A 113,585-nucleotide genomic window follows, 5' to 3' on the forward strand; every position below is an offset into this window, starting at 1 on the left:
CGGCGTGGGGTGGCGGCGTTGCTGGACGCCGAGGACGACATCGAGATCGTCGGCGAGGCGGGGACGGCCGAGTCGGCCGTGGCCCGCATCCCCGCGCTGAAGCCGGACGTGGCGGTGCTCGACGTGCGCCTGCCCGACGGCAACGGCGTGGACGTCTGCCGTGAGGTGCGCTCGAAGGTGCCCGGCCTGGCCTGCCTGATGCTGACCTCCTACGCCGACGACGAGGCGTTGTTCAACGCGGTCATGGCCGGGGCGGCCGGTTATGTGCTCAAGCAGATCCACGGCTCTGACCTGGTGGGCGCGGTGCGCACGGTGGCCGGCGGGCAGTCGCTGCTCGACCCGCAGACCACGGCCGCGATGCTGCACCGGCTGCGCGACCAGGCCGCGAAGAAGGACCCACTGGCCGCGCTGTCGGACCAGGAGCGGCAGATCCTGGAGCTGATCGGCGAGGGCCTGACCAACCGCCAGATCGGCGAGCGGATGTTCCTGGCCGAGAAGACGGTCAAGAACTACGTGTCCAACCTGCTCAGCAAGCTCGACATGCAGCGCCGCACCCAGGCCGCCGCGCTCGCCGCCCGCCTCAAGGCCGGACGACGCGCCGGGACAGAGTAATCCTTCGTGTAATCATCCGTGCCGGAGTTCCCCAGGACGCCGCCCTGGCCCAGCGATACGGGCATATGCCCTATGTCGCTTATATCCACTGACGCATGGGCGGGTGGTTGCCAGGTGTCTCGGCACTGCGCGGACGTCTTCAGAACCGATCTCGTCTCGGCGGTGCGGCGGCTTGCGGTGGCCGCGCTCGTCGTCTCGCTGGCCGGTCTCGCCGTCGCCGAATCGGCGGACGCGGCCTCCGCTCCGCTGCGCCGCAAACCGCACGCCGCCGCGGCCGCCGCCAAGGCGGCGCATGCGAAGGCGGCGCATGCGAAAGCGAAGGCCAGACCGAGGCCCGGCCCGCGCGGTTACCAGATGGCCCGAGGCGGGCGGACCAGCGCCACGCAGTACAGGTCGGGCCGCGGCAGGAACATCCAGAACCTCAACGGCGTCTACACGCCCTCACTGCTGGGCGGCCCGCAGTCGACCAGCGTCACGTCCGCCGGGAAGATCACCAGCCAGGGCGCCTACTGCGCCCCGGGCAGCCGCTCCTGCGACATCTCGCAGAGCATGAGGTGACCAGGACAGCGGGACGCTGATCCGGCGGCCTCAGATGCGGTGACGGCGCCATCTCTGGTCGGCCGCCACCCAGGCGGCCTCCCAGTCGCGGTAGCGTCCGCGGTCCAGCCAGTGGCGCGTGAGCGCGAAGCAGGCCCAGGCCAGAACGGTGACGATCGCGACGACGCCGGCGGCGGCCAGTCCCGCCCTCGTCACCGTCTCGGCCCGATGCGGCGGCGGCGCGGCCGGCCTGCCCTCGGCGTCCACCCACACCCGCGCCTTCATCGGACCGTCCCGCAGGAGGAGCACCGCCGGGACCACGCCCTCCCGGACCTCGCCGGACGGCAGCGTCCACCGCGCCGAGCTCGCCGCGGGCAGACCGCGCCCGGCGGCCGGTGCGGCGGAACCCTCCTCCGCGGCAGGGGCCTCGACCAGGGTGGCCTCGACCAGCTGCGGTGTCCCCGGCCCGACCCGCTCGGCCATGACGCCGCCGTCATACACGGTGCGAGCGGCCAGCGCCGCGGGCCACACAGCGAACAGGACGGCGGCCAGCGCCGCCGCCGCGATCGCCGCCTCGATCCGATCGGAACGGCGGCGCAGCGGGTTGTGATCGGGCCGGTAACGGCGTAGCCGCGACACGGCCCAGCGGGCGAGCGACCTCATGGGCGCACCTCCTGTCAGGCCACAGGAGGTCTCACTTCCCCGGGCGCGCGAAGTCAGTCCATCACGTCGGAGGCGGCGCGACGGACGCTCTCGCTCTCGTCGATGACGAACCCCAACCGCATGATCATCTGCGGCGCCTCTTCCGAGCACAGGTGCCTGCGGATGAACTCCCGCAACTCCGGCATCTCCAGCGCCTGCGTATGGAACGCGACGCTCAGGCCGTACGCGGACGCGTGCAGCAGCATCCGCTGCAGCGCCTCGCCCGCGCGCAGCCAGTCCTCCCGGCCGTCCCCCGCGGTGGTGAGGAGCGCCACCAGACCCGTCGAGGCGGACACCCGCTCGTCCGGCGCCATCCCCCACTCGTGGCCCCGGGCGTAGTCCCGCTGCGCGAAGTGCTGGGGTTGCGTACGCCGGGGATCGGTCGGATAGCCCGCCGCGGGCACGCCATCGCGGCGTGAGCTGCCGGGCGGCCGGGCCCAGCGCATGAGTTCGAGGACGAACAACCGGTTCTGCGACTGCACGTCCTGGGCCGCGCCGGTGAGCGCGGCGAGCACCCGCGCGGTGGCCTCCGACCCGACCGGCAGCAGGTGGCCGTCCTCGGCCGCCGCCTCCGCCACGAGCGCGTCGACCAGGCGGTCGGGCACCGGCAGAGCGGTGAACCCGGACCGGTGGGTGCGGCGGCGCTCGATCTCCGCGTGCAGCAGGCGGATGTGCTCGGCGGGCTCCCGCCCCGGCCGCACCCGTACGGTGGCCAGCAGCAGCGGGCGCTCCGGGTCGGGGAAGCGCCGCACCTGGGGCTCGTAACCGAGGGCCTGCAGTGTCATCCGCACGTTGAACAGCGCTGCGCCGCAACTGATCGTCATCTGCCGGCCGGTGGGGTCGGAGACCCGCAGCTTCCTGTCGGGGTCGGCGCGCAGGCAGATCTCGTCTCCCGAGACGCCGAACGACCAGGGCTGGGTGTTGTGGATCGATGGCGCCCACAGAGCCGCCTCCACCGCCGTTCTCGCGGCCTGCACGATCCCTTCAACGGTCCGAGTGTTCACGGTCTCCTCCCCTGGGAATCCTGGGGCTAGGTCACAGCAACGGCGGGGCGATCAGCAGGTCGTCCACGAGGAAGGCGAGGTCGGCGTCCACCTCGACGACGCCCTCGACCCGGCGTACGGCGTGCAGCAGCGGCTTGATGTCCGACCTGCGGGGCACCTGCCCGCTCATCGTGACCACGCCGCCGGAGACGGTGATCCGAAGGTCGTCGGGGCCGAGGTTCAGCCGGGCGGCGACCTCCTCGATGTCGGCCAGGATGTCCTCCGCCGGGCGGACGAACACCCGCAGCAGGTCGCCCTGGTGAACCGTCCCCACGATGCGGCCGGTCATGGCGTCGATCACGGGCAGCTGCTTGATGCGGTTGCGATGCATCAGCCGGGCCGCGTCCCGCACGGAGGTGCCGCCGGTGACCGTGATCGCGGGGCGCGTCATGATCTGGCCAGCTTTCGTGCCCGCCGCCTTCCGGTGCTCCTCGCGCCTGCGGGGACCGTCGAGCACGCTCTCCCCCGGATCGATCTCCTTCAGCAGGATGTCGTCCTCCGACACCACCCCGACCGGGCGCCGGTCGGCGTCGATCACCGTGACCGCGCCCACCTTGAACCGCTGCATGGTGGCGACCAGGTCCGCGAACGACGCGTCCATCGGCACCGCGATCGCGACCTTGCCCATGACATCCTTCACTTTCGCCGTCATGACGACGCCTCCCATCTCTCAGTGCCCAGCGTGCCTCGGCGCGTCTTCCGAGGTCAGCGGTGAAGGTCCTGACAGCCTGGGACTTTCGGCCACCCATCGCGCCCCCTGGACAGGGCATGGCGAAGGGCCCCACGGCCAGGGTCCTCCGTCCCTACTCATCCGGCCCGTACAGGGCTGCGATGGAGTTGGGGAATGGCATACGGCGCGGAGAGGAGCCGATCATGCACATGAAGGTGCGGGACGTCATGACGAGCGAGGTCGCCTCCGTCAACGGCAGCACGCCGCTCAGGGACGTGGCTGGGGTCCTCATCGCGCACGACGTCAGCGCGGCACCCGTCGTCGACGGCGAGGGCCACGTGGTCGGTGTGGTCTCCGAGGCCGATCTGCTGCGCAAGGAGGAGTTCCGGGAGCAGTTCTACCGCGAGGGCTACCGGCTGCCGCTACGGGCCCGCCTGCGCGAGGCCGTGGGGCACAGGGCCGCCAGGAGCCAGGAGAGGGCCCGTGGGGTGACCGCCGCCGAGCTCATGTCCGCGCCCCCGGTCACCACGCGTCCGTACACGAGCGTGGTCAGCGCGGCCCGGCAGATGAGCCAGCACGGGGTCAAGCGCCTGCCCGTCGTGGACGACGAGGGCGTGCTCGTGGGCATCATCAGCCGTCATGACCTGCTCAAGGTCCTCGCCCGCGCGGACGCGGACATCGCCCACGAGATACGCGAGGACGTCATCGGGAACTGCCTGTGGGCCGACCTGTCGAGCGTCGAGGTGTCGGTGTCGGAAGGCGTCGTGACGCTCGCCGGCGGTCTGGAGCGCCGCTCGCAGGCGCGGGTGCTCACACGCATGGTCGAACGGACCAACGGCGTGATCGGGGTCGTCGACCGCCTGGAGTGGAAGGATGACGACGTCGGCCCCTGGGAGGAATCCTGATCCCCGGGCCCGGCCTCATGTTCCCGGCCCCGGTCGTCATTTCCGTAGCCGTGTGGCTGCGAGACGGTGGTAGGTGAAGGCCCAGCGGTCGGTGCCGACGCTGCGGCGGGTGTAGCGCTGGGGGTGCTGGTAGCGGTCGCGGTTGTGGAACTGGCAGGCGGGTCCGAGGAGTTTCAGGTCGGTGAGGCCGCCGGTGCTCCAGTTGTCGGCGTGGTCGATCTGGCACATGGTGGCGGGGAGTGGGCAGCCGTCGATCCAGCAGGTGGCGTAGCGGGCGAAGATCGCCCTCCGTTGGGCGGGGGTGGCCAGGCGGACCTTGCGGCCCATGTCGAGCACTTGTCCCTGGGCGTCCATCACCAGCCGCACCAGAGTCGAGGTGCGGGCCAGGCGGTGCACGCTGGTGACGGGCAGCATCTGCCCGGTCGCCAGCAACAACCCCGGCACCGTCCCCAGCAACGCCCCCGGTGCCGTCCCGAACAGTGCCCCCGGCCCCGTCCCGCGTAGCCTCCCCGGCGGCGCCCCGGGCGGCGTCCCCGGTGACGCTCCCTGCCCCGTCCCCGTCGTCCCCGTCCCCGGCGTTCCCGCTGTTCCCGGCGCCTGCGTCGCACACGAACACCGCGCCGCGCTGCCGCACCGGCACGCGCCTTGGCCGTCCGCCGCATCCTGCCGAGCCCGGCCCAACTCCTCGCCGCCCGGCTCATCGCAGCCCGGCTCGTGGCGGCCCCGGTCATGGCGATACTTGCCACAGCGCACGTCGCTGTCGTCCTCAGACGTTGCCTGCGCATGCCGGCAGTCCCTCGCAGGCCGATGCCCGGCGTGGGTGTCATGTGCGGAGTTGTCCTCGGGAGGAGGATCGGGCCGCTCTGCATCCGAAGGCGCTGTGCGCGGGGGTGCTGCGCAGGAAGGTGCTGTGCCCGAGGGGCGCCTACCGGTCCCACGCGCAGAGGTTCCGCGATCACCCGCCCCGCGCTCGTCGGGCCCTGGCTGGCGGGACTCCTCATCGCGGGGACCGACGGAAGAACGGTCGGCGCTTCCGGCACCGGCGTTCGCGGCTCCATCGGCACCGGCATCGCTCCCCGCACCGGCGTCCGCCACTCCATCGGCACCGGCATCTGCCTCAGCCCCGGCCTCGGCGGTGTCAGGGCGGTCCGGGTCGTCCGGGTCGTCGGCGCCGCCCGCGTCACCGGGGTCGCCCATTGCACCAAAAACGACGTCGTCGGCCTCGCTGGGGCCGTCAGCGCTTCCGACGTGGTCAGGGTCCGCGGGGTGGTCGGTGGTGGCGGCCTCACCACGGCAGAGCCGCTGGCGTCGCCGGCGGCGGGGGCAGAGGTGTTGGTGCCTTCGGCGGTGGCGGCGAGGTCGGAGTCGGCAGGTTCGGGGTCACTGGTGTCGCCGGCGGCGGCGTCGATGGCGGGGTCGGTGGGGAGGGATTCGGCGTTGACCAGGACCAGGAGCTCGGTGGCGATCTTCTGCTCCAGGAGGGCGATGAAGGCATCGGCCTGGCGCACGCTCAGCGGCCGGTCATCGCCCTCCGCCCGCGGCTTGGCGTAGGCGTCCAGCAGGGCACGCAGCCGGGCAGCCGCCTCACGCGGCAGGGAGAACTCCCCTTCCAGGCCGCCGCCCCGCCCAGGACGCACCCGCAGAAACCGCCGCCCGAACTCGGCCCGCTCATCACGGTCCTCCCCATCAGGATCCAGCACCGCCCGCAGATAACGGCCCGCTTTGGCCACCTCCGCCGCGCCTGCCTTGCCCGCCAACTCCAGCAGGATCGGCTCGGCCACACCGGCATGCTCGCCGGACAGGTTCGCGGTGGCGGCGCAGATCGCCTCCACCACCCCCGCCGCCAACTGGCCGGTGGCGAACTTCTCCCGCACCCGGGGCAGACGCGCCAGCTCCACCGCCAACGTCAGCAGGCGGCCCGCACCGCCGACGCTCATTCCGGCGGCGGTACGCAGCCAGCTGCGGGTGGAGGCATGCCCGTGCTGCTTGGCCTGACCCGCCCGATGCACGCGCCCCACCCGATCGGCCAGCGCGCAGGTGATCCGGTCCCGCGCGAACAGCAAATCCTCCGCCTCAGCCAGGCAGACATCCGCATCCTCGGGAAGCGGCGCCAACGCCAACGCCTGCGCCGACTCACGCAACGACCCCACCAGCACCCACGACGACCGAGCACGCGGACGACCACCCGCATCGGCGGCACCCCCAGAGGGGGCACCTGCAGGACCAGCACTCTCGGCGCCGATGGACGCACCAGCATGCAAAGTCCCGGATGCACGGTTTTGGGCAGTGAAATTCGGAGGCAGTCGCATTTGCCCGAGGAGGACATTCCATCGTTGCGCGATATGAGGATCCGGACCCGGCTCGCCGAAAATCCACCGAGCCTGCTCGCCGTCTGAGAGCGCACTTTCGGAGGACCAGAGGGGCGATCGGGAAGTCAGCCGCTCCCACCAGTTCTCGCTGTCCGGAATGCTCGAACGATTGAGGTGGCCAGGATCGGCAAGCGGCGATTCCATGACACCTCCTCACGCCCATTCGAAAATCTATATGAATTCTTTCGCGGCCACCCACCTCACTCAAGCGCGGAGCCGAATTAGATGGAGTCACAGACAGCAAAGCAATTCGGGGTGAATCCCCCTTTTGGGCCCGATCCGCGGCTTCCACGCGTAAGCCAGGACATCGGCCCGAGGTCCGGCCTCTCAAGACGGGGTGCTCGTCCCGGCGCCGCAAGCCGAGGAGCCCCGTACGAGTCCAGACGATTTCGGCAGCGGCCGAGGACGCCGTGACGGCAGCCTTCACCTGCGACGATGCCGGGTTCCCCGGCGCAGTCGTCATGACGTAGCAGAGGCGAATTGCGAAAAAAGTGGTTTCCGTCCGCCCATCGGCGGTAGCCCAGTAAGGGACCGACCAAGCGAGAGGCAAGGAGAAGCACGTGATCACTCACGAGCAGATCCCCATGGTGCTCGACAACCCGGTCCACGACCTCAACGGCGACAAGATCGGCGAGGTGGCGCAGGTCTTTCTCGACGACGCGACCGGACGGCCGAAGTGGCTGTGCGTCAAGACGGGACTTCTCCGCACCAAGGAGACCTTCGTCCCGTTGCACGAGGCGAACCTGACGGCCGGCCACGTCGAGGTCCCGTACGACAAGGAGCACGTCAAGAGCGCGCCCGATGTGGACCTGGACGCCGACGGACACCTGTCCGCCGAGCAGGAGCGCGAGCTCTACCGTCACTACGACATGGACTGGGACACCGCCTGGGAACGCGCGAACAGGCCCGACAGTCTCACCGGCTGGGCCGACAGCGCCGGGCGACGCGAGCGCGAACGGCTGGAGACCGGCACCGGCGAGCCCGGCGACTACGCGGACTACGCCGTGACCCGCGGCGGGGAGCGGTACGGCGTCGACGACCCGTCGCTCGGCTCCAGGGACCGGCTGGACGCCGAGATCCCCGGTACGCGCCCGGGTGAGCCGCTGGCGCAGCGGGAGCCCGAGACGCGGTCCGAGGAACTGTTCGGCGCGGGCGATCCCTCGCGCACGACGAGCGAGCGGTACGGCACGGAGGACCCGGCGGCCCGGTCACAGGAACGGTTCGGCACCGGCGATCCGATGACGAACGCCGGCGACCGGTTCGTCGCCGACCCGGACGCCCGTGATCGGGACATCCGACGCCGGGATATCCCCGACCAGGACGAGCCGCTCCTGTAACCGAACAACCGGAAGAACCCCGGACGAACCGGCAAGCCGTTCGTCGACCAGCCCCGTTGCCCCGGTGCGCCTCCGCCATCGGGGCAACGGCATGCCCGGCCCCCTCCGGCCGTAATCACGTCTCAGTCGTCGACGACCTCGCCGTGCACCACGCGGCCCCGGCCCGCTCCGGCGGGCCCGCCGAAGCCACCCGCCTCGTCGAAGCCCCCGGCCCGGCCGAACCCTGCGGTCCCGTCGAAGAGCGGCGCGTACGGCGAGCGGGCGGCGAGTGAGCGCACCCGGCGGCCGAGGAACCACGACACCCAGCGGCGGGCGATCGGCCGGGTGAACGGCAGGATCATGAAGAAGCCGAACACGTCGCTCAGGAAGCCGGGGGTCATCAGGAGAGCGCCCCCGGCGACGATCAACGCGCCGTCGGCGAGCTCCTTGTCGGGCATGCGCCCCGACTCGATCGCCGTGCGCAGCGCCGCCCATGCCCGCCGCCCTTCGCGGCGGACCAGCCAGGCGCCGAGGACGCTGTCGGCGATGAGCAGGGCAACCGTCTCCCAGCCGCCGATCACGGACCCCACCTGGATCAGGAACCAGATCTCCAGGACGGGAATCACGAGGAACGCGAGGAACAGCCCGATCCGCACCATGTCTTGCCCCACTCACCCGGCACTCGTACGTCTGCGTCAACGTCCCCGCGGCGGCTGGGGTTCCTGTGGATCGTGCCTATCGCCTCGGGCGAAACCGCTCGCCTAAGCCGGCGACCCCCCAGATGGCCACGCGCCAGAAGGCCTCGAAGATGATCTTCCGGCTCATCTTGCTGCTGCCCACGGTGCGCTCGACGAACGTGATCGGCATCTCGGTCACCCGCAGGCCCTGCCGCACGGTGCGGAGCGTGAGGTCCACCTGGAAGCAGTAGCCCTGCGACTCGACGTCGTCCAGCCCGATCTTCTCCAGCGTGGCCGCGCGGTAGGCGCGGAAGCCCGCCGTGGCGTCGCGCACCGGGATGCCGAGCACCAGCCGGACGTAGGTGTTGGCCCCCCGCGACAGCAGCTCGCGCGAGAACGGCCAGTTGACGGTCTTGCCGCCGGGCACCCACCGGGAGCCGATCGCCAGGTCGGCGCCGTCGGCCACCGCGTCGAGCAGCTTGTGCAGTTGCTCGGGCTGGTGAGAGCCGTCCGCGTCCATCTCCACCAGCACGTCGTAGCCCTCGGCCAGGCCCCACCGGAATCCGGCGATGTACGCGGCGCCCAGCCCCTGCTTGCTCGTCCTGTGCATGACGTGGATGTGGTCGTCCGCCTCGGCCAGCTCGTCGGCGATCCGGCCGGTGCCGTCAGGACTGTTGTCGTCGGCCACGAGGAGGTGCACGTCGGGCAGCGCCTCACGCAGGCGCCGGGTGATCAACGGGAGGTTCTCCCTCTCGTTGTACGTAGGAACGATCACGAGCACCCGCCCCGGGGTCCGCTCCATCAGCTCTTCCTCCGCCCAGAGATGGCCGCCACCGTCGCTCCGGCCCCCATGAGTATCATGATCCACTCTGGCAGCGCGCCTACCTCCGCCGCCACAGTGTTCTTGGTCCTGACGGGGACGTCCAGGACGTCCATCCCCGCCATCAGCTCGCCGGTACGCCAGCCGACCCGGCCGTCGGGGCCGACGTACGCGGAGATGCCCGTGGTCGCCGCGGTGACCACGGCGCGGTTGAACTCCACCGCCCGCAGCTGCGACATCGCGAGCTGCTGCGGCGGCAGGTTGGTGAGGGCGTAGCTGGCGTTGTTGGTCTGCACGACCAGCGGCGTGCCGCCGGCCCGCACCGTGTCGCGCACGGTGCTGTCGAACGCCACCTCGTAGCACTCCACCGTGCCGATCGTCACGGGCCCCATCCGCAGCGCTCCCGGCTTGTCCCCGGCGACGGACTGCCGGCCGACGAGCTGCGCCCGCGACGACAGCGCCAGGAACAGGTCCTTCATCGGGGTGTACTCGCCGAACGGCACCAGCCGCCGCTTGTCGTAGTAGGCGCCGGGGCCGGTGACCGGGTCCCAGACCACGCCGCGGGTGGCCCGGTTCTCGGTGCCGATCTTGACCACCGCGCCGACGAGGATCGGCACGCCGATGTCCTTCGCGGCGGAGTCGATCACCTGCCGGGCGTACGCGCTGGAGTAGGGATCGATGTCGGTGGAGTTCTCCGGCCACACCACGATGTCGGGCCGCTGGAGTTTCCCGGCCCGCACGGCCTCGGCCATCCGGTGCGTCTCGTCCGCGTGGTTGCGCAGCACGACGGCGGGCTCGTCGCCGAGGAAGTACATCCCCCGCCCAGGGACGTTGCCCTGGATGACACCGATCCGCACTGTCCTGCCTTCGTCGCCGGGCCGGGGCACGACCAGCCCCAACACCGGTACGGCTATCGCGGCGAGGAGCGTCCCGGCAAGCACCCGGTCGGCCCGTAACCTCGGCGGACGCCGTGTGACCAGGGCGGCGAGCAGGGCCCCCGTGAGGGCGACCGTGAAACTTACAAGCGGGGCGCCGCCCAGCGCGGCGAAGCCGGTGTACGGCGACTCGCCCTGGCTGAAGGCCAGCCGCGCCCACGGGAAGCCCCCGACGGGGAACAGCCCGCGGGCCCACTCCTGCACGACCCACAGGCAGGCCACCCAGAGCGGCCACAGGCGCAGCCGCATGACGAGGACGGCCAGACCGGCCAGCGCGGCCCAGAACAGGCTCTCGATGCCCGACAGGGCCAGCCAGGCGTCGTTCCCGATCGGGCGGACCCAGGCCAGCGTCGGCAGGAGGAACGCCAGCCCCCCGGCGTACCCCAGCCACGCCGCCCGGCGCGGCCGCAGACCGCGCAACGCGAGGGCGAGCAGCGCGACGCCCAGCGGCGCGCAGAACCACCACCCGATGGGCGGGAAGGCGAGGTAGAGCACCAGGCCGCCCACGACGGAGGCGGCGAGGCGGACCAGCACGCCCGGCACCCGCGGCTTCGGCGCCCCGGCGGCGGGCGGAGCCGCGTCCTGTGCCGTCTTCAGTGCCACGGAACAGTCTCTCCTCGCGTGTCGATGGGTCCTGGCGCAGAAAATCATTCCAGGTCAGGGTCGCAGACGGCGGCGTAGCTCGCCAAACCGTCTCCGCCACTCTACGGGCGGCGTCCAGGGGCGATCACGCGGATGAAGAGACGAAGAAGGGAAGGAGGCCCGGGCGGCCCTTCGGACCGGTTCCGTCCCGTCGGCGGCGGGCGCGGAGCTCCGTTGTCTACTGGGTGCCCGGGCCCCTCCTGGGTCCAACCCCCCGGCCGGATGGGGTGCCCCGCCCCGGCGGGACGCCGCCCTGCGCCTGGTGTGCTGACGGCGTCACGCTCCGTCATCGACGCAGAGGTCGGCGGCGCCATAGAGCGGCCAACCGGTCAGTCCCGTGCTGGACTGCGCAGCAAACTACCGACCTCAGCGCAGATGTCAACCGCGTCCCGATCAGCCAAAACACCACATTTCCGCAGGTAGGAGCGGTGCACGTTCAGCGCGTTCCAGTCAGCGCCGTTCCAGGCCGTTCAGGACCGCGGGCAGCTCCTCCACGTGGACGACGCCGAGGCGGCTCGTGGCCCGGGTCAGCGCGACGTAGAGGTCGCTCGGGCCGCGCGGCGACTCACGCAGGATCCGGCCGGGCTCGACCACGATCACCGAGTCGAACTCCAGCCCCTTGGCCTCGGTCACCGACAGCACCGCCACGGGCGCGTCCAGCGCGGCAGGGCCGGACCCGGTGGCGACGCCGGGAACGGCGGCCCGTACGATCGTCCCGATCTCCTCGGTCGTCCCCGCCGGGGCGATGACCACGAGGCGGCCCTCCCCGACGACCTCCGCCGCCACCAACGGGCCCGCCTCGGCGAGGGTGGCGACCCGCAGTGCCCACGGCCGCTCGCCCGTCTCCCGCACCGACTCCGGCGCCTTCAGGTCGGGGCCGACCAGTTCGAGCACGCGGGCGGCGACCTCCATCAGCTCGGCGGGGGTGCGGTAGTTGACGCTGAGGTGCTCCTCGCGCCAGCGGCCCGCGACGTACGGGCCGAGGACCCGGGCCCAGCTCGCCGCGCCCGCGGCCGACCCGGTCTGGGCGATGTCGCCGACGATCGTCATGGACCGGCTCGGGATGCGCCGCATGACCATCCGCCAGGCCATCTCGGACAGCTCCTGGGCCTCGTCCACGATCACGTGGCCGAAGGCCCACGTGCGGTCCCTGGCGGCCCGCTCGGCCGTGGTGAGGTAGGTCTCCTCGGCCTGCTGCCGTTCGGCGAAGCGCTCGGCGTCCATGATGTCGGCCAGGCCGGTCAGCTCCAGCACCTCGCGGGCGTAGGCGATGCGCTCCTCGCGCTCCTGCTCGGCCCGGCGCGCCGCCCGCAGCACCCCCTCGTCGATGTCCCCCAGCAGCTCTGCGGCCTCGTCGAGCAGCGGCACGTCGGCCGGGCTCCACCAGTTCTCCCCCGGCTTCTCCCCCGGTCTGGGCGGTTCGCGCAGCAGCAGGTCGCGCTCAGGCGCGCCCAGCCCGGCCGCCGCCATCCGGTCGCGGTCGGTGAACAGGCCGATCAGCAGCTGCTGCGGCGTGAGGTAGGGCCACAGCCGGTTGAGCGCCACCCGCACAGGCTCCTCGGTGCGCAGGTCCTCGCGCAGGTCGGCGAAGTCGGCGTCGTCGAGGTTGCCGCGGCCGAGCTGCCGGGCGGCCTGCCGGGTCAGCACGGTCAGCAGGTGCCGTACGAAGACGGACCTCGCCTGGTTGTGCGGACGGCGCGAGCGGCCGGCCTTCGACCTGGCCGCCTCCAGCGTCTGCCGGTCGAGCTTCAGCGTGAACTTGTCGAGCTTGATCTCCACGGGCGTGCGCGGCATCCGCTGGCGCTCCCGCACGGCCCGGGCGATCACGTCGGCCATCGCGATCCCGCCCTTGACCGCGGCGGCCTCGGGCCGCTCCTCGCGGGTCGCGGTGACGCCCGGGTACAGCTCGCCCACGGTGGACAGCAGCACGTCGGTCTCGCCGAGGGACGGCAGCACCTGCTCGATGTAGCGCATGAAGGTCGGGTTGGGCCCGAGGATCAGCACGCCCCGGCGTTCCAGGCGCTCCCGGTAGGTGTACAGGAGGTAGGCCGCGCGGTGGAGGGCCACCACGGTCTTGCCGGTGCCGGGGCCGCCCTGGACGACGAGCACGCCGTTCAGGTCGCTTCGAATGATCTTGTCCTGCTCGGCCTGGATGGTGGCCACGATGTCGCGCATGCGGCCGGTGCGCTTCTCGCCGAGCGCGGCCAGCAGCGCCGCCTCGCCGTTGAGCGAGGCCCGGTCGGCGTCGGTGAGGCTGTCGAGGTCGAGCAGGTCGTCGTCGATCGCGGTGACCCTGCGGCCCCGCGTGTGCAGGTGACGCCGCCGGGTGACGCCCATCGGGGCGGCCGGGGTGGCCCGGTAGAACGGCTGCGCCACGGGGGCCCGCCAGTCGATCAGCAGCCGGTGCTGGTCGTCGTCCGACAGGCCGATGCGGCCGATGTACAGCCGCTCGCCCTCCGCGTGGTCGAGCCTGCCGAAGCACAGGCCGTTCTCCACGGCCCAGAGACGGGCCAGCCGCTGGGTGTACATGACGGCGAAGCTGTCGCGCTCCGAGCGGTTCTGGTGGGTGCCGAAGGCCCCCTGGGCCAGCACGGCGTCGAGCTGCCCGCGCGTGCGCTCCCGCAGCACGTCGAGGCGCTCGTACAGCGCGGCGACGTACTTCTGCTCCCGGGCCAGCTCGCCCGTCGAAGACTCTGGCATAGGCCGCCAGATTCTACGTGCCGTCCCGCCCTTCTCCCGCATCGGGCACGGCCGCTCACGGGCGCGTCACAGATGGATCTCGGCGCGGATCACGCCCTTGACGGCGCCCCGGCCCGTTCGTACGGTCGCAGCCATAGTTAGGAAACTTTCCTAACATGCTCTGTCGCGGGAGAACGTATGACCCGGCCCATCGCGGGGACGCCGAGCCTGCTGCGTGCGATCAACGACCGCGCCGCGCTGATGGTCCTGCTCGAACACGGCCCGCTGACCCGCCCCGAGCTGGGGGCGCTCACCGGCCTGTCCAAGCCGACCGCCTCCCAGCTGCTGGCCCGGCTCCAGGAGGCCGGCCTGGTCGTCCTGGACGGCATCCGGGAGGGCCTGCCGGGCCGTACGGCGGAGCTCTACCGGATCAACCCCCGCGCGGCGCACGTGGCGGCGCTGGACGTCACGCCGGCACGTATCGCGGTGGCGGTCGCCGACGTCACCGGAGCGGTCGTCGCCGAGCACCGGCTGGCGACTCCGGGGCGCACCGGTGGCGACGTGGTGGAGCGGGTCCGGGCCGCGCTCACAGGGGCGTGCGGCCCGGCCGGGCTCGACCCGACGGAGCTGAGCCGGGTGGTCGTCGGCATCGGCGGCGCCGTCGACCCCTCGACCGGCAGGCTCGGGTACGCGGCCCACATCCCGGGCTGGCACATCCCCGACCTGATCGGAACCCTCCGCGACGGGATCGGCGTGCCGATCGACGTGGAGAACGACGTCAACCTCGTCGCCCAGGGCGAACGGTCCAGGGGCAGCGCCCGGGGCCACCAGGACTACGTGCTGCTGTGGGCCGACGAGGGCATCGGCGCTGCCCTCGTCATCGGCGGCCGCCTCCATCGCGGGGCGACCGGCGGCGCGGGCGAGGTGGGCTACATGCCCGTGGTCGGCGCCCCCACCGCGCGGGACGTCGGCAGGCGGGCCAACCACGGGTTCCAGGCGCTGTCGGGCGGCCCGGCCGTGCTCGCCCTCCTGCGGGCGCACGGGGTGCGCGGCTCCACGCCGAGCGGCGCCGTCCGCAACGCGGTCGCCCTGGCCGGACGCGGTGGCCCGGACGGCGAGAGCGCGTACGCGGCCCTGCGCGACCTCGCCGGCCGTCTAGCGATGGGGCTGGCCGCGATCACGGCCGTGGTCGACCCCGAGATCGTCGTGCTGTCCGGCGGCGTGCTGCTCGCCGGCGGCGAGGTCCTGCGGGAGGTGGTCGAGCGGGAGCTGCACGCGCTCACCATTCCCCGGCCTCGTGTGCTGCTGTCCACTCTCGAGGGCAACCCGGTCCTCACCGGGGCCCTCGACCTCGCGCTCGGCGCCGTACGCGAGGAGCTGTTCGGCCCGGTGAACGGCGCGGTGAACGGCGCGGTGAACGGCCCGGTGAACACATCCCCTTCGGCCCACTAGGGAGGCACCCCCCATGAAACGCCTTCTCCTCCTCTCCACGGCACTTCTCGTCGGCGCCGGGCTGCCCGCGCTCACCGCCTGTACGGCCGGCACCGAGAGCGGGCCGCCCAAGGTGGCCCAGAGCGGGGCGAGCCACGAACCGGTCACCATCGAGTTCTGGCACGGCTTCAGCGCCGACAACGAGCTCAAGGCCTTCGACGAGACCCTCGCCGGCTTCCAGAAGAAGTTCCCGTGGATCACGGTCAAGCCGACCAAGGCCGTCCAGGACAGCCAGATCCTCCAGTCCGTGCGCGGCGGCAACCCGCCCGACGTGGCCCTGTCGTTCACCACCGACAGCGTCGCCGAGTTCTGCAAGGCCGGGATCTTCCAGGACCTCAACCCGTATCTGAAGGCGAGCGGCATCGATCCGGCGGCGCTGTTCCCCAAGGTGATCGCCGAATACACGCAGTATCAGGGCAAGCGCTGCGTGATGCCGATGCTCGCCGACGCGTACGGCCTCTACTACAACAAGACGCTCATGCAGGGCCACCAGCCGCCGAAGACGATGAGCGAGCTGGCCGACCTCGCCAAGAAGCTGACGGTCAAGAACGACAAGGGCGACATCAAGGTCGCCGGGTTCGTCCCGACCAGCCAGATGTACGAGAACGCCCCCATCCACACCGGCGTGATGGTCGGCGGGAAGTGGACCAACCCCGACGGCACCTCGGCCATCGGCTCCGACCCGCAGTGGAAGAAGCTGATGACCTGGCAGAAGGACCTCACCGACTGGTACGGCTACGACAGGCTCGAGAAGTTCCGCAAGAGCTTCGGCGACGAGTGGTCGGCCGAGAACCCGTTCAACACGGGCAAGGTCGCCATGGCCATCGACGGCGAGTGGCGCACCGCCATGCTGGCCGCCGACGCCCCCGACCTCGACTACGGCACCGCGCCGCTGCCGGTGGCCGACGACCAGCCGCAGCGGTACGGCGCGGGCTACATCACCGGGACCGTCATCGGCGTCCCGCGCGGCGCCAAGCACCCGGAGGCCGCCTGGGAGCTGGTGAAATACCTCACCACCGACACCGGCACGCTGGTGACGCTGTCGAACGCGATCAGGAACGTGCCGAGCACGCTGCCCGCGCTCCAGTCGCCCGACCTCAAGAAGGACCCGAACTTCCAGACCTTCCTCGACGTCTTCGCCAACCCCGACAGCACGACGCTGCCGGCCCACGTCAACTCCGTCTTCAACCAGCAGACGCTGCAGGAGGCGCAGATCAAGTGGGAGTCGGGCCGCGCGTCCGACCTGGACGCGCTGCTCGCCGAGGTCGACAAGAAGATCGACGAGAAGCTCAAGCTGACGGCGGGCGGCTGAGCCCCCGATGCGTGGAAACCTGCGCGCCCTGCTCTACCTGTCCCCCTGGCTCGCCGGGTTCGCGATCTTCTTCGTCTACCCGCTGGTGTCCACGGTCTACTTCTCCTTCCAGCGGTACGACCTGTTCACCCTGGAGCCCGTCGGGCTGCTCAACTGGGAGTACTTCCTCAAGGACCAGGCGGCCTGGACGGCGATCCGCAACACCCTGTGGCTCGTCGTGGTGATGGTCCCGCTGCGGGTGCTGTTCGGCCTCGGCGTCGCCCAGCTGGTGACCCGGTTGAAGGCCGGCGCCGGGGTCTACCGCACGATCTTCTACCTGCCGGCCCTGGTGCCGCTGGTGGCCGGGACGCTGGGGTTCGTGTTCCTGCTCAACCCCGGCACGGGGCCGGTGGACGCGCTCCTCTCGGCGGTCGGGCTGCCCGCTCCCGACTGGTTCGGCGACCCGGCGTGGTCGAAGTGGGGGCTCACTCTGCTGGGCCTGTGGTCGGTCGGCGACCTGATGGTCATCTTCATGGCCGCCCTGCTCGACGTGCCGAAACAGCTCTACGAGGCCGCCTCCATCGACGGCGCGGACGGCTGGCGGCAGTTCACGTCGATCACGCTGCCGGTGATCCGGCCGGTGCTGATGTTCGCCCTGGTCACCGGGGTGATCCAGACGCTGCAGTACTTCACGCAGGCCGAGGTGGCCGCGCGGGTCGCGTCCGGGGCGACCGACTCGGCCGGGTCGGTCTTCACCCCCGGCTACCCCGACCAGTCCACGCTGACGTTCCCCCAGTGGCTGTTCCAGCAGGGCTTCCGCGACTACGCGATGGGCTACGCGTGCGTGCTCGCGCTGGTGCTGTTCGCGGTGGCGATGGTCTTCACGCTCGTCCTGCTGCGGCAGTTCCGCTTCGCCGAGGAGGAGTCGTGACCCCGACAGCGAGACGGACCGCGACCCGGACCGCGCTGCTGTGGGTCGCCCGGCACGCGCTGGCCATCGCGCTCGCGCTGATGTTCCTCGGCCCGCTGGTGTTCATCGCGCTCACGGCCGTGATGACCGACCGCCAGGCGCTCACCTCCGACCTGTGGCCGCACACCTGGGACTGGGGCAACTTCACCGAGATCTTCGAGAAGGCGCCGCTGCTGACCTGGATCCGCAACACGCTGCTCTACTCGGTGCTCGCCACCGCGTTCATGCTGGTGTCGTCGATCCCCGTGGCGTACGCGCTGGCGCGGTTCCGCTTCCGCGGGCGGCGGCTGGCGTTCCTGCTGGTGATCACCACGATGATGCTGCCGCCGCAGGTCGTGGCGGTGCCGATCTACCTGATCTGGGCCCGCTTCCACCTGACCGGCACGCTGTGGCCGCTGATCCTGCCGATGCTGCTCGGCGACGCGTTCTCGATCTTCCTGCTGCGCCAGTTCCTCGTCACGATCCCGCGTGAATACTCCGACGCGGCGAAGGTCGACGGCTGCGGGGAGTTCCGCACGCTCGTGCGGGTGATCCTGCCGATGGCCCGCCCGGCCATCGCCGCCGTCGCGCTCTTCCAGTTCTTCTACTGCTGGAACGACTACTACGGCCCCCTGCTGTACGCCGGGACCGACCTGGACAACTGGACGCTGTCGCTGGGGCTCGCGGCGTTCCGGTCGGTGCACCGGGTGCAGTGGAACCTCACGATGGCCGCCACGCTGCTGGCCATGGCCCCGGTGATCGTCGTGTTCTTCTTCGCCCAGAAGGTCTTCATCGAGGGCGTCAAATTGACGGGAGTCAAATGAAGCTGGCCGTTGTCGGGGGCGGTTCCACGTACACGCCGGAGCTGATCGACGGTTTCGCCCGTCTGCGCGGCGAGCTGCCGCTGTCGGAGATCGCGCTCGTCGACCCCGACGAGCACCGGCTCGCGACGGTCGCCGGGATGGCCCGGCGGATGCTCGCCCGCGCCGGGCATCCCGCCGCGCTGACCACCGCCACCCGCGTGGAGGACGGCGTCGCCGGGGCAGCGGCGGTGCTGCTCCAGTTGCGCGTGGGCGGCCAGGCCGCCAGGAACGTCGACGAGACCCTGCCGCTGGAGTGCGGCTGCGTCGGCCAGGAGACCACCGGTGCCGGGGGGCTCGCCAAGGCCCTGCGGACCGTGCCGGTGGTGCTCGACATCGCCGAGAAGGTGCGCGCGCACGCCCCCGGCGCGTGGATCGTCGACTTCACCAACCCCGTCGGCATCGTCACCCGGGCGCTGCTCGACGCCGGGCACCGGGCCATCGGGCTGTGCAACGTGGCCATCGGGTTCCAGCGCCGCTTCGCCGCCCTCCTCGGCGTGACCCCCGAGCGGATCGCGCTGGGGCACGTCGGGCTCAACCACCTCACCTGGGAGCGGTCCGTGCTGCTCGACGGCGTGGACGTGCTGCCCCGCCTGCTGGACGGGCACGGCGAGGACATCGCCGAGTCGGTCGGCCTGCCGGTGGAGCTGGTCCGCCACCTGCGCGCCGTGCCGTCGTACTACCTGCGGTACTTCTACGAGCACGACCGGGTGGTGGCCGAGCAGCGGACCTCGCCGTCGCGGGCGGCCGAGGTCGCGGCGATGGAGTCCGCGCTGCTGGAGATGTACGCCGACCCGGCCGTGGACACCAAGCCCGACCTGCTCAACAGGCGCGGCGGCGCCTTCTATTCGGAGGCCGCCGTCGCCCTGGTCGCCTCGCTCATGGGCGACCGCGGGGACGTGCAGGTCGTCAACACCCGCAACGACGGCACACTGCCGTTCCTCGACGACGACGCGGTGATCGAGGTCCCGGCCGCCGTCGGAGCCGCCGGGGCCGTCCCGCTGCCCGTCGATCCCGTGGAGCCGCTGTATCGGGGCCTGATCGCCCACGTGTCGGCGTACGAGTCGCTCGCCCTGGAGGCGGCCCTGGACGGCGGCGAGGACCGCGTCAGGGACGCCCTGCTGGCCCATCCGCTGGTCGGGCAGGCGTCCCTCGCCGGCGACCTCGCCGCGCGCCTCGTGGACGCCAACCGCGTCTTCCTGCCGTGGTCGGTGGCGCGGTGACCGCGCCTCGCACCGTGCTGGCGGTGGACGGCGGCAACAGCAAGACCGACGTCGCCCTCGTCCGCGAGGACGGCGCGGTGCTCGCCGCCGCGCGCGGGCCCGCGTTCCTGCCGCAGAGCGCCGGGGCCGAGGCCGCCGTCGACGTGATCGGCCGGACCGTGCGGCGCGCACTGGCAGGGCAGACCGGCCAGGCCGGCGAGGCCGCCGCGCCGCCGTACGCCGACCACGTCGCGGCGTACGTCGCGGGGGCGGACCTGCCGGTCGAGGAGGAACTGCTGCGGGCCGAGCTGCTGGCGCGCGGGTACGCCGCGAGCGTGGTCGTGGGCAACGACACCTTCGCCCTGCTGCGGGCCGGGTCGTCCACCGGATGGGGCGTGGCCGTCGTCTGCGGCGCCGGCATCAACGCGGTGGGGGTCTCCCCCACCGGGCGGGTCGCCCGGTTCCCCGCGCTCGGCCGCCTCAGCGGCGACTGGGGCGGCGGCCACCACCTGGGCGAGGAGGCCCTCTGGCACGCCGCGCGCGCCGAGGACGGCCGCGGCCCGGCGACCGCGCTGACCGACGTCGTGCGCGCCTGCTTCGGCACCGCCACGGTCGAGGAGGCCGTCGTCGGGCTGCACTTCGGCGACCTCGCGGCCGACCGGCTGCACGCGCTCGTGCCGCCCCTGCTCGCGGCCGCCGCCGACGGCGACGCGATCGCCGGGTCGCTGGTGGAGCGGCAGGCCGAGGAGATCGCGCTGCTCGGCGTCGTCGCCATGCGGCGGCTCGGCCTGCTCGCCGCGCCCTGCGAGGTCGTGCTCGGCGGCGGCGTGCTGACGGCCCGGCATCCCCTGCTGACGTCGCTGGTCGAGCGGCGCTACGCCGAGCGCGCGCCGCTCGCCCGGCTCGTCGTCGCCGGCGTGCCGCCGATCATGGGCGCCGCCCTGCTCGGCCTCGACCACCTCGGTGCGCCCCCCGAGGCGTACGCCCGGGTACGGGCGCACTTCCTCCCAGAGGAAGACGGCCCAGAGGAAGACAGCCCGGAGGAAGACGGCCCTCAGCCCTCGGCGGCGTCCTCCTCCGGCTCCTTCTCGATCACCGGGGAGCGGTAGTCGTACGGCGTGCTGAGGACGACGGTCGTGCGCGTGCTGACGTTGGCCGAGGCGCGGATCTGCTGGAGGAGCTCCTCCAGCGCCAGAGGGGAGGCGACGCGAACCTTGAGAATGTAACTTTCATCACCCGCGACGCTGTGGCACGCCTCGATGGCGGTCAGATGGCTCAGCCGCTCCGGCGCGTCGTCCGGCGCGGAGGGGTCGATCGGCTTGATCGAGACGAACGCGGTCATCGGAAGACCGATCTCGTCGTAGTCCACGAGAGCGGCGTATCCGCGGATGACACCACGCTTTTCCAGCCTGCGTACCCGCTGGTGCACGGCGGAGACCGACAGCCCGGTCTCCTTGGCCAGATCGGTGAAGCTCATCCGGCCGTCAGTCGCCAGCAGGGTGACGATTCGGCGATCGATCTCCTCCACCCCAGCAACGGTAGCGCCGCCCGCGACTGTCTCGTCCCTAAGCCACCGAATTGTCGGTGGCCCTGGCTAGCTTGCGATCATCATCGCCGAGACCGGAGGTCGACTGATGTATCGACAGGGTGACGTGTTGATCGTGCCCGTGACGGAGGAGTCGGCACCCCGCGGGCTTCGCCCGGTGCCGCGCGACCCGCGCGGGCGGCTGGTACTGGCGGAGGGCGAGGCGACCGGGCACTGCCACGCGATCCCGGGCCCGGGAACGCTGTACCCCGGTTTCCTGCACCTGCCCGCGGGCGGACGCCTCGTCCACGAGGAGCACGACCCGATCTCGCTGCCGAAGGGCTGGTTCCGGGTGATCCGTCAGCGGGAGTACGTGCCGGGCTCGTTCCGGACGGTGGCCGACTGATGGGCCGACTGATGGGCCGGCCGGCTGAGACGCTGGCCTGGGAGCAGGTGGCCTTCGCCACCGGCGAAGGGGACCACGACGAGGCGTCGGCGGGAGTGCGGCTGGCCTACCGCGAGGCGGGCCTGCGCGAGCCCGAGGTGATCGTACGGCTGGCCTCCCCCGCCGCCGGGGCGATCGCGGCGGTGTGGCTGCTCGGCACCGACGAGGTCCGGGCGGCGATGGAGGAGATCGGCTTCGGGCGGCTGCGGGCCCTCGACGGCATCGACCCCGGGTCCTCGGTGCGCTACGAGGTCCGCACCGTGCCCTGGGAGAGCGCCAGGGCGGAGGCGAGCGCCGAGGCCGGACCGGCGGGCTGGGCCCGGTTGTGGGAGGAGACGGGCGGTCGGCTGTGGCCGCGAGTCGACCGGCTGGTCACCGAGATCCGCGGGGCGATCGGCGACCTCGGCGGCGACGTCCTGCGCCAGGCGACCCTCGACGCGGTGCTCGGCCAGCACGACGCGCCCTGGCTGTCGGCCTTCGACGGGCTGGAGGGTCTCAAGCGGGCCGCGCGGCACACGGGCTGGTGGTGGCCGTACGAGCGGGTCGCGATCGTCACCGACCGGCCGGTGGAGCTGCACCTGGACGACGCGGGACGGCTGCACTCGAATTTCGGCTCCGGCGCCGAGCGCCCGGCCCTGTCGTACGCCGACGGCTTCGCGCTGCACGCCTGGCACGGGATGCCGGTCCCCGCGGGGTTCGGCGCGACCATGGCCGCGCTCACCCCTGAGCGCATCCGTGCCGAGGAGAACGCCGAGCTACGCCGGGTCATGCTGGAGCATTTCGGCCTCGACCGCTACCTCGCCGAGTCGGGCGCCCGGCCGCGGCACTTCGACGAGACCGGCGTCCTGTGGCGGATCGACCTGCCGGGCGACGAGCCGGTGGTGATGGTCGAGGTGGTCAACTCGACGCCGGAGCCGGACGGCACCCGGCGCACCTACTTCCTGCGGGTCCCGCCGTGGGTGACCAGGGCCCGCGAGGGGGTGGCGTGGACCTTCGGCGTACGTGAGGAGGACTACCGCCCCGAGCGGGAGACCTGATCCCCGGCGGCGTTCCAGGCGGCGGGGACGCGTTCCAGCACACCTCCCGCGAAGACGTCGTAGAGGCCGAGGGGCTCCAGGTGGACGTATCCGATGTGGCAGTCGCAGACGGGCAGCGGGCAGGCGCGGGGCCGCAGGGCGGGCCGGTAGGAGCCGTCGTAGAGGTTGCCCAGGACCTCGGGCACGAAGTGGCAGCGCCTGACCGTCCCGTCGCCGTCCACCGAGATCACGCTGTCCCCCGTACGGCACGGCAGGCCCAGGCTGCGGTGCGCGTGCCGGCTGTGGCCGAACAGCGGGTCGATCGCCGTCCACTCGGCCGCCTCGGCGTCGCTGTAGACCCGGCCCTCCTGCGCGTTGACCCACAGATAGGTCTCGGGCGGCAGGTCCGCCCGGAGCCTGCGGGCGTCCGCCAGATGCGCGGGGGCGCCGACGATGCCGACGCTGTGCCGTACGGGCAGCGAGCGGACCTTGGGCAGGAATCGCTCGTAGGGCACCTGGGTGGGGTGGTAGGTCACCCACAGCGCCGCCCGGTCCGAGGCCTCCGCGAGCCAGCCGGTGCGGCAGCTCAGGTTCGTCTGGATGGCCACCCGGCGCACGTTGCCGAGCCAGGACAGCCGCACCATCGCCTCGCGATACCAGGACCGCACCAGTCCCTCGCCCCACGGGGTGAACAGCACGGAGATCTCGGCGTCCTGGGCCGCCACCCACGCCGTGAACCGCTCCAGGGCAGCCCGGTCGGCGCGCAGTTGTTCTGGGGCGTCCCTGCGCTTGGCGAACGGGCAGTAGCCGCAGTCGTAGTCGCAGCTCGCCAGCGGCCCCCGATAAAGGATGCTCAGCACGCGGCGTATCCCTCCATGAGGGCCCTCACGCGGGGCGAGAACAGCGCGGGGCCGATGGCGTCGGAGTGGGCGAGCCCGTCGGCGGTCGGGCGCACGGCGGACGCGTCCGCCGTCAGCCAGTCCGGAAAGAGGTCCAGCAGGGGGAAGTCGTCGAGCACGTCGCTGCCGAACCTGGACCGGTAGAGATTCCGCGACAGCCCCTCGGTCCGCAGCAGCGACTGGATGAGATGCCGTCTCCTGCGCTCCTCCTCGTCCAGGGCGAACCCCACGTTGGCCACGCCGAAGTCGTCGCGCCGCACGTAGTCGTCGATGATCGCCCGCACGTGGCGGGCTCCGACCGCGTACTCGAAGGAGTGGTGCAGGGCGCTCGTGTACGACCGGGCCCCGCAGCCGAGGCCGACCATGCCGTCGGTCTGGCAGCAGTAATCCGTGGACGCCGTCGTGTCGGGCGGCCCGGGCAGCCGGAACATCCGCATGGACACCTGTTCGTAGCCCGCGTCGAGCAGGTGGTCGCGGCCCAGGCGGTACAGCTCCATCCGCTGGTCGTCCCAGGCGCGGTCCTGCCTGCCCAGCCCCGTGAGAGGCCGGACGTACAGCGGGTAGAGGTACAGCTCCTCCGGCCGCCACGCCAGGGCCGCGTCCAGGGAGTAGCGCCACGACTCCGGCGTCTGCCCGTCGATGCCGTAGATCAGGTCGATGTTGAGGGTCGCGATGCCCGACGCCCGGATCGCGTCGAGCGCGGCGTCCACCTCCGCGCGCCTCTGCGGCCGTACGGCCGCGCGGGCCTCGGCGTCCACGAAGCTCTGCACGCCGATCGAGATCCGGCTCGCGCCCCGCTCGGCCAGCACGGCGAGACGGTCCGGCGTGGCGGTGGCCGGGGAGGTCTCCACCGACAGCGGGATCTCCCGCAGGCCGACGCCCATCGCCCGCTCGGTGAGATCGAACAGGCGGGTCAGCTCCCAGGGGTCAAGGTAGGTGGGCGTGCCGCCGCCGAAGGCCGCGGTCGTGAAGCTCGGCCCGTCCAGGGCGGCCCGTACGGCTCGCGCCTGCCGCTCCAGGGTGTCCAGGTAGGCCGTGGTGAGACCCTCCGGAGCGCCCGTGCGGGTGAACAGGTTGCAGAACCCGCACCGCATCTCGCAGAACGGGATGTGGACGTACAGCGCGCCCGCCTGCTCCCCCGCCCAAACCTCGCTCAGGGCCGGGCGCGGATCGAGCGGCCGGTAGGCGGTCTTGTGCGGGTAGGCGTAGACGTATCCCTCGTAAGGCGTCAATCGTGCTCCCCGTCGGGGTGATCCAGGATGAACTCGGCGTAGGGCACCGTCCAGACGACCTCGTGGCCGATCCGGTGGCCGACGTGCCCGTCCTCGCCGTACGCCGTCCCGTGATCGGAGCAGACGATGACGAGGCAGGGCCGGCGCATCAGCGCGTACAGCCTGCCGATGTGCCGGTCGACGTATTCGAGCGCCGCGGCGTGGGTGGCCGGGCCGTCCCGGGTCGCGCCGGGAAGGTGGAAGTGGTTGGGCTGGTGCAGCGCCGACACGTTGACGAACAGGAATACCGGCCGGTCCCGCCGGGCCAGCGCCTCCTCGGCGCGGTCGATTTGCCGTTCCAGCGAGTGGGGGCCGGTCACCCCGAACTCCGGCTCCCAGTGGCTCTCCGCGAACAGCCCGGGCAGGGCCGCGCCCAGCGGGGTCAGCTTGTTGAAGAACCCGACCCCGCCGATGCACACCGTGTGGTAGCCGGCGCCGGCGAGCCCGGCCGGCAGGTCGGGCGCGTCGAACACCCAGGTGCCCGCCCCGGTCGTCTCGCTGCCGGGGAAGGTGGCGGCGAACAGGCGCGGGTGCGGCCCCGGCGTGACCGGCGTGGGCAGGAACCCCGCGAAGATCGCCGCGTGCGCGGCGTAGGTGAAGCTGCCGGGGCTGTGCCGCCGCTCCCACCTGCGGCCGCCGGGCAGCAGGCCGGGCAGCCGCCCGGCGTCGGCCAGCTCGGCCGCGACGTCGTAGCGGAGCGTGTCGAGCGTGACCAGGAGGATGTCGTGGGTTCCCACGACCTCGTTCATGTCCATCGCCGGCCCGAGATCGCCTCGGCCTGCTCGGCGTAGGTGTCCCGGCCCGTGCCCGCCAGATCGCCCAGGCCGGGCAGGAGATCGCCGAACGCGTTGACCTCCGCCACGGCCACCGACCGCCGGTCGGTCCCGACCATGAGGTCGACACCTGCGGTCAGGCTCCTTGGGAAGCACGCGGCGGTCCGGGCGGCCACGTCGAGCACCCGCTCCCACAGGCCGGGCCGCGCCCGGACCACGCCGAGGTCGCCCCGCAGGCCGCCGAGGTGCAGGTTGGTGATCGGCGTCCTGCTCGTGCGCATCACCGCGTGGGTCGGGCTCCCGGCCACGGTCACGACGCGCAGGTCGAACGTCCTGCCGCCCGCCGACGCCTTCGGGAACCACCGCTCCACGTGCAGCCCGTCGGGCGCGAGCGCCTCGACCAGCGCCTTCACGTCGGTCTCGTCCTCGTACGAGCGGACCCGCAGCGAGTTGCACAGAGTGCCGTCGATCCAGGCCGCCGACGTGACCGCCTTGACCCGGCCCGCGTGGGCCTGGAAGGCGACCACCCCGGAGGCCGACGAGCCGTGGGCGGGCTTGACGAACACGCGGGCCCAGCCCCGCTCGGCCATCCGCTCGCGCAGCTCGCCGTACGAACCGGTCTCGAAGGCGGGCGGCACCGGCACCCCGGCCGCGGACAGCCGGGTGTGACAGCGGCGTTTGTCGAACATCACCGCGATCTCCTCGACGTCCCCGAGCAGACGGACGCCGGGGAGCGCGGCGATCCTCCGCAGCCCCGCCGTGAAGGCGGCGTACCAGGCCGCGCCCCCGCCGACCCGGGTCGGATCCCCCGGTCCGCGCAGCAGCGCGTCGGTCTCCGCGTCCTCGCCCGGCGAGTCGATCCGCACGAGCGTCCCCGGCGGCAGGCCGATCTCGCGTCCGGTCAGCACGTCACGCCAGGGGACCACCCGCGGCTCCGGCAGCCCCCTGGCCACGGCGGCGTCGCGGAACATCGTCACCCGCCGGTCGCCCGGCACGCCGACGACAGCGAGGTGCGGCGTCACTCGCTCACCGCCACGTAGCGCTCGTAGTCGGGCTGCCGCTCGGACAGGTCCACGTCGACGCCGGGCAGGGACGCGGCGATCCGGGCCGCCATCGGTCCGCTGAGGTAGTGGTGGTGGAGGTCGAGCCGGCGCAGGTGGGTCAGCGGCTGCCCGCCGAGCAGCGCCTCCGCACCGGCGTCGGTGAGCTCGCCCATCGACAGGCTGAGCTCCTCCAGCCGGGCCACCACGGAGGCGGCGGCGACGGCCGCCGCGATCGCGTCCTGCGCCGGGCTGTCGCACAGGCCGAGCCGCCGCAGCGCGGGCAGCCGCTCGCCGGACAGGATCGGCGCCAGGTCGGCGACGGTGGCGTTCCCACCGTAGTTCTCGACCCCGAGCCACATCTCCAGGTGCTCCAACGCGGGCAGATCGCAGGCCCCGACCGCACGCACCACCTCGGCGGGCAGCCCGCCGCATTCGAACCGCAGCACGCGCAGCCGCTCGTGCCGTACGGGCCGCAGGGTCAGCCCGTCCGAGCCGCGGACGTCCAGCCGCTCCAGATGGGGAAACGCCTCCAGCAGCGGGGTGACGTCCCCCTGCTCGATCCAGGAGATCTCCATCAGCTCCGTGCTGACGAACCCCAGGAAGACCGACCGGAGACGGGGCAACCCCGCCGCGTTGGCGGCCAGGAACGCGGGCACGTCGTGCCCATAGTGGACCAGTACGAGCGACTCGATCGCGTCGCCGCCCACCGAGTCGACCAGGCGCCGAAGCTCCCGCTCGAGTCCCGGCTCACCCTCGTTGCCGGACAACCCGTTCGTGAGAGCCCACGCGACCGCCGAGGGGTCGGCGACCGTCTCTCCCGGCTCCACCACCGGCCTGCCGGCGAAGAACTGCCCGGGCTCCCACGCTTGGCCGTACAGGTAGAGGTCCTCGTGGACGAAGGTCTCGCCGGGGTCGGGCGCGGCCGTCACTCGCTCACCGCCACGTAACGCCAGACCTCACCCTCGTCCTCCTCGGCCTCCTCCTGTTTCGAGAGGTCGACCTCGACGCCCGGCAGCGCCTCGGTCACCCGGGCGACCATCGCGTCGGTGAGGAAGTGGTGGTGCAGGTCGAGCGTGTGCAGGTGGGTCAGCGGCTGCCCGCCGAGCAGCGCCTCCGCCCCGGCGTCGGTCAGCGTGCCCATCGACAGGGCGAGGGACTCCAGCCGGGCGACGACCGGCGCGGAGGCCACGGCCGCCGCGATCTCGTCCTGGATCTCGCTGTCCTGCAGGCCGAGGTGGCGCAGCGCCGGCAGCCGCTCCCCGGACAGGATCGGCGCCAGATCGGCGACGGTGGCGTCGCCGCCGTAGTTCTCCTCCCCGAGCCACAGGTCCAGGTGCTCCAGGGCGGGCAGGTCGCAGGCACCAATCGCACGCACCACCTCGGCGGGCAGCCCGCCGGTCTCGAACCGCAGCATCCGCAGCGACTCGTGCCTGACGGGCCTGAGCTCCAGTCCCGTGCCGCCGCGTACCTCCAGCCGCTCCAGCCGGGGAAACGCCTCAAGCAGCGGTGTCACGTCCGACTGCTGGATCCAGGAGATCTCCGCCTCGTCGCTGCTGATCGCGCCGACGAAGAGCGAACGGAGCCCGGGAAACCGGGCGGCGTTGTCCGCGAGCAGGCCGACGACCTGCTCCGACGACGTGCCGTAGCAGTCCTCCCACCCGCCGATCACGAGTGCCGGAACCCTGGCCGTGTCCGCCCGCCTCAGCAACACGTCGAACGCGTCGGCGATGGGGTAGTTCTCGCCCCACCCCGAGCTGATCCGCACCGCCGCCGAAGCCGGGTCGGGGATCTCCTGCTCCTCCGGAGCGATCTCGACCACCGGCAGCCCGGCGTAGGTCTCGGCGTAGCGGTGCTTGTAGCCGAAGTAGGTGTCGTACGGGATCATGGGCGGACTTTCTCGTCGGGGGGAGTCGGCGGGTCCGTCCTACCAGACCCCGCCGACAATTCCCCGATCACGTGTCCGCGGCCAGCGCCCGTACGTCGGGGTGCATGCCGGGGGTCGCCAGCACGAGGGCGGCCAGCGAGCCGAGGATCGTCACGGGCCGCGTCCTCGACGCCTCCACGGCGGCCAGGTAGCGCCAGGCCACCAGCTCGGCCACGTCGTCGCGCGCGTCCGGGTCCACCCAGGCCGTGGCGATCATCGCCAGCAGGGCCGCCTCGGTCACCCAGTCCTCGGGCCCGTACGCCAGGTCGGTCAGCACGCTCCTGCGCTCGGACTCCGCCCACGCCTGGCCGGCCCGGTGATGGGCGATGCCCAGGCAGGCCCACGCCTGGACCTGCCTGATCCACAGCGGCACGGCCACCGGCTCGCCGTACGGCGACAGCGGCGGGTGGGCGAGCACGCCGAGCAGGTCGCCGAGGGACAGGCCCGACAGGCGTACGGCGTGGTCGTAGGCGGCCGGCAGGTGCGGCCAGCGCAGCGTCGCGACGGCGGCGACGGCCTCCAGTGCCTCCCGGGACGGCGGCGGCACGGCGGGCGCGGCCGTCACGCCCTCGTACCTCCACACGCGCCTGGCCACGCTCCGCACCGGGCCGTGGCCGTACACCTCAGGCACGGTCAGCCGCGCGTCCGGTTCCGGCGCGTCGGCGACGGTCACCGCGAAGCCGGGCACGACCAGGGAGAAGGCGAGCAGCGCGCTGGGCGGCTCGGGGGCGGAGACCGTGAGCTCGCCACCGGCCGGGACGTCCTCCTGCTCCACCACCTGGTAGAGCACGTCGATCACCGATTCCGTCGGGCCCGGGACGCGTCCCAGCCAGAGGCGCAGCGCGCAGTGGTCGCCGAGCACCGCGTCGCCGTGCTCGTTGCCGGGGTCGTCGCGCAGGTGGTCGGCCAGCTCGACCAGGTGCCGGACGTCCCCGTCGCGCTCGAAGCGCATCCCGCAGGCGGTCGGATAGGCGTTCGGGTGCCGGGGCTCACGCCGCAGCGCGCGCTCCACCCACTCCAGGCCCTCCTCCGGGCGGCCGCTGCTGTGCAGCATCTCGCCGATGTCGGTGTACAACGCGAGGTTGGCGGGGTCGTGCTCAAGCGCCCGCACCATGGCGCGCTCGGCCTCGGGCCACCGCTGCAGGTCGCGGCACGCGTATCCCTCGGCCAGGGCGGCCTGGAAGGACGGCGCCAGCGCGTAGGAGCGGGCGGCCAGCTCCGCCGCCTCCTCGGCCTCCCCCACCCGGCGCAGGAGGAGCGAGGCCAGCCAGAGCAGCGACGCGTCGTCCGGGTGGGCGCGCAGGCCGCCCCGCACCAGGGCGACGTACGGCACCAGCGCCTCGCGGCCGTCCTCCGGCACGGCGCCGGGCAGCCCGGAGGCCAGCAGCGAGACGAGCGAGCACAGCTCGCCGGGCGGGATCCGCCCGGGCAGCTCGGGGTCGAGCACCCAGGGCACGTGCGCCCAGCGTCCTACCGGCTCGTGCCGCTGCACCGAGATCAGCAGGCGCAGCGCGGGCACGTGCTCGCCCCGCGCGGCCAGCGCGTGGGCGCGGGCCAGCGCGGTGCCGAGGAAGACCGGCTCGTCCAGGGGAAACAGGTCCGGACCGCCGCCCGGCCCGGCCAGCAGCCGCGCCAGCATCTCGTGGGCCTCGGGCAGGGCGGGGTCGTGGGCCAGCGCCGCCGCGACGTGCGCGGCGGCCTGCCCGGTCTCCCCGTCGGCCAGGGCAAGCCGCGCCATGCTGACCTCGCCCTCGGCCTGGGCGCGGGGGTCGTCCATGCCCTCGTCCATGCCCCCGTCGATGCCCTCGTGCGTCATGCGTCCTCCGATCCGGCAGTCGTGATCATCACTCTGCCAGAGCGGCGCAGAGCACGGCCGTGGGCATCAGTCCACGACGACCAGGTCCCTGGTCGTGTTGTTCACCCGCTCTCCTGCGGCCTCGCCGCAGACGACGATGTCCTCGATCCGGGCGCCGTGCCGTCCGGGCAGGTAGATGCCCGGCTCGACGGAGAACGCGAACCCCGGCCGCATCTCCTCGGTGTTGCCCGCGACGATGTACGGCTCCTCGTGCGTCTCCAGGCCGATGCCGTGCCCGGTGCGGTGGATGAAGTACTCGCCGTACCCCGCCTCCGCGATCACCTCGCGGGCGGCGGCGTCCACCGACTCGCAGCTCACGCCGGGCCTGACGTGGGCGCAGGCGGCCTCCTGGGCGCGCTTGAGCACCTCGTAGTAGGCCGTGAAGTCGGCCGGGGGCTCGCCCACGCAGTAGGTGCGCGTGGAGTCGGAGCAGTAACCGCTCGGCATGACGCCGCCGATGTCGACGACGACGGGCTCGCCGGGCCGGATGACGCGGTCGGTCAGCTCGGAGTGCGGGCTGGCGCCGTTCGGGCCCGAGCCCACGATGACGAAGTCGACCCGGGCGTGTCCCGCGTCGATGATCGCCTCCGCGATGTCCTTGCCGACCTCGCGCTCGGTGCGACCGGCCTTCAGCAACTGGGGCACCAGGTTGTGCACGGCGTCGATGGCCGCCCCTGCCTCCGCGAGCGCCGCCTTCTCCGCGGGCGACTTGCGCATGCGCAGCTCGCGCAGGACGCTCCCGGCCAGCACCTGCTCGGCCTCGGGCATGACCGCGCGGAACCGCAGCGACTGCAGCGCCCACATGCGGTCGGCGAGCCCGACTCTGGCGACCGGGCCAAGGCGGCGGGCCACCTCGGCGTACGGGTCGTCGGTCTCGTCCCATGCGACGAACTCGACGCCGAGCCGGGAGGCGGGCGAGTGCTCGGCGGCCGGCAGCTCCAGGCGCGGCACCATCAGGAACGGCTCGCCGGACGCCGGCACGACGAGGCAGGTCAGCCGTTCCAGCGGCAGCGCGTCGTATCCGGTCACATAGCGAAGATCGGGGCCTGGAGTCAGCAGCAGGGCGTCCAGGCCGGCGCGGTCGACGGCCTCGCTCACTGCGGCCGGACGGGTCGTGGGATACAGGTCGGAGGACTCCGGGGACATCGTTGTCACGCGACCTAATCTAACCAGCGCGGGCCCTGACGACGTACTCAGGTGCGCATACCACAGCCGCCACGCGGGCGAGCTTCGCGGGGCTCTGGCTTATTCCACGCCATAGAAGAAAACCAACCCCTGGGTAATGCAGGACTGCTACGCTCCGCGTCAGGGCGATCACGGAACGTCCGTACGGCAGTGCAAGAGCGGCATCGAGAGCGAGACAAATGGTCGGCGTAGTGGGCGGCACGAAGCCCGCCCTTCCCCCCGCGGACGACCGCGACCCGGACACGACTTCCGTCGCCGTCCCCCTCATGGTCCAGGACATCGGCACGGTCCAGGACCTCGCCGGACGGTGGGCGGAGCGCCGGGAACGCGCCGCCGAGGAGCGCCGCGTCACCCTGGCGCTGCGGGAGGCGATCCTGCCCGAGCCCGGCGCGTCGATCGACCTGCCCTACGCCCGGATCGCGGTCCGGTACGTCCCGGCGGGCCGGGCGTCGAGCCTCGGCGGGGACTGGTACGACGCCGCGTCGCTGCCCGACGGACGCATGTTCCTCGCGGTGGGCGACGTGTCAGGACACGGCCTGCCCGCGATCGCCGAGATGGCCCAGCTGCGTCACGCGCTGCTGGGCCTGAGCATGACGGGGGCCTGTCCCGGCAGGCTGCTGACGTGGCTGAACACCCTGGTCCTCACCCGGTTGGACGACACCACCGCGACCGCCGTGTGCGGCCACTTCGATCCGGCGACCCGCCTTTTCACGTGGGCACAGGCGGGTCACCCCGCTCCGATCCTGGTGCGTCGCGGGGGCGCGCGCCAGCTCGGGGCGCCGCGGGGAGTCGTGCTCGGGGCGACGTCGAGCCTGCCGTACGGGGTGGCCGACGTCCGCCTCGAGCCCGGCGACCTGCTGCTGATGTTCACCGACGGCCTGGTCGAGCGCCGCTCGCGCGACATCGGCGCCGGGGTGTCCCTCATCCTGGAGGCGGCCGCGGCGACCGGGCTCGGCACAGACCTCGACACAGGCCTCAGCACAGGCCTCGACGCGGGCCTCGACCGCCTGCTCGAGGCGATCGGCGGCCCCAACCCCGAGGACGACACCTGCCTGCTGGCCGTGGCGGTCACCGAAGAGGGTCCCCTGCGCCCCTGACAGGCGTGACAATGGCAGGGTGCTGATGCTTCTCGACACCCCGTCGCTGTACTTCCGCGCCTTCTACGGAATCCCGGATTCGGTGACCTCGCCGGACGGCATGCCGGTCAACGCGGTGCGCGGGCTCCTCGACATGATCGCCACCCTGGTCCGCCGGCACTCCCCCGCCCAGATCGTGGCGTGCATGGACGCCGACTGGCGGCCGGCGTTCCGGGTGGCGGCGATCCCGTCGTACAAGGCGCACCGGGTGGCGAGCGGCGACGAGGAGGAGGTGCCGGACACGCTGGCCCCGCAGGTCCCGGTCATCGAGGAGGTGCTGGACGCGCTCGGCATCGCCCGCGTCGGCGTCGCCGGATACGAGGCCGACGACGTGATCGGCACATATGCGACCGCCGCGACCTCAGCCGTGGACATCGTCACCGGCGACCGCGACCTGTTCCAGCTCGTCGACGACGAGAAGCCCTGCCGCGCCCTTTACACAGTAAGGGGAATCCGCAACCTCCAGATCATCGACGAGGCGTTCGTCCGGGAGAAGTACGGCATCCCCGGCCGGGCGTACGCCGACTTCGCGACGCTGCGCGGCGACCCGAGCGACGGCCTGCCCGGTGTCGCCGGCATCGGCGAGAAGACGGCGGCGGCCCTCATCACGCGCTTCGGGTCGCTGACCGCGCTGCTCGCCGCGCTGGACGACGGCGGCGCCGACGGCTTCCCCGCGGGCGCGCGCAACAAGCTCGCCGCCGCCCGCGACTACCTGGAGGTCGCCCCCGCCGTGGTCCGGGTGGCCCACGACGTCCCGGTCCCGGACGCCGACATCACCCTGCCCGCCGCGCCGCGCGACCCCGAGCGGCTGGTCGCGCTGTCGGAGAAGTACGGCCTGGACAGCCCGCTCAACCGCCTCCTCGCCACACTGACCCGGTAAGGCCGTTTACAGCCCGGAATGTCCACACTCGGGTAGGTTGATCGCGTGCCGCGCACGACGATCCACCTCCACGACACCGCGGACGGGCTCCGCCCTGCAGTAGAAGCAGGGTTCGCTCGGATCCGCAGCGAGTTCGACCTGCCGGACGGCTTCCCCGCCCCCGTACGGGAGGAGGCCGAGCGGGCCGCGGCGGCCCCCGCCGTACCGCGGGAGGACCGGACCGACCTGCCGCTGGTAACCATCGACCCGCCCGGCTCGATGGACCTCGACCAGGCGTTGTGCATCGAGCGGCGCGGGACGGGCTACCGCGTGTGGTACGCGATCGCCGACGTCGCGGCGTTCGTCCGGCCCGGCGGTGCGATCGACGCCGAGGCGCGGGTCCGCGCCGAGACCGTCTACATGGCCGACGGACGGGTGCCGCTGCACCCGCCCGTCCTGTCGGAGGGCGCGGCCAGCCTGCTGCCCGGGCAGACCCGCCCGGCGGCCCTGTGGCGGCTCGACCTCGGGTCCGACGGAGAGATCGAGGCGGCGGACCTGCGCCGCGCGCTGGTGCGCAGCCGGGAACGGCTCGACTACGAGACGGTCCAGGCCGCCGTGGACACCGGCCGTGCGGAGGGGACGCTCGCGCTGCTCGCCGAGGTCGGGCCGCTGCGGCTGGAACGGGAGCGGGCCAGGGGCGGGCTGTCGCTGCCGACCCCCGAGCAGCAGGTGGTCCCCGACGGAGACGGCGGCTACCGGGTGGAGTTCCGCACCAACCACCCCACTGAGGCGTGGAACGCCCAGATCTCGCTGCTCACCGGTATGGCGGCCGCCCGGATGATGCTGGACGCCGGCGTCGGCGTGCTCCGGACCCTGCCCGAGGCGGGCCCGCAGGACGTCGGCAAGGTCCGCAGGGTCGCCGCCGCGCTCGGCGTGCCCTGGCCCGACGGCACGTCGTACGCCGAGGTCGTGCACGGGCTCGACCCGAAGATCCCCGGCCATGCCGCCTTCCTGCACGAGTCGACGGTGCTGCTGCGCGGCGCGGCCTACGTCGCGTTCGACGGCACGCCGCCCGGCCAGGCGCTGCACGCCGCCCTGGGGGCGCCGTACGCGCACGTCACCGCGCCGCTGCGGCGGCTGGTCGACCGGTTCGGCACCGAGGTCTGCTTGGCCGTGGCCGCGGGCCGCCAGGTCGCCGAGGAGGTCGCGGCGGCGCTACCCGGCCTGCCGGAGCAGATGGCCGCGGGCGGCAGGCGGGCCGGCACGGTGGAGCGTGCCTGCGTGGACCTGGTCGAGGCGACCGTGCTGCAGCCCAGGATCGGCGAGGTCTTCGAGGCGGTCGTCGTCGACGTCGCCGACGGAAAGCCGGGCGGGCAGGTGCAGGTCACCGAGCCCGCCGTCATCGCCCGCTGCGACGGCGACCGCCTGCCGCTCGGCGAGCGCGTCCCCGTACGGCTCACGCGCGCCGACCCCGCCACCCGCGAGGTCCGCTTCACCGCCGTGTGACCTGTCCAGCAGCGGCGAGCAAGGCCGCACCGGCCGCGCTCAGCGGCCCGCCGCGGCCAGCAACTGGTGGGCGTACGCCTCCCGCAGGTCCTCGACGATCCGCCGCTGCCACGACCGCCGGACGACCGCCCGGGTGAGCCGCCGGGCGGCCCTGGGCGTCGCGGCGACGGCCGCCGCGATCTCCCAGGCACGGGCCATGAGCCGGTCGCGCGGCAGCACTTCGTTGACCAGCCCCCACCGCAGCGCCGTCTCGGCGTCGATCCGCTCTCCCGTGTACGCCAGATAGGCGGCCCGCTTGGCGCCGAGCAGCTCCCGCAGGACGAGGTGCATGCCGTCGCCCGGGACCGATCCCGCGGCGAAGTTGCCGTCGCCGATCAGGGTGTCGTCGGCGCACAGGGTGATGTCGCACATCAGGGCCAGCTCCTGGCGCGGTCCCGGCCCGTTCAGCACTCCGATCACGGGGATGTCGACGTCGAAGGCGAGCCGCTCCAGCGGTTTGACGCCGTCGGAGTACTGCTCGTACAGGACGTCCGCCGGCCAGTCGGAGACGGGCTCGGCGAAGGAGCGGGGTCGAATCCGCCGAGACGGCGGTCACGGTCGTCCAGGATCTCGCTCACGATGGTCCCTTTCCCAGCGCCGGACGCTTCCGGGATCAGTTGACGGAGGAGTAGGCGACGACCCCGCGGCGCATGGCGTCGATGGCTTTGAGGGCGTTCTCGGCGACCTTGCTCCCCTTGGGCGCGGCGTCCCTGAGCTGGCCGAGCAGGTCGAGCAGCTGCTTGACCCAGCGGACGAAGTCGCCCGCCGCGAGATCGCAGTCGGTCAGCACGGCGTCGAGGCTGTGGCCCTTGGCCCAGCGGAAGGCCGCCCAGGCGAAGCCCACGTCGGGCTCGCGGACGAACGACAGGCCGTGGTCCTCCTCGATGCCCTCCAGCTCGCCCCACAGCCGCACCATCTCCCCGAGGGCGTCGCGCGTGGCCCCGGCCGGGATCTTCGGGCTGCGGACGTCGTCGGCCTGCCGCGACTCGTACACCAGCGACGACACGCACGCGGCCAGCTCGGCGGGGTCGAGGCGGTTCCACACGCCCGCCCGCAGGCACTCGGCCGTGAGCAGGTCCAGCTCGGTGTAGAGCGAGGCGAGCCGGCGACCCTGCTCCGTGACGGTCTCGCCGTTCAGGTAGCCGAGCTGGTCGAGCACGCCGCAGACCCGGTCGAAGGTCCGGGCGATGACGTGGGAGCGCCCCTCGACCCGGCGGCGCAGCCCATCGGTCTCCCTGAGCAGCTTGTGGTAGCGCTCGGCCCAGCGTGCGTGGTCCTCGCGCTCGTCGCAGCCGTGGCAGGGGTGCTGGCGCAGCTCCCGCCGCAGGCGCGTGACCTCCTCGTCCTCCTGGGCGTGGTCGCGCGCCCGCGGCGGCTTGCCGAGGTCGCGGTCGCCCAGCTTCGCGTGCACGGTCGAGACGAGGTTGGCCCGCTCCTTCGGCGAGCGCGGATTGAAGCCCTTCGGGATCCTGATCTTGTCGACCGGCTCGACCGGCACCGGGAAGTCCGACGCCGACAGGCGCTTGACCTGCTTGCCGATCGTCAGCACGAGCGGCGAGGGACCGTCGTGCCCCCGGCCGTTCACACCGGGGTCGAGCACGACCGCGATGCCCGCGCGGCGCCCGCCGGGCACCCGGATCACGTCGCCGGGCTTGAGCACCTCCAGCGACTGCACGGCCTGGGCGCGGCGGGCCGCCCCCCGCTGGCGCGACAGCTCGGCCTCGCGGTCCGATAGCCGCCTGCGCATCGCGGCGTACTCCTCGAAGTCGCCGAGGTGGCAGGTCATGGCCTCGGCGTAGCCCTCAAGAGCCTGCTCCGCCTTGCGGAGCTGACGGGCCAGCCCGACCACGGCCCGGTCGGCCTGGAACTGGGCGAAGGAGTCCTCCAGCAGGGTCCGCGCCCGCTCCCTGCCGACCTGCCCGACGAGGTTGACCGCCATGTTGTACGACGGCTTGAAGCTGGAGCGCAGCGGATAGGTGCGGGTGCCGGCGAGACCTGCGACGGCGAGCGGGTCCATCCCCGGCTGCCAGACCACGACGGCGTGGCCCTCGATGTCGATGCCGCGCCGCCCGGCCCGCCCGGTGAGCTGGGTGTACTCCCCCGGGGTCAGGTCGGCGTGGGTCTCGCCGTTCCACTTGTCGAGCTTCTCGATCACCACGGACCTGGCCGGCATGTTGATGCCGAGCGCCAGCGTCTCGGTCGCGAAGACCGCCTTCACCAGTCCCTTGGTGAACAGCTCCTCCACGACCTCCTTGAACGCGGGGAGCATGCCCGCGTGGTGGGCGGCCAGGCCGCGCTCCAGGCAGTCGCGCCACTCCAGGTAGCCGAGCACCGCGAGGTCCTCGTCGGGCAGGTGCGCGGTGCGCTCGTCCACGATCTGGCGGATCTCGTGGCTTTCGGCCTCCGTGGTGAGGCGCAGCCCCGAGTAGAGGCACTGCATGACGGCGGCGTCGCAGCCGTTTCTGGAGAAGATGAAGGTGATCGCCGGCAGCAGGCCCTCGGCGTCGAGCTTCTCGATCACGTCCGACCGGCTCGGGGTCGTGCCCCGGCCGGGCCGCGAGTAGCCCCGCCTGCCCCTGGCCTGGGCCAGCCGCATCTCGTCGCGGGAGATCCGCATGAGCGACGGGTTGACCCGCAGGGTGCCGTCGCCCTCGTCGACGAACAGGTCGAACATCTTGTTGCCGACCAGCATGTGCTGCCACAGCGGGACCGGCCGGTGCTCGTCCACGATGACCGTGGTGTCGCCGCGCACCTCGCCCAGCCACTCGCCGAACTCCTCGGCGTTGCTGACCGTGGCCGACAGCGCCACCACCCGCACCGACTCCGGCAGGTGGATGATGACCTCTTCCCAGACCGCGCCCCGGAACCGGTCGGCCAGGTAGTGGACCTCGTCCATCACCACGTACGCGAGGCCGGTCAGCGTGTTCGATCCCGCGTACAGCATGTTGCGCAGGACCTCGGTGGTCATGACCACGATCGGGGCCTCGCCGTTGACGCTGTTGTCGCCGGTCAGCAGGCCGACCTTGCCCGCGCCGTAGCGCCGGGCCAGGTCGTTGTACTTCTGGTTGGACAACGCCTTGATCGGCGTCGTGTAGAAGCATTTGCGGCCCTGTTCCAGCGCCAGGTGGACGGCGAACTCCCCCACCACCGTCTTGCCCGACCCCGTCGGCGCGGCCACCAGCACGCCGTCCCCGGCCTCCAGCGCCTGACAGGCGTCGATCTGGAACTCGTCGAGCTCGAAGTCGTATAGTTCGCGGAACGAGGCGAGAGCGGGTCCGGCGCCGGACTGCCCCTCACGGAAGGCGGCATAGCGTTCCGCTGGCGTACTCATACCGTCAACCCTACCGATAACGGGATTCCGGGCGTCCGTGATCGGTGTTCCTTCTGAGCGAACGTCTTTACGCCGTAGATCCCGGGACCAGGACGCGTAACACTCCCGGCTCGACGGCGCAGGTCAGCGGGGCCGGACCGGCCCGCTCGCCGTCGGCGTACGCGACGACGTCCCCGTCCAGAGCCTCGATCTCGACGCGCCGGGCCCGCCGCAGGGTCACGGCGGGGTGCCCGGTGTGGCCGCCCCGGTAGACGTGGGGGAAGATGCGCAGGAACTCGCCCGTGGACAGCGCCCCGACCACGAGCACGTCGAGCAGGCCGTCGTCGGGCCGGGCGTCCGGGCAGACCCGCATCCCGGCGCCGTACGACCGGGTGTTGGCCACCGCCACGAGCATCGCCTCGTGCTCGGCGGCCTCGCCGTCGAGGGTGATCCGGAACGCGATCGGGGTGAACGACCGCAACTCGCGCACGAGCGCGACCAGGTACTTCGCCATACCGGGCGGCCGGGTCATGGCGTTGGCCCGCTCGTTGACGCGGGAGTCGAACCCGCAGGCGAGGACGCCGGCGAACCATTCATCCGGCTCGTCACCGCCCGTGCCCAGTCTGGCGGCGTCGATCATCCGGCAGCCGCCCGCGGTCACGATGTCCGCGGCGGCGAGCGGATCCTTGCGTGGGATGCCGAGCGCGTCGGCGATGTCGTTGCCGGTCCCGGCGGGCACGATCCCGAGCGGCACGGCCGTCCCGGCGACGGCCTGCACGGCCAGGTGGACCAGGCCGTCGCCGCCGAAGGCGACGAGCGCGGCCGGCCCTGCGGCGACGGCCTCGCGGGCGCGGCCCAGGGCGTCCTCCGCCGAGGTCCCGACGATCACCGAGACCGGGCGGCCACCTGCCCGCAACCGCCGGAGCACCGGGTCGAGCAGGCGCAGCGTCCGGCCTCCGCGGGCGGCGGGGTTCACCAGGACGACGATCTCATCGGCCACAGGGGGAACCTACCGCCGCCCACCAGGTGACACCAGAGGGATGTTCGGTCAGTCCCTCACGTCGGCCGAGTCCGCCGCGCCCTCGGGGGCGGACGGCCCGTCGAGCTCCTCCTCGATGGCCCGCGCGTGCTCCGCGTCGGCGATGTCGCGCTTCTTGTCATGGAAGTACATGAACGCCATGGCGACGAAGAACAGCGCGACCATCGGAAGCGCCAGGGCCAGCATGGTGACGGGGTCCTGGCTCGGCGTCGCGACGGCCGCGAAGACGAACATCAGGAACACGACCATGCGGGTGTGCTTGGACACGGTCTTGAAGCGGAGCACCCCGAGCACGTTGAGGAACACCAGCAGCAACGGCATCAGGAAGGAAACGCCGAAGATGATCAGCATCGCGAGCGCGAAGCTGAGGTACTCGTTGATGCTCACCAGCGTCAGCGTGCCCTCGGGGGCGAAGCTCAGCAGCAGCGACAGGCCCTTGTCCATCGTGACGTAGGCGAGGGCCGAGCCCGCGGTGAACAGCGGGACCGAGAGCCCGAGGAACGCCATGGTGTAGCGGCGCTCGTTCTGGTACAGCCCGGGAGTCACGAACGCCCAGAGCTGGTAGATCCAGAACACCGCCGAGACCACCACACCGAAGATCACGGCGACCTTGAGGTTGACGAAGAACGAGTCGAATACCCCGTTCACCACCAGCGTGCACTTGTCGCCGTTGAGCTGGTGGGACTGCGGCAGCCGGCAGTACGGCTGCTTGAGGAAGTTCCAGATGGGCTCGAAGTAGATGAACCCGACGGCGGTTCCGACGACCACCGCCAGGATGGCCTTGATCAGCCGGTTGCGCAGCTCGCGGATGTGCTCCATGAGAGTCATCCGCCCGTCCTCCGCCGCGGCGGCGGGAGTCGACCGTTTCAGCAGGGCCATCTAGCTCGTCCTGAGATCAGTGGGGATGCGGCACCTAGTTGGAGCGCTGCTCGTTCTGCGAGCTCACGGGCTGCTGGCTCTCACGCAGCTTCCGGTTCTCCTCCTCCAGGAGACGCAGCCGCTCCTCGACGGACGGGGTGGTGGGCGGGATCTGCGCCGCCGGCGGAGCGACGGGCTCGGCCTGCGCCTTGACCGTCTGCCGCGCCTCGTCCTCCTCGCTCATCTTGCTGGTTTCCTTCTTGAACATGCGCAGCGACTGCCCCAGGGCCTTCGCGGTGTCCGGGAGCTTCTTGGCGCCGAAGAGAAGGATCAGAACCAGGAGGATCAGAATCCATTCCATGGGTCCGAGGTTGGGCATGTCGTGTCCTTACCGCGAGGGCCGTGGGTACTACCCCCCGATCGTACGCGCCCCACAGGCCAAAGTTCACCTGTCCTCGGGCCTCAAAATCACATCAATCGTGGGCAAAGTCCTCTATTCGGGCACGCCGAGCCGCCCCTTGGCCCGCTTGACTTCCGCGTGCAGGTCCCGCGCCGCGGCGAGCACCCGGACGGCCGGCCAGACGAGGACGGCGAGCCCCGCCACGGTGACCGCGGCCAGGGCGAAGATCAAGGTCATGTCACCCGCCCCGGTCACACGGTCTCGTAGTTGGCCAGCGCCTGCTTGGCGGTGGCCGTGACCCGCTCGGCGAGGGACGCCGGCGACAGCACCCGGCCGCTGTCGCCCAGGCGGAGCGCGAGCCGCACCAGCCAGGACTGGTCGCGGGCCCGCAGGGAGACGCGCAGGCGCCCCTCACCGAGCTCGGCGACCTCCTCGCAGGGGTAGTACTCCGCCACCCAGCGGCCCGCCGGGGTCAGCTCCAGCTCCACCAGCTCGTCGCTGTCCGACGGCCGGAAGACGCCCTTGGCGACGTCCATGGGCTCCGCCTCGGCCGGCGGATCGGCCGGAACGTCGAGGACCTCGACCTCGATGATCCGGTCGAGGCGGAACATGCGCATCGCCTCGGCGCGGTAGCACCAGCCCTCCAGGTAGTGCCGACCGTCCACGAGCACGACCCGCAGCGGATCGACCTCCCTGGGGGTGATCTCGTCGCGCCCTGGCACGTAGTAGCGCAGCGACAGCCTGCGGCCCCTGCGAGCCGCGTCGGTGATGACGGCGTGGGCGTCCGGGGCCGCGCCGATCTCCACCTGGACCTGGCTGCTCACCGTGGCCGCGCCCTCGCCCGCCGCCTGCTCCAGCTTGGCGATGACCCGGCCGAGCACGTCGCGGCCCTGGAACTCGGGCAGCTCGTCGAGCATGCGCAGCGCGACGAGCAGCGCGCTCGCCTCGTCCAGGCCGAGCTTGAGGGGCCGGGCGATCGCCTCGGCGTTGTCGATGAGGATCTCGCCGCCGTCCCACGAGACGTCGATCAGGTCGCCCGGCGTGTGCCCGGGCAGGCCGCACATCCAGACGAGCTGGAGATCGTCGACGAGCTGCTTCTCCGACAGGCCGAACAACCGCGCCACCTCGGGCACCTGCGCGCCCGGGTGCGACATCAGGTACGGCACGAGCGCGAGCAGCCGCGGCAGCCGGTCCGAGCTCACTGCAACGCCCCCTTCAGACGGCGGATCACGGCCTCACGCGCGTCCGGCGGGTCCAGCACGACGGCGTCCGGGCCGAGGCTGGCCAGCCACCCGGCGAGCCGCTCCGCGTCGGCGAAGGTCACCTCGGCCTCGTCCCACTCCTCCGGCCCGGTGCGCACGGCCTGGGCGGCGTGCCGCAGGCCGAGGCAGGTGCCCTTGCGCACGCGCACCAGGGCGACCCGCTCGTTCGGCAGCTCCTGGTAGCCCACCATGGCCCGCAGGTCCAGCCCCTCAGGGACGGTGAACGCACCCGGCCGCCCGAGCGTGGACACGGCCCCGGTGATCCGGCTCAGCCGGAACACCCGGGCGGCGTCGCGGTCGCGGTCGTGCCCGACCAGGTACCACCGGCCGCGCCTGCTGACGACCCCCCACGGCTCGACCGTCCGCCGCAGCACCGACTCGCTGCCGGCCGACCGGTAGTCGAAGGCGACCGCTCGCCGGTCCCGCACGGCCTCCCACAGCGCCGGGAACGCGGGGTCGCGGGTGTCCACCCGCAGCTCCAGCGGGCTTTCGGCGAGGTCGGCGTGCACGCCGCCCGCGGTCAGCTTCAGCAGCGCCCCGCTGGCCGCCTCGGCGAGGCTCGCCCGCTGCCACACCTGCGCGGCCAGGCCGATGACGGCGGCCTCGTCGGGCTCCAGCGTGATCTCGGGCAGCTCGTACGCCTCGCGCACGATCCGGTAGCCGGGGTCGTCCTCCCAGGGGTCCTTGTGGACCTCGATGGGGATGCCGATCTCGCGCAGCTCGTTCTTGTCGCGCTCGAACATGCGCTGGAAGGCCTCGTCGTTGTCCGGGTCGTAGCCGGGGACGGCCTGCCGGATCTGCTCCGCGCTCAACGGCCGCCGCGTCGCGAGCAGGCAGATCACCAGATTGAGCAGCCGCTCGGTCTTCCGCCGCGACATCGGGCCTCCCTTCCGATGGAGAACGCTACCCTTTTCGGCGTGATCAGATGGCGCAAGGGCGAAGTGGTGCGGGTCCGGCGCGAGTGGCCGGGGGCGGTGGAACTCGACGTCGCCGTCGCCGAGGGCGAGTGCCGGGCGCTCGCCTATCCCCCGCTGGTGGGACGCCCTGAAGTGGGCGACACCGTGCTGCTCAACACGACCGCCCTCGCCATGGGTCTCGGTACGGGAGGGTACGCCATGGTGGTGGCCGTCCCCGACCGTTTGCCCCAAGATCCTTCAGGCCCGGGCCACCTGGTGAAAGCACGCTACACCCCGTTGCAGGCCACCGTGCTCGGCGCGGACGAGCAGGGGTCCCCGCATCACGAGGCGCTGCGGGAGGCCGACTCGGTCGACGGGATGCCCGTGGTGGTCGCCGACCTGCACTCCGCCCTGCCCGCGATCCTGTGCGGCCTCTACGCGGACTCCCCCGGGATCAGGGTGGCGTACGTGATGCAGGACGGCGGGGCGCTGCCGGCGTGGTTCTCGATGTCGTGCGCGACGCTGCGCGAGCGCGACTGGCTGTGCGGGGTGGTGACGACCGGCCAGTCCTTCGGCGGGGACGTCGAGGCGGTCACGCTCCACACCGGCCTGCTGGCCGCCCGCCACGTGCTCGGGGCCGACGTCGCCGTCGTCGCCCAGGGACCGGGCAACCTTGGCACCGGCACCCGCTGGGGATTTTCCGGCGTGGCCGCGGGCGAGGCCGTGAACGCCGCCGCCGTGCTGGCCGGACGGCCCGTCGCCGCACTGCGGGTCAGCGAGGGCGACCGACGCGAGCGGCACGTCGGGGTCTCGCACCACTCGCTCACGGCGTACGGCCGGGTCGCGCTGGCCCCGGCCCAGGTGGTCGTGCCGGATCTGCCCGGTGAGTTCGGCGCGACGGTGCGCGAGCAGGCTGCGGCCCTGGCCACGCGCCACGAGATCGTCACCGTGCCGGTGGACGGCCTGCACGAGGCGCTGAAGGCGTCACCCGTGCGGCTGTCCACCATGGGCCGCGGCCTGGAGGAGGACCTGGCCTACTTCGTGACCTCCGCCGCCGCCGGGAGGCACGCGGCGTCGCTGCTCTCGTAGAAGTCCTTGAACGTGAACGCCTCCGGGCCCGGCCCCTGCGCCCGGAGCAGGTCCAGGCGCGCCACGGCCTCGTCGAGCGGCGGCAGATGGCCCTCGGGCACCCACCACATCACCGTGTACGGCTCGGCGATCCGATGGAACCACTCGCGGCGGCGCCGCATCACCTCCAGGTGAGCGGTGCGGTAGACGAAGTTCCACAACGTCTCACGGGACTCCCAGACCGAGAGGTTCACGACCAGCATCGGTCCGTAGTCGTGCTGGATCAGGTCCGTGGGCTCATCGCCCTCCTTCATGCGCCAGACGAAACCGGGCGCGGCGTCCGACACCTGGTAGATCGGCGCCAGGGCGTCGAGGAAGCCGGTCAGCGCGGGCGAGTCGAGGGGTTCCCTGAGATGGGCGACGTTGAGCTGGGCGAGATGCATGCCGCGATTCTATGTCAATCTACGTTGTTTTTAGAAGACGTCCCGGCGGACGTGAAGGCCACACAGCACTCTCCCGGTCTCGGATCGAGCGTCGCGACGACCCCGGTCTCGCCCAGACCGGCCAGCATCCCCTGGCAGAGCGCGAGGTTCATCGAGCACACGAGCAGCGGGTGGCTTTCGGCCAGCACGTGGAAGGGACAGTTGCGCAACCGCACCCGTCCGCCCCCCTCGTACGGCTCGTAGCCGCGCCCGCGCAGCACCTCCACGAGGCCGGCGGACTCGCCGGCGGCCAGACGCTCTCCGGTCCGCCGGGCGGCCTCCTCGGCCTTCTCCTCTCCGCCCAGCAGGTCGACGGTCTCCGCCAGCACGAGCGCGAGCGTGCGGTAGTCGCGGGGCGGCAGGCTCACGGTCCGCTCCTCGCGCGCCCGCCGGTAGACCTTCGCAGGGCGGCCGCCACCGGGGCCGGCCTTGCCGCTCAGCCGCTTGAACCCCGACTCCAGCAGGCCCGCCTCGACCAGCTTGTCCAGGTGGTGGGCCGCCAGCGTGCGCTGGACGCCGGTCGCCTCGGCCGCCTCGTTGCGACCCACATCCCGCCCCTGCTCGGCCACGTACCCGTACAGCGCCCGCCGTACGGGATCGCCGAGCACGCTCATCGACTCCAGGTCGTCGCTCGTCACAGCCGGAGTCTAGGTCGTGCCGCCGCCGGGACCGTTGACACCGCCGTGCGGCACTGCTTTTCTTAGGAAACCTTCCTAACTAATTCCCCTCACGAGGGCTCACCCCCGCCCGCGCCCCCTTCCCGCCACGACGCACGGCCGCGGGCGGAGAACGGAGCGACGCACGTGAAAGACCCGCTGACCAGGCGCACTCCCCCGCGCATTCCCGGGCGCGCGGCTCTGCTGCTCGTGGCCGCCGCGGCCGTACTCCCCGCGAACGCCGTACTCCCCGCGAACGCGGCGGTAGCCGGCACCGGCGGCCCGGCCGCCGCCGGGGAGACCGTGAAGGTGGCGGTCGAGGCGGTGCCCGCCGACCTCACGGACCCGGAGAAGAAGGAGATCGCGATGGAGCTGGTCTCCAGCGCGGAGAACTCCTCACTCGACTGGAAGGCCCAGTACAAGTACATCGAGGACATCGACGACGGGCGCGGCTACACCGCCGGGATCATCGGCTTCTGCTCGGGGACCGGCGACATGCTCGACCTGGTCGAGCTCTACACCGCGCGCAGGCCCGGCAACGTGCTGGCGAAGTACCTGCCCGCGCTGCGGAAGGTGAACGGCACCGACTCGCACCGGGGGCTTGACCCGAACTTCCCCAAGGACTGGCGCGCCGCCGCCGCGGACCCCGTGTTCCGGCAGGCGCAGAACGACGAGCGCGACCGGGTCTACTTCGATCCCGCCGTGGCCCAGGCCAAGGCCGACGGCCTGCGCGCGCTCGGACAGTTCGTCTACTACGACGCCATGGTGATGCACGGCCCCGGCAGCGACCCGGTCAGCTTCGGCGGCATCCGGAAGACGGCCATGAAGAAGGCGAGGACCCCGGCGCAGGGCGGCGACGAGGTCGTCTACCTCAACGCGTTCCTCGACGCCCGTAAGGCCGCGATGAAGACCGAGGAGGCGCACAGCGACACCAGCCGGGTCGACACCGCCCAGCGGGTGTTCCTCAAGAACGGCGACCTCGACCTCGACCCGCCGCTGCGCTGGAAGGTCTACGGCGACAGCTACCGGATCCCCGGCTGACGCCCATACGCGAAGGGCCCCTCTCACCGGACCGGTGAGAGGGGCCCCTGTCGTACGTGGCTGTCAGGCCGCGCCGAGGACGTCCACGACGAAGACGAGCGTGTCGGTGCCCTTGATGCCGCCCTGCGCGTTGCCCTCCTTGCCGTAGCCGAGGTCCGGCGGGATCGTGATCAGGACGCGGCTGCCGACCGGGACGCCGGTCAGGCCCTGCGCCCAGCCCTTGACGACCTGGTCGAGGGCGAACGTCGCGGGCTGGCCCCGCTCCCAGCTGGAGTCGAACTGCTTGTCGGTGCCCCAGATCTTGCCGACGTAGTGGGCGAGGACCGTCTGATCGGCCTTCACCTCCGGGCCGCCACCCTTGATCACGGTCTTGACGACCAGCTTCTTGGGCGCCTTCTCGCTGGTCTTGGTGGTCAGCGTCGGGGCCTTGTCGCCCGCGGCGTTCTCGACCTTCACGCCGGCGACGCCGGGGTCGACGGCGGTGCCCTGGACGGACTTCAGCGCGGCCCCCATCACGTCGATGACCAGCACCTGGGACGTGGTGTTGAAGTCCTGACCCTGCTGCTTGGCCTGGTCGACCTGCTCCGCGCTCAGGCTGTCCTTCGCGACGACGGCCATGACCCGGCCGCCCGGCTTGGCGCCGACCAGCGCCTCGTGCAGCGCCTTGGGCAGCTGCGGGCTGACCGAGACGAACTCCGACTTGCCCTGGTCGTAGTCGGACCCGGCCGCCTTGTTCTCCTTGCCGTCCCAGTTGTAGACGGTGACGTTGGCGGTGAGGACGTCGCCGTCCTTGGCCGGGGTGCCCTGACCCTCGATGACCTTGACAGAGGCCGACGTGAGCGACGGCTTGCCCGCCGGGAAGGTCAGGGTGGGCTTCTTGCCGGCCTCTCCCGTCACCTTGATGGCCGAGGCGGCGGCCTGGCCACTGGAGGTGGGGCTCGCGCTGGACGCGCTCTTCTGCGCGGTTCCGCAGGCGGCGGCGAGCAACAAGGGCAGGGCGGCGACGAGTGCCGTACGACGGCGCATATGGGAATCCTCAAACAGACAGCGGGTCCGGGCTAGGCTACCCGAACCCGCCGTCAGAGCGGTGTAAGAGATCACATGCCCGCGATGAGCTTCTCGACTCTCTCGTCCACGCTGCGGAACGGATCCTTGCACAGCACCGTCCGCTGGGCCTGGTCGTTGAGCTTCAGGTGGACCCAGTCAACCGTGAAGTCGCGCCGCTTCTCCTGGGCCTTGCGGATGAACTCCCCGCGCAGCTTGGCCCGTGTGGTCTGCGGCGGAACCGACTTCGCCTCGAAGATGCGGACGTCGTCGGCCACTCTCTCGACGGCCCCCCGCTTCTGCAGGAGGTAGAACAGCCCGCGCTTGCGGTGCACGTCGTGGTAGGCCAGGTCGAGCTGCGCGACGCGCGGCGACGACAGCGGCAGGTCGTACTTCTGCCTGTAACGTTCAATCATCTGGTACTTGGTGACCCAGTCGATCTCCCGGGAGACCAGGTCGAGGTCGCCCGTGTCGACCGCCCGGAGCGTGCGCTCCCACAGCTCCAGCACCCGCTTGGCGATGGCGTCCCCGCCACGCCTGTCGACGAAGTCCTGCGCCTTTGTCAGGTACTCCTGCTGGATCTCCAGCGACGAGGCCTCGCGGCCGTTGGCCAGGCGCACCCTCCGCCGGCCCGTCATGTCGTGGGACACCTCCCGGATCGCCCTGATCGGGTTCTCCAGGGACAGGTCGCGCATCACCACCCCGGCCTCGATCATGCGCAGCACCAGGTCGGTGGCGCCGACCTTGAGCAGCATCGTGGTCTCGCTCATGTTCGAGTCGCCCACGATGACGTGCAGCCGGCGGAACCGCTCGGCGTCCGCGTGCGGCTCGTCACGGGTGTTGATGATCGGCCGGGACCGGGTGGTCGCCGAGGAGACGCCCTCCCAGATGTGCTCGGCCCGCTGGGAGACGCAGTAGACGGCTCCGCGCGGGGTCTGCAGCACCTTGCCCGCGCCGCAGATGATCTGCCGCGTCACCAGGTAAGGGATCAGGACGTCGGCCAGCCGCCCGAACTCCCCGTGCCGACCCACGAGGTAGTTCTCGTGGCAGCCGTAGGAGTTGCCGGCCGAGTCGGTGTTGTTCTTGAACAGGTAGATGTCTCCCGCGATGCCCTCCTCGCGGAGCCGCTTCTCGGCGTCCACGAGGAGTCCCTCCAGGATTCGCTCCCCCGCCTTGTCGTGGGTGACCAGCTCCACGACGTTGTCGCATTCAGGGGTGGCGTACTCGGGATGGCTGCCCACGTCCAGGTAGAGACGTGCGCCGTTGCGCAGGAATACGTTGCTCGATCGGCCCCAGGACACCACTCGCCGGAACAGGTACCGCGCCACCTCGTCCGGTGACAGCCTCCGCTGCCCGCGGAACGTGCAGGTGACGCCGTACTCGTTCTCCAGCCCGAATATGCGTCGATCCATCACCTCACACTATTCCCATAAACCGGCGGCCGAACAGTGATCAGGCGGTGGAATGCGAGAAGAAGGGCTCAGGCGGCGTAGATCTCCGTCACCTTGACGATCTGCCCGCCCTTGACGGTGATGAGCGCCCGCAGGTCGCCCGCGTCCGCCCGCAGGACCAGCTTGTCCCGGGAGCAGCGCTGGGAGCCGAGGTAGTCGCCGTCGATGGTCTGGTCCTTGCCGTCGCAGCCGACCGCGCTGAGGAACACGACGTCGCCGGCGATCGGCGCGGCGAAGGCCGTCACGTCCCCCTCCGGCGGCCCCTCGAAGTGGCCGCTGGTGCTGCCGCCGTATTCCTTGACGAACTTGATGGGCCGGTACTCCGCCACGTTCTCGTCGTGCATGGCCACCAGCTGGCCGCGTACGACACCGTCGCTGCTGGGGCTGAGCCCCTTGGTGAAGTCGTGCCCGGGGTCCGACTGGAGGGTCCCGCCGAAGGGGGCCGGCGTCTTGTCCATGATCGGCGGCCCGGCCTTGCCCGGCTTCGCCGTCGGGGCGGTCGTGCCCGAGTCGGTGGGCGTGTCCGCCGCCGGAGCGTCGGAGGCGGCCGGGTCGGCGGACGGCTCCGCGGGCGACGCCGGGGCCGTCACCGTCACGGTTGCGGTCACGGTGGGCGAGGCCGCCGTGCCGGAGGCTCCGGAGCACGCGGTCAGCGACAGGAGGGTGACGGCGACGGCCGGAACGCCCGCTCGCCGAAAGAGATCAAAAGTCGTCATAACGGCATGAGACTAGCGAAATCGGAGGTCGACCGAGCCGAAACGCCCGAGCCGCCCCCATGACACGGTGGCGCCGCGCCCCCTGGTGAGGACGCGGCGCCCGGCCGTACGGCGGAAGGACGGGGCTACTCGCCGGAGCCCGTGTCGATGTCGCCCTCAGGGGCGATCGGCGGGGCGGTGTCGGGAGCCTGCTCGGCCGACGCCTGCTCCTCCTGGGCCTGCTCGGCGACGGGCTGCCGCGCGCCCTCCTGGCTCTCCTTGGCGGCCTCCAGGAGCTTCTCCAGGCGGGGCCCGGTCAGGCGCAGGAACTTGCGGTGCTCCCTGCCCCGGTCGAGGACGGCGACCTCGATCTGGGTGACCGGGGGACGCTCGCCGCCCGGCTCGGTCAGGGCGGTCAGCGCGGCGTCGAGGGCCTGCGGCAGCGGCAGTCCGTCGACGTAGCGCTCCTTCAGGCGTCCCCCGACGGCGTCGGCCTGGCCGCCGATCACGGCCATGCCCTGCTCGTCGAAGACGGAGCCGTCGAAGGTGATCCGGTAGATCTGGTCGTCCTCGGCCGCCTCGCCGACCTCTGCGACGACGATCTCCACCTCGAACGACTTGATCGACTCGGTGAAGATCATGCCGAGCTGCTGGGCGTACAGGTTCGCCAGGCCGCGGCCGGTGACGTCGTTGCGGTTGAACGTGTAGCCGTTGATGTCCGCGTAGCGGATGCCGGCCAGGCGGAGCGACTCGAACTCGTTGTAGCGCCCCACCGCGGCGAAGCCGATGCGGTCGTAGATCTCACTGATCTTGTGCAGCGCCTTGGACGGGTTGGGCGCCACGAACAGGATGCCGTCGGCGTACTGCATCACGACCACGCTGCGACCGCGAGCGATGCCCTTGCGGGCATACTCCGCCCTGTCCCGCATGATCTGCTCGGGCGAGGCATATCCTCCGAAGGGGATGGACACCGGGGGTGATCCTCTCTTGGGTTAGCGCAGCGGCGCGATCGGGCCTTCGGGGGCGGTCATCCGCCTCTCCAGCATGGACTCCACGAACTCGGCGACCTCGTCGTCCGGGAGGCGGCGGAAGCCGTCCGCGGTGATGACGGACACGACCGGCCAGATCTTCCGCATCACGTCGGGGCCGCCGGTCGCCGAGTCGTCGTCCGCGGCGTCGTACAGGGCGTGCAGGCAGGCCAGGACCGTGTCCTGCGGGCTGGCGTTCTCCCGGTAGAGCTTCTTGAGCGACCCCCTGGCGAAGATCGAACCCGAGCCGATCGAGTGGAACTCCCTCTGCTCGTACGGCCCGCCGCCCACGTCGTAGCTGAAGATCCGCCCGACGTCGCCGGCCGGGTCGTAGGCCGCGAAGAGCGGCACGACCACGAGGCCCTGCATGGCCATGGGCAGGTTCCCGCGGATCATGGTGGCCAGGCGGTGCGCCTTGCCCTCGGTCGACAGCGAGCGGCCTTCGGTCTTCTCGTAGTGCTCCAGCTCGACCCGGTAGAGCCGGGCCAGCTCAAGGCCGGTGCTCGCGGTGCCGGCGATGCCCATGCAGGAGTATTCGTCGGTGCGGAACACCTTCTCGATGTCCCGCTGCGAGATGATGTTCCCGGAGGTCGCACGCCTGTCGCCCGCCATCACCACGCCGCCGGCGCAGGTCGCCGCGACGATGGTGGTCGCGTGCGGGATCTCGTCGACCACCGGCGCCGCCAGCGACTCGTTGCGGGCGGGCAGCAGGTTCGGCGCGTACGCGCCGAGGAACTCCGAGAACGACGACGATCCCGTGTATGTGAAGAGGCTGTTCATCCAGGCTGGCTGAGATGCCACGCGACTCCCTCCAAGCGTGCGTTGTTACGCCCGACCATACTCAGGTCTCAGCACTGGTTGCACTCTTCCCGATCAGCTCAGCGCGAACCAGACATCCCGCAAGAGGCCGGACTCACGGCCGTTGCTCGTTCACCGGACCGCTTCTTTACGTGCCGGTAATCCCATGCGAGTGTCGATCTCCGGGGAAGAAGGGGGCGTCCGGAGGGAAGGTGGCGGTGATGAAGAACCTCGGCTCGCGGGGCCGGCGGGTGGGTGGCGCGTGACGACCAGGGCCGCGATCACCGGGACGTGGACGCTGGACGACCGGCTGGCCGGGCCGGTGGCGGAGGTGCCGGTGGAGGTGCGGCCCGGCACGGCCGCCCTCACGGTGCGCCTGTCCTACGACCGGTCGGCCGGCGTGCTCGACCTCGGCTGCGCCGGGCCCGCCGGGTTTCGCGGCTGGTCGGGCGGCGCACGCTCCGAATACACGATCACCCCCTCCTGGGCCACCCCCGGCTACCTGCCGGGCGAGATCGAGCCGGGGGTGTGGCGGGTGCTCGTCGGGCTGCACCGGGTGCCCCTCGGCGGCCTGCCGTACGAGATCCGGGTGATCAGGCACGTGCGGCCGCCCGCCCGGCCGCGCCGGCGCCGCACCCGCTTCTCCCGTGTGCCCGGGCCCGTCCCGCCCGAGCCCGCCGCCGTACGGCGCCGCCTGCCGTCGCCGCCGGGATACCGCTGGCTCGCCGGGGACCTGCACGCGCACACCGACCACTCGGACGGCACGCTGAGCGTCTACGAGCTGGCCTGCGTGGCGGCCGCGGCCGGGCTGGACTTCCTCGCGGTGACCGACCACAACACCGTCAGCCACCACGCGGAGCTGGCGGCGGCCTCGGCGCTGGCCGGTCTCGTGCTCGTGCCGGGGCAGGAGGTGACCACCGATCTCGGGCACGCCGGCGCTCTCGGGGACATCGGCTGGATCGACTTCCGGCAGCCCCCCGACGAGTGGGCGAAGGCCGTACGCGACCGGGGCGGGGTGCTGTCGGTCAACCATCCGGTGGCGACCGACTGCGCCTGGCGGCACCCGATGGCCGACCGGCCGCGGGTGGTCGAGCTGTGGCACTGGAGCTGGTGGGACCGCAGCTGGGGCGCGCCGCTGGCCTGGGGGCAGGCCTGGACGCGCGATTCGGCCGGAGACCCGGCCGGCGGCCTCGTGGTGGTGGGCGGCGGCGACTACCACCGGCCCGAGGAGGGTCACCCGCCCGGCGCGCCGACCACGTGGGTGCTCGCCGAGGGCGACGGCCGCGGACCCGAGGCGGCCGGAGCGGTCGTACGGGCCGTGGCGGAGGGCCGGACGGCGGTGTCGGCCTCCCCCGGCGCCCCGCTGCTGCTGCGGCTGGAGGACGAGTTCCTCGCCGTGGACGCCGACGGTCTGGTGCTGTGGGGCCCGCAGACGCGGCGGGTGGTCAGGGGGGACCGCGTCCTCCTGCCCGCGGGTCCCGGGGTGCACCGGCTGGAGACGCCCGCCAACGAGGTGGTCGCCGTCTGCACGTGACGACCGGGGTTGCGTTCCGCCGCCGATGGGGAGGTGCAGGGCAGGCCGCCGAGCGGAGGAAGGTGAGGACGTGGAGACGGTGAAGGTGGGGATCGCCGGGCTGGGCGTCGCCGCGCAGGTCGTCTACCTGCCCCTGCTGGCACGGCGGCGCGACCTGTTCCGGGTCGCGGCCGTGTGCGACCTCGACCGCGGGCACGCCGAGACCGTCGGCCGGGAGGCGGGCGTCCCCGCGTACGACGACCCGCTGACGATGCTCGACAGGGGCGGGTTCGACGCGCTGATCGTCCTCACGCCCGGGTCCCACGGGCCTCTGCTGCGGGCCGCCCTCGAACGCGGGCTGTGGGTGCTGTGCGAGAAGCCCGTCGCCTACAGCCGCGCCGAGCTGAGCGGCTTTTCCGGCGAACGGCTGATGGCCGGCTACATGAAGCAGTACGACCCGGCCTCCCAGCGGCTGCTGGAGGCGCTGCACGAGGCCGGCGGGCCGCAGGTCGTCCGCCACCTCGACACCACCGTGCTGCACCCGTCGGAGGAGTCGCAGCTGCTGTTCGCCCGGGCGCGGCCAGGCCGGCCCGCGCCCGAGCGGGTGGCGCCCTACGCGGAGGCCGACGAGCGGGCCCTCGGCGCCGCGCTCGGCACGTCGTCGGAGCGGCTGCGGCGGCTGTACGCCGAGGTGCTGCTGAGCAGCGTGTGCCACGAGCTGTCGCTGATGCGCCTGTTCACCGGCTCACCCGACACGGTGGACCACGTGGCCGTGTGGCCGGTGGAGGCGTTCCCGCCGTCCCTGGAGGTGAGCGGGACGCTCGGAGGCGAGTGCTCCGGCAGGTACGGCATCCGGTGGCACTATCTGACGAGTTATCCGGCCTACCACGAGGTCATGACGCTGCACCACGAGCACGGCTCGCTGGAGCTGCGGTTCCCCTCTCCCTATCTGCTGAACGCGCCCACCCGGCTGACGGCCACCTGCCGCGTCGGCACCACCGAGCGGACGGTCGTCAGCGAGGACGTCGCCGAGGCGTTCGAGCGCCAGCTGCGTGCCTTCCACCGCTTCGTCACCCAGGAGGAACCGCCACTCACCGGACTCGACGGGGCTCTGGAGGATATCGTCACGGCGCAGCGGATCGTGCACAGGTACGCGCGGTGGGCGGGCATCCCCATCGGCGGGGAGTGCGCCCGGGAGGTCACCGGCGCCCCGCGGGAGGCGACCGCCGGGGCCGGCGGCAGCGACGCCGAGGAGGGCGGGAGTGGAGCCAGCGGTCACGCCGAGGAGAGCCTCAGCCGATAGCGACAGGATCGTGGTGGTCCCGCACACCCACTGGGACCGGGAGTGGTATCTGCCCTTCCAGCGGTTCCGGGCCGGGCTGGTGCGGATGCTCGATGAGGTCCTGGACGCCATGGCCGCCGACCCCGCCTACCGCTTCACGATGGACGGCCAGCTCGCGGCGGTCGAGGACTACCTGGAGATCCGGCCCGCGCGGCGCGGCGACGTCGCCCGCTTCGTCGCCGAGGGGCGACTGGCCGTGGGGCCCTGGCTGATCCTCGCCGACGAGTTCCTGTGCGCCGGGGAGACGCTGCTGCGCAACCTGGAGTACGGCATGCGGGGCGCCGCCGCGCTCGGCGGCGCCATGCCCGTCGGTTATCTGCCCGACCAGTTCGGCCACTGCGCCCAGATGCCGCAGATGCTGGCGCTGGCGGGGCTGCGCCGGGCGTGCCTGTGGCGCGGGGTGCCCGCGCACGTGGACCGCGACGCGTTCGACTGGATCGGCGCCGACGGCACCACGATCAGGACCAGGTATCTGCCCGGCGGGTACGGCAACGCCTTCGGCCTGTTCACCGGCCCGGCCGAGGAGATGCCCGACCGGGTGACGGCCTTCGTCTCCACGGCGGAGGGCTGGGCGGCCGGTGGCACCCTGCTGGCGATGTACGGCGCGGACCACTCGGCGCCGGCCCGCGAGATCACCGCGTCCGGGCTCCGCGTAGCCACCCTCGCCGAGGCCGTGACCGGCGAGAGTGGCGGCGCGGCCGGCGAGCAGGTGCCGCGGGTCGTGGGCGAGCTGCGCTCGCACGCGCGGGCCAGCATCCTGCCCGGCGTGATCTCGGCCCGGGTGCCGCTCAAGCAGGCCATGGCGCGGGCCGAGCGGGTCCTCACCCGCTACGCGGAACCGCTGTCGGCGCTGTGGCTCGCCGGCGACTCCGCCTGCGAACGCCTCATCGACATGGCCTGGCGCTCGGTGATCGCCTGCAGCGGGCACGACTCCGTCACCGGCTGCGGCTCGGACGAGACCGCCCAGCAGGTTGCCGCCAGGATCGCCGAGGCCGGGCAGACGGCCCAGGCGGTCGTGGACCTGGTCGCGGCGTCCCTCTCCGAGGCCGCACCCAAGGGCTCGCTCGTGGCCGTCAACCCGTCCCCGTTCGAGCGGACCGGCCTGGTGCTCGCGGACCTGCCGGAGGACCGCGCGTCCCTGGTTGACGCCTCGGGCCGGTCCGTCCCCGCGCAGCGGCTCGAACACGCCGCCACACTGCTCGACGAGACCGTCATGGACGACCTCTCCCGGCTCCTCGGGCGCGTCCACGAGCGGGAGCTGTACGGCCACGAGATCGTCTCCTGGCACGCCGGGGACGGCGTGTTCACCGTGACCGTGAGCAGGCACGCCTCCGGCGCGTACGCCTACGAGGACCTGCGCAGGGCCGTCGTGGAGGCCGGTCCGGGGCCGTGGGTCGTCCGCACGGTGGCCGAGCCCGTGGTCACCGTGGCCGCGCTGGTCACCGTGCCGCCGCTCGGCCGTGCCGTCCTCACGGCCCGTCCGCCCGAGCCTCGCCTGCCCGCACCCGTCGCGAACGCCCTGAGGACCGACGCGTACGGGTTCGAGCCGGTGCTGGACAACGGCCTGCTGCGGGTGCGGGTGGCCGGCGACGGGACGCTCTCGCTGCACGGCGCGGACGGGACCGAGGTCCACGGCGTCGGGCGGATCGCCCACGGCGGGGACGCCGGCGACACCTACAACTACGCGCCGCCGCCCGACGACCGGCTTGCCGACCGGCCCTCCCACGTCGTCGTCGAGGAGATCTGCGCGGGCCCGCTGACCGGCGCGTACGAGATCACGCGGGTGTACGACTGGCCGGCCGGCCTCGGCGGCGACGCCGGCGACGAGACCGACGCCGAGATCGTGCCGACGGCCGTCACGACCCGGGTGGAGCTCAGGGCGGGCGAGCCGTTCGCGCGGTGCGAGATCACCATGGACGTGCGCTGCCGCGACCACCGCGTCCGCTGGCACGCGCCGCTGCCCCGCGCGGCGGCCGGGTCGTACGCCGAGGGACAGTTCGCCGTGGTGCGGCGCGGCCTGGCGGCCGAGGGTGGAGACGGGGGTGGAGACGGGGGCGGCGAGCGGCCGATTCCGACCTTTCCCGCCGAGTCCTTCGCCGCCGCCGGCGGCCTGGCCGTGCTGCTCGACCACGTCACCGAGTACGAGATCGTCAGGGACGAGATCAACGGAGACGAGATCAGCGGGGACGGGACCGAGCTGGCGCTGACGCTCGTGCGGTCCGTCGGCTACCTGTCGAGGAACCGCAACCCCTACCGCGACGAGCCCGCCGGGCCCGAGGTGCCCACCCCGGCCGCCCAGTGCCAAGGGCCGCTGACCGTGCGCTTCGCCGTCCTGCCGTACGCGGGAGAGTGGCACGAGGCCGGGCTGCCGAGGCTCGCCGAGGAGTTCCGCCACGACCTGCTCGCCGTGCCGGGCACCGGCGCCGCCAGGGCAGGGGACGGGGCGGGGGATGCGGACGGGGACGGCCCGGGCGGAGGGGGTCGCGTCGCGATCAGCGGGGACGGCGTCATGATGGCCGCTCTACGCGAGCGGGGCGGACGGCTGGAGGTCCGCCTGGTGGCCGAGCATCCCGCGGCCACCGAGGCGGTCGTCCGGGGAGATTTCACCGCGGCCTGGACGGCCGGCGTGCTGGGCTCTCCCCTGAGCCCTCTGGAGGTGTCCCGCGACGAGGTGTTTCCCGATGACGGGGCGGACGGGCGGGGACCCGCGGCGTACCCGGGGTCATGGCGGACGGTGCGCGTCCCGCTGACGCCCTTCGCGATCGCGACCGTTCATCTCGGCGAAGCCTGACGCCCGCGCGTCATCGCCTGCCGCCGGGACCGCCGAGGGCGCGCTCGACGGGAGTCTCCGGGCCCGACGGCGGGCCTGCCGGGAGACGGTCCCCCGGCGCGGCCGCCACCGGCCCGGACGCCTCTCGCCGGGGCTACTGCCCGCCCTTCTGCACGTAGGAACGGACGAACTCCTCCGCGTTCTCCTCGAGGACCTCGTCGATCTCGTCCAGGATCGCGTCCACGTCGTCGGTCAGCTTCTCGTGACGCTCCTGGACGTCCGGGGACGCCTGCGCCTCGACCTCTTCGACTTCCTGCTCCTGCCGCCCGGTCTGCTTCTGGCCGCCGGTCTCCTTGGTCGCCATCCCTGACACCTCCGCTGCTCGGGGGGACGCCTCTCCCCATATCTTCCCCGAACCGACCGACAATGCGCGCGAAAGAGCGTGCGATCTTCGGCCCGGCCACTGTGGCCAGACAACCCGGTGAGCGCCGGGAAGGCAAACGCGCGGGGTCCGGCCCTGTTACCGGCATACCCGCCCGCGGGAACCGCCATCGTTAGACCGGATCGTTATCGACCTCACACTCCGCGTGGCCGCCTTTCGGCGCAGCGCTACCGTGTCCGGGACGACAATTGAGGGATCACGGCACGACCTAGCGCACGGGTGGTCGATGGCATCGCACGCACGGCAACTGCTGGCGGATCGCTACAAGCTGCTGACGCCCTTCCGGCGTGACGGCGGCGGGATCATGTGGCAGGCGCACGATCTCCGCCTCAAGCGCGATGTCGCGATCAAGGAAGTCCAGCCGCCGTACCGGGTGGACGTGGCCGATCTGCAGGCCGCCCGCCGGCAGGCGCTGCGGGAGGCCCGCTCGGCGGCGCGGCTCAGCCATCCGGCCGTCGTCACCGTGCACGACCTGCTGGAGGACAAGGGCCGGCTCTGGATCGTGACAGAGCTCCTGCAGGGCCTCACCATGGGCGACACCGTCAGCCACCTCGGCCGCCTGCCGGTGCACTGGGCCGCCTGGGTGGGCTTCCAGCTCCTGTCGGGCGTACGGCACGCGCACTCGATGGGCGTCGTCCACGGGGACATCCGGCCCGCCAACGTCATGCTGACCGAGGACCGGGTGGTGCTGACCGACTTCGGCATCGCCGCGTTCGACCGGGATCCCGCCGGGTCGACGACCGTGCCCGTGGGGCGGTCCGGCGCCTATCTCGCCCCCGAGCGGCTGCGCGGGAAGGGCCTGGCACCTGCCGCCGACCTGTGGTCGTTCGGCGCCACGCTGTACTGCGGAGTGGAGGGGCGGCCTCCGTATCCGGCCACGGAGCGGCTGCCGGCCCCGGCGCTGCTGGGCCGCGAGCCGGAGCCGCCGCGCCGGGCGGGCCTCCTGCGGCCGCTGATCGAAGGCCTGCTGCGGCACGACCCGGAAGAACGGCTCACCGTCGACCAGGCGATGCACGTGCTCGTGGACGTGTTGCGACGGCAGGGCATCCCGGCGGCGACGCCGGGCCGGACGGCCGGCGAGCTGCCGAGCCGCGGCGCACCGGCCGCCGCGTCGAATGCCGTGCCGAATGCCGCGGCCGGCGCGGCGCCCAAACCGAGCGGGGCGCATCCCCTCGGCCGATCCGCCGGCCACGGGTGGCCCCTCGCGCCCCGGGAATTCACAGCGCCCCGGGAACTCACGGCATCCCGGGAACTCGCGGCGCCGGGGGAGCTCACGACCGGGCGCTTCTTCGACGTGGAGTCGCGTCGCCGGGGCAATCCCTACTGGCCCTCCCTCACGACGGGGCCGCACCGGCCCCGGCCCCCGCACCTCCCGTAGCCCCGGGCCGGGCGGCTCCCCGCGTCCGTGGGAGAAGCCGCCCGTCCCTGCCATCCTGCGGTCAGTCGTCGTGCTCGGCGCGGAACTTGACGATCCGTCCGGTCGCGATCGCGACGTAGACCTTGTACTCCATGTGGCCCTTGCGCAGCTCGACCTTCCAGGTGCGGTGGCCGTGCTCCCACTCGCGTTCGATCTCGGTCACCCGCGCGCCGGGCACCCGCTTCTTCGCGATCGCGACCGCCTGGCTCCGGGTGACCGCGGCCTGGGAGACGGCAGCCGAGGTGGTCGAGGAGTGGGAGGCGGGCGCGGCGGCGACGGCGGTTCCGCCGGCGGCCAGCGCGGTGACGGTGACGGCGGCGGCGAGAGCGATCTTCGTTGTGTGTCTCATGCGTCGAGGTTCGCAGCGATCATGATAGGGCCGCGCTAAGCGATCCCTAAAGCATGGATTCCCCCTGCCCGTCGCGGATCGAGCCCAGGAGCAGGCGCACCTCGGCGCCGCCGGGGTTTGATCGGCCGACGGTCAGGGAGCCGCCCGAGTCCTCGGCCACGCGCCGGGCGATGTCCAGCCCGAGCCCCGTCGAGCCCGCGCGGCTCTCCCCGCGTCGCGGCAGGTCGCCGGGGCCGAAGCCGGGCCCGGCGTCCGAGACCGTCAGGGCCACCGCGTCATCCGGCCCGGGGGCCAGGAGCACGCGGAAGGACGTCCCGTCGGGGGTGTGAGCGAAGACGTTGCCGAGGAGGGCGTCGACGCAGTCGGCCAGGTCCTCGGCCGCGGCCGCGACCGGCAGTGGGCCGGGTGCGAGGTCGAGGGAGAAGGTCCTGGACTGGTCCTCTGCCAGCACCGACCAGAACTCCACCCTGTCGCGCACCACCGCGACGGCGTCGCAGGAGGCCCGTTCCCGCGACCGCCGCCGCACGTCGTTGATGACGGCGGTGACCGCTCGCTCCAGCGCGTCCACGCGGGCCTCCATTCTGGCCGCCTCGCCGGGATCCGCCAGCGACTCCGCTTCCAGCCGCAGGCCGGTCAGAGGAGTGCGGAGCCGGTGGGAGACGTCCGCCACCGTCTCGCGCTCCTCGGCGAGCAGGCCGGAGATGCGTCCCGCGAGGTGGTTGAGGGCCAGGCCGGCCGTACGGACCTCTGGCGGGCCCTGCGGGGTCGCCCTGGCGGTCAGGTCGCCCTTCGCGAGACGGTGGGAGACCTGGGCGAGCGCCGTGGTGGGCCGCACGACCGCGCGTGCGAGGCGGTCGGCGACCAGGATGCCCAGCCCGACCAGGGCGACTCCGAGGATCAGCAGCGCGAGCCACGTCCGGTGGACGCCGCGGTCGAGGTCGGCGTCGGCGAGGAAGGCGCGCACGACGGCGGTGCCGCCCGGCGCCCCCTGCACCGCCACCAGGATCTCCCTGCCGCCCGGCACGGCCGCGGTCAGGCTCCGGCCGCGCGCGGCGAGGTCGACGGCGCGGGAGCGGGCCGCCACGGCCCCGAGCACGCGGCCGTCCGCGAGGAAGACCGTGACGGGGTGCCCGCTCGACGCGCCCGCCTGCTCGGCGGTCAGCCGCAGCGTCTCCTCGTCCACCGCGCCCACGGCCACGGCGACGGACTCGGCGGCCCGGGTCGCGGCGGCGACGGCCTCGCTGTGCGCCACCGACCGGACCAGCAACGCCAGCGGCACCAGAAGTGACACCAGGACCAGCGACGTGGTCGCCGCGACGAGGGCCGCCAGCCAGCGCCTCATCGGCTCATTCCGCGGGCGAGGGCGGCACGGTCAGGCGCACGCCCACCCCGCGGACCGTCTGGAGATAGCGCGGCCGCTGGGCGGTCTCGCCGAGCTTGCGGCGCAGCCAGGACAGGTGGACGTCGACCGTCTTGTCGGTGCCCCCATAAGGGATGCGCCAGACCTCGGTGAGCAGCTCGCGTTTGGTAACGACCTGCCCGGCTCGTGCCGCCAGATAGTGCAGCAGGTCGAACTCCCGCGGCGTCAGGTCCAGCGCCGCGCCGTCGAGCGTCGCCTCCCTGGCGCCCGGGTCCACGCGCAGCGTCCCCACCGTCAGGGAGGTGTCCGCGCGCCCGGTGTCGACCCGGCGCAGCACGGCGCGGATGCGCGCGTCGAGCTGCGCGGCGCTGTAGGGCTTGACCACGTAGTCGTCGGCGCCGGCGTCGAGCAGGCGGACCATGTCGGCCTCCCCGTCCCTGGCGGTGGCGACGATGACCGGGACGCGACTCACCGCGCGGAGCATGCGCAGCAGGTCGGCGCCGTCCATGTCGGGCAGGCCGAGGTCGAGCACGATCAGGTCGGGGCGGTCCTCCACGACCGACCGCAGGCCGTCGAGGGCGGTGGAGACGGAGGAGACGGCATGCCCGCGATCCCGCAGGCTCCGGGTGAGGGAGGTGCGGATGGGGGCGTCGTCTTCGATGAGCAGCACGCTAGGCATTTGAGCGCTACGGTAGCCGTCCGGCGGAAGCGGCATAAGCCCGTTATCCGGGCCTTAGCCCTCCCTTAGCGTTCGGAGTGGGAGAGTGGCGGCGTGAACAGCCGCCTCCTCCTCGCCGTCGCCGGGTGGCTGTTGGCCGCCGCCCTCGCCACCGGCACGGGCGTCGCCGTGCTCGGCCTGCTCGGCCGGCCGCTCACGGGCCCGGCGGAGCGGCCGATGACGGCCGAGGAGGTCCGTCTCGCGCTCGCCCGGGACACCGCGGCCCCGCCCTCCCCCGCCGCCGCGACCACCGGCCCGGCCCCGGTGGACTCGTCCGGCGGGGGAACGCCGGGCGACGCGCCCGCGACCGGGCGCAGGCTCGTCTCCACGAGCGCGGGCACCGTGATCGCCCGATGCGACGGCGGGCTGGTCCGGCTCCAGTCGTGGACGCCGGCGCAGGGCTTCGAGGTGGACGACGTCGACCCGGGGCCGGACGACCGGGCCCGGGTGAAGTTCGAGTCGGACGAGGACAGGCTCGAGGTGGAGGTGCGCTGCTCCGGCGGGGTGCCGGTCCCCCGGATCACCCGGCACGACCATTGACCGGGGGCGCCGGGCGGGGCCGGTCCCGGTCAGCCCTCGCCGGTGAGGGCGGCGACGAGGTCGGCGGCCGTACGGCACCGGTCGAGCAGGTCGCCCACGTGCGCCTTGGTGCCGCGCAGCGGCTCCAGGGTCGGCACGCGCTGGAGCGACTCGCGGCCCGGGATGTCGAAGATGACCGAGTCCCAGGAGGCGGCGGCGACCGACTCGCTGTACTGCCGCAGGCACCGGCCGCGGAAGTAGGCCCGGGTGTCGGTGGGCGGCAGCTCGACCGCCCGGTCGATGTCCTCGTCGGTCACCAGGCGGTGCATACGGCCTCTGGCGACCAGCCGGTTGTACAGGCCGCGGTCGGGCCGGATGTCGGAGTACTGCAGGTCGACCAGTTGCAGCCGCGGGTGCGACCACGGCAGGTTGTCGCGGGTGCGGTAGCCCTCCAGGATCTCCAGCTTGGCGACCCAGTCGAGCTCCCGGGACAGCTGCATCGGGTCCTCGGCGAGCCGGGTGAGCACCGACTCCCAGCGGTTGAGCACGTCCTTGGTGAGGTCGTCCACGCCCGCGCCGAACCGGTCCTCGACGTACTTGCGGGCCTGCTCCAGGTATTCCATCTGCAGTTGCACGGCGGTCATCTTCCGGCCGTTGCGCAACGCGATCTCGTACTTGCAGGTCGGGTCGTGGGAGACCGCGCGCAGCGCCGCGACCGGCGACTCGGGGGTCAGGTCGATGGTGAGGAACCCCTCCTCGATCATCGCCAGCACCAGCGCCGTCGTGCCCAGCTTCAAATAAGTCGAAATTTCCGACATGTTGGCGTCGCCGATGATCACGTGCAGCCGCCGGTACTTCTCCGGGTCGGCGTGCGGCTCGTCCCGGGTGTTGATGATCGGCCGCTTGAGCGTGGTCTCCAGCCCGACCTCGACCTCGAAGAAGTCGGCCCGCTGGCTGATCTGGAAGCCTTCGGTACGCGAGTCCTGGCCGATTCCGACCTTGCCCGCGCCGCAGACGACCTGCCGCGACACGAAGAACGGCGTGAGGTGCCTGACGATGTCGGCGAACGGCGTCGCGCGGCGCATGAGGTAGTTCTCGTGGCAGCCGTACGACGCGCCCTTGGCGTCGGTGTTGTTCTTGTAGAGCTGGATGGGGGCGTTGCCGGGCACGGACGACGCGCGCACCGCGGCGTCGTACATCACCCGCTCGCCCGCCTTGTCCCAGATCACCGCGGCCCGGGGGTTGGTGCACTCGGGCGTGGAGTACTCCGGGTGCGCATGGTCCACGTAGAGGCGCGCGCCGTTGGTGAGGATCACGTTCGCGAGCCCGAGATCCTCGTCGGTGAGCTGACTCTGGTCGGCCACCTCACGGGCCAGGTCGAATCCTCGGGCATCGCGGAGCGGGTTCTCCTCCTCGAAGTCCCACCGGGCCCGGCGAGCCCGGGCGGCCGACGCCGCCAGGTACGCGTTGACGACCTGTGAGGAGGTCACCATCGCGTTTGCTCCCGGTTGACCGGGCACGGCGATGCCGTACTCGGTCTCGATGCCCATCACCCGCCGAACCGTCATTCGCACCCCGCCTGCTTCAGGCCGTCGTAGTCATATCCGAGCCTAGCCCTTTCTCTATGCCCTGCTACCGAACAGTTACGGCACAGATGCCTCGGGACTTTGCGCCGGAATGGTCGTCGCAGTCCGGGAGGTACCCCCTCGGCCCCGGGGGCGGGACCGCCGGAAGCGGTCGAGCAGGGCCCCCAGCCTGGCACGAAGCCAGCGCTGACCGGGCTTGTCGACCATACGGTAGATCAGGTAGGCGAGCCCGATCGAGATCGCCATCGTCATCGCGACCAGCAGCCACGGGTCCACCGCGCCCCGGTACGCGGGGATCACGACGGCCGAGACCGTCTGGTGCAGGAGATAGAGGGGATACGTGAGGGCCCCGAGGGTCACGAGGCGACGCCAGCGCACCCACCGCAGCCAGCCGAGGGCGACCGCGGCCATCAGGAGGTAGACGACCGTGATCGCGACGACGACGGCCTCCGGGGGCGCCGGGTAGTGCTTGATCCCGACCAGGCGCACCCGCTCCCCCACGCGCTCCATGGCGGCGTACAGGGACATCCCGTAGCCGGCGGCGACCAGCAGCCACGGGACGAAGGCACCGGAACGCGCGCCGAAGCGGTGGATCAGGAAGAAGGCCATGCCCGCGATGAAGTACGGCGCCTGCCGCGGCATGAAGACGAAGACGAGCGTCTCGTTCTGGGTGAGCTCGGCCAGCAGCGCCAGGCCGCACCAGGCCGCCAGGAACACCAGGCAGCGCCGCAGCGTGATCCCGACGAGGGAGAACAGCGCCAGGAGGACGTAGAACCGCAGCTCCACCCAGAGGGACCAGAAGACGCCGCCGGCGTGGCCCACGCCGAACGCCCCCTGCATCATGGTCAGGTTGAGCAGATACTCGCCGTCTTCGAGCTTGGGGTCGAACCCGGCGACCCCGCTGAAGCGGTACATGATGAAGATCACGAGCACGGCGAACCAGTACGCGGGATACAGCCGCGACACCCGGGAGACGGCGAACTCGCCGACCGTGTGCCCCCAGACGCTCATCAGGATGACGAACCCGCTGATGAGGAAGAACAGCTCCACGCCGAGGATGCCCAGCGTGGTCAGGCGGGCGACCGGCTCGAACAGCTTGGTCGGGTACTCGTCCCACAGCGATTTGCTGGCCGCCATGAAGTGGAAGCACATGACGGCGAACGCGGCCACGAAACGCAGGACGTCGAGCTCGACCAGGCGGCGGCCCTTGGCGGCCGCGGCGGCGCCCCGGGCCGGGACCGCGCCCGACGCGGCCGAGACCGGATCGGGCTGTCGCACGGGCCGTCTTACGGGCTGTCTCACAGGCTGTCCCACAGCGGTCAACCGTGCGAGCCAAGGAAGATCATGCCCTCTTTGACGTGATCACTCGGGGTTTCGGTTCCCTCGGATCGCGATCGTTATCAAAGGCCACTTCTGCCCCGTCTGCTGCCGTCCTGTCCGCGTCCCGACGCCGGAAGGGCCCGGAAATGCGGAGGAGCGGCGCGACCCGGGGTCGCGCCGCTCCTCGACGGCACCGGTCCGGCCGGAGCCGGGGGTGTTACAGGTACTGACCGGTGTTGGCGACCGTGTCGATCGACCGCCCGGCCTCGGTGCCCTGCTTGCCCTGCACGAGGGTGCGGATGTAGACGATCCGCTCGCCCTTCTTGCCGGAGATGCGGGCCCAGTCGTCGGGGTTGGTGGTGTTGGGCAGGTCCTCGTTCTCGGAGAACTCGTCCACGCAGGCGGCCAGCAGGTGCGAGATCCGCAGGCCCTTCTGCCCGGTGTCGAGGAACTCCTTGATGGCCATCTTCTTGCCCCGGTCCACGATGTTCTGGATCATGGCGCCGGAGTTGAAGTCCTTGAAGTAGAGGACTTCCTTGTCGCCGTTGGCGTAGGTCACCTCGAGGAAGCGGTTCTCCTCGCTCTCGGCGTACATCCGCTCGACGACCCGCTGGATCATCGCGGCGATCGTGCCCTCGCGGCTGGTGCCGTGCTCGGTCAGGTCGTCGGGGTGCAGCGGCAGTTCGCTGACGAGGTACTTCGAGAAGATGTCCTTCGCCGCCTCGGCGTCGGGCCGCTCGATCTTGATCTTGACGTCCAGGCGGCCGGGCCGCAGGATCGCCGGGTCGATCATGTCCTCGCGGTTGGAGGCGCCGATGACGATGACGTTCTCCAGGCCCTCGACACCGTCGATCTCCGAGAGGAGCTGGGGAACGATGGTGTTCTCGACGTCGGAGGACACACCGGAGCCGCGGGTGCGGAAGATCGAGTCCATCTCGTCGAAGAACACGATCACCGGGGTGCCCTCGGAGGCCTTCTCACGCGCCCGCTGGAAGACCAGGCGGATGTGCCGCTCGGTCTCGCCGACGTACTTGTTGAGAAGCTCGGGGCCCTTGATGTTGAGGAAGAAGCTCTTGCCGGACTGGCCGGTCTTCTCCGCGACCTGCTTGGCCAGGGAGTTGGCCACCGCCTTGGCGATGAGCGTCTTGCCGCAGCCGGGCGGGCCGTACAGCAGCACGCCCTTCGGCGGCCGGAGCTTGTGCTCGCGGAACAGGTCGGCGTGCAGGTAGGGCAGCTCGATGGCGTCCCTGATCTGCTCGATCTGCCGGCCGAGGCCGCCGATCTCCTCGTAGGAGATGTCGGGGACCTCTTCGAGGACGAGCTCCTCCACCTCCGACTTGGGGATGCGCTCGTAGACGTAGTTGGAACGGGGTTCGAGCAGGAGGCTGTCGCCGGCCCGCAGCGGCTGGTCGAGCAGCGAGTGGGCGAGCTTGACGACCCGCTCCTCGTCGGCGTGCGAGATGACGAGCGCGCGGTCGCCGCTCTCCAGCAACTCCTTGAGCATCACGATCTCGCCGACGTCCTCGTAGCCGAGGGCCTCGACGACGTTGAGCGCCTCGTTCAGCATGACCTCCTGGCCACGCTTGAGCGAGTCGACGTCGATCGCCGGACTCACGTTCACACGGAGCTTGCGCCCGCCCGTGAACACCTCGATCGTGCCGTCATCCCTGGCCTCGAGGAAAACACCGAATCCGGACGGTGGCTGCGCCAGCCGGTCGACCTCCTCCTTGAGGGCGACGATCTGGTCGCGGGCCTCCTTGAGGGTGGAGACCAAACGCTCGTTCTGGCTAGTGAGGGCGGCCACCTGTGCCTGCGCCTCGTGGAGACGCTCCTCGATGACCCTGGCCTGCCGGGGAGACTCGGCCAGTTTCCGGCGCAACGCGGTGATCTCCTCTTGCAGGAAGGAGACCTGTGTTGTGAGATCCGCGACCTCCCGTTCGCGCTGCGCGGCTCGAGCCTCAGCGTCGTCGCGAGCTGCCACGCCCCGTCACCTCCTTCCCCGTCGAGAACGACTACTCAAGACCCTACCTATCTTGGCGCTGTACGTAACCTGGCCGGGCAGTGTTCGTGTAGTTACGTTGGGTGTTCGGCGTTTGATACCTTATGGACCGATTGTTCGGTTCACCATTAGGAACACACCCAAATGTTCCCGTGTCACGTGGCTTTGCCGGGTTGTGGCTGAATCGTCACACTTGTTCGATCCCCTCTCCGTACGCCCCCTTGGCGGGACGCCTGCGCCGCGGCGGGGGCGTGACGCCGTCCGCCATGCGACGGGCGGTGACGAGAAATCCCGTGTGGCCGACCATCCGGTGGTCGGGCCGTACGGCGAGACCTTCGACATGCCAGTCGCGAACCAGGGTCTCCCACGCGTGAGGCTCGGTGAAACTCCCGTGCTCCCGCAGGGTTTCCACCGTTCTGGACATCTGGGTCGTTGTCGCAACGTAGCAGCAGATAACTCCCCCAGGGGTAAGGGACTTCGCCGCCGCGTCAACGCACTCCCAAGGCGCGAGCATGTCGAGGACGACGCGGTCCACGTCCGCCTCATCCAGCGCGTCGACGAAGTCGCCGACCACGAGACGCCACTGCTCCATCGGGCCCCCGAAGAACTTCTCCACGTTCTTGGTGGCCACCTCGGCGAAGTCCGCGCGCCGCTCATAGGAGGTGACCTTCCCCTCCGCGCCGACGGCGCGCAGCAGGAAGCAGGTGAGCGCGCCGGACCCCACGCCGGCCTCGACCACCCGGGCGCCCGGGAAGATGTCGGCCATGGCGACGATCTGGGCCGCGTCCTTCGGGTAGACCACCGCGGCGCCGCGCGGCATCGACACCGCGTAGTCGGCGAGCAGGTGCCGGAACGCCAGGTAGGCCGTGCCGCCGGAGGACCGCACCACGGACCCCTCGGGCTGTCCGATCAGGTCGTCGTGCGGGATCGACCCCTTGTGCGTGTGGAAGACGCCGCCCTCTTTCAGCGTCACCGTGTGCCGCTTGTTCTTGGGGTCGGTGAGCTGGACCTGATCTCCGGCCTGGAACGGGCCGTGCCTGCGAAAACCCATGCGGAAAAGGCTAGTGCCGCGACCGACGAGATTCGCCCGACGGAGCGGTGTCCAGAGTGGTGCATCGCAAGGCGGAGGAGGAGGCCATAGCGGAGCTATGGGCGACGACGACAACGCAGCGAGGTGCCGCTCTGGGCGACGCGACGGGGCGAAGATCGGAGGGAGGGGCACGAGGTGCCGCGACCGACGAGATTCGCCCGATGGAGCGGTGTCCAGAGTGGTGCTTCACGGGCGGGGCGGCAACGCGGCGGGGGGCGGGAAAACACCTGGCCGGTTCGGTGTCGCTGCTGGTAACAATGGGACATGTTGCCCCAAAAGGCGATCCCTACCGGGCCGGCCGTCCTGCGCCTGCCGGTCGAGGGGGACGCCGACCAGATCGCCCGAGCCTGCTCCGACCCCGAGATCGCGAAGTTCATCCCCTTCGTTCCCTCGCCGTACACGAGGGACGACGCGCTGGCGTGGATCACGAAGACCGTGCCCGCCACCTGGGAGAACGGGGGCGCCGACTACCTCATCGCCGACGCCGCCACGGACGAGGTGCTCGGCACCGCCGGGCTCAAGCCGCCGGACCGGTTCGGCGCGACGGAGGTGGGTTACTGGCTCGCGCCGTGGGCCCGCGGGCGCGGCGTCGTCACGGCCGCCGTGCGTACGCTCGCCGAGCATGCCTTCGCCCGGGGCGTCCCGCGGATCGGGCTGCACGCCGACGTGGAGAACGTCCCGAGCCAGCAGGTCGCCTTGCGGTGCGGCTTCGCCCCCGAGGGCGTGCAGCGCGGGGCCGGCGTTCCCCGGGGCGGTGCCTCCGCCGACGTCGCCCTGTTCGGGCGGCTGAGCACCGACCCCGGCGATCCGATCCCGCCCTTCCTGCCGTTCTTCCCCGGGGGGTTCCCGGACGGCTCGCTCACCGACGGCGTCGTCCGGCTCACGCCGCTGACCGCGGCCGACGCCGCCGACTATTTCGCGCTGGCGTCCGTCCCCGACGTGATGGACTCGCACGTCCCGCCGGTGCAGCCGGAGTTCGCGGACTGCGAGGTCGTCTGCCGGCACGCCGGCCACCGGTGGCTGACCGGCCAGCGGGCGGACATCGCCATCAGGGACGCGGCGACCGGCGAGTTCGCCGGGGACATCCAGCTCACCGGCGTCGTCCCGCCGCTCGGCCAGGCGATGCTCGGCTACTGTCTCCGTCCGGAGTTCCGCGGCAGGGGCCTGGTCACACGGGCGGTGGACCTGCTGGTCGAGTGGGCGTTCGCGAACACGCCCCTGCGCCGGATCGTCGCCGGGACCAACCCCGGCAACACGGCCTCCCACCGCGTGCTCGAACGGGCGGGCTTCGTCCGGGAGCACCTCGTCAAGGGGCTGCTGCCCGGCCCCGGAGGCACCCGGCTGGACGACATCCAGTGGGCGCGGACACGCCCCTGACCGGGGCGGACCTGCCGCGCTCGGGCGCCGCCCGGAACCCGGCACCCGAGCGCGGGCCGTCCGCGGCGCGGCACGCCCGCAGGGCGTCCCGGCCACGCCGGTGAAGGCCGCTCCCTCAGTCGGCTCCGTACGCGGCCCTCAACTTGGCGAAGGCGGCGTCGGTGCCCTGCAGGGCCCGGTCGATCTCCTCGTCGGTGTGCGCGGCCGACAGGAACCAGTTGTGCCAGGGGTGGAGGTAGACCCCCTCCTCCAGGCAGGCCCCGGCCCAGGCGATGCCCTTCTCCAGGGTGGCGTCGCCCTCGAAGGACAGCCACGGCACCTGCACCGGCCCGGTCTGGCGGACGACGAAGCCGTGCGCCTGCGCCTGGGCGGCGAGGCCCTCGCGCAGCCGGGTCCCGGCCCGGTGCATGAGCGCGACGCCGTCGGTCTCGCGCAGGATCTCGATCGTCGCCTTGGCGGCGGCCATGGCCGCGGCGGAGAACCAGAAGGAGCCGGTCGAGTACAGCGTCTGGGCCGCACCGCGCAGCGCGTCGGTCCCGGTCAGCGCCGCGATGGGGAAGCCGTTGGCCATCGCCTTGCTCCAGGCCGTCAGGTCGGGGCGCACGCCGAGCGGCTCCCACGAGCCGCGCAGGTCCAGCCGCCACCCGGCGCGTACGTCGTCGATGACCAGCGCCGCCCCGATCCGGTCGGCCAGCGCCCGCACGCCCCGGGCGAACTCCGCGTCGGCGTCCTCCTGGTCCTCGAACGAGTCGTGCTTGAACGGGGTGACGAGGATGGCGGCGACGTCGCCGTCCGCCTGGGCGGCGGCGGCCTCGGCGCTCGCGAGGTCGTTGTAGGTGAACTCGATCGTGTCCGCCCGCTGGTTGGGGGTGACCCCGGACAGGCCGGGCGTGCACCAGGGGTCGGCGCCGTGGTAGGCGCCGTGGGCGACCAGCGCCTTGGTCCTGCCCGTCGCCGCCCTGGCCACCATCAGGGCCTGGGTGGTGGCGTCGGTGCCGTTCTTGGAGAACATGGCCCAGTCGGCGGAGGGGATGAGGTCCACCAGCAGTTCGGCGAGCTCCACCATGACCGGGCCGGGGCCGTTCAGGCAGTCCCCTTCCGCCTGCTGCGCGGCCGCGGCGGCCTCCACCCGCGGGTTGCGGTGGCCGACGATCATCGGCCCCCAGCTGCACATCAGGTCGACGTACTCACGGCCGTCGGCGTCCCACTGCCGGGCGCCCTCGGCCCGGACGAAGAACTGGGGGTAGCGGTCCCCGTGCAGGGCCGCGTTGAGGTGGCCGTACATGCCACCAGGGATGACCTTCGCGGCACGGGCCCGCAGGGAGGCGTCGAGGGACATGGGCGGCACTCCTGGGATCGGGGAATCGGGGAGGTCGGGAGGTGGTGGAGCCGGAGGTCAGGCGTCCTGGCCGGCGTCGCCGGGGACGAAGCCGGCCAGTCCGGCGTCGGAGCCGAGCCCGCCCGCGACCCGCGCGGCGACGGCCGTGCCGAGGCGTGCGGCGCCGAGGACGTCCCGGCCGTGCAGCAGTCCCGCGGCGAATCCGGCGCAGTACGCGTCGCCGCAGCCCGTGGTGTCGACCACCGGCACGTCCAGGGCGGGCACGCGGGTGACTCCGGCGGCGGTGGCCACGAGGCTGCCGTCGGCCCCCAGGGTGACGATCACGCCCTTCGGCCCCTCGGCGAGCAGCGCGGCCGCGGCCTCCTCCGGCGTCGCCGCCCCGCTGAGCATGAGCGCCTGCTCCTCGTTCGGCAGGAGGTAGTCGACGTGGGGCAGGAACGCGCGGACGCCGGGCATGAGGTCGGGCATGTTCGACAGCAGGTCGAGCGTGACGGTCGTGCCGCCCTCGCGGGCCTTGTCGAGCAGCGCGAAGAAGGCAGGGTCGTGCAGGCCCCAGGTGACGTCCATGCCGCCGAGGTGCACCACCTTCGCGCCGGTGAGGCGGTCCGCGTCGAGGTCGGTGGTCGCCAGGCCCAGGTTCGCCCCCGGCACGTGGAACGATGGCCGTCCGCCGTCGGGGCGGATGGGCAGGATGGAGGCGGCCGTCTGCTCCCCCGGCCTGCGCACCACGCCGCTCACGTCGACGCCGCGCCGCTCCATGATCATCAGGAGGAAGTCGCCGAGCTCGTCGTCGCCGACGGCGCCCATCGAGGCGACCGGCACGCCGATCTTGGCGAGGGTCACGGCCGTGCCGGCGGCGGCGCCGGCCGCGGTGATGCGGATCTGCTCAAGCAGGTGGGTGTCCTGACCGGCCGGGATGGACTCGACCGGGCGGGCCAGGACGTCGACGATATGCACGCCGACCGTCACTACCGTCATGAGCGGATAATAGACGGGCGCCCGACTAAAATGTCAACCGAGGTGGTGGGCCATGCCGAAGATCGTCAATCACGAGGAGCGCAGGGGCGAGGTCGTCGCGGCGGCACGCCGGATCATCCTGCGCGAGGGCATCGACGCCGCGACGACGCGGGCCATCGCCAAGGAGGCCGGCTACTCCAACGGGGTGCTCACGCACTACTTCGCCGACAAGGACGAGATCCTGCTGTCTGCCCTGGAGGCGTCCCATCGGCGGATCGCCGACCGGCTGCGGGAGAAGCTGTCGGGCCGCACCGGCCTGGCGGCGCTGCGTGAGCTGCTGCTCGACAACGTGCCGCTCGACGACGAGCGGGCCGGGGAGACCGGGCTGGAGGTGGGCTTCTGGGGGCGCAGCCTGACCAGCCCCGCGCTGCTGGAGGTCCAGCGGCGCGAGGCCGCCGAGCTCCGCTATGTGATGACGAGCCTGCTCAGGTCCGCCGCCGAGGCCGGTGAGATCCGTACGGACGAGGACCTGGAGGACGTGGCGGAGCGGCTGCTGGCGCTCGTGGACGGGCTGAGCGTGCACCGGCTGCTGTATCCCGGGCACGTCACCGGCGAGCGGCTGGAACGGCTGATCCTCGGCGAGATCGACCGGCTGCGCGCCTGATCCGGCCGCCGGGAGCGGCGTGGTCCCGGCGGCCTCGGAGATCGTCAGGCGTTGCGGTGGGGCTCGTACCGCATCGTGCGCGAGACGCCGACCCGGACGGTGGTGCCGGGCAGGATCGGCACCGGCTCGTTCGGCGGGATGTCGTAGAAGTTGGGGTCGCCGGGCGGCTGGATCTGGGTGCCGTTCACCGAGCCCAGATCGAGCAGGTTGACGTCCCAGTTCTCCAGGAAGACCCGCAGGTGGCGGCGCGACACCGAGCCGTCCGGGCTGGTGACCCTGGCCGGCCTGGCCTCGCCCGACTGGACCTCGGGCGCGCGCTCGGGGTCGCGGCCCAGCAGGTAGTCGGCCTCCAGCGGCAGCGCCATGCCGTCGTCGAGCAGCAGCACGCCGAGCAGCGGCCGGGGACCCTTGTACGGCACCACGGCCCGCTGGTCGATCGGGATGCCGCAGACCGCGCAGTAGGGCGCGCGCGGGTCGTTGAAGTGGTCGTTCTTGCAGTCGACCCCGTAGACCATCGGCCGCTGCTCCAGCTCGGGCGCCGCGTCCAGCTGGGTCGCCTCGCCCGGCTCCTCGTCCGCGAGCGCGTGCGGCACCGGCTCGAACGGTCCGCTCGGCGGGCCGTCCGGCCCGCCGAGGTCATGCGGCGCCCCCAGGTCGTACGGGGGGCTGAGGTCGTACGGGGGGTTGAGATCGTGCTGCGGGCTGAGGTCGTGCGGCGGGTTCAGGTCGTGCGGCCCGCCCCGGTCCTCGGCGGGCTCGGGCAGCGGGGGCAGCGGCTGCGGACCCGAGTGGTGCGCGGGACCCGGGTCGGGGAGGGGGGACGGCAGCGGCTGGGAGACGTGCGACGACGGCTGGACGGGCGGCGGCGCCTGCTCCCCCGACGGTCCGCCGCCGGACAGCGGACCGGCGAACGGCGACACGGGCGGCGGCGGCACGGTCGACGGCACCACGGGCCCGCGCGGGGCGATCGGCTCAGGAGCGCCGATGGGCGGGGGCTGCACGCCCTGCTGCTGCGGCTGGGGCGGGCGCGGGGGCAGCGGCGGGAAGGCGAGATCGCCGTGCCGGGTGAAGTCGCACTCCAGGCCGGCCCCGGTGACCACACCGCCGTCCAGCCTGGCGTACGGGCTCGACGGGCCCGCTCCCGGCAGGCGCAGCTCGACCCGGGACACCGGGCCGTTGACGAGACGATCGGTCCAGGTCAGCGCGTCGTGCCCGGCGAGTCGGACCTCACCGTCGGGACCGCCGGACACGGTCGCGTACGCGGCCCCGCTGACCAGCACGGCCGCCCCGCCCCCTGCGGGCCCGGCGACCGCGCAGGCCACCGGCTCCCCGCCGATCGACCTGTCCATGGCGCGCGCGAGGACCTGGGCCACCCGCCGGGCCAGCGCCCGGCCGTCCCCGCCCGTCGTGGCGGTCTCGTTCAGCGCCGACAGCAGGTCCTCTACCGGCTGGTCGCCGCCGGTGGCGCACACGAGCAGCAACCCGTTCAGATGGGCGACCACGCCCTCCCCCGGCAGCGGGCGGACCAGCCCCACGCCCTGTTCCGTCACAGAAGTTCTCCCTCCGGAAACGCCACCGGATGACCGGCACCATCGCCGGCACGCCGTGTGCCGGATCGATCCCCCCAGAAAGTAGCAAAAAAGAACGGTGAACCGGCCTGCGGGAGCATGCGACGGGCGCCCGGACGGCGGCCGGCCCCGGCCCCGAGCGGCACCCCCGTCTCCGGGAGCCCGCCGCGCGAGCGCGCGGGACGCCCCGGCGGGCCGGGCCGTTCCGCGGGCGGCTCACACACCGTCTCACACACCGCTGAACATGCGGTTGACGTCGGCCGTCGCGAGCACGCCGTAGATCTCGCCGCCACGCTCGACGAGCAGGTATTCCGGCGCGGGGGTCTCCCGCATGGCGTCCAGCAGGGACTCCCCCTCCAGGTCGACGCCGAGCACGAGCGAGGGTTCCAGGGCGCGGGACAGCGCGCCGACGTTCACCCACGGCCTGCGCTGCTCGGGAGTGGCGTTGACCGCCGCCTCGTTGACGATGCCGACCGGCCGCCCGTCGTGGTCGACCACCACCATGGCCCCCGCCCCGGCCTCCCGCGCCCGGCGCAGGCCCTCGGACAGCGGCACCTCGGCGGTGACCGGGATCGCCCTGCGGGCCAACGTACGGGCCCGTAGCTGCGGCAGCCGGGCCCGTACGCGGGCCACCCGTAGCGACTGGGAGGCCCCGAGCCAGATGAACGACGCCAGCACCACCGTCCAGAGCATGCTCCCGATGCCGGGCTCCTGCCCGGCCATCAGGTTCATCAGCAGCGGCACCACGACCACCGCGATCGCGACGCCGCGGCCGACCCACGCGGCGGCCAGCGTGCCGGTGCCCGCGTCGCGCCTGATCTTCCACACGGCGGCCCGCAGCATCCGGCCGCCGTCGAGCGGCAGGCCGGGGAGGAGATTGAAGATCCCCACGATGAGGTTGGACGACCAAAGCTGCCAGATCAGCACCGGCACGAGCCCGTCGGGCGGCCGCATGAACATCGACAGCGGGTCGACGGGACCGGTCACGAACGCGACTGCGGACACCAGGTAACCGATCGTCGCGAGGCCCAGCGAGAGCAGCGGCCCGGCGAGCGCGACGTTGAACTCCCGGCCCGCTGTCTCGGGCTCGCGTTCGATCTCGGAGACGCCGCCCAGCATGTAGAGGGTGATCCTGCGCACCGGCAGGCCGTAGTACTTGGCGACGACGCAGTGCGCCAGTTCATGGAGCAGGACCGAGGCGTAGAGCAGGACGGCGAAGAGCAGCGCCACCACGGAACTGCCGACGAGCCCGTATCCGGGGAGACTGGCGGCGAAGAGCGGCTGGAAGCTGTAGGTGATGAACGCCGCCACGATGAGCCAGGTGGGCGACACGTAGACGGGGATGCCGAAGGGCCGTCCCATCCGCAGTCCGGTGGACTCCTTGACAGGTGTGCTCATATGGCCGCCTTCCCCTCCCGCGCCCCTCGATGCTACGTGCCGGAGCGTGAGATCAGCCTATGAGCTCGCCCGCCCGTCGCGCACCGTGAGATCTGCCCCGTGTGGACCTTGCGGGGCGGGGCGGGAGCGTTCTGTCGGCCCGGTGTCCTACAGTTCGGGCATGACCCTCGCCGAAGAGCGCGCCGTCATCGGGGCGCTTTCCCCCTCCCGGGCCGGTGACTTCATGACCTGCCCCCTGCTCTACCGGTTCAGGGTGATCGACCAGCTCCCCGAGCGGCCCTCGGCCGCCGCGGTCCGGGGCACGCTCGTTCACGCCGTGCTGGAACGGCTCTACGACCTGCCCGCGGAGGCGCGGACGGTCGCCGCCGCCCAGGACCTGCTGGAGCCCCAGTGGCGGCGGCTGCTCAGCGAGGAGCCCGACTACGCGGGGCTGTTCGAGGACGACGCGGAGCGGGACGCCTGGCTGACGCAGGCCCGCGGCATGGTCGAGCGTTACTTCACGCTGGAGGACCCCCAGCGGCTGGAGCCCGCCGAGCGCGAGATGTACGTCGAGGTCGTGCTCGACAGCGGCCTGCTGCTGCGCGGCTACATCGACAGACTCGACGTGGCCCCGACCGGCGAGGTGCGGGTCGTGGACTACAAGACGGGCACGGCGCCGGGGCGCGACTGGGAGGCCAAGGCGCTGTTCCAGATGAAGTTCTACGCGCTGGCGCTGTGGCGGCGCAGCGGCCAGGTCCCCCGGATGCTCCAGCTGATGTACCTGGGCAACGGCGAGATCATCCGTTACGTCCCCGACGAGGCCGACCTGCGGGCGACCGAGCGCAAGGTCGAGGCCCTCTGGGCGGCCATCGAGCGTGCGGTGCGCACCCGTGAGTGGCGCGCCCGCCGCTCGCGGCTGTGCGACTGGTGCGACCACCAGGCGCTGTGCCCGGAGTTCGGCGGCACCCCGCCGCCCGTGCCCGACCGCGAGCCCGGGCTGTCGGCCCGCGTGAGCAGAAGGTCGGCCAGCGACGAGCTCTGACGCCTGCCGGGCTCCTGCCGGGCTCCTGCCGGGCTCCTCCGTGAGGAGGAGGGGGATATCCCTCCCGGGCAGGGTGGCCGCGGACGGCGAACGCCTAGATTTGGTACGTGCGCACCACCCCCGGCAGTACGCGGTCCTGGCTTCGGGCTCATCCCCTGATCTACGACTCGGTCCTCGCGGTGGTGCTGACGACCGCGTCCCTGTGGTGGATCGTCTCGGCCGGCCCCGGGGAGGGGGCCGGTTGGCTGCGGTCCGCGGCGCCGCGCCCGGCGGACGCGCTGAACCTGATCCTGGCGGCGGCCTGCACGCTGCCCGTGGCCCTGCGACGTAACCGGCCCTTCGTGCTGCTGGTGGCCACCTGCGTCCCGCAGGCGATGCTCGACACGCTCCACTACGACCCCGGCCTGAGCGAGTTCGGCGGGCTCGTCCTGCTCTATTCGGTGGCCGCCTGCCGGGGGCTGGCGCTGAGTCTGGCCGCCCTCGTCGTCTCCTTCGCCTCCTACCTGGCCAGCGCCGTCTCCGGGGTCATCAGCCCGTCCTGGACCGACCACGTCGTCGTCACCGCCGTCCTGCTGCTGTGCTGGGTGTGCGGCCGGGCGCTGCGGCTGCGCCGCGCCTACCTGGCCGAACTTGTGCAGCGGGCCGACCGGCTGGAGCGGGCGCGGGAGGCCGACACCAGGGCCGCCAGGGCCGAGGAACGCTCCCGCATCGCGAGGGAACTGCACGACGTCGTGGCCCACCACGTCAGCGTGATGACGGTCCAGGCCGCCGCCGCCCGCAAGATGCTCGACACCAAGCCCGACGTGGCGCGGGACGCCCTGTCCGCCATCGAGGAGATGGGCCGTACGGCGATGGCGGAGATGCGCAGCATCGTCGGCGTGCTGCGCACCGACGGCCCGGCCGAGCGCGGCCCGCAGCCGGGCATGCACGACCTGCCCGCGCTGGTGGAGCAGATGCGCGAGGCGGGGCTGCGGACCCAGCTGTGGATCGAGGGCGAGCGGCGCGGCCTGCCGCCCGGGGTGGATCTGGCCGCCTACCGGCTCGTGCAGGAGGCGCTGACCAACAGCCTGCGGCACGCCGGGCCCGCCGCCCGCGCCTGGGTGACCGTACGGCACGAGCCGAACGAGCTGAGCATCCACGTGGAGGACGACGGGCGCGGCGCGGCGGCGGAGTCGGCGCGGATCGGAGGCAAGGGGCACGGGCTCGTCGGCATCCGCGAGCGTGTGGCGCTCTATGGTGGAGTCCTGCGGATCGGTCCCCGCACCGGGGGCGGGTTCGAGGTCCGCGCCCAGTTCCCATTGAGTGACAGCCCCCTCAGCCACAGCCCCCTCACGTAGAGCCCCTCCGAGGACAGACCATGACGATCAGGGTGTCCCCCTCCGCCCGGCGACCCGCCGCCCATCCCAGGACGGACGCATCATGACGATCCGGGTGTTGCTGGTCGACGACCAGCCGCTGCTGCGCACCGGGTTCCGGTTCATCCTGGAGGCGGAGCCGGACGTCACCGTCGTGGGCGAGGCGGGCGACGGCGCGGTGGCCATGGAGCAGTCCCGGGCCCTGCTGCCCGACGTGGTGCTCATGGACGTCCGCATGCCCGGCACCGACGGCATCGAGGCGACCCGCCGCATTGTGCGGGAGGCCCCGCCGAGCGCCCACGTGCCGAAGGTGCTCGTGCTGACCACGTTCGACCTGGACGAGTACATCGTGGAGGCGCTGCGCGCGGGCGCGAGCGGGTTCCTGCTCAAGGACGTGCCGCCCGACGAGCTGGTCCAGGCGATCCGCGTGGTGGCGGCCGGCGACGCGATCGTGGCGCCGAGCGTCACCCGGCGGCTGCTGGACAAGTTCGCCACCCGGCTGCCCTCCGCCCGCCAGCAGGCCACCCCCGCGCGGGTCGACCGGCTCACCGAACGCGAGCTCGAGGTGCTGCGCCTGATCGCGAAGGGCATGTCGAACGCCGAGATCGCCGCCCAGCTCGTGGTCAGCGAGACGACCGTCAAGACCCATGTGGGCAACGTGCTGACCAAGCTGGGGCTGCGCGACCGGGTCCAGGCGGTCGTGCTCGCGTACGAGACCGGACTGATCGTTCCCGGCGCCCTCTCCTGACCACCGGCCAAGGTCGTGGCTGACAAATCATGGCCCTGCTGCGCGCGGTCCAGGCGGCCCCTCGCTGCGTCGTCGCCGATAACGCTGTTATCGGCTCCTCCTCCGCCTTGCGATGCATCCACCTGGATCCACGTTCGCGACGGGCAGCATTTGTCAGACACTCCTACGACCACGGGAGGAGCGAGGCGGGCCGGGTCCTCCCGTGGTCGTGGGCGAGAGCCGTACGGAAGGCCGATGCCGGGCGGGGACGCGCCCCGATAGCGTCGTGACAGGGGCGTGACCGAGGTGGCGGAACACGCCCCGCCGGTACGGCTCCCGCGGACCGTCTGGGGGGAAGACGGCGGGGGCCGTACCGGCGGAAAAGACCCGGCGTGGAAGGACGGCGTGGAAGGACGGCGTGGAGGGACTCAGTCCGAAGGCGCGGCGGCCGTCTGCGCGGGCGCCGCGGCCGTGTCGCCGGAAGGGGCGTTCTCGGGGAAGTGGCAGGCCACCTCGTGGTTGGGGGCGAGCGTCACCAGCGGCGGCTCGACCTGCTTGCAGATCTCCTGCGCCTTCCAGCAGCGGGTGTGGAACCGGCAGGCGGGCGGCGGGTTGAGCGGTGAGGGCACGTCGCCCTGCAGCCGGATCCGCTCCCGTTCCGTGCGCCGCTTCGGGTCCGGGATCGGGACCGCGGACAGCAGCGCGTTGGTGTACGGGTGCATGGGCGACTCGTACAGGCCCTTGCGGTCGGCGATCTCGACGATCTTGCCGAGGTACATCACCGCGACGCGGTCGCTGATGTGCCGCACCACCGACAGGTCGTGCGCGATCACCACGTAGGTGAGGTCGAGCTCCTTCTGCAGGTCCTCCAGCAGGTTGACGACCTGGGCCTGGATCGACACGTCGAGCGCGGACACCGGCTCGTCCGCGATGATCAGCTTGGGCTTGAGCGCGAGCGTCCTGGCGATGCCGATGCGCTGCCGCTGACCGCCGGAGAACTCGTGCGGATAGCGGTTGTAGTGCTCGGGGTTGAGGCCGACCAGTTCGAGGATCTCCTGGACCGCCTTCCTGGTGCCCTGCTCGGTCTTGATGCCCTGGATCCGGAACGGCGCGCCCACGATGGCGCCGACCGTGTGCCGGGGGTTGAGCGAGCTGTAGGGGTCCTGGAAGATCATCTGCACGTCCCTGCGCAGCGGGCGCAGCCGGCCCTGGGACATGTGGGTGATGTCGGCGCCCTCAAAGACGATCTTGCCGGCGGTCGGCTCGATCAGACGCGTGATGAGGCGTCCGCTGGTGCTCTTGCCGCATCCCGACTCGCCGACCAGGCCGAGGGTCTCACCCTTCTTCACGTCGAAGCTGATGCCGTCGACGGCCCTGACCGCGCCGACCTGCCGCTTGAGCAGGCCCTTCGTGACCGGGAAGTGCTTCTCCAGCCCCTGTACGGACAGCAAGGGCTCCTCGTTCACGAAGCCTCCAGGTTCGGCTTGATCTCGTTCTCCCAGATGGCGCGCCGCCGCTCGCGCGGCAGGTGGCAGCGCACGAGGTGGCCGCCCTCGGTCTCCAGCAACTCCGGCACCTCCGCCTTGGCCCGCCCGCCCGTACGCTCCTCGAACACGCAGCGCGGGTGGAAGGCGCAGCCGGACGGCACGTTGATCAGTGAGGGCGGCGAGCCCTTGATCGGCATCAGCCGCTCGGTCGGCTCGCGGTCCAGCCGCGGCATCGAGCCGAGAAGGCCCCACGTGTAGGGGTGCTCGGGCCGCTCGAAGATGTCGTCGGAGGTGCCGTACTCGACGCACTTGCCGCCGTACATCACGAGGATGTCGTCGGACAGCTCGGCGACGACGCCGAGGTCGTGCGTGATGATGATCAGCGCGGCGTTGAAGTCGCGCTGCAGGTCGCGCATCAGATCGAGGATCTGCGCCTGCACGGTCACGTCGAGCGCGGTCGTCGGCTCGTCGGCGATCAGCAGCTCGGGGTCGCAGCTCAGCGCCATGGCGATCATGGCGCGCTGCCGCATGCCCCCGGAGAACTCGTGGGGGTAGCTGTCCACGCGGCGCTCCGGCTGCGGGATGCCCACCCGGCCGAGCATGTCGATCGCGTGCTTGCGCGCGACCTTCTTGCTGACGTCGTTGTGGATGCGGTAGGCCTCGATGATCTGGTCGCCGACCGTGTAGAACGGGTGCATCGCCGACAGCGGGTCCTGGAAGATCATCGCCATCTTCTTGCCGCGCAGCGCCCGCACGTGCTCCTGGCTGGCGCCGACGAGCTCCTCGCCGTCCAGCCAGATCTCGCCCGAGATGCGGGCGCGCCCGCCCTTGTGCAGGCCGAGGATGCCGAGGCTGGTCACGCTCTTGCCGGAGCCGGACTCGCCGACGATGCCGAGCGTCTTGCCCCGCTCCAGGGTGAACGACAGCCCGTCGACGGACTTGACCAGGCCGTCGTCGGTCGGGAAGTGGATCCGCAGGTCCTTCAGTTCCAGGAAGCTCATCCCAGCCTCACCCTCGGGTCCACGACGGCGTACAGGAGGTCGACGATCAGGTTCGCGAAGACCACGAAGAAGGCGGCGACGAGCGTCACGCCCATGACCTTGGGCAGGTCCTGGTTCGTGATCGCGTCGATCGCGTACTTGCCCATGCCGGGCAGCGAGTAGGTGCTCTCGGTGAGCACGGCGCCGCCGAGCAGCAGGCCGAGGTCGAGGCCGAAGATCGTGAGGATCGGAGTGAGCGCGCCGCGCAGGCCGTGTTTGACCACGACCCTCCGCTCGTTCAGGCCCTTGGCCCGTGCGGTGCGGATGTAGTCCTCACTCATCGTCTCCAGCATGCCCGCCCGGGTGAGCCGCGCGTACCCGGCGGCGTACAGGAAGGCCAGCGTGATCCACGGCAGGATCAGGTTGTAGGCCCACATCGCCGGATTCTCCTCGAACGGCGTGAAGCTGCCGCCCGGGGCGGTGATCCGGAATGGATGACCGTAGCTGAAGATGACCAGCGAGACGATGCCGGTGAAGAAGATCGGCAGTGACACGCCGGCCAGGGCGACGCCCATCGCGGCGCGGTCGAACAGGCTGCCGCGTCTCAGCGCGGACAGCACGCCGGTCGCCACACCGGCTAACACCCAGATGACGGCGGCCCCGATGGCCAGCGAGAGCGTCACGGGCAGCCGGTCCAGCAGGTCGGGCCAGACGGGGAGCCGGGTGAGGAACGAGTAGCCGAAGCAGGGCGCCGGGCAGCGCTCCACGCCGGGGCCGTAGTCGTAGTCGGCGCCGGCGACGATGCCCTTGGCGAACCGCCCGTACTGCACGATCAGCGGATCGTTGAAGCCGAGCTTGTCGGCAGCGATCTTGACCTGTTCCGCCGAGGCGGTGCGCCCAACGTAGCGCGCGGCCAGGCTCTCCGAGGTGGCGCCCGCCAGGCGGGGCACCAGGAAGAAGATGGCGAACGTGATGATGCTCACGATGGTGAGCATCACCACCGCCCAGATCAGCCGCCGGATGATGTATGTGACCACAGTCCCCCCGGCTCCGGGGGCCGGCCCTGTGGGACCGGCCCCCTTGCCGCGTTCACGCGTCTATCGGATCTGTCTGGTCTCGGCGGACGCTTACTTGACGCCCATGCCGAGGTAGTCGTACATGCCGTACGCGTCGTTGACGAAGATGTTCGTGGCGTTCTTGCTGCGCACGAGCAGGGTCTTCGTCCACACGTTCGGCAGGATGAAGGAGTCCTCCATGACCTTCTTGTCGATCTGGGTCCAGATCGCGTTGCGGGCGTTGGTGTCGGTCTCCTTCATCGCCTGGTCGATCAGCTTGTCGACCTCGGGGTCGCGGACGCTGATGTTGGAGGAGCCACCGGTGTCACGGATGACGCGGCTGTCGACGATCTGCTGCAGGAAGCCGAAGCCGTCGGGCCAGTCGGACTGCCAGCCGTTCATGGCCAGACCGATCTTGTTGTCCTTGGCGTAGCCCGGCTTGCCGGCGTACAGCGCGAAGTAGTCGGCCTGCGGGAACGGCTTGAGCGTGAGCTTGATGCCGACCCGGCCGAGGGACTGCTGCAGCGCCTCGGCGGCCGCCTTCTCCTTGGGCCGCTCGGCGCGGTAGGAGATGTTGGTCTCGAAGCCGTTGGGCTGGCCGCAGGCGGTCAGCGCCTCCTTGGCCTTGGTCAGGTCGCCCTTGTTGTCGGCGCCCGGCGGGTAGAGGTTGAAGTCCTCGTGGCCGGGGATCGCCGGCGGCAGCAGGCTGGTCGCGATCTGGCCGCCGGAGAACTCGCCGCCCCAGGCGGTCTGGAGGGACACCTTGTCCGTGGCGTACTGGACGGCCTTGCGGCAGTCGATGTTGTCGAGCGGCGGGACGTTGCCGTTGATCGACGTGTACCAGAGGCGCGTGCTGGTCGGGTTGTCGGAGTTCGCCTTCAGGGCGGGGTCGGGCAGGACCCGGCCGAGGGCCGCCGACTGGATGCCGATGCCCGCGACGTCGATGTCGAGGTCGCCGGCGAGGATCCGGTTGTCGATGTCGTCGGCGTTGACGTTGGTGGAGACCTCGTAGCCGTCCGGCAGCGCCTTACGGTTCGGGTCGGTCGCCGGGTCCCACTGCTCGTTGCGGACCAGCGTGAAGCCCTTGCCGATCTCGTTCTTCTCGAACTTGTACGGCCCGGTGGCGATGACGTGTTCCTTGTACTTCGCGCCGGTGTCCTTGTCCTTGGGGACCGGGATCGTGGCGGGAAGCTGGGCGAAGTAGTCGAAGTTGCTCAGCGGCTGCTTGAGGTGGAAGACGATCGTGGAGTCGTCGGGCGTCTCGATCGCGCTGTCGGTGTTGACGTCCTTGGACTTGTAGGCGCCCTTGTAGCCCTTCGGCCAGTCGAGGAAGTCGTTGAAGTAGGTGTACCCGTCCGGGAACACCTCCTTGTCGAACGACCGCTCCACGGCGTACTTCACGTCCTTGGACGTGACCGGGGTGCCGTCCTCGAACTTGATGCCCTTCTTGAGCTTGTACGTCCAGGTCTTGGCATCGTCGCTGGGCGTGCCCATGTCCTCGGCGAGGTCGGGGGTGAGCTGGTTGCCCTCCTTGCCCACGGCGGACTTGAACATCAGCAGCGACCGGCCGTACAGGCGGATGAAGTTCCAGGAGTAGCCGTAGTAGGTGTCGCCCGGGTCGAGGGAGTCCCAGTCACCGCCGTTGGCGAACTTGAGGATGCCGCCCTTCTTGTCGGACGGGTTCACGACCCCCGTGAGGGCGGCGTTGAACTCGCCGGTCGCGGCGGCGCCGCCGCCCGCGGCGTCGCCGGAGGACGACGGCGAGCTGCTGCCCGAACCGCCGCCGCAGGCGGCCACGGCAAGGGCGAGCACGGCGCCGATGGCCGCCACACCCAGTCTTCTTCTTAGCATTGCAAACCCCTTGGTGATAGGAGCCGGGGACTTTACGAGAAGGGAGGGCTCAGCGGGCCTTCGGGTCGAGAGCGTCCCGCAGGCCGTCGCCGAACAGGTTGAACGCCAGGACCGTGATGAAGATCGCCATGCCGGGGAAGAACATGAAGTGCGGGATCGTGTAGAACCGCACCGCGTCCGCCAGCATGCCGCCCCAGGTGGGGGTGGGCGGGCGCACGCCGACGCCGAGGAACGACAGCGCCGCCTCGAACAGCACGTTCGTGGGGATCAGCAGCGTCGCGTAGACGAGGATGGGCGCGATCAGGTTCGGCAGCAGCTCACGGAAGATGATGTACGGCCCGCGCGCCCCGAGGCTCCGCGCCGCGTCCACGAACTCCCGCTCGCGCAGCGACAGGGTCTGCCCCCGGACGATCCGCCCGATGTACGGCCAGTTGAAGAAGCCGATGATGAACACCAGCAGCGAGACGCGCAGCGTGTCGCCGGTCAGGCCGAACGCCGAGTCGGGGACGATGCCCGCCAGCGCGATCGCGAAGACCAGGAGCGGGAAGGCCAGGAAGACGTCCATGGTCTTGCTGATGATCGAGTCGACCAGGCCGCCGAAGAAGCCCGCGGTGACCCCGAGCAGGGTGCCGATGACCACCGAGAGCAGCGTGGCCAGGAAGGCGATGAGCAGCGAGATGCGCGCGCCGTACACGACCCGGCTGAAGATGTCACGGCCGTTCACCGGCTCGATGCCGAACAGGTGGTCGGCGCTGATGCCGGTGCCCGTCTTGGGCACCATCGTGGAGGAGTCGATGAGGTCGGAGTTGAACTGCGTCGGGTCCTGCCCGAGCAGCCCGACGATCACCGGCGCGAAGACCGCGACCAGGATCAGGAAGATGACGATCAGACCACCGGCGAGGGCGACCTTGTCGCGCTTGAGCCGCATCCAGGCGATCTGACCGAGGGACCTCCCCTGGATCGCCTTGTCGCCCGACGCATCGACGACGGCCTCCGGCGTGGCCTCTGTGTCCCCACCGGTGACGTCCATCGGCGCGGTCATCGATCCTCCTTCGCCCTGCCCGAACGGACCGCATCCGCGGTGACACGCTCGGGGTAGCCCGGGATCGATCCGGCGACGGAAAAGCGACGGCCGCTCACGACCTTGCCTCGCACGGCCATTTGGTGCAGGCCCCCTGGATCCCAGACGACATTGTCCGAAGGGGTCGCGTGGTGTGCGACCCCCGGACGCAGAATCTATGGTCTGAGCTGGGCTGACCAGTCCCCAGAGGCCCGCTGTGGCTCAACTGTGATTCACGCGAAACTCATTCGTGTTGATCTTGAAGGGTTTGTCCGCATCCCGTTTCGATTATGTCGTGGAACTGTAACATTGCACTGGCCGGTAACTTGGTCCCACGATGTGGGATGTTCAGCTGATCCCCCGGCGCTTGAGAATGTCCTCGATGTCCGAGAAATCATCTGCTGCGGGCTGTTCCACCTGCCGTGGTGCCGTCTTCCCGGTCTGTCCCGTTTTAGGCGTGGCCGTTCTGGGCGCGCCAGAGCGCTCAGGGGCCGCGGCGGCGCCCCCCTGCTCCGGACCCGCCGTACGGGCCCGGGACAGGGCGCGGCCGCGCAGCGTGCCGGAGACGACGAACAGCAGCGCCGACAACCCGGCGAGGACCACCCCGGCCCACACCGCGGGCGACAGGACCAGGCCGGTCACGAAGCCCACCACCGCCGCGCCGATGTTCCAGAGCGTCTGCAGCGCGCCGGTGAGGTAGGCGGCCAGCGGCAGCAGGGACCAGGCGGTGGCCCGCAGGCCGGCGGTCACCCCCCTGCGGCGAAAGGCCAGGTAGCCGAGCCCGATCCCCACCGCGGTGAGGCCGGCACACAGCGGCAGCCAAGCGATGTCGTTGTATGTCATGGCGGGTCCCCTTCGTCCACGGCGTCCCTCCCATCCTGGCACCCGGGAGGCGACGGCGCGGGGGCCCGCGCTACCGGACGAGCGAGCGCAGGAAGTCCACGTCCACGTCGAGCAGCGAGGGCATCACGACCCGCCCCGGCGCCTGAGCGATGGGCAGGACGCCCGGCACGGCGACGACCCGGCACCCGGCGGCGGTGGCGGAGGCGACGCCGTTCGGCGAGTCCTCCAGCGCGACGCACCGCTCCGGGTCCACCGACAGCAGGCCGGCCGCGGTCAGGTACGGCTCCGGGTGCGGCTTGGTGCACGTGACGTCGTCGGCCGTCACGACGACCTCGAAGTGCTCCCGGCCGACGGCCTTGAGCACGGCGTCGGCGATGATTCGCAGCGACGAGGTGACCAGCGCGGTGCGCACCCCCTGGTCGCCGAGCCCCCGCAGCAGGTCGAGGGCCCCCGGCATGGGCTCGACGCCTCGCGTCAGCCGGCTCTCCATGCCGTCGATCAGCCACTCCCCCACGAGCGCGGGGTCGGCGTCGGCCTGCGTCAGCTCCAGCATGTACGCGACGGTGCGGTCCCAGGACCCACCCACGAGCTGCTCCTGGTGCTCCGGGCCCCAGTCTCCGCCGAGGCGGGTGACCACCTCGGTCTCGACCTCGAACCACACCCCTTCGGTGTCGACGAGCAATCCGTCCATGTCGAACAGCACGGCGTCCACGTGGCCCCTTCCCCCGGCGAGACCCCCGATGAGGGGGGACCAACATGGTAAGGGGCGCCCGTGAACGCCGGTGCGGCCGGTCAGACGTTGAAGTACTTCGCCTCGGGGTGGTGGACGACCAGCGCGGAGGTGGCCTGCTCGGGGTGGAGCTGGAACTCCTCCGACAGCGTCACGCCGATGCGCGCGGGGTCGAGCAGCTCCATGACCTGCACCTGGTCCTCCAGGTTGGGGCAGGCCGGGTACCCGAAGGAGTAGCGGCAACCGGTGATGTTGACCTTGAGCATGTCGTCCAGCGACTCGTCGCCGCCGATGCCCAGCTCCGACCGCACCCGCGCGTGCCAGTATTCGGCCAGCGCCTCGGTGAGCTGCACCGACAGGCCGTGGAGCTCCAGGTATTCGCGGTAGGCGTCCTTGGCGAACAGCTCGGCCGTGGCCTCGCTGATCCGGTTGCCCATCGTGACCACCTGGAAGGCGACGACGTCGGTCTCCCCGGACTCGCGGGAGCGGAAGAAGTCGGCCAGGCACAGGTGCCGGTCGCGCCGCTGCCGCGGGAAGGTGAAGCGGGTCCGCTCCTTCCCGTCGTCGTCCAGGATGATCAGGTTGTCGCCCTCGCTGACACAGCGGAAGTAGCCGTAGGCGACCGCCGCCTCCAGCAGGTTCTCCGTCTGCAGCCGCTCCAGCCACATCCGCAGCCGGGGCCTGCCCTCGGTCTCGACCAGTTCCTCGTACGACGGGCCCTCGCCGCCCCGGGCGGCCTTGAGGCCCCACTGGCCCATGAACGTCGCCCGCTCGTCGAGGAAGGCGGCGTAGTCGGCCAGCGGGATGCCCTTCACGATCCGGTCGCCGAAGAACGGCGCGGTGGGCACCGGAATGTCGGCCGCGACGTCGGAGCGGGCCGGCAGGTCCTCCTCGGCGGTCCGCTTCAGCACCGCGCCGGTCTTCACCCGCCGCGCGCGCAGCGGCGGCAGCGTCGCGCCGTCCTCGCCGCGCTTCACCGCCATGAATGCGTCCATGAGCCGCAGGCCCTCGAACGCGTCACGCGCGTAGCGGACCTCACCTCGGTAGAGGTCGGCCAGGTCCTGCTCGACGTACGCCCTGGTCAGGGCGGCGCCGCCGAGCAGCACCGGGAACCTGTCCGCGATCCCCCGGGAGTTCAGCTCCTCGAGGTTCTCCTTCATGACCACCGTGGACTTGACCAGGAGCCCGGACATGCCGATCACGTCGGCGCGGTGCTCCTCGGCGGCCTCCAGGATCGCCGACACCGGCTGCTTGATGCCGAGGTTCACCACGTCGTAGCCGTTGTTGGACAGGATGATGTCCACCAGGTTCTTGCCGATGTCGTGGACGTCGCCCTTGACCGTGGCCAGCACGATGCGGCCCTTGGTGCTGCCCTCGACCTTCTCCATGTGCGGTTCGAGGTAGGCCACGGCCGTCTTCATCACCTCGGCCGACTGCAGCACGAAGGGCAGCTGCATCTCGCCGGAGCCGAACAGGTCGCCGACGACCTTCATGCCGTCGAGCAGCACGTCGTTGATGATCTCCAGGGCCGGCCGCTGGGCCAGGGCCTCGTCGAGGTCGGCCTCCAGGCCCTTGCGCTCGCCGTCGATGATGCGCCGCTTGAGCCGCTCCCACAGCGGCAGCCCGGCCAGCTCGGCCGCCTTGCCGGCCTTCATGGACGCCGCGTCCACGCCCTCGAACAGCTCCATGAACCGCTGCAGCGGGTCGTAGCCCTCGCGCCTGCGGTCGTACACGAGGTCGAGCGCGACCTGCCGCTGCTCGTCCGGGATCCGGTTCATCGGCAGGATCTTGGAGGCGTGCACGATCGCCGAGTCGAGCCCCGCGTTGACGCACTCGTTGAGGAAGACGCTGTTCAGCACCATGCGGGCCGCCGGGTTGAGGCCGAACGACACGTTGGAGAGGCCCAGCGTGGTCTGCACGCCCGGGTAGCGGCGCTTGAGCTCGCGGATCGCCTCGATCGTCTCCAGGCCGTCGCGCCGGGTCTCCTCCTGGCCGGTGGCGATCGGGAACGTCAGGCAGTCGACGATGATGTCCTCGACCCGCATGCCCCAGCCGTTCACCAGGTCCTCGACGAGGCGGGTGGCGATCCGCACCTTCGCCTCGGCGGTGCGGGCCTGGCCCTCCTCGTCGATGGTCAGCGCGACCACGGCCGCGCCGTGCTCCTTCACCAGGCGCATGATCTTCTGGTAGCGCGAGTCCGGGCCGTCGCCGTCCTCGTAGTTCACCGAGTTGACCACGGCCCGGCCGCCGAGCATCTCCAGCCCCGCCTCCAGCACGGCGGGCTCGGTGGAGTCGATCACGATCGGCAGCGTCGAGGCGGTCGCGAACCGGAACGCCAGCTCCTTCATGTCGGCGACCCCGTCGCGGCCGACGTAGTCGACGCACAGGTCGAGCATGTGCGCGCCGTCACGGGCCTGCGCCCTGGCGATCTCCACGCACTCCTCGTAGTCGCCGACCAGCATCGCCTCGCGGAACGCCTTGGATCCGTTGGCGTTGGTCCGCTCGCCGATGGCGAGGTAGGAGGTGTCCTGCCGGAACGGCACGTGCTGGTAGAGCGACGCGGCCCCCGCCTCGGGACGGGGCCGCCGCTCGCCGCGGGCGCGGCCGCCCACCCGCTCGACCACCTGGCGCAGGTGCTCGGGAGTGGTGCCGCAGCAGCCGCCGATCAGCGCGAGCCCGTAGTCGCGGGTGAACGCCTCGTGCGCGTCCGCCAGCTCGCCCGGGCTCAGCGGGTAGTACGCGCCGTCGGACGTGAGCTGCGGCAGGCCGGCGTTCGGCATGCAGGAGATCGGGATCCGGGAGTGCCTGGCCAGATAGCGCAGGTGCTCGCTCATCTCGGTCGGGCCGGTGGCGCAGTTGAGACCGATCAGGTCGACGCCGAGCGGCTCGATCGCGGTCAGCGCGGCGCCGATCTCCGAGCCGAGCAGCATCGCGCCGTTGGTCTCGATGGTGACCTGCGTGATGATCGGCACGTCCCGCCCGGCGGCCTCGACCGCCCGCTTGGCGCCGACGACCGCCGCCCGCACCTGCAGCAGGTCCTGGCAGGTCTCGATGATCAAGGCGTCCGCCCCGCCGGCGATCAGGCCGGCGGCGTTGTCGCGGTAGGCGTCGCGCAGCGTCTCGTACGGCAGGTGGCCGAGCGTGGGGAGCTTCGTGCCGGGGCCCATCGAACCGAGGACGAAGCGGGGCCTGTCCGGCGTGGACCAGTGGTCGGCGCGCTCCCTGGCCAGCCGCGCGCCGGCCTCGGAGAGCTCGAAGATGCGGTCCGCGATGCCGTATTCGCCCAGAGCCGCACGGTTGGCGTTGAAGGTGTTGGTCTCGACGCAGTCGACGCCCACCTCCAGGTACGCGTCGTGCACGGCCCGCACGATGTCGGGACGGCTCACGTTGAGCACGTCGTTGCAGCCCTCGTGGCCCTGGAAGTCGTCAAGGGTGGGGTCGTAGGACTGCAGCATCGTCCCCATCGCTCCGTCGGCGACAAGAACTCGCTCGGACAGCACTTCTCGGAACGACGGTCTGCTGGTCATGAAGGCAAGCCTATCGGCCCCCGCCGGATGGAATATCGTCCGCGCGCGCGAAACGGGAATACCGGGTGTGTGAGGGGACGGCGGGCCGGCGCCCGCCCGGATGGCGCCGGAGGCGGGCCAGCGCGACGGGCCGGTGCCCGCCGGAGGTGACGTACGGGGCCCCTCACCGAATAGTCTTGGACTGAGCCATACTGCACAAGGCCAGTGAGGAGGCGGCGCGTGATCGAGTTCGAAGGGCTCCCCGAGCTCGTCGACCCGGTGCTGATCGCCGCGTTCGAGGGATGGAACGACGCCGGCGAGGCGTCCAGCGGCGTGCTCGCGCACCTCGAGTCCGAGTGGAAGGCCACCCCGCTCGTCGAGCTGGACCCCGAGGACTACTACGACTTCCAGGTGACCCGGCCGGTGGTCGAGCTCGGCGACGGCGTGACCCGCTCCGTCGTGTGGCCGACCACCAGGCTGCTGCTGGCCCGCCCGCCGGGCGCCAAGCGCGATGTGGTGCTGCTGCGCGGCATCGAGCCCAACATGCGGTGGCGGTCGTTCTGCGCCGAGATCGTGGGGCTCTGCCACGACCTCGGCATCGAGCTGGCCATCCTGCTCGGCGCGCTGCTCAACGACTCGCCGCACACCCGGCCGGTGCCGATCACCGGCTCGGTCAGCGACCCCGGCATGGCCCGCGCGCTCAACCTCGAGCTGACCAAGTACGAGGGCCCGACGGGCATCGTGGGCGTGCTGCAGCACACCCTCGGCACCGCCGGGCTTCAGACGGTGTCCCTGTGGGCGTCGGTCCCGCACTACGTCGCCCAGCCGCCCAACCCCAAGGCCACCCTGGCGCTGCTGCGCCGCATCGAGGACATGCTCGACATCCCGATGCCGTACGGCGACCTGGCCGAGGAGGCGCGGGCCTGGGAGCACGGCGTGGACGAGCTGGCGGCCCAGGACAGCGAGGTGGCCGAATACGTGCGGGAGCTGGAGGAGCGCAAGGACGCGGCCGAGCTGCCCGAGGCCAGCGGCGACGCCATCGCGGCGGAGTTCGAGCGCTACCTGCGCCGCCGCGACCGCGGCACCGACCGCTGACCCCTGAGGCAGCAGGCGCAGCCGGAGCGGTGGGAACGGTCAGGCCGGCCACCAGCTGAGGTAGCGCTCACCGGTGTCCGGGAAGATCGTCACGATCGTCCGCCCCGACAGGTCCCGGCGGCGGGCGAGCTCGGCGCAGCCGTACGCCGCCGCGCCGGAGGAGACCCCGACCAGCAGCCCGGTGGTGGCCGCGATGCGCCGGGTCATGGCGGCCGCCTCGCCGTCCGGCACGGTGATCACGTCGTCGATCAGCGTGACGTCGGTGACGGGGCTGATGAAGCCGCCGTTGAGGCCGGGGATCCGGTGGGGCCCCGGCGCGCCTCCCGACAGCAGCGGGGAGCCCTCCGGCTCCACCGCGACGACGCGCAGCGCGGGGTTGCGCTCGCGCAGGTAGCGGGCCGTTCCGGTGAGCGTTCCGCCGGTCCCGACCCCGCACACCAGCACGTCGATCCGACCGCCGGTGGCGGCCCAGATCTCCGGTCCCGTGGTCGTGTAGTGGGCCATGACGTTGGCGGGGTTCTCGTGCTGGCGGGCGTACCAGGACCCGGGGACGGCGGCGTGCAGCTCCCTCGCCCGGTCCACGCATCCCTGGAAGCCGAGGACGTGGTCGGTGAACTCGACCCGGGCGCCCAGCATGCGCAGCACCAGCGTGCGCTCCCGCGACGCGTTGTCCGGCATCACGACGACGCACGGGTGTCCCCGGCTCACCGCGAGCGCCGCCAGGGCGATTCCGGTGTTGCCCGAGGTGGACTCGATCACGGTCGCGCCGGGGGTCAGCGCCCCGGACGCCTCGGCCTCCTGGATCATGCGCAGCGCCACCCGGTCCTTGATGCTCGACAGCGGGTTGGCCGCCTCCAGCTTGGCGAGCACGGTGGCGTCCGGGGGCAGGCCGTCGAGGGCGAGACGGATCAGGGGCGTGCCGCCGATGAGGTCGTCGATCCTGGTCGCGACGTCGCCGCCGATCAGCGGGATCATGCCTGCTCCTTCGCGGCCACCAGCAGGTATTCGTGCGAGCGGTTGGTCACCATCGGGTCGTCGTCGCTCACCGGCCGGTCGTAGCAGTGGATCCGCTCGTCGCCGAGCGTCAGATGCCTGCCGAGCACCCGGGCGACGTCCCAGGCCAGCGGCACGAACCTGCCCGCCAGGCGGCGGTTCTGCACGGCGAGCACCGCCCGCGCGCCGGGCCGCATCACCTTCGTCACCGCGGCGAAGGCCTCGTCGATCGCGCTCAGGTAATCGTCGTAGTCCCGCAGCGCGTAGAACTGACCCTCCACCGTGGAGTGGGTGTCGAGGTTGGTGCCGAAATAGGGCAGGTCGGCCAGGACGAAGTCCACCGACTCCGGCGGCAGCGGCGGCGTGCGGGCGTCGGCGCACAGCATCGTCTGGCCGGGGTACGCCTCCAGGCGCTTTCGCGCCTGCTCCGCACGCTCCGGCGAGACCTCCAGGCCGATCCCCTTCCGGGACTCGACCGCGCACGCCACCAGCGTGGTCCCCCAGCCGGCGAACGGGTCGAGCACGACGTCTCCCGGCTCGGTCATCTCCACGATCAGGGGCCTCAGCTGGCTGACCCAGCCGCACTGGCCCGCGGCCTCCGGCAGCGCGTACGCCGGGTCCTCTCCCTGCAGAACGTGCCAACTCGATCTGCCCATCACTCCACACCAGCCTTCTGTGTCGCCGTCGCGGCGCGACGGTCTTCCGTATCTGTCTCTTCGGGGTCTTCGGGGATCCGCGCGTGGACGGCCCGGGCGGGCAGCCGAGGCTCCAGGCGGAGCATGGTGAGGGCCGAGCAGGAGACGCCTCCCGCGAGCAGCAGCCACATGGAGACCGGCGACAGGCTCAGCAGCGCGGTCAGCACGGCCGGAGCCAGCGTGATCGGGATCGCCCAGGAGAACTGGTAGACCGCCATGTACCTGCCGCGGGTCTCCTCGGGGGCCGCGCTCGACACGAGCGCCGACAGCGGCGCGCCGTGCAGCATCTCCCCCAGGGTGAACAGCGCCGTCGCGGCGAAGACCCCGGCCAGGGCGACCGGCCGTACGGGAACCCCCGCCAGCAGGGCGAACGCCGCGAACGACGCCGCGAACGTGGCGGCGCCCGCCGCGACCGTGCGGGTGCGCCGATACCGGATCAGCCGCCGCGTCACCGGGATCTGCAGCAGCGCGATGCCGACGGTGTTGACCGCGTACAGCACGCCGACCAGCGACGCGGGGACGTCCAGCTCCTGGGTGACGTAGACGGGCAGCGCCACCGACAGCACCATGTAGCCGAAGGCGGTCGGCACGTTCTGCAGGGTCAGCGCGAGGAACGTCCGGTCGCGCAGGACGAGCCGGTATCCCCCGCTCCGCCGGCCCGCCGCCCTCGGGGCCGTACCGATCCGCGCACCGGGAACCGGGCCGCCGGGGACGGGGATCGTACGGAGGATCAGCGCGGCGCCGGCGAACGCGGCGGCGCTGACGAGGACGATCACCCGGTAGGCGGCGTCGCTGCCCAGGCCGAGCGCGGCGCCCGCGATGAGGCCGCCCGCGCCGAGGCCGGCGTTGCGCAGGCTGCGCTGCGCGGCGAGGAGCCTGTCGCGGTCCGCGCCCTGCGCGATCGCGGCGACGAACGACTGGATCGACGGCGGGTAGGAGCCGTCGCCGAGCGCCACCAGCGCCACCGCGAGGAACATCGTCAGCGGCGAGTCCACCAGCGGGTAGGCGGCGAACCCCACGGCGCGCACCAGGTAGCCGCCCACGACGACGGCCCGCGCGCCGAAGCGGTCGACGAGCACGCCCGCGATCGGGTTGGCGACCAGGCTGAACAGCGCGGCCCCGGTCATGATCACGCCGACTCGTTCGATCGGCAGCCCGGTGACGTGGTGGAAGAACAGCAGGGACAGGGGCAGGTACATGCCGCTGCCGGTGGCGTCGACCACCATCCCGGCCATGTAGCGCACCCGCGTCGACGGGCGGATCATGACGGCACCGCCCCGATCCTCACCTGCTCCTCCAGCCGCGCGCCGAGCGAGCGCAGCCTGCGCTCGCACTCCGCCCGGGTGGGGGCCGAGGCGATGGCCACGGTCAGGAAGTCGGCCGAGCCCGACGCGGGCGGGACCACCTGGCCGGTCTCCGCGTAGAGCCAGAAGTGCTCCACCCACGGCTCCTCCGGCACGCCGGGCAGCGCGTGGATGAGCCCGGGCCGCTTCATCATCAGCACCTGACCGGCCATCCGCGCCGGCTCCGGCCGCCGCCCTGGTCGTACGGCCCGCGCCACGTCGGGCAGCGGAAGGCCGAGCTGGGCCCGGATGGAGCACTCGGCGAGGTTGACGCCGAACAGGGTGTGGAAGACCTCGCGGATCTTCCCGCCGCCGGACCGGCAGGCGATCTCGCACAGCACGAGCCGGTCGTCGGGCGTGTGGAAGATCTCCGCGTGGAAGGCGTGGTCGCGCAGCCGCCCGCCGGGCAGCCGCAGCGCCGCCAGCGTCCGCCCGGTCAGCTCCAGCAGGCGGCCGGTGAGCGGGTCGCCGGGGTCGAGCGCCAGGTCGACCCGGGAGCCGGGGTCGGTGCCGAACGACGCCAGCTCGTACTGGTACTGCGAGGGCCAGGCCAGCACGACCTCGCCGTCCACCACCAGCCCGTCGACGTGGCACATGCGGCCGGGCACGTACGCCTCCAGCAGCAGGTCGTCCCGCTGCTCGTCGCGCTGCTCGTCCGGCTTCGAGCCGTACGCCTCGGAGAGAAAGGCCGTGAGCGCGTCGCTGTCGCGCAGGATGCGCAGGCCGATGGAGTTGAAGCCGGCCCTGTTCTTGACCACCAGGGGGAAGCCGTGGACGCCGGCGAAGGCCAGCACGTCCGCGGCGGTCCGCGGCACCGTGTGCGGCGCGACCTCCACGCCCGCCCGCGCCGCGTGCTCCTTCATCAGGGCCTTGTCCCGGAACGGCAGCACGTCGGCGGCCCGTGCTCCGGGCAGCCCGAGCTCCTCGCGCAGGGCGGCCACGCGCAGCACGTCGGCCTCGTGCTCCCCGATCAGGTGCGTGGCGCCGTACTCGGCGACGAGGCGCGCGACCCGCCCGGGCACCTCGTCGTCGTGGTCGAAGAGCTCCAGATGTGTGTAGCCGAGGTTCCCCTCGGGGATCCGCTCGCCGAACGGCTCGAACCTGTCGCGGGCGGCGAGGACGACCACCGGGCCCTCGTGGTCGCGCAGCCAGCGGTCGTACGGGAACGGCTCCAGCGGATTGCGGTGCACAATGACGACGCTCATGTCACCCCCTCGCCTGACGGCTCGGGGTCGCATGAGCGAGTCACTGTGCTTGTTCATTCGCTCGCTTCGCTCGTTCATGCCGGCACCTCCGCCAGGGAACGGGCCTCGGCCGCGTGCGCGAGCCAGGTCCGCCCGTCCTCGCCCACGACCCTGATCCGGATCGCGTCGCCGATGACCTCCCCGCCGCGGCGGATCGCCGCGTCCGTGTCGGGGCCGGTCACCGCGACCAGGCCGAGCCGGTCCCAGTTGTCGCGCAACGCGTGAACGGTGTCGCCGGGCTTGGCCGTGACGCGCACGTCGAGCACGCCGTCCCGCGCCGCTGCGTCGGCGACACCCTCCACCGACTCGACCCGTCCCGGCTCGCTCACCAGGGAGCGCACGCTGGCCCCCGCGTGCGCCTCCGGCCGGTCCGGCAGCTCGGGGACCAGCCGGAACGGCCAGCCCAGGGCGTACTCGACCAGGTCGATGCCGTACGCGCCGCGCACGAGCTCCGGGATCATGTCGCCGGCGACGCGGTTGTGGCTCTCGATGATCGCGGGGCCGTGCGGGCCGAGCCGCAGCTCGGTGTGCGTGACCCCGTCCCTGAGGCCGATCAGGTCGAGGAAGCGGCGCACGCTCGCGCCGATCCGCTCCCGCACCGGCTCGTCCAGCCGGGCGGGCACCGCGTGGCCGAGCTCGGCGAACCGGTCGGCGTGCACGAACTTCTCGGTGATCGCCACGACGACGTGGCGGCCCGCGAAGCTGAACGCCTCGACGCTGAACTCCGGCCCCTCCACGTACTCCTCCATGAGGAAGTCGCGCAGGAGGTACATGGTCGAGACCCGGTCGGTCCGGGTGCCGCGCAGCCCTTCCACCGTCGCCCAGACCTGCTCGGCGTCCTGCGGTCCCCCGATCCGGAAGACCCCGATGCTCGCGGTCGCGTCGGTCGGCTTGACGATGAACGGATAGCCGTGGGCGGCGCCGAAGGCGTCCAGGTCCTCGCGCCGCAGGAGCGGCGCGGCGGTCACCGTGGACGGATCGAGGCCGGCCAGGTGGCGGCGCATGGCCAGTTTGTCGCGGAACAGCCGCGTTACCTCGTAGCCGGTGCCGCCCAGGCCGAACAGGTCGTTGACCCGTCCCGCGTTCTCCAGCCCGGGCTCGGTGATGGACAGCGCGACGCGGAACCCCGGCTCCCGCCACAGTTCCCTGGCGACGGGCTCGACGGCCGCCCAGTCGGTGTAGTCCAGGACGCGCAGGACGTCGGCGAGCTCCTCCTGTTCGGGGCTGACCTTGGTGGGGTGCTGGAGCAGCAGGACGGTCAGCCCCAGCTCCTTGGCCTTGCGCACGGTTTCGTCGGTGGCGCCGACTATCAGGACCGTGCTGTCCGGATTCATCGATCCATTCCTTTCGTCGGGGGGTCGGGACAGGTCGGCTCTGGTCGTACGGGGCGATGTGCCGCCGGAAGGCGGTGACACGGTCCCGGCGGGGGCGAGGGCGCGCGCGCCGGCGGGCACGTCGCCGAGGACCAGCGCCCGCGCCCCGATGACGGCGTCGTCGCCCACCCGGACCGGGCCGAGAACGGTCGCGCCGGCGCCCAGCACCACACGGGCGCCGATCACCGGGTGCCGCCGTTCCCCGGCCGCGCGCAGGTTGTCGCGCCACCAGCCGACCGCGCCCAGGGTCACCTGGTGGTAGATGGTCACGTCGTCGCCCACGACCGCGGTCTCCCCGATCACCACGGCCGCGCCGTGGTCGACGAAGACCCTGCGCCCCAGCGCCGCACCCGGGTGGATCTCCACTCCGGTGACGCACCGTGCGAGGAGCATCAGCAGCCGGGCCGGCACTCGGCGGCCGCGCCGGTGCAGCCGATGGGCGACCCGGTGCAGCCACAGCGCCGGGAGCACCGGGTGCAGCAACGCCTCCTTCCGGTCGCGTACGGACGGGTCCCGCTCGACGATCGTCCGCAGGTCCTCGGCCAGGAGGCGCAGCAGTCTCTCCGGCCGTTCGCTTCCCGGGGGCGGCGGAGAAGACCTGAAATCGGCATGAGGCATCTTCGCCTCCTCACATTCACCTCGGCGAATGAACCATTAATGAAACCCCGGATTCATGGAATGGCAGACTGCCACTGGCCTGGAGATCCCCTACGACCATTTCCGGGAGAGTGAATTACGGACCCTTTTTCCTCGGTTATTGGGTAAGCGTGAGGGCCCTGGAACCACAGGTCAACCCCTACCCGCTCGGCCTTCGACCGGTAATCAGCGGGCCGCCGACCCCGACCGGACAGGCGTCGTACCGAATTCTCCGAGCCCACATGGGAGATTTCCGCGATCGGCGGAGCCGGAAAACGCGTGCGCGCCGGTCCGTGAACGGACCGGCGCGGCGAAAAAGAAAAAGGAGCGGACGCGGTCCGCTCAGGCCGGAGTGCCGGTGGCGAACGGCGCGCGGGCGGGCGCGACGGCCGGGCGGCGCCGGGCGAGGGCCTCGTCGAAGCGGGCCCAGACGAGGGCGGCCAGGTCGTCGTCCACGCCAGATGTCCCTACCGGAACACACCGCAAACCGAGAGTCAAAGATTAATCACATCGAGTGAACGTCGATGGATTGTGCATGGCACAATTCCTCTTCGTGCGTAGAATCAGGTTCACGCAGTCAGCGCGGAAGCATCGCATCGGAACAGCGCGGGTCCTTGCCGTTATCCGGGGCCAGCCGCCCCGGATAGTGCCGCCACCCGGTCCTGGTCTGGACGAGCAGTGGCACTGGCTCGGCGTGGATGATCGCGGGCTGGAGCTCGAGGTGATCGCCGTTCTGACCGAGAAGTACCTGCTGGTGATCCACGCGATGCCGACCGCGTTCAGGAGGAACGAGCCATGACCGAGTACACCGGCCCCTGGCCCCCGGAGGACGTCGAGCTCGCCGTGGACGACGAGTCGGACGTCGACTTGGGCACGGAGGAGCTCTACGACAGGCGGGGGAATCGGATCGACGAGGCCTACGTCGAGGCCGCGGTCGAGCATGTGCGCCGGACGGTCGGCCGCCCCTCTCTCACGGCACCGGGCAGGCGCTCGCCGCAGGTGACGTTCCGCCTGACTCCGGAGGAGAAAGCGGCCGCCAGGGCACTCGCGGAACGGGAGGGCAAGACCGTGTCGCAACTGGCCAGGGAGGCGTTCGCCCAGTACCTCCGCGACCACGCGGCCTGATCCGGCGTTCAGAAGGAGCGGACGTGGTCCGCTCAGGCCGGTGTGCCGGTGGCGAACGGCGCGCGGGCGGGCGCGACGGGTGCGGCGGGCGCGACGGCCGGGCGGCGCCGGGCGAGGGCCTCGTCGAAGCGGGCCCAGACGAGGGCGGCCAGGTCGTCGTCCACGCCGAGGGGCGGGCTGACCAGGTCCGCGCCGCTGCTCACCAGCCGGTCGTGGAAGAACCCGGGCGCGAGCAGGTAGGAGGCGACGGCGACGCGCGGGGCGAGGCCGGCCCTGGTGCGCTCGAGCGCCTGGGCGAGCGTGGGCGTCCCGGCCGAGGCGAACGCGGCCGTGACGGGACGCGAGAGCCGTACGGACAGCAGCCGGGCGGCGGCGCGGACGTCGTCGAGGGCGGCGGGGTCGGACGAGCCGGCCGCGCCCAGGATCACGGCGTCGCAGGGCCGCAGGCCGGCCGCGGCCAGGCGGCGCGCCAGCACCGAGGTCAGCAGCCGGTGCGGCCCGAGCTGCCCGGCGACGAGCGCGTCGGGCCGGGTGCGGGCGACGACGGCCGGCAGGTCGATGTGCGCGTGGTATCCCCCGGCGAGCAGCATCGGGACCACCACGACCGGCCCGGCCACCTGCGACAGCACGTCGGACAGCAGCGGCGCGCTGATCTCCAGGAACCCCAGCTCGACCGGCGCGCCGGGCCTGGCGCGGCGCACGCGGGCCGCCAGGGAGTCCATGACCGACTCCCAGTGGCCGCTGCGTGCCCCGTGCGCCGCCATCACCAGGGTCGGGGTCATCGCTCGTCCCTGCCGCAGGCGAGGCGGTAGCCGCGCTTGACGACGGTCTCGACGATGCCCGAGGGACCGAGCGCCCGGCGCAGCCGGGTGATCGCCATCTCCACCGCGTGCTCGGCCGAGTCGCGGGAGGGGCCGCCGGGCAGCACGACCCGCAGGTCGGCCCGGTTCACGACGTGCCCGGGGCGCTCGGCGAGCCGCTTCAGCACGGCCATCGGGGCGGGCGGCAGAGGCTTGAGCTCGCCGTCGACCACCACGGCGTGACCGCGGATCTCCAGCTCGTGCCCGCCCGCGACGAGCCGCGTGACGCCGCTTTCCGGCAGGTGGCGGGCGAGGGTCCGGGCGAGCGCGCCGAGGCGGGCCCGCTCGGGCTGGACGGCCCGCACGCCGCGCTGGGTCAGCGGCCCGGCCGTGACCGGGCCGACGCAGGCCGCCACCACGCGGCTGCCGAACGCGGCGAGCAGCGCGTCCTCCAGCCCGTCGGCGCGGGCGGCGCCCAGCATGGCCAGCACGGCGGGCGCGCTGGTGAAGGCCACCGCGTCCACCGAGCCGGTGATCGCCTGGCTGATCAGGCGGCGCAGCGGCGAGGTGTCGCGGTAGGGCAGCCACCGGTAGACCGGCACCTCGATCACCTCCGCGCCCGCCTCCCGCAGCGACGCGACGAAGCTGTCCAGCGGCTCGCCGTGCAGCTGCACGGCGATGCGGCGGCCGTGCAGGTCCTGCGCGAGCAGGTACTCCTTGACCTCCTCGCACGACTCCGTGGCCGGCGTCCAGAAGTCCACCAGGCCGGCCGCGCGGACGGCCCCGCGCGCCTTGGGGCCGCGGGCGAGCAGCCGCGCGCCGCCCAGGTGCGCGTTCAGGTCGGCGGACAGGCCCCAGCCCTCCGCCGCCGCCATCCACCCGCGGAACCCCACCCCCGTGGTGATGACCACGTCGTCGACGGGCGCCTCCAGACAGGCCCGGGTCGCGGCGAGCAGCCCGGCGTCCTCCGCGAGCGGCACGATGCGGATCGCGGGCGCCCGCACGACCCGGGCGCCCCGCCGTTCGAGGAGCGCGGCCAACTCCTCGCTGCGGCGGGTCGCCGTCACCCCGATCGTGAACCCGGCCAGCGCGTCCGGCGCCGTCTCCAGGCTCATCGGGGTCTCGTCCACCAGCGCGGTCATACCACGCTCACCTCCACGGTTCCGTCGGTGACCCGAACGGGATAGGTCGGCAGGGCTACGCCGGTGTCGTCCGCGCACACGCCGGTCGCCAGCGAGAACACCTGCTTGTGCATGGGCGAGGCCACGGTCGGCTCGCCGTTCCTGGTGCCGACGATGCCCCTGGACATCACGTACGCCCCGCTGAACGGGTCGAGGTTGTCCAGGGCGTACAGCGCGCCGTCGAAGGTGCGGAAGACCGCCACCTGGCGGTCGCCGACGAGCACCGCCGCACCCCGCTCGGGCAGCAGGTCGGTGTAGGTGCAGACCGGGGTCCAGTGGCCGGCAAGGGCCGGCATCTCGTCGAGGATGGTCATCTGCGGGTCACCTCCAGTGGAATCAGCACCGGTTTGATCTGGTCGCGCTCGGTCTCGAAGGAGATCGAGGGGTCGGGAACGCCGGGGGCGTTGACGAAGCTGACGAAGCGGCGCAGTTTGTCGGGATCCTCGATGGTGGCGCGCCACTCGTCGGCGTATGTGGACACATGCCGTTCCATCTGCGCGTCGAGTTCGGCGCAGATGCCGAGCGAGTCCTCCATGATCACCTCACGGAGGTAGTCGAGCCCGCCGTCCAGGTTCTCCAGCCAGGCGGCGGTGCGCTGGAGCCGGTCGGCGGTCCTGATGTAGAACATCAGGAACCTGTCGATCGTCCTGACCAGGTCGTCGGTGGACAGGTCGGACGCGAGCAGGTCGGCGTGACGGGGCTTGAAGCCGCCGTTGCCGCCCACGTAGAGGTTCCAGCCCTGCTCGGTCGCGATGACGCCGAAGTCCTTCGACCTGGCCTCGGCGCACTCCCTGGCGCAGCCGGAGACGGCCGACTTCAGCTTGTGCGGCGAGCGCAGCCCCCGGTAGCGCAACTCCAGGGCGATGGCCAGGCCCACCGAGTCCTGCACGCCGTAGCGGCACCAGGTGGACCCGACGCACGACTTCACCGTCCGCAGCGCCTTGCCGTACGCGTGGCCGGACTCGAAGCCGGCATCGACGAGGCGGCGCCAGATGGAGGGCAGCTGCTCGACCCGGGCCCCGAGCAGGTCGATGCGCTGCGCTCCAGTGATCTTCGTGTAGAGCCCGAAGTCGCGGGCCACCTCGCCGATGACGATGAGCTTGTCCGGGGTGATCTCCCCGCCCGGAATGCGGGGGACGACCGAGTAGGTGCCGTTCTTCTGGATGTTGGCCAGGAACTGGTCGTTGGTGTCCTGCAGCGCGGCCTGCTCGCCGTCGAGGATGTGGCCGCGGCCGAGAGAGGCGAGGATCGAGGCGACCGCCGGCTTGCAGATGTCGCAGCCGCGGCCGGTTCCGTGCTCGGCGATGAGCTGGGAGAACGTGGTGATCCCCCGGACGTTGACGATGTCGAACAGCTCGGCCCTGCTGTGCGTGAAGTGCTCGCACAGCGCCTTGCCGACGTCGACGCCCGACTTCACCAGGATCTGCTTGAGCATCGGCACGCAGCTTCCGCAGGTGGTGCCGGCCCGGGTGCAGTCCTTGACGCCCTGCACGTCGGTCAGGCCCTTGTCGGCGATGGCCGCGCAGATCTTTCCCTTGGTGACGTTGTTGCAGGAGCAGACCTGCGCGTCGTCGGGCAGGTCGATCGACGCCTTGCCCGCGCCGGCGAACAGCAGGTCGCTCGGCGCGCTGGGCAGCGGCTTGCCGACGAACGGCCGCAGCGCGTTGTACGGCGCGGCGTCGCCGACGCAGATGCCGCCGAGCAGGGTCTTGGCGTCGTCGCTGATGAACAGCCGCTTGTAGACGCCGCCGACGGGGTCCATGTAGGTGACGTCGAGCGCGCCCGACATGGCGCCGAACTGGGCCACCTCCACGCCGAGCAGCTTGAGCTTGGTGGACATGTCGGCGCCGGTGAAGGCGGCCTGCCCGTCGAGGATCCGTTCGGCGGCCACCTCCGCCTGGGTGTTGCAGGGCCCGACGAGGCCGTAGACCATGCCCCCGGCGAGCGCGCACTCGCCGATCGCGTAGATGTGCTCGTCGGAGGTGCGCATGCCCTCGTCGACCACGATGCCGCCGCGCTCGCCGACCTCCAGGCCGCAGTCGCGGGCGAGCTCGTCGCGCGGCCGGATGCCGGCCGAGAAGACCACGATCTGCGCCTCGATCGCCTCGCCGTCGGGTTTCACGAGCGCCGTGACCCGGCCGTCCTGGCCGGCCTCGATCGACCGCACGCCCGCACCCGTGTGGATCGTCAGCCCGAGCCCCTCGATGTGCCCGCGCAGCACCGAGCCGCCGCCCTCGTCCACCTGGCGCGGCATGAGCCAGCCGCTCATCTCGATGACGTGGGTGTCGAGGCCGAGCCCCCGCAGGGCGTCGGCCGCCTCCAGGCCGAGCAGGCCGCCGCCGATGACCACGCCCGCGCGAGCGTCCCGCGACGCGTCCCTGATGGCGTCCAGGTCGTCGATCGTCCGGTACACGAAGCAGCCCGGCAGGTCCCGGCCCGGCACCGGCGGCACGAACGGCGCCGACCCGGTGGCCAGCACCAGCACGTCGTACGGCTCGCTGTCGCCGGCGTCGGTGGTGACGATCCGGTTCGCGCGGTCGATCGCGGTGACCCGGACGCCGGTCCTGAGCGTGACGCCGTCCGGCACCGGATAGGTGAGGTCCTCGACGCTCCTGCCGCTGAGGTAGGAGGTGAGCGCCACCCGGTCGTAGGCCGGGCGGGGCTCCTCGCCGAAAACGGTGACCGTCCCGCCGAAGCCCCGGCCGGAGAGCGTCTCGATCAGGCGGTGCGCCGTCGGGCCGTGTCCTACGACGACGAGTCTCATGCCCTTACGGTCCTCCATGCGCTCACGGTCCTTCATGCGCTCACGCCTTCCTGCTCACACAGCCAGCCGACGATGCCCTCGACCGCGTCGCGGCAGCTGCCGCAGCCGGTGGTGGCCCTCGTCGCGGCGGCCACGGCCTCCACGTTCCGCGCGCCGGACTCCCAGCACGCTCTGATCTGACCCTTCGTCACGTTGTTGCACTGGCAGACCCGGGCCGAGTCCGGCATCCGGGTGGGGCTGTCGGCCACCGCCGCGCCGCCCACGCCCGCGAGATCGGGGAACAGCAGCCCGGTGCGGTCGCCGGGCAGGGGACCTCCCCGGTCGAAGAGCTGGGTCAGCGTGCCCACCGCGGAGGTCTCGCCCAGCAGGATCGCGCCGACGAGCCGGCCTTCGCGGATGACGAGTTTGCGATAGGTGCCCTTGTGCCGGTGGGAGAAGCGGACGATCTCCGCCTCGTCCTCCGTCAGCTGGGTCTCCCCCATCGCCGCGAGCTCCACGCTCCTGGCCTTCAGCCGGGTGACCAGCCGCGAGCCCCGGTAGCGCGCGCCCTTGTCGGCGCCGGTGACGAGGTCGGCCACGACCGACGCCTGTTCCCACCCGGGGGCGACCAGCCCGTAGACCAGGCCCGCGTGCTGGGCGCACTCCCCGATCGCGAAGATCGACGGGTCGTCGGTGCGCAGCTCGTCGTCCACGACGACGCCGCGCTCGACCTCCAGCCCCGCGTCGCGGGCGAGCCCGACGACCGGGCGTACGCCGCAGGCCAGCACGACCAGGTCGGCGTCGATCAGCTCGCCGCCCGCGAGCTCCCCGCCGGACAGTTCCACGTGCCGCTCGCGGATCGCGCTCACGGTGACGCCCGTGCGGATGGTGACGCCGAGCGCGCCGAGCGTCTCGCGGAGGATGAGCCCGGCCTCCTCGTCGAGCTGGCGCTCCATCAGGTGTCCGGCCAGGTGCAGCAGCGTCACCGGGACGCCCCGCCCGGCCAGGCCCCGCGCGGCCTCGATGCCGAGCAGCCCGCCGCCGACCACGACCGCGCTGCGCGCGCTCACGGCGGCCTCCCTGATCCGCTCGCAGTCGTCCAGCGTGCGGAACGCCGTCGCCCGCTCCACGCCGGGGATCGGCGGGACGACCGGCTCGCTGCCGGTGGCGAGCACGAGCACGTCGTACGGCTCGCGCGTCCCGTCGGCGGCGACCACCGTCTGGCAGTCCCTGTCGATGGCGGTGACCGCGACGCCGATGCGGGCGGTCACGCCGTGGTCGGCGTACCAGCGGGAGTCCAGCAGCCGGACCTGGTCCGGGCTCGACGTGCCGGCCACCACGTTCGACAGCAGGACCCGGTTGTACGGCTGCCACGTCTCGGCGCCGAACACCGTGATCTTCATGTCCTTGTCCCGGGCGCGGACCTCGCTCACCAGGCGCGAGCCCGCCATCCCGTTCCCCACCACGACAAGCCTCACGCGACACGCTCCCCGTCTTCGGCGCACCGCTCGATGGCGGCGGCGCAGACCTTGAACTCCGGCATCCGCGACGTCGGGTCGAGCGCCGGGTTGGTGAGCAGGTTGACTCCCTCCCAGTGGAACGGCATGAACAGCGTGTCGGGACGGATCGAGGCGTTCACGCGGGCCACGCCCTCGGCGGCGCCCCGGCGGCTGCGCACCCGGACGCGGTCGCCGGTTGCGACGCCCAGCCGCTCGGCGAGGTCCGGGTGCAGCTCCACGAACACCTCGGGCGACGCCTTCGTGAGCGGGCGGATGCGGCGCGTCTGCGCCCCCGACTGGTAGTGGGCGAGCACCCGCCCCGACGTCAGGTAGAGCGGGAACTCCTCGTCGACGTCCTCGGCGGGCGGGCGGTGCTCCACCGGCACCAGGCGGGCCCGGCCGTCCGGCGTCGCGAAGCGGTCGAGGAAGGGCCGCGGGGTTCCGGGGTGCGGGTCGTCCGCCGTCTCGGGACACGGCCAGAACACGCCGGTCTCGGCCGCGATCCGCTCGTAGGTGATGCCGGAGTAGTCGGCGACGCCCCCGGCGGAGGCCCGGCGCAGCTCGTCGAAGACGGTGCGCGGGTCGGCGGGGAACTTCTCGCCGCAGCCGAGCCGCTCGGCGAGGCCCCGCAGGATCTCCAGGTCGCTGCGTGCGTCCGGCGGGGGCGCGGCGGCCTGGCGGCGCAGCAGGACCCGGCCCTCCAGGTTGGTCATCGTGCCCGCCTCCTCGGCCCACTGGGTCGTGGGCAGCACGACGTCTGCCATGGCCGCCGTCTCCGACAGCACGAAGTCGGAGACCACGAGGAGGTCGAGCGCGTCCAGCCGCCGGGCGACGTGCCCGGCGCGCGGCGCGGAGACGACGGGGTTGGAGCCGAACAGCAGCAGCGCCCTCGGTCCCCCCGGCGTTCCGAGGGCGTCCAGCAGCTCGTACGCCGACCGGCCGGGACCGGGCAGGTCGGCGGGGTCGATCCCCCAGACGGCCGCGACGTGCGCCCGCGCCGCCGGGTCGTCGATCTTGCGGTAGCCGGGGAGCTGGTCGGCCTTCTGGCCGTGCTCCCTGCCGCCCTGGCCGTTGCCCTGGCCCGTCACGCAGCCGTAGCCGGAGCCCTCACGGCCGGGCAGCCCGAGGGTGAGCGCCAGGTTGACGAACGCCGTGACCGTGTCGGTGCCCTTGGCGTGCTGCTCGGCGCCCCGGCCGGTCAGCACCATCGCGCGCTCCGCCTCGCCGAGGATCCGTACGGCCTCGCGCATCTGCGCGACCGGGACGCCGGTGACGCGCTCCACCCGCTCGGGCCACCAGGCCGACACGGAGGTGCGCACCTCCTCGAAGCCGGTCGTGCGGGCGGCCAGGTAGTCCAGGTCGGCGTAGCCGTCGGCGATCGCGATGTGCAGCAGACCGAGTGCGAGCGCGAGGTCGGTGCCCGGGGTGACCTGCAGGTGCAGGTCGGCCGTCTTGGCGGTCTGGGTGACGCGCGGGTCGACGACGACGAGCCGGCCGCCCCCGGACCGCATGGCGCTCAGGTGGCGTACGAACGGGGGCATGGTCTCGGCGACGTTGCCCCCGGCGAACAGGACGGCGTCCGCGCGGGCGATGTCGGTGATGGGGAACGGCAGCCCCCGGTCCATGCCGAAGGCCCGGTTGACCGCGGCCGCCGCCGAGGACATGCAGAACCTGCCGTTGTAGTCGATCTGGCTGGTGCGCAGCGCGACCCTGGCGAACTTGCCGAGCTGGTAGGCCTTCTCGTTGGTCAGCCCGCCGCCGCCGAACACCGCCACGGCGTCCGGCCCGTGCGCGGCCCTGATGGCCTCGATCCGGGCGGCGACGTAGTCGAGCGCCTCGTCCCAGCTCACCGGGCTGCCGTGCAGCAGCGGGGTGGTAAGCCGTTCCGGCGAGGTGAGCAGTTCCGCCGCCGTCCAGCCCTTCTGGCACAGGCCGCCGGCGTTGGCCGGGATGTCCTCCCGCGGGGTGATCTCACCCTTCGCCACGTACATGCCGCACTGGAGCGCGCAGTACGGGCAGTGGGTGGCCGAGCCCACGGTCGTGCCCGCGGTGGCCTGTGACATCACAGGACCGGGAGCGTGCAGTGAGATCGGCATGGATCCGATGGTGCTGACAGGCGGTTTCACCGCTGGGTCCCTTCTGTTACCGCTGTGCTACAAGGCGCCAACCGCGCTAACTTCGGCGAGCGCGGCGTGTGAGAGACCCCGTCGTCTCGAAAGCTCACTTGTGCTGTCGCCGCTTGTGAGGCATGAGCCCGGAAAAGGCGGGCGCCGCGCGGGCGCCCGCGAGAGGCCGGGAAAGGCCGCGTCTCAGACCCGGGCGGCCGCCAGGCTCGGCGCCGACTTCGCTCCGAGTGTGCGCATGTAGCAGAACCAGGTGAGCGCGAAGCAGACGACGTAGAAGGCGGCGAAGGCCGCCAGCGCCGCCCCCGCGCCGCCGGTCGCGGAGATGGAGCTGCCGAACCCGCGGTTGATGAAGAATCCGCCGAAGGCGCCCACCGCGGAGATGAACCCGATGGCCGCCGAGGCGTCACGCTTGCCGGTCGCCAGCGCCTCCTCGTACGCGGGGGTGCCGGGCTCGACGCCGGCCACCGCCTTGGCCCGGAAGATCGCCGGGATCATCCGGTAGGTGGAGCCGTTGCCGACGCCCGCGGTGCCGATCAGCAGCATGAAGGCCGCGAAGAACAGCGGGAAGCTGTGCGCCGACATGGCCTGCCAGACGAGCAGGACCGAGACGGTCATCGCGCCGAAGTTCCAGAACGTCACCGAGGCGCCGCCGAGGCGGTCCGACAGCCAGCCGCCGACCGGCCGGATGAGCGAGCCGACCAGCGGGCCGAGGAACGCGAGCGAGGTCAGCGCGGCCTGCTCGGGGAACTGCGACTTGATGAGCAGCGGGAACGCGGTCGAGTAGCCGATGAACGAGCCGAACGTGCCGATGTAGAGGACCGACATGATCCACGTCTGCGCCCGGCCGGCGGCCTTGGCCATCTCCCTCGGCTCCGCCTTGGCCGAGGTGAGGTTGTCCATGCAGAAGTACGCCCCGGCGGCGGCCGCCAGGACGAAGGGCACCCAGAACAACCCGGCTGCGGCCAGCCCGAACCCCGCGATGACCAGCGGCATCAGCAACTGCACGGAGCTGACGCCGATGTTGCCGCCGGCGGCGTTCAGGCCGAGGGCGGCGCCCTGCCTGTTCTGCGGGTAGAAGTAGGTGATGTTGGCCATGCTGGAGGCGAAGTTGCCGCCGCCGAGCCCGGCCGTCGCCGCGATCACCAGGAAGGCCCAGTAGGGCGTGCCCGGGTCGTTCACCGCCACCGCGAGCAGGACGGCGGGCACCAGCAGCAGCGTCGCGCTGACCACCGTCCAGTTCCGGCCGCCGAACCGCGCGGGCGCGAAGGTGTAGGGGATGCGCAGCGTCGAGCCCACGAGGTTGGGCAGCGAGACGATCCAGAAGAGCTGGTCGGTGGAGAACTTGTAGGCGCCGAGCTTGACCGCGACGATGCTCCAGACGGTCCACAGTGTGAAGCCCAGATGCTCGGCCAGGATCGAGAACACCAGGTTCCGCCGGGCCACCTTCTTGCCGGTGCTCTCCCAGAACGCGGGATCGTCCGGTCGCCAGTCACCGATCCAGCGGCCCTTCCTGGGTTCTTCCGGGGCCGTGCGCGCCGCCTGCGTCGCCGTCATCGCTCCTCCTGCGTCCTTATCGGCTGGGGCCGGTAACCGAAGCTAGGAAGAGCGCGTTACGCACTTTGACCATGCGTGACCGTGCGGCCGTTACATGTGCCGCACCCGCGAAACATGCAATCCACAGGCATAACGGACGCAACATCGGGTTAACACGGGCCCGCCTCTCGTGTAGCCCCTGTTTCGTCCGCGTGACCCCTGCCCGGCCCGCCGCCATCACTCATGGTCAGCACGCCGGCCGCGACCCGTACGCGGGGTATTTCAGGAAATTCCCGCGATCGCGGTAGTGCCATTCCGTGACCGGACTACGGCATTTTCCACTGCGGCATGGCGCAGACATTTCGGTTGACATGTGACCGGTTTTCGCTCGCAGGAATATCCGCGGCGGGGAGGGGGGATATCGATGCCGCCTCCCGCCGGACGAGGGCCCCCGAGGGCCCCGCGCACTCGGGGAGGACGGATGTCAGCGGTCTCGCGCCGCGCGTTTCTTTCGACGGGGGTCCGCTGGTCGGCGTGCCTGCCGGCGGCGATGCTGACGGTGCAGAGCGGGCTCGTCGCGGCGGCCACGCCCGTCTTTGCCGGGAACCGCCCGAGGCAGCCGCGCGTGTACACCCGGTCGGACTGGAAGGCCGATCCGCCCAGGAGCAAGGCCGAGGTGCTCGACCACGCGCCCGACCGGCTCGTCGTCCACCACACGGCGACGGCGAACACGGGCCCGACCGACCTCGACGCCGCCTTCCGGCTGTCCCGGACGATCCAGCGCTACCACATGAAGCACAACGGCTGGGAGGACATCGGCGAGCAATTCACCGTCAGCCGGGGCGGATACGTCATGGAGGGCCGCAACCGCTCGCTGCCGGCCGTCGAGTCGGGCAAGCACGTGATGGGCGCGCAGGCGGCCGACCACAACGACCACACGCTGGGCATCGAGACCGAGGGGACCTACACCTCCTCCCTGCCCCCGGACCGCCAGCTGTCCGCGCTCACCGCCCTGCTGGCCTGGCTGTGCGACGTCTACGCGCTCGACCCGCACGAGGCCATCATCGGCCACCGCGACCTCAACAGGACCGCCTGCCCGGGCGACCGCCTCTACGCGTACCTGCCCCGGTTGCGGGACGACGTCGCGCGCCGCCTGGGCGGGCACGGGGCCGGGCGGGACGAGCCCCCGCCCCCGCGGCTCGCGCTGCCCGGCGATCCGGAACAGAGGCCCGTGCTCATCGGCGACCTGCCGCTGGAGCACGGTCCCGCCGTGGGCCCGCACGACCTGTCCCGCTGAGACGGCCACGGGCGGTCCCCTCAGAAAGGGAACCGCCCGAGTGGCGCTTTCGCGGCTGACTGGCGCTTTTCGTCAGATCCGCTCGACGTTCGGCCCCCGGCAGCGATTGCGCGTGTCGAACACGAAGGCGCTCTCGCGCTGGACGAGGGCGTAGTCGAAGCAGTCGTGGTCGGTGAGGACAACGACGGCGTCGGCCGCCGCGATCTCCCACGGCGACGCCTCGGCGATCGCAACCCCCTCGGGCACGAGGGCGAGGTCGACGTGCGGGTCGGCCGCGTGCACGTCCGCGCCCAGCTTGCGCAGGTGCCTGGCCACCTCGATCGCCGGGGACTCGCGGCAGTCACCGGTGTTCTTCTTGTACGACAGGCCGAGCAGGAGCACCCGGCTGCCGTTCAGAGCCTTGCGCCGGTCGTTCAGTGCCAGCACCAGCCGGTCGACGACGTGCGCGGGCATGTGGTCGTTGACGTCGTTGGCCAGCTCCACGAACCGGAAGTTGTGCCCCAGGCTGCGCTTGACCTTCCAGGACAGGTACGACGGGTCGATCGGCAGGCAGTGACCGCCGACGCCGGGCCCGGGAGTGAAGCGCATGTAGCCGAACGGCTTGGTCGACGCGGCGTCGATGGCCTCCCAGACGTCGATTCCGAGCTGCCCGGCGAAGATCGAAAGCTCGTTGACCAGGGCGATGTTGACGTGCCTGAAGGTGTTCTCCAGGAGCTTGCACAACTCGGCCACCTGCGGCGAGGACACGGGGACGACCCGCTCGACGACGGCCTCGTAGAAGGCGCGGACCCGCGCGAGGGCGGCGTCGTCGAGACCGGACACGACCTTCGGCGTGTTCTCCAGGCGCCACCGCGCGTTGCCGGGGTCGATCCGCTCGGGGCTGTAGCCGAGGTGGAAGTCACCCGGGGCGCGCAGGCCCGATCCCTCCTCCAGAATCGGGCGCAGGTACTCCTCCGTCGTCCCCGGATAGGTGGTCGACTCCAGCACCACGGTCGCGCCCGGCCGCAGGCGCGGGGCGAGCGACCGGCCGGACGCCGCGATGTGGCTGAGGTCGGGCACGCCGTCGGTAAGCGGCGTCGGCACGGTGATCACGCAGACGTCGAAGCCCTCGGCGTCGGCGTAGTCCGCGCTGGCCCGGTAGCGGCCCGTCGCGTGCGCGGCGGCGAGCGCGTCGTCGCCGACGTCCTCGACGTACGACTGCGCGGCGTTGAGCCGCTTGACCCGCCACTCGTCCACCTCGATGCCCACCACGTCGAATCCGGCGTGCACCGCGCGGACGGCCAGCGGCAGGCCGACGTACCCCTGCCCGACCACGACCAGTTTCTCCATCAAGGACCCCCGTCCCTTGTCTGTCACAACAGGCGGTCTCAGCCGCGGCGGTTCAGAAGCGGGCGCCACCAGTCCTGGTGGTCCCGATACCAGCGCACGACGTCCGCGAGCCCCTCGTCGAAGTCCACCCGGGGCTTGTAGCCGATCGCCCTGATCTTGCCGCTGTCCAGCGCGTAGCGCCGGTCGTGCCCGGGCCTGTCGGGCACCTGCTCGACCATCTCCCATCCCACGCCGAAGGCGTCCAGGATGCGGCGGGTGAGGTCGATGTTGCTCAGCTCGACCCCGCCGCCGATGTTGTAGACCTCGCCGGGCTCCCCCTTGTCCAGCACGAGCTGGATGCCCCGGCAGTGGTCGTCCACGTGCAGCCACTCCCGCATGTTGCGGCCGTCGCCGTAGAGGGGCACGGGCCGCCCGTCGATCAGGTTCGTGACGAACAGCGGGACGACCTTCTCCGGGTACTGGTACGGCCCGTAGTTGTTGGAGCACCGGGTCACCCGGACGTCCAGTCCGTACGTGCGGTGGTAGGCGCGGCAGAGCAGGTCGGCCCCGGCCTTGGCCGCCGAGTAGGGCGAGTTCGGCAGCAGCGGCTCCGCCTCCGTCCAGGTCCCCGTGTCGATCGAGCCGTACACCTCGTCGGTGGACACCTGGACGAACGTGCGGACGTCCGCCTCCAGGGCGGCCTGCAGCAGCCGCTGCGTGCCCAGCACGTTGGTCGTCACGAAGTCGCCCGCGCCGGTGATCGACCGGTCGACGTGCGTCTCGGCGGCGAAGTTCACGACCACGTCGTGCCCGGGCACCAGCTCGCTCAGCAGCTCCGCGTCGCACACGTCGCCGTACGCGAACGTGAAGGCGGGGCTGTTCTCCACAGGGGCGAGGTTGGCCGGGTTGCCGGCGTAGGTGAGCGTGTCCAGCACCGTGACCCGGGCGTCCTCGTACCCGGGATAGGCGCCCGACAGCAGCGAGCGGACGTAGTGGGAGCCGATGAAGCCGGCCGCGCCGGCGACGAGCATCTTCACGCGCGCACCTGCACCTTGCTGTGGTCTCCGATCATGAGCTGATAGGCGTTGGGCACCCCGGTCGCCTTCGTGACCTCCGCGTTGCGGCCGATCAGCGAGTGGGTCATGCCGCGCACACCCCGGATGGCCGAGTCGGCGAGCACGATGCTGTAGTCCACCTCGGCGTCCTCGATCACGCAGCCCTCGCCGATCGAGGTGTACGGCCCGACGTACGAGCCAATGATCTTGGTGTCGGCGCCGATCACCACCGGGCCGCGGATGACCGAGCCCTCCACGACGGCGCCGGGGGCGATGACCACGCGCCCGCTCACCTCCGACAGTCCGTCCACGGTCCCCGCGACGTCGGGCTCGACCGCCTCCAGCACGATGCGGTTGCACTCCAGCATGTCCTGCAGCCGGCCGGTGTCGCGCCAGTAGCCGGTGACGAAGTGCGACCGCACGCGGTGTCCGCTGTCGATGAGCCACTTGATCGCGTCGGTGATCTCCAGCTCGCCCCGCGCGGACGGCCTGATCGCGCGCACGGCCTCGTGGATCGCGGGCGAGAACGTGTAGACCCCGACGATCGCCAGGTCGCTGCGCGGATACTCGGGCTTCTCCTCCAGCGCGACGATCTCCCCGTCCGGGCCGAGCTCGGCCACGCCGTAGAACTGCGGCTCGGCCACCCGGGTGAGCAGGATGCGGGCGTCGCACTCCTCCGCGCGAAAGGCGTCGACGAGGCCGCGGATGCCGCCGACCAGGAAGTTGTCGCCCAGGTACATGACGAACGGGTCACCGGCCAGGAACTCCCGCGCGACGAGAACGCAGTGCGCCAGCCCGAGCGGCTCCTCCTGGGGGATGTAGGTGACGTCGAGCCCGAACGCCGAGCCGTCGCCGACGGCCTCGCGGACCTCCCGGCCCGTGTCGCCGATGATGATCCCCACGTCGGTGATGCCGGCGTCCCTGATCGCCTCCAGCCCGTAGAAGAGCACCGGCTTGTTGGCGACGGGGACGAGTTGCTTGGCCGAGGTGTGGGTCAGCGGGCGCAGCCGCGTGCCCTTTCCCCCCGCCAGGACGAGTGCCTTCACCGCTGTTCGCGTCCTTCCCCGATATCCGGTGGGCGGCTCATCGCGACTCACCGCGGAGCAGCGAGTAGAGGACCTGGTCGTGCCAGCCGCCGTCGCGCCACTGGGCCCGCCGCAGGACTCCCTCACGCACGAACCCGATCTTCTCCACCGCGCGCTGCTCGCCGATGTTGGCCACGTCGGTGAAGCACTGGAGGCGCTCGGCGCGGGTGTGGGCGAACAGGTAGTCCGCCAGCAGGCGCTGCGCCTCGGTGCCGACGCCGCGGTTGCGGAAGCCCGTGAAGACGCAGATTCCGATCGCCCAGCACCAGCACGTCGCCTCGGGTCCCCAGGCCGTCTTCCACCAGGCCACCCATCCGGCGGTGTCCCCGCCGGAGTCGATGGCCAGCCGCCCGTAGTCGTCGCCGAGCAGGCCGTTGTCCGCGAACTGGCGGCGCAGCGCGCCGGAGTGGCGATATCCGTACCACTGGAATTCGCCCCGCGCCTCGGGCGTCGCCCGTTCCGCTTCGAAAACGTCGAGGTCCGCATCGCGGACCGGCCTCAATGTGACGTCCATGATCTCCCCTCATCGGGCATGCGGGAGCCGCGCAGAAGGAACGGAATCGTCCCGCGCTTTTCTCCCGGGCGAGGCCACGGGAAATCCCGTTCGGCCGACCGCCAGTCGCCAATGCTATGCGCGGACCAGGCCGCGCCCGGCGGGCCACATTGCGAACGAGCGTGAAAGGTGCGGATCGGGTTTCTCAATATCCCGCAAATTCGGATGTGCGGCACGAGGAGGCCGACAACCGCTCATCAGAATGACGCCATGACCAACGTCTCCGTTGTGATCCCCTGTTACCGATCCGCCCGGACGCTGCCGGCCCTGGTAGAACGCCTTCTCGCCGTTCTGCCCACCGCCGCGGACCTCTTCGAGGTCGTGCTCGTCGTGGACGGCTCGCCTGACGACACG

101 protein-coding genes (1 of these 101 running past the window's edge) are annotated in these 113,585 nt (G+C 71.9%); 32 read left to right on the forward strand and 69 right to left on the reverse strand.

Features of this window, described 5'->3' with window-relative positions:
- Nucleotides 1–612: response regulator (locus BXA11_RS21970; RefSeq protein WP_076437633.1), on the forward strand; the 612-nt coding region annotated here is incomplete at its 5' end.
- Between the two features lie 162 nt (nucleotides 613–774).
- On the forward strand, nucleotides 775–1,170 hold the full coding sequence (locus BXA11_RS21975; RefSeq protein ID WP_143734442.1) for a hypothetical protein: 396 nt from the start codon (nucleotides 775–777) through the stop codon (nucleotides 1,168–1,170).
- 30 nt (nucleotides 1,171–1,200) lie between these two features.
- Here the strand turns inward: BXA11_RS21975 and BXA11_RS21980 are convergent, their stop codons facing one another.
- The 3 genes from BXA11_RS21980 to BXA11_RS21990 are packed head-to-tail and all read right to left on the reverse strand — an operon-like array spanning nucleotide 1,201 to nucleotide 3,546.
- The gene (locus BXA11_RS21980) at nucleotides 1,201–1,812 is read right to left on the reverse strand and encodes an Rv1733c family protein (protein ID WP_076437370.1); all 612 of its coding nucleotides are present in this window, start codon (nucleotides 1,810–1,812) and stop codon (nucleotides 1,201–1,203) included.
- A 53-nt stretch (nucleotides 1,813–1,865) separates the two neighbouring features.
- Nucleotides 1,866–2,855, reverse strand: a complete 990-nt coding sequence (locus BXA11_RS21985; protein WP_076437373.1) for an Acg family FMN-binding oxidoreductase — start codon at nucleotides 2,853–2,855, stop codon at nucleotides 1,866–1,868.
- A gap of 31 nt (nucleotides 2,856–2,886) precedes the next feature.
- Nucleotides 2,887–3,546, reverse strand: a complete 660-nt coding sequence (locus tag BXA11_RS21990) for a CBS domain-containing protein (RefSeq protein ID WP_030507098.1) — start codon at nucleotides 3,544–3,546, stop codon at nucleotides 2,887–2,889.
- A 221-nt stretch (nucleotides 3,547–3,767) separates the two neighbouring features.
- Here BXA11_RS21990 and BXA11_RS21995 point away from each other — a divergent pair, with 221 nt between their 5' ends.
- Entirely contained in the window at nucleotides 3,768–4,469 is a 702-nt protein-coding gene (locus BXA11_RS21995; RefSeq protein WP_076437376.1) for a CBS domain-containing protein, read from the forward strand.
- Between the two features lie 36 nt (nucleotides 4,470–4,505).
- Here BXA11_RS21995 and BXA11_RS22000 read toward each other — a convergent pair whose 3' ends face one another.
- A complete protein-coding gene (locus BXA11_RS22000; RefSeq protein ID WP_159454825.1) occupies nucleotides 4,506–4,904 on the reverse strand; it encodes an HNH endonuclease signature motif containing protein in 399 nt (132 codons plus the stop codon).
- Nucleotides 4,823–6,619: a DUF222 domain-containing protein gene (locus BXA11_RS45420; protein ID WP_159454826.1), complete on the reverse strand. Its 1,797-nt coding sequence runs from the start codon at nucleotides 6,617–6,619 to the stop codon at nucleotides 4,823–4,825. Before BXA11_RS45420 ends, BXA11_RS22000 begins: the two co-directional genes overlap by 82 nt.
- Nucleotides 6,620–7,398: 779 nt before the next feature.
- Between BXA11_RS45420 and BXA11_RS43985 the strand changes: the two genes are divergently transcribed.
- Nucleotides 7,399–8,175, forward strand: a complete 777-nt coding sequence (locus tag BXA11_RS43985) for a PRC-barrel domain-containing protein (RefSeq protein ID WP_076437385.1) — start codon at nucleotides 7,399–7,401, stop codon at nucleotides 8,173–8,175.
- Between the two features lie 122 nt (nucleotides 8,176–8,297).
- On the opposite strand, the gene BXA11_RS22015 is transcribed toward BXA11_RS43985, so the two are convergent.
- The 4 genes from BXA11_RS22015 to BXA11_RS22030 all read right to left on the reverse strand — a co-directional run bounded on the left by BXA11_RS22015 (nucleotide 8,298) and on the right by BXA11_RS22030 (nucleotide 13,928).
- Nucleotides 8,298–8,813, reverse strand: coding sequence for an FxsA family protein (locus BXA11_RS22015; RefSeq protein ID WP_076437388.1), 516 nt, complete (start codon nucleotides 8,811–8,813; stop codon nucleotides 8,298–8,300).
- 76 nt (nucleotides 8,814–8,889) lie between these two features.
- Nucleotides 8,890–9,633, reverse strand: a complete 744-nt coding sequence (locus BXA11_RS22020) for a polyprenol monophosphomannose synthase (protein ID WP_030507103.1) — start codon at nucleotides 9,631–9,633, stop codon at nucleotides 8,890–8,892.
- Complete coding sequence (lnt, locus tag BXA11_RS22025; RefSeq protein WP_239104997.1) at nucleotides 9,633–11,189, reverse strand: apolipoprotein N-acyltransferase; 1,557 nt, start codon at nucleotides 11,187–11,189, stop codon at nucleotides 9,633–9,635. The genes BXA11_RS22020 and lnt overlap by 1 nt, the downstream gene beginning before the upstream one ends.
- Nucleotides 11,190–11,678: 489 nt before the next feature.
- Entirely contained in the window at nucleotides 11,679–13,928 is a 2,250-nt protein-coding gene (locus BXA11_RS22030; RefSeq protein WP_076437391.1) for a HelD family protein, read from the reverse strand.
- A 177-nt stretch (nucleotides 13,929–14,105) separates the two neighbouring features.
- Here BXA11_RS22030 and BXA11_RS22035 point away from each other — a divergent pair, with 177 nt between their 5' ends.
- Genes BXA11_RS22035 through BXA11_RS22060 form a run of 6 tightly spaced genes read left to right on the forward strand, consistent with a single transcriptional unit; the run spans nucleotide 14,106 to nucleotide 20,809 of the window.
- Nucleotides 14,106–15,359 carry an ROK family transcriptional regulator gene (locus tag BXA11_RS22035; RefSeq protein ID WP_083744475.1) on the forward strand — a complete coding sequence of 418 codons (1,254 nt, stop codon included), beginning with the start codon at nucleotides 14,106–14,108 and terminating at the stop codon, nucleotides 15,357–15,359.
- Between the two features lie 13 nt (nucleotides 15,360–15,372).
- Nucleotides 15,373–16,710, forward strand: coding sequence for an ABC transporter substrate-binding protein (locus tag BXA11_RS22040; protein WP_076437393.1), 1,338 nt, complete (start codon nucleotides 15,373–15,375; stop codon nucleotides 16,708–16,710).
- 7 nt (nucleotides 16,711–16,717) lie between these two features.
- On the forward strand, nucleotides 16,718–17,620 hold the full coding sequence (locus BXA11_RS22045; protein WP_076437396.1) for a carbohydrate ABC transporter permease: 903 nt from the start codon (nucleotides 16,718–16,720) through the stop codon (nucleotides 17,618–17,620).
- Complete coding sequence (locus tag BXA11_RS22050; protein WP_076437398.1) at nucleotides 17,617–18,462, forward strand: carbohydrate ABC transporter permease; 846 nt, start codon at nucleotides 17,617–17,619, stop codon at nucleotides 18,460–18,462. Before BXA11_RS22045 ends, BXA11_RS22050 begins: the two co-directional genes overlap by 4 nt.
- Nucleotides 18,459–19,721 (forward strand): 6-phospho-beta-glucosidase, encoded by a 1,263-nt coding sequence (locus BXA11_RS22055; protein WP_076437401.1) that lies wholly within the window; start codon nucleotides 18,459–18,461, stop codon nucleotides 19,719–19,721. Before BXA11_RS22050 ends, BXA11_RS22055 begins: the two co-directional genes overlap by 4 nt.
- Nucleotides 19,718–20,809: an N-acetylglucosamine kinase gene (locus BXA11_RS22060; RefSeq protein WP_204053659.1), complete on the forward strand. Its 1,092-nt coding sequence runs from the start codon at nucleotides 19,718–19,720 to the stop codon at nucleotides 20,807–20,809. The genes BXA11_RS22055 and BXA11_RS22060 overlap by 4 nt, the downstream gene beginning before the upstream one ends.
- Here the strand turns inward: BXA11_RS22060 and BXA11_RS22065 are convergent.
- The gene (locus BXA11_RS22065; protein WP_030507112.1) at nucleotides 20,755–21,228 is read right to left on the reverse strand and encodes an Lrp/AsnC family transcriptional regulator; all 474 of its coding nucleotides are present in this window, start codon (nucleotides 21,226–21,228) and stop codon (nucleotides 20,755–20,757) included. The two genes, BXA11_RS22060 and BXA11_RS22065, sit on opposite strands and share 55 nt — an antisense overlap.
- Before the next feature lie 106 nt (nucleotides 21,229–21,334).
- Between BXA11_RS22065 and BXA11_RS22070 the strand changes: the two genes are divergently transcribed.
- Together BXA11_RS22070 and BXA11_RS22075 are read left to right on the forward strand one after the other, a co-directional pair.
- Nucleotides 21,335–21,631 carry a hypothetical protein gene (locus BXA11_RS22070; RefSeq protein WP_030507113.1) on the forward strand — a complete coding sequence of 99 codons (297 nt, stop codon included), beginning with the start codon at nucleotides 21,335–21,337 and terminating at the stop codon, nucleotides 21,629–21,631.
- The gene (locus BXA11_RS22075) at nucleotides 21,631–22,707 is read left to right on the forward strand and encodes a DUF6745 domain-containing protein (protein WP_239104996.1); all 1,077 of its coding nucleotides are present in this window, start codon (nucleotides 21,631–21,633) and stop codon (nucleotides 22,705–22,707) included. Before BXA11_RS22070 ends, BXA11_RS22075 begins: the two co-directional genes overlap by 1 nt.
- Here the strand turns inward: BXA11_RS22075 and BXA11_RS22080 are convergent.
- The 8 genes from BXA11_RS22080 to BXA11_RS22115 form a co-directional block, all read right to left on the reverse strand.
- Nucleotides 22,683–23,546 carry an STM4011 family radical SAM protein gene (locus BXA11_RS22080; RefSeq protein ID WP_076437406.1) on the reverse strand — a complete coding sequence of 288 codons (864 nt, stop codon included), beginning with the start codon at nucleotides 23,544–23,546 and terminating at the stop codon, nucleotides 22,683–22,685. The two genes, BXA11_RS22075 and BXA11_RS22080, sit on opposite strands and share 25 nt — an antisense overlap.
- Entirely contained in the window at nucleotides 23,540–24,817 is a 1,278-nt protein-coding gene (locus BXA11_RS22085) for an STM4012 family radical SAM protein (RefSeq protein WP_076437408.1), read from the reverse strand. The genes BXA11_RS22080 and BXA11_RS22085 overlap by 7 nt, the downstream gene beginning before the upstream one ends.
- Nucleotides 24,814–25,605 (reverse strand): STM4013/SEN3800 family hydrolase, encoded by a 792-nt coding sequence (locus BXA11_RS22090; protein WP_204053658.1) that lies wholly within the window; start codon nucleotides 25,603–25,605, stop codon nucleotides 24,814–24,816. The genes BXA11_RS22085 and BXA11_RS22090 overlap by 4 nt, the downstream gene beginning before the upstream one ends.
- Complete coding sequence (locus tag BXA11_RS22095) at nucleotides 25,602–26,651, reverse strand: STM4014 family protein (RefSeq protein ID WP_204053657.1); 1,050 nt, start codon at nucleotides 26,649–26,651, stop codon at nucleotides 25,602–25,604. Before BXA11_RS22095 ends, BXA11_RS22090 begins: the two co-directional genes overlap by 4 nt.
- Nucleotides 26,648–27,601 (reverse strand): STM4015 family protein, encoded by a 954-nt coding sequence (locus tag BXA11_RS22100; RefSeq protein ID WP_239104995.1) that lies wholly within the window; start codon nucleotides 27,599–27,601, stop codon nucleotides 26,648–26,650. The genes BXA11_RS22095 and BXA11_RS22100 overlap by 4 nt, the downstream gene beginning before the upstream one ends.
- The gene (locus tag BXA11_RS22105) at nucleotides 27,598–28,557 is read right to left on the reverse strand and encodes an STM4015 family protein (RefSeq protein WP_076437412.1); all 960 of its coding nucleotides are present in this window, start codon (nucleotides 28,555–28,557) and stop codon (nucleotides 27,598–27,600) included. Before BXA11_RS22105 ends, BXA11_RS22100 begins: the two co-directional genes overlap by 4 nt.
- 67 nt (nucleotides 28,558–28,624) lie before the next feature.
- Nucleotides 28,625–30,412: a tetratricopeptide repeat protein gene (locus BXA11_RS22110; RefSeq protein WP_076437415.1), complete on the reverse strand. Its 1,788-nt coding sequence runs from the start codon at nucleotides 30,410–30,412 to the stop codon at nucleotides 28,625–28,627.
- Between the two features lie 66 nt (nucleotides 30,413–30,478).
- Nucleotides 30,479–31,597, reverse strand: a complete 1,119-nt coding sequence (locus BXA11_RS22115; RefSeq protein WP_076437417.1) for a M24 family metallopeptidase — start codon at nucleotides 31,595–31,597, stop codon at nucleotides 30,479–30,481.
- Between the two features lie 230 nt (nucleotides 31,598–31,827).
- On the opposite strand from BXA11_RS22115, the gene BXA11_RS22120 reads away from it, so the two are divergent.
- The 3 genes from BXA11_RS22120 to BXA11_RS22130 are packed head-to-tail and all read left to right on the forward strand — an operon-like array spanning nucleotide 31,828 to nucleotide 35,137.
- Nucleotides 31,828–32,733, forward strand: coding sequence for a PP2C family protein-serine/threonine phosphatase (locus BXA11_RS22120; protein WP_239104994.1), 906 nt, complete (start codon nucleotides 31,828–31,830; stop codon nucleotides 32,731–32,733).
- Between the two features lie 25 nt (nucleotides 32,734–32,758).
- Complete coding sequence (locus tag BXA11_RS22125) at nucleotides 32,759–33,652, forward strand: 5'-3' exonuclease (protein ID WP_076437642.1); 894 nt, start codon at nucleotides 32,759–32,761, stop codon at nucleotides 33,650–33,652.
- A gap of 45 nt (nucleotides 33,653–33,697) precedes the next feature.
- A complete protein-coding gene (locus BXA11_RS22130; protein ID WP_083744476.1) occupies nucleotides 33,698–35,137 on the forward strand; it encodes an RNB domain-containing ribonuclease in 1,440 nt (479 codons plus the stop codon).
- Between the two features lie 39 nt (nucleotides 35,138–35,176).
- On the opposite strand, the gene BXA11_RS22135 is transcribed toward BXA11_RS22130, so the two are convergent.
- The 8 genes from BXA11_RS22135 to BXA11_RS22165 form a co-directional block, all read right to left on the reverse strand.
- Nucleotides 35,177–35,713 (reverse strand): enoyl-CoA hydratase-related protein, encoded by a 537-nt coding sequence (locus tag BXA11_RS22135; RefSeq protein ID WP_083744477.1) that lies wholly within the window; start codon nucleotides 35,711–35,713, stop codon nucleotides 35,177–35,179.
- Between the two features lie 76 nt (nucleotides 35,714–35,789).
- On the reverse strand, nucleotides 35,790–38,507 hold the full coding sequence (locus BXA11_RS22140) for a DEAD/DEAH box helicase (RefSeq protein WP_076437424.1): 2,718 nt from the start codon (nucleotides 38,505–38,507) through the stop codon (nucleotides 35,790–35,792).
- Nucleotides 38,508–38,574: 67 nt separating this feature from the next.
- Nucleotides 38,575–39,486: a diacylglycerol/lipid kinase family protein gene (locus BXA11_RS22145; RefSeq protein ID WP_076437427.1), complete on the reverse strand. Its 912-nt coding sequence runs from the start codon at nucleotides 39,484–39,486 to the stop codon at nucleotides 38,575–38,577.
- A 48-nt stretch (nucleotides 39,487–39,534) separates the two neighbouring features.
- Complete coding sequence (tatC, locus tag BXA11_RS22150; protein WP_076437429.1) at nucleotides 39,535–40,404, reverse strand: twin-arginine translocase subunit TatC; 870 nt, start codon at nucleotides 40,402–40,404, stop codon at nucleotides 39,535–39,537.
- A 34-nt stretch (nucleotides 40,405–40,438) separates the two neighbouring features.
- Nucleotides 40,439–40,762, reverse strand: coding sequence for a Sec-independent protein translocase subunit TatA (gene tatA / locus BXA11_RS22155; RefSeq protein WP_076437432.1), 324 nt, complete (start codon nucleotides 40,760–40,762; stop codon nucleotides 40,439–40,441).
- A 114-nt stretch (nucleotides 40,763–40,876) separates the two neighbouring features.
- Nucleotides 40,877–41,020 (reverse strand): hypothetical protein, encoded by a 144-nt coding sequence (locus BXA11_RS43265; protein ID WP_156080850.1) that lies wholly within the window; start codon nucleotides 41,018–41,020, stop codon nucleotides 40,877–40,879.
- Nucleotides 41,021–41,034: 14 nt separating this feature from the next.
- Nucleotides 41,035–41,985: a helix-turn-helix transcriptional regulator gene (locus tag BXA11_RS22160; protein ID WP_030507130.1), complete on the reverse strand. Its 951-nt coding sequence runs from the start codon at nucleotides 41,983–41,985 to the stop codon at nucleotides 41,035–41,037.
- Nucleotides 41,982–42,923, reverse strand: a complete 942-nt coding sequence (locus BXA11_RS22165) for a helix-turn-helix transcriptional regulator (protein WP_030507131.1) — start codon at nucleotides 42,921–42,923, stop codon at nucleotides 41,982–41,984. Before BXA11_RS22165 ends, BXA11_RS22160 begins: the two co-directional genes overlap by 4 nt.
- A 39-nt stretch (nucleotides 42,924–42,962) precedes the next feature.
- Between BXA11_RS22165 and BXA11_RS22170 the strand changes: the two genes are divergently transcribed.
- A complete protein-coding gene (locus tag BXA11_RS22170) occupies nucleotides 42,963–44,030 on the forward strand; it encodes a DUF3866 family protein (protein ID WP_076437434.1) in 1,068 nt (355 codons plus the stop codon).
- Here BXA11_RS22170 and BXA11_RS22175 read toward each other — a convergent pair.
- A complete protein-coding gene (locus BXA11_RS22175; RefSeq protein ID WP_076437437.1) occupies nucleotides 43,976–44,452 on the reverse strand; it encodes a DUF3291 domain-containing protein in 477 nt (158 codons plus the stop codon). The genes BXA11_RS22170 and BXA11_RS22175 overlap by 55 nt on opposite strands.
- A 14-nt stretch (nucleotides 44,453–44,466) precedes the next feature.
- On the reverse strand, nucleotides 44,467–45,129 hold the full coding sequence (locus tag BXA11_RS22180) for a helix-turn-helix transcriptional regulator (protein WP_204053656.1): 663 nt from the start codon (nucleotides 45,127–45,129) through the stop codon (nucleotides 44,467–44,469).
- A gap of 165 nt (nucleotides 45,130–45,294) precedes the next feature.
- Here BXA11_RS22180 and BXA11_RS22185 point away from each other — a divergent pair, with 165 nt between their 5' ends.
- Nucleotides 45,295–46,188 carry a chitosanase gene (locus tag BXA11_RS22185; RefSeq protein ID WP_275409701.1) on the forward strand — a complete coding sequence of 298 codons (894 nt, stop codon included), beginning with the start codon at nucleotides 45,295–45,297 and terminating at the stop codon, nucleotides 46,186–46,188.
- A 63-nt stretch (nucleotides 46,189–46,251) separates the two neighbouring features.
- On the opposite strand, the gene BXA11_RS22190 is transcribed toward BXA11_RS22185, so the two are convergent.
- The 5 genes from BXA11_RS22190 to prcB all read right to left on the reverse strand — a co-directional run bounded on the left by BXA11_RS22190 (nucleotide 46,252) and on the right by prcB (nucleotide 51,186).
- Nucleotides 46,252–47,214, reverse strand: coding sequence for an FKBP-type peptidyl-prolyl cis-trans isomerase (locus tag BXA11_RS22190; RefSeq protein WP_076437439.1), 963 nt, complete (start codon nucleotides 47,212–47,214; stop codon nucleotides 46,252–46,254).
- A gap of 71 nt (nucleotides 47,215–47,285) precedes the next feature.
- On the reverse strand, nucleotides 47,286–48,644 hold the full coding sequence (gene pafA / locus BXA11_RS22195; protein ID WP_030507137.1) for a Pup--protein ligase: 1,359 nt from the start codon (nucleotides 48,642–48,644) through the stop codon (nucleotides 47,286–47,288).
- Nucleotides 48,645–48,712: 68 nt separating this feature from the next.
- The gene (locus BXA11_RS22200) at nucleotides 48,713–49,399 is read right to left on the reverse strand and encodes a hypothetical protein (protein WP_076437441.1); all 687 of its coding nucleotides are present in this window, start codon (nucleotides 49,397–49,399) and stop codon (nucleotides 48,713–48,715) included.
- A gap of 125 nt (nucleotides 49,400–49,524) precedes the next feature.
- Nucleotides 49,525–50,343, reverse strand: coding sequence for a proteasome subunit alpha (prcA, locus tag BXA11_RS22205; RefSeq protein ID WP_204053667.1), 819 nt, complete (start codon nucleotides 50,341–50,343; stop codon nucleotides 49,525–49,527).
- A 27-nt stretch (nucleotides 50,344–50,370) separates the two neighbouring features.
- Complete coding sequence (gene prcB, locus BXA11_RS22210) at nucleotides 50,371–51,186, reverse strand: proteasome subunit beta (RefSeq protein ID WP_076437446.1); 816 nt, start codon at nucleotides 51,184–51,186, stop codon at nucleotides 50,371–50,373.
- Between the two features lie 280 nt (nucleotides 51,187–51,466).
- Between prcB and BXA11_RS22215 the strand changes: the two genes are divergently transcribed.
- The 3 genes from BXA11_RS22215 (at nucleotide 51,467) to BXA11_RS22225 (ending at nucleotide 56,850) form a co-directional block, all read left to right on the forward strand.
- Complete coding sequence (locus tag BXA11_RS22215) at nucleotides 51,467–52,738, forward strand: CehA/McbA family metallohydrolase (protein WP_076437448.1); 1,272 nt, start codon at nucleotides 51,467–51,469, stop codon at nucleotides 52,736–52,738.
- A gap of 70 nt (nucleotides 52,739–52,808) precedes the next feature.
- A complete protein-coding gene (locus tag BXA11_RS22220) occupies nucleotides 52,809–54,020 on the forward strand; it encodes a Gfo/Idh/MocA family protein (protein WP_076437450.1) in 1,212 nt (403 codons plus the stop codon).
- Nucleotides 54,021–54,030: 10 nt separating this feature from the next.
- Complete coding sequence (locus BXA11_RS22225; RefSeq protein WP_239104992.1) at nucleotides 54,031–56,850, forward strand: glycoside hydrolase family 38 N-terminal domain-containing protein; 2,820 nt, start codon at nucleotides 54,031–54,033, stop codon at nucleotides 56,848–56,850.
- A 133-nt stretch (nucleotides 56,851–56,983) separates the two neighbouring features.
- On the opposite strand, the gene BXA11_RS22230 is transcribed toward BXA11_RS22225, so the two are convergent.
- Entirely contained in the window at nucleotides 56,984–57,193 is a 210-nt protein-coding gene (locus tag BXA11_RS22230) for a ubiquitin-like protein Pup (RefSeq protein WP_030507144.1), read from the reverse strand.
- Nucleotides 57,194–57,497: 304 nt separating this feature from the next.
- Here BXA11_RS22230 and BXA11_RS22235 point away from each other — a divergent pair, with 304 nt between their 5' ends.
- Nucleotides 57,498–58,649: a serine/threonine-protein kinase gene (locus BXA11_RS22235; RefSeq protein ID WP_076437453.1), complete on the forward strand. Its 1,152-nt coding sequence runs from the start codon at nucleotides 57,498–57,500 to the stop codon at nucleotides 58,647–58,649.
- A gap of 61 nt (nucleotides 58,650–58,710) precedes the next feature.
- Here BXA11_RS22235 and BXA11_RS22240 read toward each other — a convergent pair whose 3' ends face one another.
- The 3 genes from BXA11_RS22240 to BXA11_RS22250 are packed head-to-tail and all read right to left on the reverse strand — an operon-like array spanning nucleotide 58,711 to nucleotide 61,076.
- Entirely contained in the window at nucleotides 58,711–59,037 is a 327-nt protein-coding gene (locus BXA11_RS22240) for a PepSY domain-containing protein (protein ID WP_076437455.1), read from the reverse strand.
- 46 nt (nucleotides 59,038–59,083) lie between these two features.
- Nucleotides 59,084–60,379 (reverse strand): sensor histidine kinase, encoded by a 1,296-nt coding sequence (locus BXA11_RS22245; RefSeq protein ID WP_076437457.1) that lies wholly within the window; start codon nucleotides 60,377–60,379, stop codon nucleotides 59,084–59,086.
- A gap of 4 nt (nucleotides 60,380–60,383) precedes the next feature.
- Nucleotides 60,384–61,076 (reverse strand): response regulator transcription factor, encoded by a 693-nt coding sequence (locus tag BXA11_RS22250; RefSeq protein WP_076437460.1) that lies wholly within the window; start codon nucleotides 61,074–61,076, stop codon nucleotides 60,384–60,386.
- Nucleotides 61,077–61,169: 93 nt separating this feature from the next.
- On the opposite strand from BXA11_RS22250, the gene BXA11_RS22255 reads away from it, so the two are divergent.
- Nucleotides 61,170–61,655 (forward strand): hypothetical protein, encoded by a 486-nt coding sequence (locus BXA11_RS22255; RefSeq protein ID WP_076437462.1) that lies wholly within the window; start codon nucleotides 61,170–61,172, stop codon nucleotides 61,653–61,655.
- A 29-nt stretch (nucleotides 61,656–61,684) separates the two neighbouring features.
- Here the strand turns inward: BXA11_RS22255 and dop are convergent, their stop codons facing one another.
- The 4 genes from dop to BXA11_RS22275 all read right to left on the reverse strand — a co-directional run bounded on the left by dop (nucleotide 61,685) and on the right by BXA11_RS22275 (nucleotide 67,590).
- Nucleotides 61,685–63,202: a depupylase/deamidase Dop gene (dop, locus tag BXA11_RS22260; protein ID WP_076437465.1), complete on the reverse strand. Its 1,518-nt coding sequence runs from the start codon at nucleotides 63,200–63,202 to the stop codon at nucleotides 61,685–61,687.
- 75 nt (nucleotides 63,203–63,277) lie between these two features.
- Nucleotides 63,278–64,498: an acyltransferase family protein gene (locus BXA11_RS22265; RefSeq protein WP_076437468.1), complete on the reverse strand. Its 1,221-nt coding sequence runs from the start codon at nucleotides 64,496–64,498 to the stop codon at nucleotides 63,278–63,280.
- 259 nt (nucleotides 64,499–64,757) lie between these two features.
- Nucleotides 64,758–66,521, reverse strand: a complete 1,764-nt coding sequence (arc, locus tag BXA11_RS22270) for a proteasome ATPase (protein WP_076437471.1) — start codon at nucleotides 66,519–66,521, stop codon at nucleotides 64,758–64,760.
- Nucleotides 66,522–66,726: 205 nt separating this feature from the next.
- Nucleotides 66,727–67,590, reverse strand: a complete 864-nt coding sequence (locus BXA11_RS22275; protein WP_030507153.1) for a tRNA (adenine-N1)-methyltransferase — start codon at nucleotides 67,588–67,590, stop codon at nucleotides 66,727–66,729.
- A gap of 303 nt (nucleotides 67,591–67,893) precedes the next feature.
- Here BXA11_RS22275 and BXA11_RS22280 point away from each other — a divergent pair, with 303 nt between their 5' ends.
- Complete coding sequence (locus BXA11_RS22280) at nucleotides 67,894–69,006, forward strand: GNAT family N-acetyltransferase (RefSeq protein WP_076437474.1); 1,113 nt, start codon at nucleotides 67,894–67,896, stop codon at nucleotides 69,004–69,006.
- A gap of 115 nt (nucleotides 69,007–69,121) precedes the next feature.
- Here BXA11_RS22280 and BXA11_RS22285 read toward each other — a convergent pair whose 3' ends face one another.
- Together BXA11_RS22285 and BXA11_RS22290 are read right to left on the reverse strand one after the other, a co-directional pair.
- Nucleotides 69,122–70,345 carry an aminotransferase class III-fold pyridoxal phosphate-dependent enzyme gene (locus BXA11_RS22285; protein WP_076437476.1) on the reverse strand — a complete coding sequence of 408 codons (1,224 nt, stop codon included), beginning with the start codon at nucleotides 70,343–70,345 and terminating at the stop codon, nucleotides 69,122–69,124.
- A 57-nt stretch (nucleotides 70,346–70,402) separates the two neighbouring features.
- A complete protein-coding gene (locus BXA11_RS22290; protein ID WP_076437479.1) occupies nucleotides 70,403–71,323 on the reverse strand; it encodes a carbohydrate kinase family protein in 921 nt (306 codons plus the stop codon).
- Between the two features lie 52 nt (nucleotides 71,324–71,375).
- On the opposite strand from BXA11_RS22290, the gene BXA11_RS22295 reads away from it, so the two are divergent.
- Complete coding sequence (locus BXA11_RS22295) at nucleotides 71,376–71,966, forward strand: TetR/AcrR family transcriptional regulator (protein WP_030507157.1); 591 nt, start codon at nucleotides 71,376–71,378, stop codon at nucleotides 71,964–71,966.
- A gap of 44 nt (nucleotides 71,967–72,010) precedes the next feature.
- On the opposite strand, the gene BXA11_RS22300 is transcribed toward BXA11_RS22295, so the two are convergent.
- On the reverse strand, nucleotides 72,011–73,516 hold the full coding sequence (locus tag BXA11_RS22300) for an FHA domain-containing protein (protein ID WP_076437481.1): 1,506 nt from the start codon (nucleotides 73,514–73,516) through the stop codon (nucleotides 72,011–72,013).
- Between the two features lie 246 nt (nucleotides 73,517–73,762).
- Nucleotides 73,763–74,932: a site-2 protease family protein gene (locus BXA11_RS22305; RefSeq protein WP_076437484.1), complete on the reverse strand. Its 1,170-nt coding sequence runs from the start codon at nucleotides 74,930–74,932 to the stop codon at nucleotides 73,763–73,765.
- A gap of 160 nt (nucleotides 74,933–75,092) precedes the next feature.
- Between BXA11_RS22305 and BXA11_RS22310 the strand changes: the two genes are divergently transcribed.
- From BXA11_RS22310 to BXA11_RS22320, 3 genes are all read left to right on the forward strand, one after another.
- Entirely contained in the window at nucleotides 75,093–75,953 is an 861-nt protein-coding gene (locus BXA11_RS22310) for a RecB family exonuclease (protein ID WP_076437487.1), read from the forward strand.
- A gap of 107 nt (nucleotides 75,954–76,060) precedes the next feature.
- Complete coding sequence (locus BXA11_RS22315) at nucleotides 76,061–77,290, forward strand: sensor histidine kinase (RefSeq protein WP_076437489.1); 1,230 nt, start codon at nucleotides 76,061–76,063, stop codon at nucleotides 77,288–77,290.
- Between the two features lie 82 nt (nucleotides 77,291–77,372).
- On the forward strand, nucleotides 77,373–78,056 hold the full coding sequence (locus tag BXA11_RS22320; protein WP_030507162.1) for a response regulator: 684 nt from the start codon (nucleotides 77,373–77,375) through the stop codon (nucleotides 78,054–78,056).
- Between the two features lie 407 nt (nucleotides 78,057–78,463).
- Here BXA11_RS22320 and BXA11_RS22325 read toward each other — a convergent pair whose 3' ends face one another.
- The 8 genes from BXA11_RS22325 to metH all read right to left on the reverse strand — a co-directional run bounded on the left by BXA11_RS22325 (nucleotide 78,464) and on the right by metH (nucleotide 89,568).
- Nucleotides 78,464–79,501 (reverse strand): ABC transporter ATP-binding protein, encoded by a 1,038-nt coding sequence (locus BXA11_RS22325; RefSeq protein ID WP_143734444.1) that lies wholly within the window; start codon nucleotides 79,499–79,501, stop codon nucleotides 78,464–78,466.
- Nucleotides 79,498–80,523 (reverse strand): ABC transporter ATP-binding protein, encoded by a 1,026-nt coding sequence (locus tag BXA11_RS22330; RefSeq protein ID WP_076437492.1) that lies wholly within the window; start codon nucleotides 80,521–80,523, stop codon nucleotides 79,498–79,500. The genes BXA11_RS22325 and BXA11_RS22330 overlap by 4 nt, the downstream gene beginning before the upstream one ends.
- Nucleotides 80,520–81,539: an ABC transporter permease gene (locus tag BXA11_RS22335; protein ID WP_030507165.1), complete on the reverse strand. Its 1,020-nt coding sequence runs from the start codon at nucleotides 81,537–81,539 to the stop codon at nucleotides 80,520–80,522. The genes BXA11_RS22330 and BXA11_RS22335 overlap by 4 nt, the downstream gene beginning before the upstream one ends.
- A 90-nt stretch (nucleotides 81,540–81,629) precedes the next feature.
- Nucleotides 81,630–83,387: an ABC transporter substrate-binding protein gene (locus BXA11_RS22340; protein WP_244303590.1), complete on the reverse strand. Its 1,758-nt coding sequence runs from the start codon at nucleotides 83,385–83,387 to the stop codon at nucleotides 81,630–81,632.
- 70 nt (nucleotides 83,388–83,457) lie between these two features.
- Nucleotides 83,458–84,450, reverse strand: a complete 993-nt coding sequence (locus tag BXA11_RS22345) for an ABC transporter permease (protein WP_030507167.1) — start codon at nucleotides 84,448–84,450, stop codon at nucleotides 83,458–83,460.
- Between the two features lie 366 nt (nucleotides 84,451–84,816).
- Nucleotides 84,817–85,311 carry a cellulose synthase gene (locus tag BXA11_RS22350; RefSeq protein ID WP_076437497.1) on the reverse strand — a complete coding sequence of 165 codons (495 nt, stop codon included), beginning with the start codon at nucleotides 85,309–85,311 and terminating at the stop codon, nucleotides 84,817–84,819.
- A 70-nt stretch (nucleotides 85,312–85,381) separates the two neighbouring features.
- Nucleotides 85,382–86,023, reverse strand: a complete 642-nt coding sequence (locus BXA11_RS22355; RefSeq protein WP_030507169.1) for an HAD family hydrolase — start codon at nucleotides 86,021–86,023, stop codon at nucleotides 85,382–85,384.
- A gap of 80 nt (nucleotides 86,024–86,103) precedes the next feature.
- Nucleotides 86,104–89,568: a methionine synthase gene (metH, locus tag BXA11_RS22360; protein WP_076437500.1), complete on the reverse strand. Its 3,465-nt coding sequence runs from the start codon at nucleotides 89,566–89,568 to the stop codon at nucleotides 86,104–86,106.
- 219 nt (nucleotides 89,569–89,787) lie between these two features.
- Here metH and BXA11_RS22365 point away from each other — a divergent pair, with 219 nt between their 5' ends.
- Nucleotides 89,788–90,642, forward strand: coding sequence for a PAC2 family protein (locus tag BXA11_RS22365; protein WP_030507171.1), 855 nt, complete (start codon nucleotides 89,788–89,790; stop codon nucleotides 90,640–90,642).
- A gap of 39 nt (nucleotides 90,643–90,681) precedes the next feature.
- On the opposite strand, the gene BXA11_RS22370 is transcribed toward BXA11_RS22365, so the two are convergent.
- The 5 genes from BXA11_RS22370 to epsC all read right to left on the reverse strand — a co-directional run bounded on the left by BXA11_RS22370 (nucleotide 90,682) and on the right by epsC (nucleotide 96,908).
- The gene (locus tag BXA11_RS22370; RefSeq protein ID WP_030507172.1) at nucleotides 90,682–91,617 is read right to left on the reverse strand and encodes a PLP-dependent cysteine synthase family protein; all 936 of its coding nucleotides are present in this window, start codon (nucleotides 91,615–91,617) and stop codon (nucleotides 90,682–90,684) included.
- The gene (locus BXA11_RS22375; protein WP_076437502.1) at nucleotides 91,614–92,291 is read right to left on the reverse strand and encodes a TRM11 family SAM-dependent methyltransferase; all 678 of its coding nucleotides are present in this window, start codon (nucleotides 92,289–92,291) and stop codon (nucleotides 91,614–91,616) included. The genes BXA11_RS22370 and BXA11_RS22375 overlap by 4 nt, the downstream gene beginning before the upstream one ends.
- On the reverse strand, nucleotides 92,291–93,595 hold the full coding sequence (locus BXA11_RS22380) for an MFS transporter (protein ID WP_076437505.1): 1,305 nt from the start codon (nucleotides 93,593–93,595) through the stop codon (nucleotides 92,291–92,293). The genes BXA11_RS22375 and BXA11_RS22380 overlap by 1 nt, the downstream gene beginning before the upstream one ends.
- Complete coding sequence (locus tag BXA11_RS22385; RefSeq protein WP_076437508.1) at nucleotides 93,592–94,878, reverse strand: ATP-binding protein; 1,287 nt, start codon at nucleotides 94,876–94,878, stop codon at nucleotides 93,592–93,594. Before BXA11_RS22385 ends, BXA11_RS22380 begins: the two co-directional genes overlap by 4 nt.
- Before the next feature lie 74 nt (nucleotides 94,879–94,952).
- Entirely contained in the window at nucleotides 94,953–96,908 is a 1,956-nt protein-coding gene (epsC, locus tag BXA11_RS22390; protein WP_204053655.1) for a serine O-acetyltransferase EpsC, read from the reverse strand.
- Nucleotides 96,909–97,461: 553 nt separating this feature from the next.
- Here epsC and BXA11_RS42290 point away from each other — a divergent pair.
- Together BXA11_RS42290 and BXA11_RS22400 are read left to right on the forward strand one after the other, a co-directional pair.
- Nucleotides 97,462–97,725: a hypothetical protein gene (locus BXA11_RS42290; RefSeq protein WP_143734445.1), complete on the forward strand. Its 264-nt coding sequence runs from the start codon at nucleotides 97,462–97,464 to the stop codon at nucleotides 97,723–97,725.
- Nucleotides 97,722–98,051, forward strand: coding sequence for a plasmid mobilization protein (locus BXA11_RS22400; RefSeq protein WP_076437511.1), 330 nt, complete (start codon nucleotides 97,722–97,724; stop codon nucleotides 98,049–98,051). Before BXA11_RS42290 ends, BXA11_RS22400 begins: the two co-directional genes overlap by 4 nt.
- A gap of 32 nt (nucleotides 98,052–98,083) precedes the next feature.
- Here the strand turns inward: BXA11_RS22400 and BXA11_RS45425 are convergent, their stop codons facing one another.
- The 7 genes from BXA11_RS45425 to BXA11_RS22435 form a co-directional block, all read right to left on the reverse strand.
- Nucleotides 98,084–98,833 carry a sirohydrochlorin chelatase gene (locus tag BXA11_RS45425; RefSeq protein ID WP_076437513.1) on the reverse strand — a complete coding sequence of 250 codons (750 nt, stop codon included), beginning with the start codon at nucleotides 98,831–98,833 and terminating at the stop codon, nucleotides 98,084–98,086.
- Nucleotides 98,830–99,993 carry a uroporphyrinogen-III synthase gene (locus tag BXA11_RS22410; protein WP_081903411.1) on the reverse strand — a complete coding sequence of 388 codons (1,164 nt, stop codon included), beginning with the start codon at nucleotides 99,991–99,993 and terminating at the stop codon, nucleotides 98,830–98,832. The genes BXA11_RS45425 and BXA11_RS22410 overlap by 4 nt, the downstream gene beginning before the upstream one ends.
- Complete coding sequence (nirD, locus tag BXA11_RS22415; RefSeq protein ID WP_076437516.1) at nucleotides 99,990–100,346, reverse strand: nitrite reductase small subunit NirD; 357 nt, start codon at nucleotides 100,344–100,346, stop codon at nucleotides 99,990–99,992. The genes BXA11_RS22410 and nirD overlap by 4 nt, the downstream gene beginning before the upstream one ends.
- Complete coding sequence (gene nirB, locus BXA11_RS22420; RefSeq protein WP_076437656.1) at nucleotides 100,343–102,796, reverse strand: nitrite reductase large subunit NirB; 2,454 nt, start codon at nucleotides 102,794–102,796, stop codon at nucleotides 100,343–100,345. The genes nirD and nirB overlap by 4 nt, the downstream gene beginning before the upstream one ends.
- A gap of 32 nt (nucleotides 102,797–102,828) precedes the next feature.
- A complete protein-coding gene (locus BXA11_RS22425) occupies nucleotides 102,829–104,253 on the reverse strand; it encodes an FAD-dependent oxidoreductase (protein ID WP_076437519.1) in 1,425 nt (474 codons plus the stop codon).
- Nucleotides 104,250–106,337 (reverse strand): molybdopterin oxidoreductase family protein, encoded by a 2,088-nt coding sequence (locus BXA11_RS22430; protein WP_076437658.1) that lies wholly within the window; start codon nucleotides 106,335–106,337, stop codon nucleotides 104,250–104,252. The genes BXA11_RS22425 and BXA11_RS22430 overlap by 4 nt, the downstream gene beginning before the upstream one ends.
- A gap of 246 nt (nucleotides 106,338–106,583) precedes the next feature.
- Nucleotides 106,584–107,954 (reverse strand): MFS transporter, encoded by a 1,371-nt coding sequence (locus BXA11_RS22435; RefSeq protein WP_076437521.1) that lies wholly within the window; start codon nucleotides 107,952–107,954, stop codon nucleotides 106,584–106,586.
- Between the two features lie 460 nt (nucleotides 107,955–108,414).
- Between BXA11_RS22435 and BXA11_RS22440 the strand changes: the two genes are divergently transcribed.
- The gene (locus tag BXA11_RS22440; protein ID WP_083744479.1) at nucleotides 108,415–109,230 is read left to right on the forward strand and encodes a peptidoglycan recognition protein family protein; all 816 of its coding nucleotides are present in this window, start codon (nucleotides 108,415–108,417) and stop codon (nucleotides 109,228–109,230) included.
- Nucleotides 109,231–109,302: 72 nt separating this feature from the next.
- Here BXA11_RS22440 and BXA11_RS22445 read toward each other — a convergent pair whose 3' ends face one another.
- Genes BXA11_RS22445 through BXA11_RS22460 form a run of 4 tightly spaced genes read right to left on the reverse strand, consistent with a single transcriptional unit; the run spans nucleotide 109,303 to nucleotide 113,192 of the window.
- Entirely contained in the window at nucleotides 109,303–110,559 is a 1,257-nt protein-coding gene (locus BXA11_RS22445) for a nucleotide sugar dehydrogenase (protein WP_076437525.1), read from the reverse strand.
- Between the two features lie 38 nt (nucleotides 110,560–110,597).
- The gene (gene rfbB, locus BXA11_RS22450) at nucleotides 110,598–111,575 is read right to left on the reverse strand and encodes a dTDP-glucose 4,6-dehydratase (RefSeq protein ID WP_076437528.1); all 978 of its coding nucleotides are present in this window, start codon (nucleotides 111,573–111,575) and stop codon (nucleotides 110,598–110,600) included.
- Complete coding sequence (locus BXA11_RS22455; protein WP_030507186.1) at nucleotides 111,572–112,639, reverse strand: glucose-1-phosphate thymidylyltransferase; 1,068 nt, start codon at nucleotides 112,637–112,639, stop codon at nucleotides 111,572–111,574. Before BXA11_RS22455 ends, rfbB begins: the two co-directional genes overlap by 4 nt.
- A 37-nt stretch (nucleotides 112,640–112,676) precedes the next feature.
- Complete coding sequence (locus tag BXA11_RS22460; RefSeq protein WP_076437530.1) at nucleotides 112,677–113,192, reverse strand: GNAT family N-acetyltransferase; 516 nt, start codon at nucleotides 113,190–113,192, stop codon at nucleotides 112,677–112,679.
- A 249-nt stretch (nucleotides 113,193–113,441) separates the two neighbouring features.
- Here BXA11_RS22460 and BXA11_RS22465 point away from each other — a divergent pair, with 249 nt between their 5' ends.
- Nucleotides 113,442–113,585: the 5' end (the start) of a glycosyltransferase family 2 protein gene (locus BXA11_RS22465; protein ID WP_036405813.1), read on the forward strand. Its footprint extends 831 nt past the window's final position; the window shows 144 of its 975 coding nt (coding positions 1–144); it begins with the start codon at nucleotides 113,442–113,444; its stop codon lies beyond the right edge, outside the window.

The organism is Microbispora rosea (assembly GCF_900156315.1).
Classification (GTDB): domain Bacteria; phylum Actinomycetota; class Actinomycetes; order Streptosporangiales; family Streptosporangiaceae; genus Microbispora; species Microbispora rosea.

Excerpts from the sequence above, each read along its gene's own strand:
- BXA11_RS21980 (WP_076437370.1), bottom strand. The coding sequence starts at position 1,812 with ATGAGGTCGCTCGCCCGCTGGGCCGTGTCGCGGCTACGCCGTTACCGG.
- BXA11_RS21990 (WP_030507098.1), bottom strand. The coding sequence starts at position 3,546 with ATGACGGCGAAAGTGAAGGATGTCATGGGCAAGGTCGCGATCGCGGTG.
- BXA11_RS21995 (WP_076437376.1), top strand. The coding sequence starts at position 3,768 with ATGCACATGAAGGTGCGGGACGTCATGACGAGCGAGGTCGCCTCCGTC.
- BXA11_RS22015 (WP_076437388.1), bottom strand. The coding sequence starts at position 8,813 with ATGGTGCGGATCGGGCTGTTCCTCGCGTTCCTCGTGATTCCCGTCCTG.
- BXA11_RS22020 (WP_030507103.1), bottom strand. The coding sequence starts at position 9,633 with ATGGAGCGGACCCCGGGGCGGGTGCTCGTGATCGTTCCTACGTACAAC.
- BXA11_RS22030 (WP_076437391.1), bottom strand. The coding sequence starts at position 13,928 with ATGCCAGAGTCTTCGACGGGCGAGCTGGCCCGGGAGCAGAAGTACGTC.
- BXA11_RS22035 (WP_083744475.1), top strand. The coding sequence starts at position 14,106 with ATGACCCGGCCCATCGCGGGGACGCCGAGCCTGCTGCGTGCGATCAAC.
- BXA11_RS22040 (WP_076437393.1), top strand. The coding sequence starts at position 15,373 with ATGAAACGCCTTCTCCTCCTCTCCACGGCACTTCTCGTCGGCGCCGGG.
- BXA11_RS22045 (WP_076437396.1), top strand. The coding sequence starts at position 16,718 with ATGCGTGGAAACCTGCGCGCCCTGCTCTACCTGTCCCCCTGGCTCGCC.
- BXA11_RS22055 (WP_076437401.1), top strand. The coding sequence starts at position 18,459 with ATGAAGCTGGCCGTTGTCGGGGGCGGTTCCACGTACACGCCGGAGCTG.
- BXA11_RS22070 (WP_030507113.1), top strand. The coding sequence starts at position 21,335 with ATGTATCGACAGGGTGACGTGTTGATCGTGCCCGTGACGGAGGAGTCG.
- BXA11_RS22075 (WP_239104996.1), top strand. The coding sequence starts at position 21,631 with ATGGGCCGACTGATGGGCCGGCCGGCTGAGACGCTGGCCTGGGAGCAG.
- BXA11_RS22090 (WP_204053658.1), bottom strand. The coding sequence starts at position 25,605 with ATGAACGAGGTCGTGGGAACCCACGACATCCTCCTGGTCACGCTCGAC.
- BXA11_RS22105 (WP_076437412.1), bottom strand. The coding sequence starts at position 28,557 with ATGATCCCGTACGACACCTACTTCGGCTACAAGCACCGCTACGCCGAG.
- BXA11_RS22110 (WP_076437415.1), bottom strand. The coding sequence starts at position 30,412 with ATGACGCACGAGGGCATCGACGGGGGCATGGACGAGGGCATGGACGAC.
- BXA11_RS22115 (WP_076437417.1), bottom strand. The coding sequence starts at position 31,597 with ATGTCCCCGGAGTCCTCCGACCTGTATCCCACGACCCGTCCGGCCGCA.
- BXA11_RS22125 (WP_076437642.1), top strand. The coding sequence starts at position 32,759 with ATGCTTCTCGACACCCCGTCGCTGTACTTCCGCGCCTTCTACGGAATC.
- BXA11_RS22140 (WP_076437424.1), bottom strand. The coding sequence starts at position 38,507 with ATGAGTACGCCAGCGGAACGCTATGCCGCCTTCCGTGAGGGGCAGTCC.
- tatC (WP_076437429.1), bottom strand. The coding sequence starts at position 40,404 with ATGGCCCTGCTGAAACGGTCGACTCCCGCCGCCGCGGCGGAGGACGGG.
- tatA (WP_076437432.1), bottom strand. The coding sequence starts at position 40,762 with ATGCCCAACCTCGGACCCATGGAATGGATTCTGATCCTCCTGGTTCTG.
- BXA11_RS43265 (WP_156080850.1), bottom strand. The coding sequence starts at position 41,020 with ATGACCTTGATCTTCGCCCTGGCCGCGGTCACCGTGGCGGGGCTCGCC.
- BXA11_RS22165 (WP_030507131.1), bottom strand. The coding sequence starts at position 42,923 with ATGTCGCGGCGGAAGACCGAGCGGCTGCTCAATCTGGTGATCTGCCTG.
- BXA11_RS22175 (WP_076437437.1), bottom strand. The coding sequence starts at position 44,452 with ATGCATCTCGCCCAGCTCAACGTCGCCCATCTCAGGGAACCCCTCGAC.
- BXA11_RS22190 (WP_076437439.1), bottom strand. The coding sequence starts at position 47,214 with ATGCGCCGTCGTACGGCACTCGTCGCCGCCCTGCCCTTGTTGCTCGCC.
- pafA (WP_030507137.1), bottom strand. The coding sequence starts at position 48,644 with ATGGATCGACGCATATTCGGGCTGGAGAACGAGTACGGCGTCACCTGC.
- BXA11_RS22200 (WP_076437441.1), bottom strand. The coding sequence starts at position 49,399 with ATGACGACTTTTGATCTCTTTCGGCGAGCGGGCGTTCCGGCCGTCGCC.
- prcB (WP_076437446.1), bottom strand. The coding sequence starts at position 51,186 with ATGAACAGCCTCTTCACATACACGGGATCGTCGTCGTTCTCGGAGTTC.
- BXA11_RS22230 (WP_030507144.1), bottom strand. The coding sequence starts at position 57,193 with ATGGCGACCAAGGAGACCGGCGGCCAGAAGCAGACCGGGCGGCAGGAG.
- BXA11_RS22235 (WP_076437453.1), top strand. The coding sequence starts at position 57,498 with ATGGCATCGCACGCACGGCAACTGCTGGCGGATCGCTACAAGCTGCTG.
- BXA11_RS22240 (WP_076437455.1), bottom strand. The coding sequence starts at position 59,037 with ATGAGACACACAACGAAGATCGCTCTCGCCGCCGCCGTCACCGTCACC.
- BXA11_RS22245 (WP_076437457.1), bottom strand. The coding sequence starts at position 60,379 with ATGAGGCGCTGGCTGGCGGCCCTCGTCGCGGCGACCACGTCGCTGGTC.
- BXA11_RS22250 (WP_076437460.1), bottom strand. The coding sequence starts at position 61,076 with ATGCCTAGCGTGCTGCTCATCGAAGACGACGCCCCCATCCGCACCTCC.
- dop (WP_076437465.1), bottom strand. The coding sequence starts at position 63,202 with ATGACGGTTCGGCGGGTGATGGGCATCGAGACCGAGTACGGCATCGCC.
- BXA11_RS22275 (WP_030507153.1), bottom strand. The coding sequence starts at position 67,590 with ATGGGTTTTCGCAGGCACGGCCCGTTCCAGGCCGGAGATCAGGTCCAG.
- BXA11_RS22280 (WP_076437474.1), top strand. The coding sequence starts at position 67,894 with ATGTTGCCCCAAAAGGCGATCCCTACCGGGCCGGCCGTCCTGCGCCTG.
- BXA11_RS22285 (WP_076437476.1), bottom strand. The coding sequence starts at position 70,345 with ATGTCCCTCGACGCCTCCCTGCGGGCCCGTGCCGCGAAGGTCATCCCT.
- BXA11_RS22290 (WP_076437479.1), bottom strand. The coding sequence starts at position 71,323 with ATGACGGTAGTGACGGTCGGCGTGCATATCGTCGACGTCCTGGCCCGC.
- BXA11_RS22295 (WP_030507157.1), top strand. The coding sequence starts at position 71,376 with ATGCCGAAGATCGTCAATCACGAGGAGCGCAGGGGCGAGGTCGTCGCG.
- BXA11_RS22305 (WP_076437484.1), bottom strand. The coding sequence starts at position 74,932 with ATGAGCACACCTGTCAAGGAGTCCACCGGACTGCGGATGGGACGGCCC.
- BXA11_RS22310 (WP_076437487.1), top strand. The coding sequence starts at position 75,093 with ATGACCCTCGCCGAAGAGCGCGCCGTCATCGGGGCGCTTTCCCCCTCC.
- BXA11_RS22320 (WP_030507162.1), top strand. The coding sequence starts at position 77,373 with ATGACGATCCGGGTGTTGCTGGTCGACGACCAGCCGCTGCTGCGCACC.
- BXA11_RS22330 (WP_076437492.1), bottom strand. The coding sequence starts at position 80,523 with ATGAGCTTCCTGGAACTGAAGGACCTGCGGATCCACTTCCCGACCGAC.
- BXA11_RS22345 (WP_030507167.1), bottom strand. The coding sequence starts at position 84,450 with ATGACCGCGCCGATGGACGTCACCGGTGGGGACACAGAGGCCACGCCG.
- BXA11_RS22350 (WP_076437497.1), bottom strand. The coding sequence starts at position 85,311 with ATGACATACAACGACATCGCTTGGCTGCCGCTGTGTGCCGGCCTCACC.
- metH (WP_076437500.1), bottom strand. The coding sequence starts at position 89,568 with ATGACCAGCAGACCGTCGTTCCGAGAAGTGCTGTCCGAGCGAGTTCTT.
- BXA11_RS22370 (WP_030507172.1), bottom strand. The coding sequence starts at position 91,617 with ATGATCCCGCTGATCGGCGGCGACGTCGCGACCAGGATCGACGACCTC.
- BXA11_RS22375 (WP_076437502.1), bottom strand. The coding sequence starts at position 92,291 with ATGGGCAGATCGAGTTGGCACGTTCTGCAGGGAGAGGACCCGGCGTAC.
- BXA11_RS22380 (WP_076437505.1), bottom strand. The coding sequence starts at position 93,595 with ATGATCCGCCCGTCGACGCGGGTGCGCTACATGGCCGGGATGGTGGTC.
- BXA11_RS22385 (WP_076437508.1), bottom strand. The coding sequence starts at position 94,878 with ATGAGCGTCGTCATTGTGCACCGCAATCCGCTGGAGCCGTTCCCGTAC.
- epsC (WP_204053655.1), bottom strand. The coding sequence starts at position 96,908 with ATGCCTCATGCCGATTTCAGGTCTTCTCCGCCGCCCCCGGGAAGCGAA.
- BXA11_RS42290 (WP_143734445.1), top strand. The coding sequence starts at position 97,462 with ATGGCACAATTCCTCTTCGTGCGTAGAATCAGGTTCACGCAGTCAGCG.
- BXA11_RS22400 (WP_076437511.1), top strand. The coding sequence starts at position 97,722 with ATGACCGAGTACACCGGCCCCTGGCCCCCGGAGGACGTCGAGCTCGCC.
- BXA11_RS45425 (WP_076437513.1), bottom strand. The coding sequence starts at position 98,833 with ATGACCCCGACCCTGGTGATGGCGGCGCACGGGGCACGCAGCGGCCAC.
- BXA11_RS22410 (WP_081903411.1), bottom strand. The coding sequence starts at position 99,993 with ATGACCGCGCTGGTGGACGAGACCCCGATGAGCCTGGAGACGGCGCCG.
- nirD (WP_076437516.1), bottom strand. The coding sequence starts at position 100,346 with ATGACCATCCTCGACGAGATGCCGGCCCTTGCCGGCCACTGGACCCCG.
- nirB (WP_076437656.1), bottom strand. The coding sequence starts at position 102,796 with ATGAGACTCGTCGTCGTAGGACACGGCCCGACGGCGCACCGCCTGATC.
- BXA11_RS22430 (WP_076437658.1), bottom strand. The coding sequence starts at position 106,337 with ATGTCACAGGCCACCGCGGGCACGACCGTGGGCTCGGCCACCCACTGC.
- BXA11_RS22435 (WP_076437521.1), bottom strand. The coding sequence starts at position 107,954 with ATGACGGCGACGCAGGCGGCGCGCACGGCCCCGGAAGAACCCAGGAAG.
- BXA11_RS22440 (WP_083744479.1), top strand. The coding sequence starts at position 108,415 with ATGTCAGCGGTCTCGCGCCGCGCGTTTCTTTCGACGGGGGTCCGCTGG.
- BXA11_RS22445 (WP_076437525.1), bottom strand. The coding sequence starts at position 110,559 with ATGGAGAAACTGGTCGTGGTCGGGCAGGGGTACGTCGGCCTGCCGCTG.
- BXA11_RS22460 (WP_076437530.1), bottom strand. The coding sequence starts at position 113,192 with ATGGACGTCACATTGAGGCCGGTCCGCGATGCGGACCTCGACGTTTTC.